This window comes from Dermacoccus sp. PAMC28757 (genome assembly GCF_014302635.1).
Taxonomy (GTDB): Bacteria; Actinomycetota; Actinomycetes; order Actinomycetales; family Dermatophilaceae; genus Dermacoccus; species Dermacoccus abyssi.
Genome location: NZ_CP060292.1, coordinates 2,963,353 through 3,078,061 on the forward strand (window position 1 = coordinate 2,963,353; position 114,709 = coordinate 3,078,061).

Below are 114,709 nucleotides of genomic sequence, written 5' to 3' on the forward strand. Positions count from 1 at the left end.
GTTTCGAGGCGCTGCTCGGTGTGTTCGAAGCTCCACGAGTCACGCGAGGCGTTCTGCTGCATCTCGAGAGCGCTGACGGCGACACCGCCACAGTTGGAAGCCTTGCCCGGTGCGAACAGGACGCCGGCCTCCTGGAGGATGTCGGTGGCGTCCGGCGTCGTGGGCATGTTCGCGCCCTCGGCGACGGCGATGCAGCCGTTCTTGACGAGCGTCTTCGCGGCGTCCGCCGGCAGTTCATTCTGCGTGGCACACGGCAGCGCGACGTCGCAGGCGACGTCCCAGATCGAGCCGTCGGCGACGAACGTCGACTGCTTGCGCAGGTCGGCGTACTCGCTGATGCGGGCGCGCTTGTTCTCCTTGAGGTCGCGCACGATCTCGAGGTCGATGCCTTTCTCGTCGACGACGTAGCCGCCGGAGTCGCTCATCGCGATGACGGTGCCGCCCAGCTGGGCGACCTTCTGCGCGGCGTAGATGGCCACGTTGCCGGAGCCGGAGATGACAACCTTCGTGCCGTCGAAGGAGCGGCCCTTCGTCGCGAGCATCTCCTGGGTGAGGAAGACCGTGCCGTAGCCGGTGGCTTCGGTGCGCGCCGCGGCGCCGCCCCAGGAGAGGCCCTTACCGGTGAGCACGCCCGCCTCGTAGCGGTTGGTGATGCGCTTGTACTGGCCGAAGAGGTAACCGATCTCGCGGCCGCCGACGCCAATGTCGCCGGCCGGGACGTCGGTGTACTCACCGATGTGGCGGTAGAGCTCCGTCATGAACGACTGGCAGAAGCGCATGACCTCGGCGTCGCTCTTGCCCTTGGGGTCGAAGTCGGCGCCACCCTTGCCGCCGCCGATGGGCAGGCCGGTGAGGGAGTTCTTGAAGATCTGCTCGAAGCCGAGGAACTTCACGATGCCGAGGTAGACGCTCGGGTGGAAGCGCAGGCCGCCCTTGTACGGGCCCAGGGCCGAGTTGTACTCGACGCGGAAGCCGCGGTTGACGTTGACGCGGCCCTGGTCGTCGACCCACGGCACGCGGAAGATGATCTGACGCTCGGGCTCGGCGAGGCGCTCGATGATGCTGGCCTCGACGTAGTCGGGGCGGCGTTCGAGCACGGGGCCGAGGCTCATGAGGACCTCGTCCACGGCCTGGTGGAACTCGGCCTCACCGGGGTTGCGCTTGAGGATCGTCTCGCGGACCGGCTCGAGCCGGGGGTGCAGAGTCGGGGACATGGCGTGCCTCCTAAGCGCCGACGGATCACGCCGACGGATCGTGTGGGGTTTTGATCGATTATGCCGTGTTCTCACGAAGAGCCGTGAGCAGCGCGGGTAGGGCTTCACCCGCTGGGACGCGCCATGTGGCGGTGGCGATGTCGCTGAGGTCGGTCTCCTCAGGGTTGATCTCGACGACAGGAACACCGCGGTGGTGCGCCATGATCGGCAGGCCGGCTGCGGGGTAGACGATCCCGGAGGTGCCGATGACGAGGACGAGGTCGGCGGAGAGCGTCGCGGCCTCGGCTCGTTCCAGAGCATCCTGCGGGAGTGCTTCGCCGAACCAGACGATGCCGGGCCGCACGAGGCCGCCGCAGTGGACGCAGACGGGCGGGTCGAGGCGCTCGACTGGTTCGGTGAGCGGTTCGCCGACGGCGTCGGCGTCCTGCCCGCAGCGGGAGCAGCGCAACGCGAAGATGCTGCCGTGCAGGTGGGCGAGCACGTCGCTGCCCGCGCGTTCGTGCAGGTCGTCGACGTTCTGGGTGACGACCCACAGGTGAGCATCGCCGGCCTCGCTCCACTCGGCGAGCGCCCGGTGCCCAGCGTTGGGCTGGGCGCGGGTCATGAGCGTCATGCGCCAGCGATACCAGGCCCAGACGCGGGCCGGGTCTGCCTGCCACGCCTCCGGAGTTGCCAGGGATGCGGGATCCTGGTTCGCCCACAGCCCGGTCTGTGCATCGCGAAAGGTGGCGAGACCGCTCTCGGCGCTCATTCCGGCACCGGTGAGGACGGTGACGCCCTTGGCCGTGCGGGCGAGTTCGAGAACTTCCTCGGGAACGCGCATGCGCCCACCCTAGTAAGTCGTGCGCTCAACTCTGAATCGCCGCAAGCCCAGCGACACCGCCGGCCTCATTCGTCGGACGGCGTCTCGCGCTCACCCTTTCGCTTCGAGAACCGCCCCGCCATGCGTCCTCCGAGCGCGCGCACCGCCGTGAAGTCTCGGCCCGAGGTTGCCTCACGGTGTGTGGGCGACTCGACACGGCACGCCTCGGCAAGGCGGTCGAGGACAGCGAGCTCGTCCTTGCCGGTTTTTCCGTCAGTTCCCGCCACCAACACCGCGCACTCGTACAGAGGTTGGAGGTCGCCGTCCAAAGCCTCGAACTTGGCCAACACTTCCGCCTCGTCGGCATCGATGGTTTCGCGCAGCTGCACGAGAGCCACACTCCCGGGATTGCGATCCGAGATGGATGACGTGACGTGGTGGAGAAGGAGCTTCTCTTCCTCCGCCACCTTCCCGTCAGCCTGAATGACGAGCCAGGTCGCCCACAACAGTTCCTCATGATGCGGCGTCTTGGCCATCATCCTTCCGACGATTTCCGTGATCTGGGCCTGCGTTCGGAAGAACGAGCGCGCATAGTCGCCGGCTGACTTCGTCGTCCAGTAATTGATCGCGGTGGAAAGGGGAACCGTCACGCCGGGAATTGAGAACTTGATGATGTTGCGCTGCAGAAGGTGTTTGCCTACGACCGGCAGGCTCTTCACTGCCGTCAGCGTGGAGCCGCTGAAGATCTTCTTGATGACCGGGCGGAGCACGACGGGGACGCCCTTCGACACGGCGCCGCGACCGGCCTCTCCCGACTTGATGAGAAGTGCGATTCTGATGATTTTCCAGAGGTCTTCGGAATCGTTGACGTCGATCGGCACTCCGTAGAGCACTGCGATGTCGTGCGCGAGACGAAGCTGGAGACGCGTCGTGTAAGCCAGATCGACGACGAAGCTGCCTACGGCAGCAGGGGCCGTCAGAGGACTCGCACCGCCCAGTGAACCGATCGTGGCGGCGACGGCACCGGTGTACGCAGCAGCTGAGAGACCACCCTCGATGCCCGCATATTTAGCCGCGAGCTTGATGCGAGCATCGACGATCGCGTCTGCGGGGAGGTGCGGGTATTTCTCGCGAAACCATTCCGCCGTCACTTGCTCGGAGTATTGAGCCAGCGAGACCTTCAGAAGGCGCGCGAACCAATCGCCGCTCTTGATGTCATCCATCGACAAACCGCCGACGAAGTCGCGAATCTCATCGACCTGCTTGAGCACGACGGATTTGTCGGCAGCGTCGGGAGCTTCGGCCCCATCAAGTTCCGCGAGGTCGACGTCGTCCAGGTTGAGATCGTCGTCCGAGTTCGTCATGTGATCCTCCGAGTCTTCCGCCGTCTCCGACCGGAGGAGGCAGGCCCAGACTAATCTGCATCACCTCCGAGAAAGCGTGGTTACGAGACCTTCTTCACGACGCTCGACTTGAGATGCATGCGCCCGAAGCCGGGCACCTGCGCGTCGATGTCGTGCCCGTCGGGACCGAAGGGGTCGAGCCGGATGCTGCGCACCTTCGTACCCGCTTTGAGCGTGCCGCCACCGGCTCCCTTGAGCTTCAGGTCCTTGGCGATCGTCACTGCGTCACCGTCGACGAGAACGTTGCCGACAGCATCCCGGATGACAGGCGCGTCAGCGGCATCGCCACCGGTATCTTCCGGTGACCACTCGTGCCCGCACATGGGGCACACGAGCAGGGAGCCCTGCTCGTAGGTGTACGGCTCGGAACGCTCAGGGCACGGGGGAAGCGTCTCGTCACTCACGGGAAAACTCTCGCATGCCGGAGGTCACGGCACCCGCGAGTCGCCAGCCCGACCTACTGACCGCCGGCGCCTCGGCGTTGCCCGACGAACCTGGTGCGGCTGGCCAGCACACCTGCCACGAGCTGAACCACAAGGAGTAGGCCGAGGACAGCCAGCGGCACAGACCACTCCCCCGTCGCAGCGTGCACGGCGCCGATGCCGGCCGACGTGCGTGGCCGCTTTCACCGCCCGCAGGGCTTCGGTGTCGAGGCGCTCCAGGGTGGCTTCACCGTGGAACCGTCAGGCCAACACCGCTGTGAAACTCACCGCCGAGCTGCTCGACATCGCGGTCGGCTCCGAGGAGAAGCCGGTGCGCGAATCCGGCATCTTCGTCGGCGGGCACGGCGACTGGGAAGGCACGGCCGACGGCGGAACGATCGACGTCACGACGCTGCGCACCGGTGAGGTGCACACTGACGGCGGCATCATGCCGGGTACGCCGGATCTCATTTCGGGCGGCGTCTTCGTCATCACAGGCGCGAACGTGGAGAAGGTCGATTCGGTCGGCCGGGTCACGACGTACGGCCAGAACGACATGGTGCTCGACAACTGGGGCAACGTCGGTACGTGGACGGCGAGCGAGCAGGTTGCGTCGCACGGCCCGAGCGGCATCGCGTTTCGTCAACTTCGGCGACATCGACGTGCTCGACGTGCAGGCCCCGATCCTGACGACGGGCAAGGGTGCGCGCGGGTTCAACCTGTATGACGGCTCGCTCAACGAGGCGCGCTTCGCGAGCATCGCGACGACGGGTGACGGCTCGATCGGCATCCAGGTGAGCAAGCCGCTGCCGAAGCTGTCGGTGGCGGGCGACGTCACGACGACCGGCGGCGAGGGCCTCAGCCTCGTCAAGGGCGTTCAGGTGACCCTGCAGGCCGTCGCGCTGAGCGTCAAGGAGACCGGCGTCGTCGACGAGTTGAACATCGGTGGTCGTCTCGCGACGAGCGGCTCGAACGTCACGACGCTCGAGGTCGACGGCACGGTCGGCAGCTTCGCCGCTGACGGCGGTATCGAGGCCGAGGGTGATGGCTCCGACGCCGCACGCGTCTCCGACAAGGGTCAGATCGACCTCGACGGCGTCACCCTGACGTCGAAGCACGGCCAGGACGTGGTGCGCGGCTGACCCCGACCGTCACGGCAAACGCCCGAGGTTGGGAGTTTTTCACCAAATGCACTCGGCATCGGCTGAAAAACTCCCAACCTCGGGCGTTCTCGTGTGCCTGGCGGAGACGCGGCGGTTGACCGCCGGGCGACTCACTCGTCACACGTTGAAGCGGAACTCGCCGGCATTGCATCACCACTAGGCATCTCGCGCAGCCCCACCCTCACTGCTCTCCGTTTACACTCGGACCACTGTCCCGCTATAGTGGGACTACACTGCAAGGCCAACATTAGAAGCGGAGTTGAAGATGAGTAAGTGGATTCCCATCCTGGTTCGGACCGACTACGTGCAGAACGTGATGGACCTCCTCGCCAGCCTGGAACAAGATTTTCCAGACTCCATCAAGCCAGGCAAACAGGTGACGATCACGCCTGAAACGACAGCAGTAGGTTCCCCGGCATTGTCCGATATTGACCCACTTGAGTCGGACGAGCTCACCTGGTCAGTGGAGGATCTGAAACGGCTTGCCGCAGGATCCACCGTGACCACTCGACGCTGGACACTTGCAATGGACGCCTGCGCAGAGCATCCAGGAGAGTACTTCTCCACTTCTGAGATCGCAGAAATGACTGGAATGAGCATCGCCGAATGGCGTGATGCCCCCCGGAAAATCACACGTCACCTGAAGACTCACTACGAGGCAATTCCCCTCAACGCGGACGGAAATCAAGCCTGGCCGCTCCGCGCGCGCACTCGTCCGGAACATCCAGATGAAGTCTCCTGGATGATGACACCCGCAACAGCCGAACGCTGGAAGCAAGCTCGCGCTTGAAAAGCCCCAGAGGCAACCACCGCCTCATTCACTCGAAGAAGAAATACGATGAAATACACGTCACTGGATCACGTGCTGACCGCCAAAGGCATTCCGCATGAGAACTGGCCGCTCATCCGCAGCATCACCGAATACATCGGGATTCTCGACTGCGAACTCACATCGAGCTACATCAAGGCAAGGCGTCTTGACGTAGGCCCAGACCTGCACATCTATTACGGCTACACAAGTGGTTTCGTCTCCGAACAGGAGGCGGCGAATGCAGCGGGCGATTTCGACCGATGGCAGTCCACAGCTCGCAGTGGGCTATGGGGCGTCACGCACCCTGACAACAAGATCCGAGAGGGAGGGACCAGCAGTCGGGCGCGGCATGAGCCAGCGGTATGCCCCAACTGCTACCTGACTGTGCCGTCGAATGGTGTTTGCGACACATGCGGCTGGGATCAGTCAGACCAGGCGTAGGCACCCCTGGTCGACGGACGATCACACGTTGAAACTAAATTCCACCGCGTTCCGGTGATTTCGGAACCTTTGGTGCTAAGGCTGTCCCTTTGCCGCCATATGACCTGGAACCAAGCTATCACCCGGGACGACATGGCAGAGTCGCGAGGGTGCCAGCGGGCGCTCCACTGGACGGCATGGCTACACGACGCCAGCTACCGAGACGGAAGGTTCGGCCTACCGCCAACGCTGGGGACTGCTGCACGATTAGGTGACAGTTTGACGTGACCCCCATCGTGGTTTCCACCGTGAGTGGCTAAGTCAGGCGGATTTTTGGGTGCGGGTTGATGCTAGCTCGTACTGGATGGGGCTGACGTAGCCGAGTGCTGAGTGGCGGCGCTGTCGGTTGTAGAACACCTCGATGTACTCGAACATCGCGGTCGACAACTCGACCCGTGTTTTCCATCGCCGCCGGTTAAGCAATTCGATCTGCATCGAGGACCAAAACGACTCCATCATCGCGTTGTCGTACCCGTCACCGACCGTGCCGAACGATGGCAGCAGGCCCGCGCTGCGAATCTTCTCCCCGAACACCCAGGACGTGAATTGGGCGCCGTGGTCAGCGTGCACGATCCCTCCGGGCTTGGGTTTTCGGTTGCGGATGGCCATGTCGAGCGCGTTCACGACCAGCGTCGCGTCCTGGCGCGAATCGATGGCCCAGCCCACGATGCGCCGACTGTAGGCATCCAGGACCGCGGCGCAGTAGACCTTGCCTTCTTTCGTGGGGTGCTCCGTAATGTCCGTGACCCACAGCTCGTTGGGCGCCAGCCTGTGGAACTTGCGGTTCACGAGGTCATCAGCCGTGGCCACCCCGCGAAGCCGAGCGATGCGTTTGGGGCCTGGTAGGCCGCGGATCCCGGCGTTCGTCATGAGGACGCTGATCAGGCGGCTGCTGCACGTCAGGCCCATGCCGAGGGTGAGTTCGGCGTGCACACGGCGGTAGCCGTAGGTGCCTCGCGAAGCGATGTGGACTTCGTTGATGAGGCCGGTGAGCCACTCACGGCGCAGTTGGGTGGCGCTGGTCGGGCGGCGCTTGTAGCGGTAGTAGCCCTGGCGGGAGACGCCCAGCACGCGGCAGCAGGTGTTGACGGGGAACCCGGTGTCGGCGAGGACATCGATCACCGGGTGGATCCTTTTGGGTGCGGCGCCGTAGCGGGGTCGAGGAACTGGGCGGCCTTCTTGATGATGGCGAGTTCGGTTTCAAGTTCGCGGATGCGCCGACGGGCTGCTTTGAGTTCTGCCGATTCGACGGTGGCTGTGCCTGGGCGTCGGCCGTGATCGATGTCGTCTTGGCGGATCCACTTGTGCAGCGTGACGGGGTGGATGTCGAGTTCGTAGGCGACCTGCGTCACTGGCCGCCCGGAACGGGCCAGGGCGATAGCTTGCTGGCGGAACTGGACGGGGTAAGCGCGAGGCATGCTCGTGAGCCTTCCACTCAGGCCTTCGTGTAGCCAGATTTTGTGGAAACCAGGGTGGGGGTCACGTCATTGTGGAAACCAGGGTGGGGGTCACGTCAGCGCGGGGCAGGACTTGCTCCCGGCGGTACAAGTCGAGGTAGGTCGAGTCGATGTCCCTCTCATAGAACGTGCGCTCAAAGCGCTCCACCCGGTCCTGCTCCATGGTCTTCATACCTCGAAGCTATCGATGACCTATGACAGACTCCCCAAACTGCTCCATGCGGCGCATCCTGAGGAGTCACTGAAGCCGGTGCGACCTGACCACTATGGCATCCAGCCGCGGTCACGGCTCGCTCCCGCCGTCGAGAGCGTCTCGAACATTCGCCCGCAACCACTGGTGGCCCGATGTCCATCTGAGGCCTCCGCCGTTTGCGTTCTGAAGGATGGCCAGCCTGCCGAAGAAGTCCGATCTCCCGGGCAACCACCTTTTGAGTCAAGGCGATTTTCGAGTCAGCGCTCGTGCCGAGCAATCGCCCGCCGAACAACTCGAACTTGCCCCCGGAACAGGCCATCCGAGGCCGCCTGCCTGCTCCGCTCACACAGCCAAAGGAAGGGAGTCGGCCCCTGCGGGAGCTCCGCAGAGGCCGAGCAAAGTCCCAGGTCAGCGGGACAAACGCTGAGCAACTGATGGTCGATCGGAACTCGTCCGTCGAGCCCCACCGGAAGCCGAGAGGATAAAACCCCTGGTCAAAGTCGCTTTTTAGACATTGAATCTGAATTCAACCACGTCGCCGTCGGCCATGACGTAGTCCTTGCCCTCCATGCGGGCCTTACCCTTGGCACGGGCTTCGGCAACGGAACCGCACTCGACGAGATCCTCGAACGAAATGATCTCCGCCTTGATGAAGCCCTTCTGGAAATCGGTGTGAATGACGCCGGCGGCCTGCGGCGCGGTCCAACCCTTGTGGATCGTCCAGGCACGCGTCTCCTTCGGCCCGGCCGTCAGGTACGTCTGCAGCCCGAGCGTGTTGAAGCCCTTGTGCGCCAACTGCTCCAGGCCCGGCTCGGTGATGCCGACCGACTCGAGCAGTTCCTTCGCCTCGTCCTCGTCCAGGTCGGCCACCTCGGACTCGAGCTGCGCGTTCAAGAAGATCGCCTCCGCCGGCGCGACGAGCGCCTGCATCTCGGCCTGGAACGCCTCATCCGTCAGCTGCGACTCGTCGACGTTGAACACATAGATGAACGGCTTCGCGGTCAGCAGCCCGAGCTCGCGGATCTCGCTCGTGTCGAAACCGACCGAGCTGAGCGTCTTGCCCTCCTCGAGCACCTTCTGCGCGGCCAGGGCAGCCTCGTAGACCGACTTCTCGGTCTTCTTGCCCTTGACCTCCTTCTCCAGACGCGGCACCGCCTTCTCCAGCGTCTGCAGGTCGGCGAGGATCAGCTCGGTGTTGATCGTCTCCAGATCCGAACTCGGCGAGACCTTGCCGTCGACGTGGTGCACGTCGTCATCGACGAACGCACGCACGACCTGGCAGATCGCGTCGGCCTCACGGATGTTCGCGAGGAACTTGTTACCGAGGCCCTCACCCTCCGAGGCCCCCTTGACGATGCCCGCGATGTCGACGAACGACACCGTCGCCGGCAGGATCGCCTGCGAGCGGAAGATGCCCGCGAGCACCTTGAGGCGCGGGTCCGGCAACGGGACGACGCCGACGTTCGGCTCTATCGTTGCGAACGGGTAGTTGGCTGCGAGGACGTTGTTCTTCGTCAGTGCGTTGAACATCGTCGACTTGCCGACGTTGGGGAGACCGACGATTCCGATGGTGAGTGCCACGATCGACGATTCTACCGACCGACCATCGGTCGACCTATTCGCCGAGCGTACCCTGCGGCCGCCGTATCGTGAGCGCATGCTGATGCACCTGCGCCTCACCGTGCCGAGCGCACTGTCGTCGCAGGTTCGCACCCGCCTCGTCGACGACGAGGCCGTCACCAACGTCACTGTCTCCCCCGGTGCGGTACTCAAGCCCGAAGGCGACCTCATCGAGGCCGACGTCGCCCGCGAGGGCGTCAGTTTCGTCATCGACGACCTCACCGACATGGGTCTCGGCGACTCCGGCGGCATCGTCCTCAGCGAGCCCCTCGCCACCCCGTTCCAGCGCGCCTCATCGGTGGAGCGTGCGGCCCACGGCGACCCCGACGACGCCGTCATCTGGCGCCTCCTCGTCGAGCGGGCGAAGGGCGCAAGCCACATCACCGTCAACTACCTGGCGTTCCTCGTCATCGCCACGGCTCTCGCCTCGATCGCAGTTCTCACCGACTCGTCGGTGCTCGTCGTCGGAGCGATGGTCGTGGGCCCCGAGTTCGCCGCGGTCGCAGCCACCTGCGTCGGCCTCGCGATGCGCGAGTGGCACCTCGCCGGCCGCTCGTTCGCGCTTCTCGTCTGGACCTTCTGCGCCGCCATCGCCGTCATCACGGCGCTCGCGTGGGTCGGCCTCCACGTCGGGCTCTTCGACGCCGACATGGTGACGCGCGAGCGACCGCAGACGAACTTCATCTGGCGGCCGGACAAGTGGTCGTTCATCGTCGCTCTTCTCGCGGGCGCGGCCGGGGTGCTCGCCATGGCCATCGACAAGTCGAGTGCCATGGTCGGCGTCTTCATCAGCGTGACGACGGTGCCCGCCGCCGGCAACGTGGCGCTCGGCCTCGCGATCTGGGACTGGCAGGAGATCCGCGGCTCGCTGGCACAACTCGGCCTCAACATCGCAGGCATGCTCATTGCCGGCGTCGTGACGCTCGTGGTCGAGCGCCTCGTGTGGCGCCAGCTCGGCGAGGACAGCCGATTCACCCTGACGCAGCGGCACTTCAACCGCGCACACCGCTGACGCGCGGGGCCACCGAAATCCCCGTCGTTCCGCGGTTGTCGGTGGCCCATGCCATCGTGAGGGTATGTCTCCGCTTCTCGCCGTCGCCCTGTTCGCCCTCGGGCTGACGCTCGGCGCCATCGTCGCCTGGCGCCTCACCGCGCTGGTCACCGCGGGGCGCGCACGCGACGACCTCGCCGCCGTCAGTGCCGAGCGTGACGTGCTGCGCGAACGCGTCGTCGACCTCGAAGCCACCGTGAGCGACGACGCCCAGACGGCCGCCGCGCTGCTGCCGCTGCGCGACACCCTGGCCCGTGTCGAACACCAGGTGGCAACGCTCGAACGTGACCGCGTGGAGCAGTACAGCCACGTCGACGTCGCGCTCAAGGACGTGCGAGCCAGCACGGAGCTGTTGCGGCGCGAGACGTCGTCGCTCGCCGGCTCGCTCAACGCTTCGAACGTGCGCGGGCAGTGGGGCGAGGCGCAGTTGCGCCGCATCCTCGAACTCGCCGGCATGCTCAACCGTTGCGACTTCGACGAGCAGTGGCGCGGACACAACGACGAAGGCCGCCCCGTGCGCCCGGACGTCGTCGTCCACCTGCCCGGCAACCGCCAGCTCGTCATCGACGCCAAGGCACCCATGAGCGCGTTCCTCGAGGCGCAGGCCACGGACACCGACGACGCCCTGCGCGCCGCAGCCCTCAAACGCCACGGCAAGGCCCTCGCGGCGCATGTCGACACTCTCGCGTCGAAGCGCTACTGGAGTGCCGTGGCCACGTCCCCCGACTTCGTCATCGCCTTCGTACCGGGTGACGCCATACTCGCCGCTGCGCTCAACGCCTCGCCCGGCCTGCTCGAGAGCGCCATGGAGCGGCGCGTCGTCCTCGCCTCCCCGAGCACCCTGCTCGCCACGATGCGCAGCGTCGCCGTGCTGTGGCAGCACGCCACCGTCGAGGACAACGCCCGCGAACTCCTCACGCTCGGTCGCGAACTCCACGAGCGCATCGGCACCCTCGCCAAGCACACCCACGACCTCGGCGGCTCACTGCGCCGCAGCGTCGAGGCCTACAACCTCTTCGTCGGTTCCCTCGAATCCCGCGTCCTCGTGACGTCGCGCCGCATGCACGAGCTCGACCTCGCCACCGCACCGGCGCCCGAGGTCACCCCCCTCACCTCGGTGCCGCGTCCGCTCACCCACGAATCGCTCCTCGAGGCGATCTACGACGACCCCGAGGACGACGAACGCCGCCGAGCCTGAGGCCGGGCGGCGAACGACGAGACGAGAACAGCCGACTACGTGGCTGCGGCCGCCTTCGGCTTGTCGGCGTACACCGTCGACACGTCGAGCGGGTCGCCACCCTTCGGGTACGCCACCGCGAGCGCCCGAGAAATGCCCCGCGCCTTGGCTGACGACCCCGTGCCGTTGTTGTGGTTAGCATCATCCTGGAGGAACCACTCGGGGTGCGGCAGGGCTTCCGACGCCCAGTCGTAGACGCGCAGGTTCGGGTAGCGCTTCGTGGCCGCCACGATCTTCTCGTTGAACGCCGCCATGTTCTTGTTGGCGTACAGCGGGTTGTTCACCCAGGCCTGCGTCACCGACGTCACCCACAGCACCTTGGCGTTCTTCGGTATCTGCTTGAGCAGCGCATCGACGCGCATGTCGGCCGTGAACGGCGACTCGCCCTTCGCCATCGTCGCGGCATCGTTCATGCCGAGCGCGATGACCCAGCAGCCGTCGAAGCCTTCGCGCACGTGCTGGGCCACGGCCTCCTTGCCGTTCGTGTCGCTACCGAAGTGCTCGATGATGTTGCGGCCGCCCTTGATGTCCTCGAGCACCGTCGTCACCCCAACGCCCTGGTAGCGCGCGCGGATGCGTTTGGCCGGATCGGTGATGTTGGTCGAGGCACCGTCCTCGAGCCCGAGCGACGACGAGTCACCGATGTGCACAACCTTCTCGCAGGACGTCTTGAGCGGCTTCCCCGGTTGCGGGTAGGCAACGGCAGGAGCCGCAGCGGCCTTCTTCGCCGCCTTCTTCTGCGAGTCCGCATTCTGCTTCGCCGCGATCTCCTTGACCGACATCTGCGGCAGGTTGCCGACCGCCGCCATCGCGCCGACGGAGAGCGCCGTCAGAGCAGCACCACCGACGATGAACGGCGGCAGCACACGTCGGCTCGCACCTGCACGCATCGGCGCTGTGCCGCGCTTCCACGCCCCGACGAGCCCGTAACGACGGATCGGGTCCTCGACCACGACCCAGGACAGCGACGCGATGACAAGCGTCAACATGACGACGATCGTGCCTCGCAGGAGGGTGTTGCCGTAGAACGAACGCTCGGGCAGAAACGCCGCAACCGGCATGTGCCACAGGTAGATGCCGTACGTACGCTCACCGAGCCAGCGCAACGGCTGCACCGACAGCACCTTCGCGATGACGTTGTTCGGGTGTGCCGCGGCGAAGAGCACCATGCACGTCGCGATCGTGAGCAGCGCGATGCCACCGCGGTAGATGAAGGGGGACGTCTCCGTCGTGAACGCCGCGAGCAGGCCGATGCCGACGAGACCTAGGGCGCCGATGAGGGCCACGCCCGCGCGATGAGCAGCACTCGCGAAACGCTCGGCGACGCTCGGGTGCCACAGGAAGGCCAGGGCAGCACCCCACAGGAGCCCGCCGGCACGGGTGTCCGTGCCCTCGTAGGCCCGTGTGGCGTCGGCGTTGCCCGTCGGCGCGACGACGGCGAGCAGGATCATCGAGACGAGCCCGAGCGCGAACGTCACACCGGCGACCTGCTTGAAACGCCCCTTGAACACCGTGAGGAGACCGAGCAGGAGCAACGGCCACAGGACGTAGAACTGCTCTTCCACCGACAGCGACCACAGGTGCTCCAGCGGCGAAGGCCCCTCGAAGCGGTTGAAGTAGGTGTCGCCCTCGAGGATCGTGCGCCAGTTCGCCACATAGAAGAGAGCCGCGAGCGCCTCGCTCGTTCGCTCACCGAGTTTGTCGGGCGTGAGTAACGCAACCGCGATCATGACGACGACGAGCAGGAGCACGACGGCCGGCAGAAGTCGGCGGGCACGACGGATCCAGAACGTCTTCAGCCCCAGGCTGCCCTTGCGCTGCCACGAACTGATGAGCAGCGACGTGATGAGGTACCCGCTGAGGGTGAAGAACACACCCACGCCCAGCAGGCCACCACTCATGTGTGGCACACCCACGTGGTAGGCGATGACGAGGGCGACGGCAATGGCACGCAGGCCGTCCAACCCCGGGTAATAAGCAGCGCGCGCGTCTGTGGGCCGTGGCACCGGCGTCCTCACTTCAAAAATCGACTCACCACGGTGGAGTTCCCCGCCCACCGCGTGGTCCGACCATAAGAAAGGACTCTTAATGCCCCCTGAAATTCCGGGGCATTCCGGTCACGATTTGACAACGCTCACCCGCGGGGGTGAGCCACAAATCGCCTTACGCCGCGAGGTCAGTGAAGGTCTGCGACGAAACCCTGACCGACGACCTTGGCACCGTCCGGAAGACCGCGCGCCTTGAGGTCGCGACGCAGTTCCATCGGCAGCGCGAACGTCAGCGATTCCTCGGCCGAGATGATCGGCTTGACGTCCTCGTAACCGCGCTCGGCGAGGAACTCGAGAACCTCGCGCACGAGGATCTCGGGAACCGAGGCTCCGGAGGTGACGCCGACCGTGCCGACGCCGTCAAGCCACGCCGGGTCGATCTCGGCGGCGTAGTCGACGAGGTGACCGTCCTTGGCACCGTGCTCGAGCGCCACCTCGACGAGACGCACCGAGTTCGACGAGTTACGCGAGCCGACGACGATCATGAGGTCGGTGTCCGCCGCCATCTCCTTGACCGCGAGCTGACGGTTCTGCGTGGCGTAGCAGATGTCGTCGCTCGGCGGATCCTGCAGTTTCGGGAACTTCTCGCGCAGACGGCGCACCGTCTCCATCGTCTCGTCCACGGAAAGCGTGGTCTGCGACAGCCACACCACGCGCTCCGGGTCGCGAACCTCGACGTTCTTCACGTCGTCGGGGCCGTCGACGAGGGTGATGTGCTCGGGCGCCTCGCCGGAAGTACCGATGACCTCTTCGTGCCCCTCGTGCCCGATGAGGAGGATGTCGTAATCGGCATCCGCAAACCGGATGGCCTCGCGGTGCACCTTCGTCACGAGCGGGCACGTGGCATCGATCGTCTTGAGTGACAGCGCCTTGGCCTCGTCGTGAACGACGGGGGCCACACCGTGCGCCGAGAAGACGACGGTGGCGCCCTCGGGCACCTCGTCGGTCTCGTCGACGAAGATCGCGCCGCGACGTTCGAGCGTCGTCACGACGTGCTTGTTGTGGACGATCTCCTTACGGACGTACACCGGCGGGCCGTAGAGGTCGAGAGCCTTCTCGACGGTGATCACGGCACGGTCGACGCCCGCGCAGTACCCGCGCGGGGCGGCCAGCAGGACACGCTTCGTCTGAGTTTCCACAACCCCATGGTAACGACCCGCGCTGTGTGCCGCCTTGACGCCTACAGTGGGCGGGGTGACGAACGTTCCCCCACACCTTCCTCAGCTGGCGGGTGACACGAGCGCCGAATCGCCGTGGCCCGTGCGCGTGCTGAGCATGAAGATCGCCGAGTACGTCGATCGCATGTCGCCGCTGTGGGTCGAGGGCCAGATCGTCCAGCTCAACGTGCGCGCCCGCACCGCCTACCTCACCCTGCGTGATGCCGACGTCGACATGTCCCTGTCGCTCACCGTCCCGACGAACACGCTCAACGCGATGGGGCCGCTCGTGCGCGAGGGGGCGCGAGTCGTCGTCCACGCGAAACCGACGTTCTGGACGAAACGTGGCCAACTCATGCTCGAGGGTCGCGTCATGCGTCCCGTCGGCGAGGGCGAACTGCTGCTCCGTCTCGAGCAACTCAAGCGAACGCTCGCGGCCGAAGGCATCTTCGACCGCGACCGCAAGAAGGCCCTTCCGTTCCTCCCCCGCCGCATCGGGCTGGTCACCGGCCGAGCGGGTGCCGCAGAGAACGACGTCGTCGAGAACGCTCGCAGACGATGGCCCGCAGCACGCTTCGAGATTCGGCAGGTCGCCGTCCAGGGCCCCGACACGGTGCAGCAGGTCGGCGGTGCCATCCGCGAACTCGACGAGATCGACGACGTCGACGTGATCGTCGTCGCGCGCGGCGGCGGCTCCTTCGAAGACCTCCTGCCGTTCAGCAACGAAGCACTCGTGCGCGTCGTCGCCGCAGCCCGCACGCCGATCGTCAGTGCCATCGGCCACGACGTCGACACGCCCTTGCTCGACCACGTGGCCGACCTGCGCGCGTCGACGCCCACGGACGCGGGCAAGAGCATCGTGCCGGACCTGGCCCTCGAGAGCTCGTCGGTGCGTGAGGCGCGGGTGCGCCTCAGCCAGGGGCTGCGCGGGCGCTTCGCCGCCGAACGGCGCCACCTCAACGCCCTCGTTTCCCGGCCGGCGTTGGCCGACCCGAGTTCGCTCGTCGCCGACCGACGTGACGACCTCGACCGCATGACGAACCGCAGCGCCTACGCCCTGCGCCAACGCCTCTCGCGCGCCCACGACCAAGTCGCTCACGCCCGTGCGCAGGTCGTCGCGCTCTCACCGCAACGCACGCTCGATCGTGGGTACGCCGTCGTCCAGCAGGTCGACGGCACCCTCGTGACCTCGCGTGAGAGCGTCAGCGCCGACGACCTGCTCAAGGTGACGGTGGCCGACGGCAACTTCGCCGCCACCCCGGTGTCGGCACCCCCGACGCGAGACTCGAAGGCGCCCACGCCGAAGAAGAAGACGAACGCCGCCCGAAAGACACGAGGAGACGACGCATGAGCGACGACACACAGAACGCAGGCGAAGCGACCGGCACCAACGCCTCGACACTCACGGCCGTCGACACCAGCGACATCGCCCAGATGGGCTACGAGCAGGCGCGCGACGAACTCGCGTCCATCGTGTCCACGCTGGAGAGTGGCCGCACCCCACTCGAGGAGAGCATGCGCCTGTGGGAACGCGGCGAGGCTCTCGCCGATCACTGCTCGACGTGGCTCGACGGTGCACAGTCACGCATCGAGGACGCCGTGGCGCGGCGCGAGGGCCGCGACGGTGAGGGTGACGCCGAGCGGAAGTGAGCTGACCGGCCGGGCGTCGGAGTTCCGAGATTCAGCTCGACCGACGACGGCCGAGCCGCAACGTCACTTCGTGACGGCGCTGATGGGCTTGGCCGACTTCGCGACCTGCTCGAGCTGATTCCACGTGCCCTTGCCGGTGACGACGGTGTCGAGGCCCGCCAGCGGCGTCGTGCGCACGAGCGCCTTCTGGTCGCCGTCCATCTCGACCTTGCGCCACGTGGCACCTCCAGCCTTGAGCTCACCGGAGTTCGTGCCCTTGGCGACCTTCGCGAACCACGCCGCGCCACCGTCCTTGCGCTGCTGGATCGAGAGGTAGTCCTCGCCCGCACCCTGGTATCCGGCGCGCCAACGCTCCGGGTTCTCCTTGTCGCCGGGGATCATCGCCGCGTGAACGGGACGCCAGGGCGAACCGAGGCCGTCGGCAACAGCGACGTCCCACTTCTTCGACTGCGAGACCTGCCCGGCCACGCCTGCCGCGTCGACCGTGGCGAGTTTCGTCGCACCCTGGCGAGGAATCAGGGCCAAAAGCACCAAACACCCCGCGATACAGGCGATCATGGACAGGACCATGCTCTTGGCATTGCCCTGCATCCCACGCCGCTTCGGCGGCTGGGGTGTCGGGTTGTCGTTCGTGGCGGTTTCGGGGGGCGTGCTCACGCCCCTATGGTCTCCGACAATGCCCCGTCGGAGCGAACCGGGTCCGTCCGAGCGCTCACGGCGGTGCGATGCCGAGCCGTTCGACGCCGTCGTTCCAACCCCGAGGAGACATCGACGTGACCACGTCCCTGCCGACCTATCAGATCCCCGACCGCAACCTCGCGCTCGAACTCGTGCGCGTCACGGAGGCCGCCGCGATGGCCGCCGGCCCGTGGGTGGGCCGCGGCGACAAGAACGCAGCCGACGGTGCCGCCGTCGAGGCCATGCGCACGCTCATCTCGACGGTGAGCATGAACGGCACCGTCGTCATCGGTGAGGGCGAGAAAGACGAGGCGCCGATGCTGTTCAACGGCGAGCGCGTCGGGGACGGTACGGGCCCGGACGTCGACGTCGCCGTCGACCCGATCGACGGCACCACGCTCACTGCCAAGGGCATGCCGAACGCCGTCTCCGTGCTCGCTGTGAGCGAGCGTGGCTCCATGTACGACCCGAGCGCCGTGTTCTACATGGACAAGCTCGCCACCGGCCCCGAGGCTGCGGACGTCGTCGACATCCGCCTGCCTGTCGCCGAGAACATCCGGCGCATCGCGAAGGCCAAGGGCACCTCGAACAACGGCGTCACCGTCGTCCTGCTCGACCGCCCGCGCCACGAGGGCCTCGCCCAGGAGATCCGTGACGCCGGCGCCCGCATCAAGTTCATCTCCGACGGTGACGTCGCCGGCGCCATCATGGCCGCACGCCCGAACACCGGCGTCGACCTGCTCCTGGGCACCGGCGGCACCCCCGAGGGCATCATCGCCGCCTGCGCGATCAAGTGCATCGGCGGCGTCATCCAGGGCCGTCTCGCCCCGAAGGACGACGAGGAGAAGCAGCGCGCTCTCGACGCCGGCCACGACACCAACCGCGTCCTCACGACGCACGACCTCGTGCGCGGCGACAACTGCTTCTTCGTCGCCACCGGCGTCACCGACGGCGAACTGCTGCGCGGCGTGCGCTACCGCGAGGACGGCTGCACGACCAGCTCCCTCGTCATGCGCAGCAAGAGCGGTACCGTACGAGCCATCGAGGGCGAACACCGCCTGAGCAAGGTGGCCGAGTACGCCTCCGAGCAGTACCAGTAAGCACGACCCGTCCCCCGCGCCCCTCGTGGGGGGTTCACGCCCCCACGAGGAGCCGCATGTCCCAGCCGAACACCCGCACCACGCTCGTCATCGGCGAGGCACTCATCGACGTCGTCCACGCACTCGACGGTGACGTGACCGAGCACGTCGGCGGCAGCCCGCTCAACGTCGCCGTGGGCCTCGCTCGGCTGGGGCACACCGCCGTGCTTGCCACGCACCTGGGCAACGACGCACGTGGCGAGCGCATCCGTGACCTGCTCACGGACGAGGGCGTCGACGTCACGATGTCGAGCTTCGACCTCGAGTCGACCTCGACGGCCCAGGCCACGCTCGGCGAGGACGGTGCCGCCGAGTACGAGTTCGCCATCGAGTGGCCTCCCGTCACCGGCATTCCGCACGACGCCGAACACCTCCACACCGGCTCGATCGGCGCCTCTGTCGACCCGGGGGCCGCTTCCGTTCTCGACGCGCTCAAGGCTGCGCGCAGCGCCGCGACGACGTCGTTCGACCCGAACGTGCGGCCCTCCCTCATGAAGTCCCCCGAGGACGAGCGGGTTCGCGTCGAGGAGTTCCTCCACCACATCGACGTCGTGAAGTCGTCCGACGAGGACGCCCAGTGGATCTACCCGAACCGTAGCTTGCGCGAGATCGCGCACGGCTGGGCCGAACTCGGCCCGCGACTCGTCGTCATCACGCGCGGTGGCGACGGTGCCTTCGTCGTCGTGGGCGACGGCGAGGAGCTCGAGTTCACGGGCCACTCCGTCGAGGTCACCGATACGGTCGGCGCCGGCGACTCCTTCATGTCCGGTCTCATCTCCGGCCTCCTCGACGCCGGTCTGCTGGGTGGCGCGGAAGCCCGTAGCCGCCTCGAGATGGCGCAGGCCGACGACGTGCGCCCCGCCCTCGAGCGCGCCCTCCTCACCTCGGCCACGACGGTGACGCGCGCCGGTTCGAACCCACCTCACCGCCACGAGGTCGTCGCCGACGAGGCGTGAGACTTCTCACCCCGCGCCTCCCACGGATGCATTCCACCCTTTGGTTTAGTTAGGTTCGCCTTACCTAACTAATTCAGGAGGTGCCGTGCGTCCCAACGCACTCTTCAGCGGCAAGAGCTTGCCCGAGTACGAGCAGGCGATCAGCGAAGCAGGGGCCGTCGTCGCCGACGCCGTGGCCTCGGCGAACCACCCGGCCACACCACGGCCACCGGCTCACCTGCGCTCCGTCGTCCGCCAGGTCGACCTCGATCGCCCCCTCGGTGAGCTGAGTTCGGCACTGGAGGAATCACGCGACCTCTTCCTCGAGCACGCGGTGTGGTTCCACGACGCCCGCTACCAAGCCCACCTCAACTGCCCCGTCGCCACGGCCGCCATCGCGGCCGACGTCATCGCCTCGAGCGTCAACACGTCGGTGGACACGTGGGATCAGAGCCTCGCTGCCACCCACATCGAGACGCATCTGCTCGAGTGGCTGGCCGGCCGACTCGGACTCGGCGATCTCGCCGACGGCGTCTTCACGAGCGGCGGCACGGCGTCGAACCTCCAGGCGCTCCTGCTCGCTCGGGAATACTCCACCGCCGACGGCACTCCCCTCGACGCGCTACGCATCCTCACCTCACCCGAGGCCCACTTCAGCGTGACGAAGGCCGCCCGAACCCTCGGCCTCGCAGCCGACGCCGTCGTCCACTGCCCCACCGACGAGCGCGGCCGCCTGCGCCCCGACGGCGTGGAGAGCGCCATCGACGACGCCGAGAAAGCCGGCCTCACGGTCATGGCCGTCTCTGCCACTGCGGGGACGACCGACCGCGGGGCCGTCGACCCGCTCGCCGCGCTGGCACAGATCACGCACGGACGCGGGCTGTGGCTGCACGTCGATGCCGCCGTCGGTGGCGCGCTCGTGACGTCGAGCCGCCACTCCTCGCTGCTCGACGGGATCGGTGGCGCTGATTCGGTCACGGTCGACTTCCACAAGACGTGGTACCAGCCCGTGGCCGCGAGCGCCCTGCTCGTGCGGGACCGCCGCATGTTCGCGCACTCGCGCACGAATGCCGACTACCTCAACCCCGAGCACGCGCGTGTGCCAAACCTCGTCGACAAGAGCCTCGCCACGTCGCGTCGCTTCGATGCGCTCAAGCCGTGGATCACGTTGCGCACCCACGGCGCCGACGCCATCGGATCGTGGCTGGACGCCTCGCTCGACCTCGCGCAGGAGGCCCACACGATCGCGGAGGCAATGCCCGATCTCGAGGTCTTCGAGCGCCCGTCGACCCACATGCTGCTCTTCCGCTTCACGGCCGTCGACCTCGAACAGCGCGACGACGTCAATGACGCCATCCGCGAGACCCTCTTCATGGAGGGCCGCACGGTCATCGCCCGCACCCGCTGGGGCGGTGAGACGTGGCTTAAGCTCACGCTGCTCAACCCGATGGCCGACGCGGCCGATCTGCGCGCGACGTTCGACGACGTCGTGCGCACCGGCCACCTCCTGGCCGGTGACCTGAGTGCGGAGGTGAGCGCATGAGCACGGTTCACGACGTCCTCGCGGTCGGCTGCGGACCGTTCAACCTCGGCCTCGCGGCCCTTGCGGAACCACTTGACCTCGACGTCGCCGTCCTCGAGGCACGCGACGAGTTCTCCTGGCACCCCGGCATGATGCTCGAGGGCGCCACGATCCAGGTTCCGTTCATGGCCGATCTCGTGACGATGGCCGACCCCACGTCGCGCTGGTCGTTCCTCAACTACCTCAAGCACCACGAGCGGCTCTACCCCTTCTACATCCGTGAGTCGTTCTACCCGCTGCGCGCCGAGTACGACGCCTACTGCCGTTGGGTCGCGAGCGAGCTCGAGTCCGTCGAGTTCGGGCACCACGTCGATCGCGTGACCTACGACGAAGGACGCGACGCCTTCGAGGCCCGTTGCACTCTCGCCGACGGCACTCAGGTCACCCGCTACGGAAGGCATCTCGTCCTCGGTGTCGGCACCGCGCCGCACGTGCCGGAATCACTGGCCGACCTCGACGGCGTGATTCACACCGCCGAGTATCTCGACCACCGCGACGAGCTCGCCGAAACAGAACGCGTCACCATCGTCGGCAGTGGCCAGAGTGCCGCGGAGGTCTTCCACGACCTGCTCGTGCGGCGCGGTGAGGACGCTCCCGGCGACCTCACGTGGGTGACACGGTCTCCGCGCTTCTTCCCGATGGAGTACACGAAGCTCACGCTGGAGATGACGTCGCCCGACTACGTCGACCACTTCCACGCGTTGCCCAGCGCTCGTCGTGACGATCTGGGGCGCGATCAGCGCAACCTGTTCAAGGGCATCAGCGGTGACCTCATCGACGCCATCTACGACACGCTCTACGAGGCGTCGCTGCACGGACGTGTGCCGGCCCGGCTCGGCACCGCACAGGAGGTCGTCGCCGCCGAGACGACAGCGGACGGCCAGCTCCTTCAGCTTCGCCACCTCGACACCGACGAGACCTCGACGCTCACGAGCGAGCGCATCGTCGCGGCCACGGGCTACGCCTCCCGTGTTGGCTCCCTCGTCGAGGGCCTGCCGAACGTACAGCTCGACGAGCGGGGTCGCCCCGCCGTCACCCGCGACTTCACGCTCGACGACGGCCGCGGGCGCATCTTCGTCCAGAACGGGGAGGAGCACACCCACTCGCTCACCGCGCCCGACCTCGGCATGGGTGCCCACCGCAACAGCGTCATCCTCAACCGCATCCTCGGAAGGGAGGCATACCGCGTCGAAGAGCGCATCGCGTTCCAGACGTTCGGTCCGCTCCATGACTGACACCCAGACCAGCCCCAACCGCCACGCCGGCAAGAGCGTCCGCGCCCAGGACGTCGACTTCAGGCCACTCGACGTCGAGCGGGACGTCCCGCTCGTGCACAGCTGGCTGACTCACCCGCGCTCGCACTTCTGGGACATGCAGGAGGCCACGCGTGACGACGTTGCTGCCGGTTACCGCCGCACCGCCGAATCCCCGCACGAGGACGCCTGGATCGGAGAGATCGACGGCATGCCGATCGTTCTCGTCGAGACGTACGATCCCGCACACCACCCCCTCTCCGACCCGGCAGTCGGCGCCGATGTGCGTGAGGGTGACCTCGGCATGCACCTGCTCGTCGCCCCGCCGGAGGGTGAAACACGCCGCGGCCTGACGAGCGCCGTCATGGAAGCCGTCGTCGGGTTCTGCTTCTCCCGCGGCGCCGACCGCATCGTCGTCGAACCCGATGTGCGCAACACCGCCGTCCACGCGAAGAACGCCGAAGTCGGGTTCGAGCGCGTGGCCGACGTTCAGCTTCCCGACAAGCGGGCTGCGTTCAGCGTCTGCACCCGCGACGCGTTCACCCGCGCGTGCTCCCCGACGAACCGTGCGTGGGACGAAGCCGAACGCCTCGTCACGGCCAAGGCGATCGGCGAGTTCGCCCACGAGCTGCTCATCACTCCAGAGCCGCTCGAATCCGGCGCCTACGCACTGCGCATCCCCGCGGGTGACGACCGGCAAGCCGTCGACTGGTACTTCCGCGCGCGGCGCTACGCGCTCGAGCACTGGCACGTCGACCCGCGCAGCATCGAACGCCGCACCCTCGACGGGCGCATCGGCCCGGCGAGCGCCACGACGCTCGTCCTCGACCTGCGCGACGCTCTGAGCCTCGACGGAGACCTGCTCACCACCTATCTCGAGGAACTCTCCTCAACCGTCGCTCACCGCGTGCGCACGAGCGACCCGTCGCGTCCGACGAGCGCGGACCTGCTCGATGCCCCCGCACACGACGTCGAGGCGGCCATGGCCGAGGGCCACCCGTGCTTCGTCGCGACGAACGGGCGCATCGGCTTCTCCGCCGACGACCTCGCGGCCTACTCCCCCGAGGCCGGCGCCGACGTGCGGCCGCTGTGGGCTGCCGTACCGAAGGACGTCTCACACCTGTCGCACAGCGATCAGCTCGACGAGGAGCGCGCTTACCGTCTCGCGCTCGGTGACGCGCAGTACGAGCGTCTGCAGGAGCGCATGCGGGAGGTTGGCGTGGAGCCGAGCACCCACCGGGTCATGCCTTTGCACCCGTGGCAGTGGAGCGAGCGGGTCCGGACGACCTTCGCCGAGGACGTGGCGCGTCGGCGCATCGTCCTGCTCGGCGAGGACACGGACAACCACCGCGCCTGCCAGTCGATCCGAACCTGGACGAACGTCGACGACCCGGCCCGTCCCTACGTGAAGACTGCCCTGGCAGTGCGCAACATGGGGTTCGTCCGTGGGCTGTCACCCGCCTACATGCGCGCGACGCCTGCGATCAACGACTACGTCGCGAGCATCGTCCGCCATGACGCCACGCTCGAAGCAGCCGGTTTCGACGTCCTCACCGAGTTCGCCGCCATCGGCTACACCGGCGACGTCTTCCACCGAGAGAACCTCACCGGCCCGCAGACGAAGATGATCGCCGGGCTGTGGCGCGAGTCCGCTGCCTCCCGCACCCCCGAGGGCGAGCAGGCCATGACGATGGCGGCGCTGCTCCACCGCGATCCGCACGGGCGGGCGTTCGTCACCGAACTCGTCGAAGCGTCGGGCCTCGAGGCACGCGAGTGGCTGCGTGGATACCTCGACGCGTACGTCCTGCCGGTCGTGCACATGCTGTCGGCGCGCCGACTGGCGTTCATCCCGCACGGCGAGAACATCATCCTGCGTCTTCGCGATCACCGCGTCGTCGGCGCCTTCCTCAAGGACATCGGCGAGGAGGTCGGCCTCATGGACGACGGCACCTCACCCGAGCGCGTCGAGGCTCTCCCCGCGGAGATCCGCCGCATCGTCGTCGAGGCAAGCAGCGCCGACATCGCGCTCGGGCTCTTCACCGACGTCTTCGACGGATTCCTGCGCTTCCTCGCGCCGATCCTCGTCGAGGACGGGCTGCTCACCGAGGTCGAATTCTGGAACGAGGTGAGCGACGTCGTCGCCACGTACGAGCGTGAGCACCCCGAGTACGCCACGTCGCTGCCGCTGCGAGCGCCGTCGTTCGCCCGCAGCTGCCTCAACCGACTCCAGCTGCGCAACCCGCTCGAGATGGTGAGCCTCGACGACACCGTCGGCTCGCTCATCAAGACAGGAGAGATCGCCAACCCGATCGCCGGCTGATCGCCCCGAGCCACAACCGGGCATGACGAGGGCCGCACCCTCCCCTTCGGGAGGATGCGGCCCTCGTCAGTGGATCAGGCGATCGGCGTTCACCACTCAGGCGACGTCGTTGCCACGCGAGATGGCGCCCTTCGCGTCACGCTCCTGCGCGCGCTTGAGAGCAGCCTTGCGCTGCTTCTCCGAGGCCTCGGCGATGCGAGCCGCCTTCTCCTCGTTGCGCGTGTAGTTGTGGCCCGACTCCGGGTCGAAGACGTGCATGTGTGCCGGGTCGAACGCGAACTCGACCTCGTCACCCTCGAAGATCTGCGAGCGAGCGTCGAGGTTGACGACGATCTGGCTGCGAGCGCCTTCGCCGTCGAGCTCCTTCTCGAGGTTGTCGAGGTGGCCCTGGACCGAAGCGTCCTGCTCGAACGGGATGTAGGCGTACTGCTCGTTACCCAGCCACTCCGTCTGGTCGACGAGCGCACGGAACGTGGCACCGCCGGAGACCGGGTTGACCTCGGCGTCCTTGATGTACTCGGGGCGGATACCGACGATGACGACGTCCTTGCCCTTGACGTCGGCAGCGAGCTGCGGCGTCATCGGAACCGAGACGAAGGGCAGACGCAGCTGGTCGCCCTCGACGCGAGCCGGGACGAAATTCATCGGCGGGGAGCCGATGAAGCCGGCGACGAAGAGGTTGACGGGCTGTTCGTACAGCTCACGTGGGCTCGCGCACTGCTGCAGGACGCCCTTCTTGAGGACGGCGACGCGGTCACCCAGCGTCATGGCCTCGGTCTGGTCGTGGGTGACGTAGATCGTCGTGATGCCGAGGCGACGCTGCATGCGAGCGATCTCGGTACGCATCTGGCCACGCAGCTTGGCGTCGAGGTTCGACAGCGGCTCGTCGAAGAGGAACGCTTCGGCCTCACGGACGATGGCGCGGCCCATGGCGACTCGCTGACGCTGACCACCGGAGAGGTTGCCCGGCTTGCGGTCGAGGTGGTCGTCGAGCTCGAGCATCTTGCTCGCCTCGCGCACCTTGCGCTGGATCTCGTCCTCGGAGTGCGTGCCCTTCGAAAGGCGCAGCGGGAACGCGATGTTCTCGAAGACCGTCAGGTGCGGGTAGAGGGCGTAGTTCTGGAACACCATAGCGAGGTTGCGGTCGCGCGGGGCCAGGTCGTTGACGCGCTTGCCGTTGATCTCGAGGTCACCGGAGGTGATGTCCTCGAGGCCGACGACCATGCGCAGCAGGGTGGACTTACCACAGCCGGACGGACCGACGAGGATCATGAACTCGCCGTCGGCGATGTCGAGGCTGACGTCGTTCACGGCCGGGAAGCCGTCGCCGTACTTCTTGACGATGTTCTTGAGCTGAATGCTTGACATTTTCTGTCTCTCCTAAGAGGGCCGGGCGTCAGCCCTTGACGGCGCCGGACGTGAGGCCGGAGACGATCCGACGCTGGAAGATCAGGACGAGGATGATGACGGGGATCGTCACGATGACGGCCGCCGCGGCGATGGCGCCGGTCGGCTGCGTGAACTGGCTGGCACCGGTGAAGAAGCTCAGCGCGGCGGGAACCGTGCGGGCGTTGCCGGAGGTCAGCGAGATGGCGAAGACGAAGTCGTTCCACGCCGTGAAGAACGTGATGATCGCCGTCGTGAAGACGCCCGGGCCGGCCAGCGGAGCGATGACCTTGCGGAACGCTTCCCACGAGGAGGCGCCGTCGACCTGAGCCGCCTGCTCCATCTCCCACGGGATCTGCTGGAAGAACGCCGAGAGCGTCCAGATCGACAGCGGCAGCGTCAGCGCGAGGTACGGAATGACGAGGCCGGGGATCGTGTCGAACAGGCCGATCTGACGCCACATGTTGAACAGCGGCGTCACCATGGCGATGACCGGGAAGAACGAGACCGCGAGGGCCATCGTGAGGATGACCTTCTTGCCCGGGAAGTCCAGGCGGGCGATCGCGTACGCACAGAACGTCGCAAGGATGACCGAGATGACCGTGGCGAGCAGCGAGACGATGATCGAGTTGCGCAGCGCCGGCATGAACAGGTCGGACGCACCGCCCTTGAGGATCAGCTCGTAGTTCTCGAAGCTCGGGTTCGTCGGGAAGAAGTTACCGAAGGTGTTCTCCTTGCCCGTCGTGTCGGTCAGGGCCTTGTCGCTCTTGAGCGACAGGGCGAAGATCCACACGAGCGGCAGCAGCGTCCAGATCATGACGGGAATGGCGAAGCCGAGCATTCCCCACTTGGCCTTGTTGGAGACGTTGGTATCCATCAGTTGTTCCTCCCAGCGGCCAGGTCGACCTTGAAGCCCTTGACGAAGATCGCCGCGATGATGAGCACGCAGAGGAAGAGGATGACGGCGAGGGCCGAGCCCATGCCGATCTCCACTCGGTCGATGGCTTCACGCGAGACGAGCATCGACAGGGACGTCGTCTTGTTGGCACCGCCGGTCATGACGTACGGGTTGTCGAAGATGCGGAAGGCGTCGAGCGTGCGGAACAGCAGGGCGACCATGATGGCGGCCTTCATGTTCGGCAGGATCACCTTCGTGAGGCGCTGCCACCACGTGGCGCCGTCGACCTTGGCCGCTTCCTCCATGGAGGAGTCGACCTGGGCAAGGCCCGTCAAGAGCAGCAGGGACATGAACGGCGTCGTCTTCCAGATCTCCGACAGGCAGATGACGAACAGCGCGCTCCAGCGCTGACCGAACCAGTCGTAGTCGAGCGGGAAGCTACCGAACGACAGCGTGTGCAGCCAGTGGTTGACGAAGCCCGTCGAGACGTCGAAGCCGAACTTCCACGCGAACGCGGAGACGACCGTGATGATCGCGTACGGCAGCAGGACGACGGTGCGCAGCGTGCGACGCGGCATGACGATCTTGTTCATCAGCATCGCGATGGCGAAGCCGAGGATCAGCTCGACGACGACCGTCACGAGCGTGATGATGAGCGTCGTCCACATGGCCTCCCAGAACAGCGAGTCCTTGAAAGCGGAGACGTAGTTCTGCAGACCGACGAACTTCTTTCCCGCCGGGTCGGTGAGACGGTACTTGAAGAACGACAGGTACAGCGCGTTGAGGATCGGGTACATCGTCACGAGAACCATGACGACGAACGCCGGGCCCGCGAGCTTCCAGCCGAGATTGCGCTCGGCCTTCGCGCGGTCGGAAAGGCGCGCCTTCTTGGGCTTTCCCGAGTCGGCTGCGGCCGACTTCTTGGTGTCTACAGCAGCGGAACTCACAGCAGTGCCTTCCCCTTCAGAACGTCAAGGATGTACTTCTGAGCCGTGGCCGGGGTCTGCTGGTTGACGGCGCTGGGCGGCGAGAACTTCAGCTGAAGGGCACCGGAGATGTCACCCCAGTAAGGCGAGAGCGGACGCGGGACGGCCTTGTCGAGCGACGTGCGGATCTGGGCGGCGATCCCGTTCGGGAAGGCCTCCTTCACCTTGGCGTCGTCGTACGACTTCTTGCGGCTGCTCGGGTTGCCCGAGGCCACCATGTAAGCCGTGGTGTTCTCCTGGTTCGTGATGCAGTCGATGGCCTGGTAGGCGAGGTCCGTGTGCTTGGAGTTCTTGCCGACCGAGAGCTGGATTCCACCGAACGGCGGCGCGGAGTCCTTGTCCGCTACCGTGCGCGGGTAGATCGCCGCGGCAACGTCCTTCTTGTCACCCGTGTACGCGCCGTAGGTGTACGGCCAGTTCACGAGGAAGCCACCGTTGGGTGCCTGGAAGAGCGTCAGCGAGGCCGTTTCGTCGGAAGAGCCGACGGCCGGGCCACCCACGCCGCTCGTGGTGACCTTGTTGATGATCGTGGCGGCCTTCTTGCCCGCCTCGGAGTCGAGACCGAGCTTGATGTTCTCGTACGTGGCGCTGGGGTTCTCGACGAGCTTGCCACCGGCACCCGCGACGAGCGCATTGATCCACACCGCATAGCCCTCGTAGAGCTTGGCCTGGACACCGACCTTGGTGTTCGTCTTCTGCGCGGCGCTGACGAGCTGGTCCCAGGTGACGGGCTTGCTCATGTCGAGGCCGGCCTTCTGGGCGACGGACTTCTTGTACCAGAGCAGCTGGGTGTTGGCCCAGAACGGCACCGACGTCAGCTTGCCCTTGTACATCGAGGCGTCGATGGAGCTCTGCACACGGTCCTCGGTGAAGTTCTTCTCCATCCCGGCCGGAATCGGCGCGAGGTAACCCGCGGCCGCGAACTCCGTGACGAAGGCGGGGTCGGCGCTCATGATGTCCATGGAGCTGTCACCCGCCGCGAGACGACGAAGCAGCTGCGTGCGCTGATCCGAGGCCGAGTTCGGCAGCAGTTCGACCTTGATCTTGTACTTGCCGCCCGAGTTCTTCGTGCAGTTAGCGGCCAACGTGGCCTGGCCACCCTTGCTGGCGTCGGAGTTACCGACGTCAGGGTTGATGTACCAGGTCAGCGTGGGCGTGCTGCCCCCGCCGCTGTCCCCGCCGCAACCGGCGAGCACGCCCGTCGCGAGCATCGCCATCGATGCTGCGACGGCTACCCGTCGGCGAGACTTGGATGTGTTCATGAACACCGCTCCATCCTTGATGATTGACGTTTCATGATCACCTGCTCATGTGACGATCGCCATAGTCAGGTGAGCACCGAGACCAAACGGTTACGCAGAAGCAACCGGCCCGTTATGCGAGCGGCGATAAGGGTCGAACAGTCACCCTCCAAGGGGTGAGTTGTGGACAGATGTCCGCCCTCGGCGCGCCCTCGCGACGACGGCATTCGGGATGGCGGCGCCCCGAGGACACGACGACCGCTCCGATAGGCTCCGCGCATGGCAGATTTCGCGTATTCGGACCTCCTTCCGATCGGCGAGGACACGACGACCTATCGCAAGCTCACCGACGAGGGCGTCCGAACCGTCGAGGGCCCCGGCAGACGAACCTTCCTCGAGATCGACCCGAGCGCCCTGGAACTGCTCGCGAAGACTGCGATGCACGACATCGCCCACTGCCTGCGTCCGGCGCACCTCGCGCAGCTGCGCCGCATTCTCGACGACCCCGAGGCCAGCAACAACGACAAGTTCGTGGCCCTGGACCTGCTCAAGAACGCCAACATCGCGGCTGCCGGCGTGCTGCCGATGTGCCAGGACACCGGCACCGCCATCGTCATGGGCAAGAAGGGCTCGCAGGTTCTCGTCGACAGCCCGTCGGCGCCCGACGAAGAGGCACTGTCGAAGGGCATCTTCGACGCGTACACCGAGCTCAACCTGCGCTACAGCCAGATGGCTCCGGTGACGATGTGGGACGAGAAGAACACCGGCTCCAACCTGCCCGCACAGATCGAGGTCTACGCCGACAGCCAGCCGGGGCACGAGACAACCTACAAGTTCCTCTTCATGGCCAAGGGCGGCGGCAGCGCGAACAAGTCGTTCCTCTACCAGGAGACGAAGGCGATCCTGAATCCGAAGCGCATGCTCGAGTTCCTCGACGAGAAGCTGCGCAGCCTCGGCACGGCCGCGTGCCCGCCCTACCACCTCGCCGTCGTCATCGGCGGCACGAGCGCCGAGTTCGCGCTCAAGACCGCCAAGTACGCGAGCGCCAAGTACCTCGACGAACTGCCGACCACCGGTGACGCCGCCACGGGTCACGGCTTCAGGGACCCGCAGCTGGAAGAGGAGATCCTGGAACTCACGCGCAACTTCGGCATCGGCGCCCAGTTCGGTGGCAAGTACTTCTGCCACGACGTGCGCGTCGTCCGCCTCCCCCGCCACGGAGCCTCGTTGCCCGTGGCCATCGCCGTGAGCTGCTCGGCTGACCGCCAGTGCCTCGCCAAGATCACCCCCGAGGGTGTCTTCATCGAACAGCTCGAGACGGAGCCCGCGCAGTATCTGCCGGACGTCACCGAGGCACATCTCATCGAAGCCGGCGGCGACGACCTCTCCGACGCGACCGGCGCCGGCTCGACGGGCAAGGGTGCCGCCGTCGAGATCGACCTCACCCGACCGATGCCCGAGATCCTTGCCGAGCTGACGAAGCACCCCGTCAAGACGCGCCTGTCGTTGACCGGCACGCTCGTCGTCGCGCGCGACATCGCGCACGCCAAGATCAAGGAGCGCCTCGACGCCGGCGAGGAGATGCCGCAGTACCTCAAGGACCACCCGGTCTACTACGCAGGCCCCGCGAAGACGCCGGAGGGCATGGCGTCCGGTTCGTTCGGGCCGACGACGGCCGGCCGCATGGATTCGTACGTCAAGCAGTTCCAGGCCGCCGGCGGCTCGATGGTGATGCTCGCCAAGGGCAACCGCAGCGCCCAGGTGACGGAGGCCTGCCAGGAGTACGGCGGGTTCTACCTCGGCTCGATCGGCGGCCCGGCCGCGCGTCTCGCCCTCGACTGCATCAAGAAGGTCGAGGTGCTCGAATACCCTGAGCTCGGCATGGAGGCCGTGTGGCAGATCGAGGTCGAGAACTTCCCCGCGTTCATCGTCGTTGACGACAAGGGCAACGACTTCTTCGCCACCACCGCGAAGCCCACCGCCATGACCATCACCACCCGCCCCGGCCTGAGCTGACGGCGTCGGCGACATCACCAAGGAGCCACCATGAGCAGCACCCTCACGCCGCAGCAGGCCTGGGACACCCTCGTCGAGGGCAACCGACGCTTCGTCTCCGGCACGACGCAGCGCCCGCACAGTGACGGCGAGCGCCGGCGCGAGCTCGTCGCCGGGCAGGCACCCCAGGCCGTCATCTTCGGGTGCGGCGACTCCCGCGTGCCGGCCGAGATGATCTTCGACCAGGGCCTCGGCGATCTGTTCGTCGTGCGCACCGCGGGCCACGTGCTCGACCCCAGCGTGCTCGGCTCGATCGAGTTCGGCACCGAGGTGCTGCGCGCACCGCTCGTCGTCGTGCTCGCGCACAAGAGCTGCGGCGCCATCAACGCGACGCTCGCCGCCGAGGAGACCGGCGACATGCCGCCGGGGTACCTCCACACGATCATCGAGCGCGTCATGCCGTCGATCCTGCACGGGCGCAAGCACGGGCTGACGACCGGCGAGCAGTTCGAGGCCGAGCATGCCCGGGCGACGAGCGAGCTCCTCCCCCAGCGCAGTCAGCTGATCCGTGATCGCATCGACGCCGGCCGGCTCGCCGTCGTCGCCGTGCACTACGACATCGGTGAGGGCGAGGCGCACGTCGTCGGCACCCTGGGTGACATCACGGCCTGATCGTCCGACGCTGTCACCGTGCCGCCGTCCCCCAGCGAGTGGCGGCACGCCTGATGTCGCGGCACGCACAGGCTGCTGTGCGCCCCTCCTGGGCCACTCGCACACTCGGGGGCCTCGGGAGGGCCCGCAGGGACGTTCGGCCCTGACGCGGCGGGCCGGCTTGGCCTACCGTCAGTGGTGACCCGAGGTCTCGTCCGAGAACCCGCCGACGAAATGAGCCGTCATGCCCAAGCCCGCCGTCCGCGTCGCCGTCAGTGGAGCTGCAGGTGCCATCGGATACAGCCTCCTGTTCCGCATCGCGGCGGGTGAGCTGCTCGGGCCCGATCAGCCGGTGGAGCTGCGCCTGCTCGAGGTCGACGAGGCGCTCGGCGCGCTCGAGGGCACCGTCATGGAACTGCAGGACTGCGCGTTCCCGTTGCTCGCGGGCATGGAGACCGGCTCCGACGCGCGCCGCATGTTCGACGGCGTCTCCCACGCGTTGCTCGTCGGGGCTAAGCCGCGCGGCCCGGGCATGGAACGCGGTGATCTGCTCGAGGTCAACGGCCGGATCTTCGGCCCGCAGGGTGAGGCGCTCAACGACGCGGCGTCCGATGACGTGCAGGTCACCGTCACCGGCAACCCCGCGAACACGAACTGCCTCATCGCGATGCACGCCGCGCGGGACATCCCGAACGAGCGCTTCAGCGCGCTGACGCGCCTCGACCAGAACCGCGCCGTCGCGCAGCTCGCCACGAAGACGGGTGCGAGCGTCACCGACATCCACGACGTCATCATCTGGGGCAACCACAGCGCGACGCAGTACCCGGACGTCACGCACGCGACGGTCCATGGCCGTGCCGCGCGCCTCGAGGTGGGCGACGACGCCTGGCTCAACGACGTCTTCATTCCCACCGTCGCCAAGCGCGGTGCCGCGATCATCGAGGCGCGCGGAGCGTCCTCGGCCGCGAGCGCGGCGAGCGCAACCATCGATCACGCGCGCGACTGGGCGCTCGGCACCGAGGCGATGGTCTCGATGGCCGTTCCGTCGGACGGCTCCTACGGGGTCCCCGAGGGCCTCGTGTCGAGCTTCCCCGTGACGGTGCGTGACCGCGCCTGGCGCATCGTGCCGGACCTGACGATCGACGAGTTCAGCCGCGCCCGCATCGATGCGAGCGTCGCCGAACTCGCGAGTGAGCGAGACGCCGTCCGAGCCCTCGGGCTCATCTGAGCGTCGAGACCGCGCGTCGGCGCGTCAGGAGACCAGGGGTTCCTGACGCGCCGACGTGCATCCCACGAACAGTAGGGCCCGAGCGACCGGGGCCGTCTGACGTAGCCGGCACGACTGGTGAACCGCAGGACGTCACAGCGTCATGACGAGCTATCGACGAACCTCACCATCCGGTCGAACGCCTCGTCGAGCTCATCGCTCGCGACAGCGAGGCTCATCCGCATGAACCGGTGCCCGTCGACGGGGTCGAAGTCGACCCCTGGCGTGATGGCGACGCCCGTCGCGGCGAGCACGTCGGCGCACCAGCGCGCGGAGTCGTCGGTGAGGTGCGCGACGTCGCACCAGGCGTAGAACGCGCCGTCCGGTGGCGCGTAGGTCGTCACCCCGATCTCGGGAAGGCGCCGCTGCACCAACTCACGATTGCGCCGGTACGTCTCGACGTGCTCCTCCAGCTCACCGCGTGCCGCCTCGCCGAGGGCCGCGAGCACCGCATGCTGTGACACGGCCGGCGGGCAGATCGTGAGATTCGAGGCGAGAATGGCGACGCGTCGGCGCAGGTGCGCGGGCACGAGCATCCACCCGACGCGCCAACCCGTCATCGAGAAGAACTTCGACACCGAACCGATGACGGCGCCCTGGCGCGACGTCTGCCACGCGCTCGACGTCGCGCGCCCGAACGAGATGCCGTGGTAGATCTCGTCGCTGACGAGCAGCACGCCGTGTGCGTCGCACCAGCGCGCGATAGCTGCGAGTTCGTCCGCGTCGATGATCGTGCCCGTCGGGTTAGCGGGGCTCGCGACGACGAGCCCCTTCGGCGCGGCGCCGCGCGCGGCACGTTCCGCCTCGAGCATCGCGACGGTGGGTTGGTAGCGCACCTCGGCGCCGCACGCGAGCTCCACGACGGACGTCCCCAGCGCCCGCAGCGTGTTGCGGTAGGCGGGGTAGCCCGGGCGGGTCATCCACACCTCGTCGCCGCCGTCGAACGCAGCGAGGAACAGCAGCGTGAACGCGCCCGACGACCCGGTCGTGACGACGACGTCGTCAGCACTCACGTCGTCGACGCCGAGGTCGCGGTGATACGCGGCGATCGCCTCACGCAGCGGCCGGATGCCGACCGTCTCGGTGTACCCGAGCGCATCGGCCTCGATCGCCGCGACGGCCGCCTCCCGGGCTGCACGGGGCGCGCCCGTCGAGGGCTGGCCGGCGCACAGGCTGATGACGTCGCCGTGCGTGCGCTGACGTTCCGCTGCCGCGGCGAGCACCTCCATGACGTGGAACGGCTCGACGTCGCTGCGTCGACTCGGCTGGGCGGCTGGCAGGCTCATGCCTGCCACTGTGACACACCCCGCACGCGTGACGGCCGTCGGCGCTGTTCGTCAGCTCCCGTCGATAGCTCGCCGGGCCACCACACGACTGGGAGGCAGACGACTGCGCCCAGATGCACCCGGTGCATCTGGGCGCAGGACGAAAGCGCGTAGCCGGCAGTTCAGTCGATCGACAGCTCGCGCTTGACGACGTCGGCGAGGTGCGAGGCGACGGCGTGCGCGCGTTCGGCGGTGTCGGCCTCGACCATGACGCGCACGACCGGTTCGGTGCCCGACTTGCGCAGCAGCACGCGCCCGGCGCCGGCGAGGTCGCTCTCGGCGGCGCGCACAGCGGCCTGGACGCCCTCGTGCGAATCGACGGCCGACTTGTCGACGCCCTTGACGTTGATGAGCTTCTGCGGCATCCGCTGCATGACGGCGCCGAGCTGGGCGAGCGAGCGCCCACTCGAGGCCACGCGCGCAGCGAGGAGCAGGCCGGTGAGCACGCCATCACCGGTCGTGCCGTGGTCGAGTGCGATGACGTGCCCAGACTGTTCGCCCCCGAGCGAGTACGACCCGCGGCGCATCTCCTCGAGCACGTAGCGGTCGCCGACACCGGTCTGCTTGACGGTGATGCCCTCGCGCTCCATCGCCTTGATCATGCCGAGGTTACTCATGACCGTCGCGACGAGCGTGTCCTCGGCGAGCACGCCGCGCTCCTTGAGGTCGAGCGCGAGGATCGCCATGATCTGGTCACCGTCGACCACCTCACCCGTTCCGTCGACGGCGAGGCAGCGGTCCGCGTCACCGTCGAAGGCCACACCGAAGTCGGCTCCATTCGCGACGACCGCTTCCTGCAGCTTCTCCAAGTGCGTCGAGCCGTAGCCGTCGTTGATGTTGAGCCCGTCCGGCGTCGCACCGATGACGACGACGTCCGCGCCCGCGCGGCGAAACACCTCGGGCCCGACGACGGAGGCCGCGCCGTGCGCGCAGTCGACGACGATCTTGAGGCCCTCGAGGCGGTGCGGAAGCGCCCCGAGCAGGTGACCGATGTACTTCTCACCGCCCTCAGCGTAGGAATGCACACGACCGACCGACGCACCCGTCGGACGCTCGTATTCCTCATGCAGGTGCGCCTCGATCGCGTCCTCGAGCGCGTCGGGCAGCTTGTGGCCGCCGCGGCTGAAGAACTTGATGCCGTTGTCGGGCATCGCGTTGTGCGAGGCGGACAGCATCGCGCCGAGGTCGGCGTTCATCGTCGCCGTCAGGTAGGCGATGGCCGGCGTCGGCACCACGCCCGCGTCGTAGACGTCGACGCCCGCGCTTGCGAGCCCGGCGACGGTGGCCGCACCGAGGAACTCCCCCGACGCGCGCGGGTCGCGTCCGACGACGGCGACGGGACGCTCGTGATCGGCCGAGACCTCCCCGGCCTCGACGAGTACCCGTGCTGCTGCGACGGACAGCCCGAGTGCGAGCTCTGCCGTGACGTCCTGGTTGGCGACGCCACGCACACCGTCAGTGCCGAACATGCGGCCCATGTGCCCCTCCTGAGGTCTTCGGAATCTCTCTCCACAATACGCGGCGGTACGCGAATCGCTCCGCACCCGGCGCATGGGCCGGATACGGAGCGATTCGAGCAGTGCAGCGCGTGGATCAGCGCTTGCTGAACTGCGAAGCCTTGCGGGCCTTCTTGAGACCGGCCTTCTTGCGCTCCGGCACGCGTGCGTCACGCGTGAGGAAGCCGGCCTTCTTGAGCACCGGACGGTTCAGCTCCTCGTCGACGCCGTTCAGCGAACGAGCGACACCGAGGCGAACAGCACCGGCCTGGCCCGAGGGGCCACCGCCGTGCACGCGCACGAGGACGTCGTACGCGCCGTTCAGCTCGAGGGCAACGAGGGGCTCGTTGACGATCTGCTGGTGCACCTTGTTCGGGAAGTACTCCTCGAGCGAGCGGCCGTTGATCTTCCACTCACCCGTGCCCGGGACGATGCGCACGCGGGCGATGGCCTGCTTGCGACGGCCCGTGGCCGCACCCGGTGCGGATGCGGACGGACGACGAACCTCGCCGTCCTCGCCGACCGGGCCGGTCGACTCGCTCGTGTACTCCGTCAGCTGCGGCTCGTCCGTCTCGAGGGCGTCGAGCTCGACATTCTGGTCTGCCACGTTTCTCCTAAGAATTCTTGGCAGGCGCGATTACTGCGCGACCTGGGTGATCTCGAACGGCTTGGGCTGCTGCGCGGCGTGCGGGTGCTCGGCACCGCGGTACACCTTGAGCTTGGCGATCTGGGCGCGGCCCAGCTTCGTCTTGGGCAGCATGCCTCGGACGGCCTTCTCGACGGCCTTCTCCGGGTCCTTCGCCATGAGCTCGGTGTAGGAAGTCGCCGTCAGACCACCCGGGAAACCGGAGTGGCGGTAGGCCTTCTTCTTCTCGAGCTTGGCGCCGGTGAGGGCAACCTTGTCGGCGTTGATGATGATGACGAAGTCACCGGTGTCGATGTGCGGAGCAAACGTCGGCTTGTGCTTGCCGCGCAGCAGCGCCGCGGTCTGGGACGCGAGGCGACCCAGAACGACGTCGGTGGCGTCGATGACGTGCCAGGCGCGGTCGGCCTGAGCCGACTCCTGGTTGGGGGTGAACGTACGCACGGTCGTTCCCTTCGTTCTGTCGTTGACGATGGGGGCGGCCACTTCGCACGTCACACCCTGTGCAGGGCGCGCTGCGAAGCAACAGATATCAATGTTACGCGGCCCTGCGGGCCTGAACCAATCGAGCGCAAACCGTGCAAACCATTGCGGCCCAACGCTTTTCATCGCCGTTCAGTGGGCCACCTCCGCGCACGAGTCACTCTTTGCACAACTTTTGTGCAAAATCTTCACGCGTCGTACCCTGGATGCCATGGAGCCCACGGCTGCCGCCGACATCTACCGAGTGCTCGCTCACCCTCTGCGCTCACGCATCCTCGCCCATCTGCGTCTGCACGGCGGCTCGACCTCCGCCGAGCTCGCCCGCGCACTCGGCACACACACCGGCGCTACGAGCTACCACGTGCGTGTCCTCGAGTCGGCGGGCCTCGTCGAGGACACCGGGCTTGGCAACGCCAAGACCCGGGTGTGGGCGATCGCCGACGACGAAACCGACGATGACGACGGTCCGACGACCGATGCTCTCGGCTTCATCGACGAGGCCGACGCGGAGGACGCCCGGTGGCTCGAGCACGACTATGTCACCCACGTCAGCGAACGCGCCCACGCCTGGGTCGACGAGCAGGAGGGCTGGACCTACGTGTGGCAGGAGGAGTGCCGCGCCTTCGACGCTCCCGTCCTGGTGAGCGAGGAGCAGATGAGCGCGCTGCGTTCCGAGATGGAGGCGCTGCTCGGGCGCTACCGCCGTATGGGCGCGGGTACTCCCGGCGCTCGCCGGGTGGCCGTCACCGTCATCCCGCTGCCCCTGCCGCCGAGCTGAGCTCAGTCGTGCGGCAGCTCGCGCATGACACGCGACGCCTCCGCGCGCGCTGCCCACTCCTCGGCCGGCGGGTACGAGACCTCCTCGAGGCACAAGCCGTGCGCCGGCATGACGACGACGCCCGGGTCACGACGGCCGGACGTCATCACCTCGCGTGGCCAGCCGACATCCCTGCGCCCCTCCCCCACAGGCACGACCGCGCCGACGAGGGCCCGCACCATCGAGTGGCAGAAGGCATCGGCCTCGATCCGCCCGACGACGACACCCTCGTCGTCCCGGCTCCAGCCGTAGTGCAGGAGAGTGCGAATCGTCGTGGCTCCCTCGCGCTTCTTGCAGAACGCCGCGAAGTCGTTCAGCCCGACGAGTCGCGCGGCTGCCTCGTTCATGGCCTCGACGTCAAGGCCCCGCTTCACGACGACCGTGTCGTGGCGGCGCAACGGGTCGAGCTGCTCCGGTCGGTCGAGGATGCGATACGAATAGCGCCGCTGTGTCGCCGAGAAGCGCGCGTCGAAGTCTTCGGAGACGCTCGCCACGCGTCGCACGACGACATCACGCGCGAGAACTCCGTTGAGCCGGGTGACGAGCCCCTCGGCGGGCGTGCGATCGCTGCGTCCCGGAAGACGCTCAGCCACCACCTGGTCGAGGTCGACGTGGCAGACGCCCCCACGGCCGTGGACACCGGCATCCGTCCGGCCGGCCACGGTGAGCTTGAGGCCGGCGACACGGCACACCGTCTCGAGGGCCGAGGTCAGTTCACCCTCGACCGTCCTGCGCCCCGGCTGCGCCGCCCACCCGCTGAACTCGGTGCCGTCGTAGGCGAAGTCGATCCGAAAGCGCATGGGCGAAAGCCTACCGACAACGACGGAGCCCACCCGACCTCCGAAGAGGAAGGGTGGGCTCCGTCCGAGATGATCACCGCAAGGCGGGAATCACGAGCGTGACGCTCAGGCCTCGTCGACCTTCTGAGCCTCAGTCGCGGCCGGAGCGGCCTGCTCGCCCTTGGCCGCACGCTGCGTGGCAGCCTCGGCCTCCTTGACCGTCGACTGCTTGGCGGAGTAGGCCTCACGCACGAGCTCGATGACGACCATGGGGGCGTTGTCGCCCTTACGGGGAGCGATCTTGGTGATACGCGTGTAACCACCCGGACGCTCGGCCATGTCGGGCGCGATCTCCGTGAAGAGGCGGTGGACGACGCCCTTGTCGCCGATCGAACGCATGACGCGACGACGCGAGGCGAGGTCACCGCGCTTGGCGAACGACACGAGGCGCTCGGCGTACGGACGCAGGCGCTTGGCCTTGGCTTCCGTCGTCGTGATGCGGTCGTGGGCGAACAGCTGCGTGGCCATGTTGGCCAGGATCAGCCGCTGGTGCGCCGGGCTACCGCCGAGGCGGGCACCCTTCGTGGGGGTAGGCATGTGTTTCTCCTTGGTCTACCGGTCCGCTCCGAGTGGGCTCGGAGCGATCCGAAAAGCTGCTCAGTACTGCTCGTCCTCGGCGAGGTCCGCGCCGTCGGCGTCCTCGTCGTAGCGGTCGGCGATGACGCTGGCGTCGAACCCGGGCGGGCTGTCCTTCAGCTGGAGGCCCATGTCACGGAGCTTGTCGGCGACCTCGTGGATCGACTTCGAACCGAAGTTACGAATGTCGAGCAGGTCGGCCTCGCTGCGGGACACGAGTTCACCCACGGTGTGGATGCCCTCGCGCTTGAGGCAGTTGTAGGAGCGGACGGTGAGGTCGAGGTCCTCGATCGGCAGAGCCAGGTCCGCGGCGAGCGCGGCGTCGGTCGGCGACGGGCCCATGTCGATGCCCTCGGCCTCGACGTTGAGCTCACGGGCCAGACCGAACAGCTCGACGAGCGTCGAACCAGCCGAAGCCATGGCGTCACGCGGAGCCATCGAGTTCTTCGTCTCGACGTCGACGATGAGCTTGTCGAAGTCGGTGCGCTGCTCGACTCGCGTGGCCTCGACCTTGTAGGTCACGGCCAGCACGGGCGAGTAGATGGAGTCGACCGGGATGCGGCCGATCTCCTGCTCCGCCGACTTGTTCAGCGCTGCCGAGACGTAACCGCGGCCGCGCTCGACCGTCAGCTCCATCTCGATGTTGCCCTTGTCGTTGAGCGTGGCGATCTCGAGGTCCGGGTTGTGCACCTCGACACCGGCCGGGGGCGCGATGTCAGCGGCGGTGACCACTCCGGGGCCCTGCTTGCGCAGGTACATCACCACGGGCTCGTCGTGCTCCGAGGAGACGACCAGACCCTTGATGTTGAGGATGACCTCGGTGACGTCTTCCTTGACGCCCGGGATCGTCGAGAACTCGTGCTGCACACCGTCGATGCGAAGGCTGGTGACGGCGGCACCGGGGATGCTCGAGAGCAGGGTGCGACGCAGGGAGTTGCCGAGCGTGTAGCCGAAGCCCGGCTCCAGGGGCTCGATGACGAACCGCGAACGGCTCTCGGAGACAACTTCCTCCGACAGGGTGGGGCGCTGTGCGATGAGCACTGTCGATGTCCTTTCCTACGGCGACCGCTATTTGACGCCGGGTGAACGAGCAGGAATCGAGTCCTGCGCCGGAACGAGCTCTGTCTCTCGAACCGGCCGGTGGACGGCGGCGGGCGCACTGGGTGCGGCCTGCCGCCGTCCGACGTGAAGAAGGATCAGTTCTTCGAGTAGAGCTCGACGATGAGCTGCTCGGTGAGCTGGCTGTCGATCTGCTCACGGGTCGGCAGCTGGTGGATGAGCACCTGCAGCGTGCCGGGCACGACGTGCAGCCACGCCGGAACCGGACGCTCGCCGAACGTCTCGCGAGCGAGCTGGATCGGGAAGGCCTCGCGCGACTTCTCACGGACCGTGATGATGTCGTACTGCTCCACGCGGTAGGACGGAACGTCGACGCGCTTGCCGTTGACCTCGAAGTGACCGTGCGTCACGAGCTGACGAGCGGCACGACGGGTGCGGGCAAGGCCTGCGCGGTAGATGACGTTGTCGAGGCGGGACTCGAGGATGACGAGCAGGTTCTCACCGGTCTTACCGGGACGGCGCGCGGCCTCCTTGTAGTAACGGATGAACTGCTTCTCCATGACGCCGTAGGTGAAGCGAGCCTTCTGCTTCTCCTGCAGCTGGTGGAGGTACTCCTTCTCCTGGACCGCGGCCGCGGCCGTGCTGTCCGGGCGGGAAGGGGCGCATCTCGAAGTTCTTGTCGCCACCGACGAGGTCGGTCTTGAGTCGACGCGACTTCTTGGTGATCGGGCCGGTGTAACGGGCCATGGTGGGTTGTCTCCTAGTTCGTCAGGAAGGTCGTGCGGATCTGGTGATCAGACGCGACGACGCTTGGGCGGGCGGACGCCGTTGTGCGGCGTGGGCGTGACATCGCTGATCGCGCCGACCTCGAGGCCGGTTGCGGTGAGCGAGCGGATGGCGGTCTCACGACCGGAACCCGGGCCCTTGACGAAGACGTCGACCTTGCGCATGCCGTGGTCCATGGCACGACGCGCGGCGGCCTCGGCGGCCATCTGCGCTGCGTAGGGGGTCGACTTGCGGGAGCCCTTGAAGCCAACCTGGCCCGCGGACGCCCACGAAATCACGGCACCGGTGGGGTCCGTGATGGAAACGATGGTGTTGTTGAACGTGCTCTTGATGTGGGCCTGGCCCGCAGCAACGTTCTTCTTCTCCTTGCGGCGCACCTTCTTGGCGCCCGCGGCCGTACGGCTCTTGGGAGGCATAGTTCGAATCTCCTGTTTCGACGCTCGTTAGAGGAAGTAGTCGTGCTCAGCGTGAGCTGAGTGACTTACTTGGCCTTCTTCTTGCCGGCCACGGTGCGCTTCGGACCCTTGCGGGTACGAGCGTTCGTCTTGGTGCGCTGACCGTGCACGGGCAGGCCACGGCGGTGGCGCAGACCCTCGTAGCTACCGATCTCGACCTTGCGGCGGATGTCGGCGGCGATTTCACGGCGCAGGTCACCTTCGAGGCGGAAGCTGGCCTCGAGGTGGTCACGCAACTTGACGAGATCTTCCTCGGTGAGGTCGCGGACACGGGTGTCCGGGTTGACGCCGGTTGCTGCCAGCGTCTCCTGAGCGCGGGTGCGTCCGACGCCGAAGATGTACGTGAGGCCGACCTCGACGCGCTTCTCGCGCGGCAGGTCGACACCGATGAGACGTGCCATGAGTTCTCCTGAATCATGAGCGGAGGTCTGGAGCAACACCGGTCCCGCTATGGCGTGAACCCCGTTGCCGATGTCGGCGGGTCCGCGGGTCCCCGGCCTCCGCGCCGGGGGTGACGTCCACTGGCGTGTCTCGTGAACAGATCGCTGTTTCCATCGCTCTGATGAGATCTCGACGACGATCCGCGTGCGGATCTCGTCAGAGCCCAGTGGGGCCGGGTGCTGCAGTTGTTTTTGCTGCGTCCTGTGGAAGACGCTGCGAGCAAGATGCTCTAGGGGATGATCAGCCCTGGCGCTGCTTGTGGCGCAGGTTGTCGCAGATCACCATGACGCGCCCGTTACGGCGAATCACCTTGCACTTGTCGCAGATCTTCTTGACGCTCGGCTGAACCTTCATCTGCCTGCTGTCTTGTCGATCGCGCCCCTGACACGCGAGCCGCGCTGCATCCGCGAGGGAGCAGCGCGCCGGCCAGGGACTGGGTTGAATCAGCGGTAACGGAAAACGATACGGCCGCGGGTCAGGTCGTACGGCGAGAGCTCCACCACGACCCGGTCCTCAGGGAGGATTCGGATGTAGTGCTGACGCATCTTGCCCGAGATGTGTGCGAGCACCTTGTGACCGTTCGTCAACTCGACCCGGAACATTGCGTTCGGGAGAGCCTCGACGATCGTGCCCTCGATCTCGATGACACCGTCCTTCTTGGCCATGTCCTCCGCATTTCGCTGAGCGATCCCACCCCGGTTGGGTGTGATCTCGTGCAGGTCCGCGACACGCCGTGACCCAGGTTCGGGAAGGGTGTGACAAGCAGACCGTTCACCAGTCTACGATCAGCGTCCGCCATCCCCAAATCGGGGACGGCGGGCGCCGAGGCACACGCCTGCGAAGGCACACGGACACCTCAGTCGTCGAGCCCTCCGTAGAGGTCGCCGAGCGCGCTGCGCCCGCCGTCGTGCGCGGTGAGAACCCACAGGCCGCGCTCGGTGACGGCGACCGTGTGCTCGAAGTGGGCGGCGAGCGAGCCGTCGTCGGTCTTGACCGTCCAGCCGTCGTCGAGTTCGTGGGTCTCGTACGTTCCGAGCGTCACCATCGGCTCGACGGCGACAACCAGGCCGGTCTCGACCTTCGGCAGCCGCTCCGAGACTGCTTCGTTGTAGACCGTCGGCTCCTGGTGCAACTCGCGCCCGACGCCGTGGCCCGTGTACCCGTCGACGATCTCGAAGTCGGCCAGTTCGGCGTACCCCGTGCGCAGGGCGGCTTCGACCTGGGAGCCGACGTCGTTGAGGCGCTTGCCAGCGGCAAGGGCTCGAATGCCGGCCCACATCGAACCTTCGGTCGCGAGGACGAGGGAACGCACGGCATCGCCCCCGGCGGCCGCGATCAGCCCTGCTTCGTCGAGGTGGGGGTCCTCCCCCGCGTGACGAGCCGCCACCCGTGCGGCGCCGGCCGGGTTGTCGTCGCTCGCGCCGACGACGAACGTCAGCGCGGAGTCGCCGTGCCAGCCGTCGACGATCGCACCGCAGTCGAGGGAGACGACGTCGCCCTCGCTCAGGACCCGGGGCCCGGGGATGCCGTGAACAACCTCGTCGTTGACCGAGATGCACAAGGTGGCCGGGAAGCCGTGGTAGCCGAGGAAGGAGGGCGTGACGCCACGCTCACGCATGTGGTCGTGGGCGACGGCGTCGACGTCCTGCGTCGTCATGCCGGGACGGGCGGCGAGCGCGGACGCACGAAGCGCCGAGCCGGTCACGAGACCGGCCCGGCGCATCGCGCGGATGTCGTCGCTCGACTTCAGGGGAAGGCGAGTGCGTCCGAACATCAGCGTGCCGAGGAAACCTGATCGAGCGCGGCGTTGATGCGAGCCTCGACCTCGTCCATGGAACCCATGCCGTCGATCTGCACGAGCATCCCGCGTTGCGTGTACGCCTCCGCGAGCGGTGCAGTCTCACGCACGTACAGCTCCTGGCGCTCGCGAATCACTTCTTCGGTGTCATCGCTACGACCCGAGGTCTCGGCGCGCTTGACGAGTCGCTGCACGACTTCCTCCGCGTCGACCGTGAGCTCGAGGACGGCGTCGAGCGCCTCACCTTTCTCCGCGAGCATGGCGTCGAGAGCGTCCACCTGGTTCGCCGTGCGGGGGTAGCCGTCGAGGAGGAAGCCGGCCTTCGCGTCGTCCTCGGCCAGACGGTTCTTGACGATCTCGTTGGTGATCTCGTCCGTGACGTAACCGCCCGAGGCGAGGATGTCCTTCACCTTGAGACCGAGCTCGGTCTCGTTCTTGATGTTCGCCCGGAAGATGTCACCGGTCGAGATGTGCGGGATACCGCGTCCGGCCGCGAGTCGCTCGGCCTGAGTTCCCTTGCCGGCCCCGGGAGGGCCGAGAATGATGAGTCGCATTATCGGAGGAACCCTTCGTAGTTGTGCTGCTGGAGCTTGGAGTCGACCTGCTTGACGGTCTCGAGACCCACACCGACGAGGATGAGGATCGACGCGCCACCGAACGGGAAGTTCTGGTTCGCGTTGACGAGCGCGAGGGCGATGAGCGGAATGAGCGCAAGCACCGCGATGTAGATGGCACCCACCGTCGTGATGCGGTTCAGCACGTAGCTGAGGTACTTCGCCGTCGAGGATCCGGCGCGCACGCCCGGGATGAAGCTGCCGGCCTGTTTGAGGTTGTCGGCAACCTCGTCGGGCTGGTACGTGATCGAGACGTAGAAGAACGTGAAGAACACGATGAGCACCGTGTACACGGCCATGTACAGCGGGTGGTCGCCTCGCGCGAAGTAGGTGTTGATGATCTCCACCCACTTCGGCGGGTTGGTCGAAGATCCCTGGAACTGCGCGACGAGCATGGGCAACGAGAGCAACGACGTCGCGAAGATGATCGGGATGACGTTGGCCATGTTGACCTTGAGCGGGATGTACGTCGTCGTCCCGCCGTAGGAACGGCGACCGATCATGCGCTTGGCGTACTGCACCGGAATGCGACGCTGGCTGTTCTCGACGAAGACGACGGCCGTGGTGATGGCCAAACCCATGACGACGACGATGAGGAACTTGCCCCAACCCTGATCGCGGATCGCCCAGATGCTCTGCGGCACGCTGGCGGCGACGGCGGTGAGGATGAGCAGCGACATTCCGTTGCCGATTCCACGCTCCGTGACCTGCTCACCGAGCCACATGATGAGGCCCGTGGCCGCCGTGAGCGTGATGATCATGATGAGGATCGTCGGGATCGAGTCGTCCGGCATGATCGTCGAACACGTCGCCGGCGAGCCACCCAGGATCGAGGACGGGTTGCGGGCCGCCGTGATGAGCGTCGAGCTCTGCAACAGAGCGAGAGCGATCGTCAGATAACGCGTGTACTGCGTCATCTTGGCCTGGCCGCTCTGGCCTTCCTTCTTCAACTGCTCGAAGCGGGGAATGACCACGGTGAGCAACTGAACGATGATGCTCGCGGTGATGTACGGCATGATGCCGAGCGCGAAGATCGACAGCTGGAGCAGCGCGCCACCGGAGAACAGGTTGGCCAGGCCGAGGAGGTTGCCCGATCCGGTAGCCGCCTCCTGGCACTTCTTCACCAGGTCGAAGCTGATGCCGGGCGTCGGAATGTGCGACCCGAGCCGGAACAGCGCCATGATGGCCAGCGTGAACAGGATCTTGTTCCGCAGTTCGGGCGTCCGGAAGGCGCGTCCAAAACTGGTGAGCACTACAACCTCCTGCGCCACGCGCTTACGTGGCAGGTGTTTGGATCGATCCGTCGGGCCAGGAAGCCGTCAGGTGAGTTCGCGACTCGGGCGCGGGTACGCCGGGCGCAAGCATCAACGGATGAACGATACCTGTCCGTTCCCCCGTAATGCGAAGAACCCCGGCCCGGGCGGTCACATCGTGACTCCCCCGGACCGGGGTTCATCGGTCGAACAGTGCGTCACTCAGCGGTGACGGAACCGCCGGCGGCCTCGATCTTCTCCTTGGCCGAAGCCGAGAACTTCTGGGCCGTGACGTTCACCTTGACGGTGATGTCACCGGTGCCGAGCACCTTGACCGGCTGGCCCTTGCGGACCGCACCCTTTTCGACGAGCGCAGCGACGTCGACGTCGCCACCGTTCGGGAAGAGAGCCGAGATCTTGTCCAGGTTCACAACCTGGTACTCGACCTTGAACGGGTTCTTGAAGCCGCGGAGCTTGGGCAGACGCATGTGCAGCGGCGTCTGGCCACCCTCGAAGCGGGCGGGAACCTGGTAACGAGCCTTCGTACCCTTGGTACCACGGCCTGCGGTCTTACCCTTCGAGCCCTCACCGCGACCGACACGGGTCTTCGCGGTCTTGGCTCCCGGGGCGGGACGCAGGTTGTGGATCTTCAGGGTCGAACCGCCCGTAGCTGCCTTGGTGTCAGCCATTGTCAGTCAACCTCCTCGACGGTCACGAGGTGCGCGACCGCGCGGACCATGCCACGGAACTCGGGGCGGTCCTCCTTGACGACCGTGTGGCCGATGCGCTTGAGGCCCAGCGAACGCAGGGTCTCGCGGTGCTGCGGCTTGCCACCGATCTCGGAACGGATCTGGGTCACCTGGAGCTTAGCCATCACGCATCAGCTCCTGCCGACATCGCGTGCTGCATCGCTGCCGGGGCAACCGCGTCGAGCGGCAGACCACGGCGGGCGGCGACAGCCTCCGGACGCTCGAGACCCTTGAGGGCCGCGACCGTCGCGTGGACGATGTTGATCGAGTTCGACGAACCCAGGGACTTCGACAGGACGTCGTGGATACCTGCGCACTCGAGCACGGCGCGAACCGGACCACCGGCGATGACACCGGTACCCGGCGAAGCCGGCTTCAGCAGGACGACGCCTGCGGCGTCCTCACCCTGGACGGGGTGCGGGATGGTGCCCTGGATGCGCGGGACGCGGAAGAAGTTCTTCTTCGCCTCCTCGACACCCTTGGCGATGGCGGCCGGAACTTCCTTGGCCTTGCCGTATCCGACACCCACGGTGCCGTCACCGTCACCGACGACCACGAGGGCGGTGAAGCTGAAGCGACGACCACCCTTCACGACCTTGGCGACACGGTTGATGGTGACGACGTTCTCGACGTACTGGTTGCGCTCTTCCTCGCGACCGCGGCCACGGCCGCCGTCACGACGACCGCCGTCACGACGGTTGTCACGCTGGTTGTTGTCGCGCTCGCCGCCCGTCTGAGCGGTACCGGCGCCTCGACGCTGGGGTCCAGCCATCAGACATTCCTCTTCTCGGCGTTGTTCTTGTTGGTCATCACAGGCTCAGGCCACCCTCGCGGGCACCGTCGGCGATCGCGGCGACGCGACCGGCGTACCGGTTACCACCACGGTCGAAGACGACGGCCTCGATGCCGGCAGCCTTCGCGCGCTCGGCGACGAGCTCACCGACCTTGCGGGCCTTGGCGGACTTGTCACCGTCGAAGGTGCGCAGGTCGGCTTCCATGGTGGAAGCGGACGCAACCGTCTTACCGACGGTGTCGTCGACGACCTGGACGAAGACGTGACGGCTGGAACGCGAGACGACCAGACGGGGACGGACAGCCGTACCCGTGACCTTCTTGCGCAGACGCAGGTGGCGACGGCCACGAGCTGCGGACTTGGACGAAGAACGCTTGACGATCTTTGCCATGGCTTACTTACCAGCCTTTCCGACCTTGCGGCGGATGTGCTCGCCTTCGTAGCGGACACCCTTCGCCTTGTACGGGTCGGGCTTGCGCAGCTTGCGAATGTTGGCCGAGATCTCGCCGACGAGCTGCTTGTCGATACCGGAGACCGAGAAGCGCGTGGGGTTCTCGACGGCGAAGGTGATGCCCTCGGGCGCCTTGACGAGAATCGGGTGCGAGTAACCCAGAGCGAACTCCAGGTCGCTGCCCTTGGCCGTGACGCGGTAACCCGTGCCGTGGATCTCGAGCTTCTTGGTGTAGCCGTCGGTGACACCGACGACCATGTTGTTGATGAGGCTACGCGTGAGGCCGTGACGCGAGCGCGAGTCGCGCTCGTCGTTCGGACGCGTCACCTCGACGGAACCGTCCTCGCCCTTGGCGACGGTGATCGGCGCGGGAACCGTCAGGTCGAGGGTGCCCTTGGGGCCCTTCACCGTGACGTCCTGGCCGTCGATGGTCACCTCGACACCGGACGGGACAGGAACCGGGAGACGTCCAATACGTGACATCTGTTTCTCCTCCTAATTCCTGATTACCAGACGTAGGCGAGGACTTCCCCGCCCACACCCTTCGCGGCTGCCTGCTTGTCGGTCAGGAGGCCGGACGACGTGGAAATGATGGCAACGCCGAGGCCACCGAGAACCCGCGGGAGGTTCGTGGACTTGGCGTACACGCGAAGACCGGGCTTCGACACGCGACGCACGCCGGCGATGGCGCGCTCACGGTTCGGGCCGTACTTCAGGTTGATCGTGAGCGTCTTTCCGACGCGGGCGTCCTCGACGGTCCAGCCGGCGATGTAACCCTCGCGCTCGAGAATCTCAGCGATGTGGGACTTCAGCTTCGAAAACGGCATGGACGTCGAGTCGTGGTGCGCCGAGTTGGCGTTCCGGACTCGCGTCAACATGTCCGCGATCGGGTCGGTCATGGTCATTGGGCTTCTCCGCCCTTCCTCACCGGGGTTTCAACCAGTCCTGGTCGACCTACGGTGTAGAGAGAATTGTGGGAGTTGTGAGTTCTTACCAGCTGGACTTGGTGACGCCGGGCAGCTCGCCGGCGTGCGCCATTTCCCGCAGGCAGATACGGCAGAGGCCGAACTTGCGGTAAACCGAGTGCGGACGGCCACAGCGCTGGCAGCGCGTGTAGGCACGGACGCCGAACTTCGGCTTCTTGTTCGCCTTGTTGATCAGTGCGGTCTTCGCCATCGTCACTTCTCCTTGAACGGGAATCCGAGGGCGCGCAGCAGGGCGCGGCCTTCGTCGTCGTTGGCGGCCGTGGTCACAACGGTGATGTCCATGCCGCGCACGCGGTCGATCTTGTCCTGGTCGATCTCGTGGAACATCGACTGCTCGTTCAGACCGAACGTGTAGTTGCCGTTGCCGTCGAACTGCTTCGGCGACAGGCCGCGGAAGTCACGGATACGCGGGAGCGCAACCGAGACCAGACGGTCGAGGAACTCCCACATGCGGTCGCCACGCAGCGTGACGTGCGCACCGATGGGCATACCCTCGCGCAGCTTGAACTGAGCGATGGACTTGCGCGCTTTGGTGACGGCCGGCTTCTGACCGGTGATCGCCTCGAGGTCGCGGATGGCGCCCTCGATCAGCTTGCTGTCCTTCGCGGCGTCGCCGACACCCATGTTGACGACGACCTTGACGACACCCGGAACCTGCATCGCGTTGGCGAAGTTGAACTCGCCCTGCAGCTGGCCCTTGATCTCGTCGGCGTAGCGCGTCTTGAGACGCGGGGTGGTCTTGGTGGTCTCAGACATCACAGGTCCTTACCGGAACGCACGGCCACGCGGGTACGCACGTTCTTGGTCTTGCCGTCGCGCTCGACCTGCTCGACGCGGGTGCGCACACGGGTGGGCTTGTTCGTCTCAGGGTCGACCAGGGCCACGTTCGAGACGTGGATCGGCGCCTCGACGACCGTGAGGCCGCCGGTGCCGGCACCGGGCTGACCGGCCTTGACGTGCTTCGTGACGCGGTTGATGCCCTCGACGAGGACTCGCTGCGTCTCCGGGAACACGGCAATGACCTTGCCCTGCTTGCCCTTGTCGCCACCGTTCTTCTCGGAACGGCCGCTGATGACCTGGACGAGGTCGTTCTTCTTGATCTTCATCTTGGCCGCCATGGTTCAGAGCACCTCCGGGGCAAGCGAAATGATCTTCATGAACTTCTTGTCGCGCAGCTCGCGCCCGACCGGGCCGAAGATGCGCGTACCACGCGGGTCGCCGTCGCCCTTGAGGATGACGGCCGCGTTCTCGTCGAAGCGAATGTAGGAGCCGTCTGCACGACGGCGTTCCTTCTTGGTGCGAACGATGACGGCCTTGACGACGTCACCCTTCTTGACGTTGCCACCGGGGATGGCGTCCTTGACGGTGGCCACGATGGTGTCACCGATGCCGGCGTACCGACGGCCAGAGCCGCCGAGCACGCGGATGCACAGGATCTCCTTGGCACCGGTGTTGTCGGCGACACGAAGTCGCGACTCCTGCTGAATCACAGTTTCTACTCCTGTCGTCTCACTGGTTCTCGCCCTACCTGAGCGAGCCTTGCGGAACGTTTAATGGTCTCATACCGGCCCGCACAGCCAAAAACCGGGGTAATCTGCGCCCTCCCACGGGGGACGAGCAGGCTCGTCTCCCGTGGTGTGCGTGGCTCAGAACTGCCCCGGCTCCGGCTGTGCCATCCGGCTTACTTGGCGCGCTCGAGGATCTCGACGATGCGCCAGCGCTTGGTTGCCGACAGCGGGCGGGTCTCCATGATGAGCACGCGGTCGCCGATACCGGCGCTGTTCTGCTCGTCGTGGGCCTTGACCTTGCTGCTACGGCGCATGACCTTGCCGTAGAGCGCGTGCTTGACGCGGTCCTCGACCTCGACGACGACCGTCTTGTCCATCTTGTCGCTGACGACGTAGCCCTGGCGCGTCTTGCGGTAGTTACGCTCGGCGCTCTCGCTCACGGCGGTCTCCTGCTTGTCGTTCATCTTCAGCCAACCTTCTCGTCACGGCCGATGTTGAGCTCGCGCTCACGCATCTCCGTGTAGATACGCGCGATGTCCGTGCGGACGGAACGCAGACGTGCCGAGCTCTCGAGCTGGCCGGTAGCCGACTGGAAGCGCAGGTTGAAGAGTTCCTTCTTCGCCTCTGCGAGCTTCGTAGCCAGCACCTCGTCCGTCATCTCGCGCAGTGCCTGCGGCTGCAGGTCCTCCGAACCCTTGGCCATCAGATGTCACCACCTTCACGCGCGACGAAGCGGCACTTCATCGGCAGCTTGTGCATCGCCAGGCGCATGGCCTCACGAGCAACTTCTTCGGACACACCGTTGACCTCGAACATGACGCGGCCCGGCTTGACGTTGGCGACCCACCACTCCGGCGAACCCTTACCGGAACCCATGCGGGTTTCGGCCGGCTTCTTCGTGAGCGGACGGTCCGGGTAGATGTTGATCCACACCTTTCCGCCACGCTTCATGTAGCGCGTCATGGCGATACGAGCGGACTCGATCTGACGGTTGGTGACGTAGGCCGGCTCGAGAGCCTGGATGCCGTAGTCGCCGAACGTCACCTCGGTGCCGCCCTTGGCCATACCAGTACGCTTCGGGTGGTGCTGCTTGCGGTGCTTAACACGACGGGGAATAAGCATCAGGCTTCAGCTCCCTCGGTCTTCGGGGCGGACTCGGTGGTCTCGGTGGCCACGTCGTTCGCCTGTGCGGTCTGCTCCGAACGCTGGCCGCGACCGCGACCGCGCTCTCCACGCTCACCGCGGGGACCGTCGCCACGACGACCGCGCTGCGGACGCTGCGGGGCGGCGGCCTGCTCGCGAGCGAGCTCCTTGGCCGTCAGGTCACCCTTGTAGATCCAGACCTTGACGCCGATGCGACCGAACGTCGTCTTGGCCTCGAAGAAGCCGTAATCGATGTTCGCGCGCAGCGTGTGCAGCGGCACACGACCCTCGCGGTAGAACTCCGAACGGCTCATCTCTGCGCCGCCCAGACGGCCGGAGCACTGGACACGGATGCCCTTGGCGCCGGCGCGCTGTGCGGACTGGATGCCCTTGCGCATCGCGCGTCGGAAGGACACGCGGGCCGAGAGCTGCTCGGCGATGCCCTGGGCGACGAGCTGAGCGTCGGCCTCGGGGTTCTTGACCTCGAGGATGTTCAGCTGGACCTGCTTGCCCGTGAGCTTCTCCAGGCGACCGCGCAGGCGGTCGGCCTCGGCGCCGCGGCGACCGATGACGATGCCCGGGCGAGCGGTGTGGATGTCGACGCGAACGCGGTCACGCGTGCGCTCGATGTCGACGCGGGCGATGCCGGCGCGCTCCATGCCCTCCGAGAGGAGCTTGCGGATCGCGACGTCTTCCTTGACGTAGTCGCTGTAGCGCTGACCCGGCTTGGTCGAGTCGGCGAACCAGCGGCTCTTGTGCTCGGTGGTGATACCGAGGCGGAAACCGTTCGGGTTGATCTTCTGACCCATCAGCGGTTACCTCCCTTCGAGTCGCGCTCGCCCACAACGATCGTGATGTGGCTCGTGCGCTTGAGGATGCGGCTTGCGCGACCCTGAGCGCGCGGACGGAATCGCTTCATGGTCGGACCCTCGTCGACGAACGCTGTCGTGACGACCAGCGCGTTCTCGTCGAAGGCCGCGGAGTTCTTGTCCGCCGTGAATCGTGCGTTCGCAATGGCGCTGTTGAGCGTCTTGAGAACCGGCTCGCTGGCCGCCTGCGGAGCGAACTGCAGCAGCGCGATCGCGTCAGCGGCCTGCTTGCCACGGATCATGTCCACGACGCGGCGGGCCTTCATCGGCGTTACGCGGACGTGCCGCGCCTGCGCCTTGGCTTCCATCGCTGTCCCTTTACTTTCGTCAGTCATGGTGGAGTACCCCCGCCGCGTCAGCGACGGCGACCCTTCTTGTCGTCCTTCTCGTGACCCTTGAAGGTACGAGTAGGAGCGAACTCACCCAGCTTGTGGCCGACCATGCTCTCGGTCACGAAGACCGGGACGTGCTTGCGGCCGTCGTGCACGGCCAGGGTGTGGCCGAGCATGTCCGGGGTGATCATCGAGCGGCGCGACCACGTCTTGATGACGTTCTGCGTGCCGGCGGCGTTCTGGGCTTCGACCTTCTTCGCGAGGTGATCGTCGACGAAGGGGCCCTTCTTGAGGCTACGAGGCATTTCGAAAGGCTCCTATCAGCGCTTCTTGCCAGTGCGACGGCGACGCACGATGAGCTTGTCGCTGTCCTTGTTCGGGCGGCGGGTGCGGCCTTCCTTCTGGCCCCACGGGCTGACGGGGTTACGACCACCAGAGGTCTTACCCTCACCACCACCGTGCGGGTGGTCCACCGGGTTCATGGCGACACCGCGGACGGTCGGGCGCTTGCCCTTCCAACGCATGCGGCCGGCCTTGCCCCAGTTGATGTTGCTTTGCTCGGCGTTGCCCACCTCGCCGATCGTCGCGCGGCAGCGGACGTCGACGTTGCGGATCTCACCGGAGGGCATACGCAGCTGGGCGTAGGGGCCGTCCTTGGCGACGAGCTGAACGCGAACACCCGCGGAACGGGCGATCTTCGCGCCACCGCCGGGGCGGAGCTCGACGCAGTGGATGACCGTACCGACGGGGATGTGACGCATCGGCAGGTTGTTACCCGGCTTGATGTCGGCCTCGGGGCCGTTCTCGATGCGGTCACCCTGCTTCAGGCGGTTCGGCGCAACGATGTAGCGCTTCTCGCCGTCGGCGTAGTGAAGCAGCGCGATGCGGGCGGTGCGGTTGGGGTCGTACTCGATGTGAGCGACCTTGGCCGGGATACCGTCCTTGTCCGCGCGGCGGAAATCGATCACACGGTAGGCGCGCTTGTGGCCACCACCGATGTGACGGGTCGTGATACGACCGGAAGCGTTGCGGCCACCGGTCTTGGAGAGCGGGCGCACCAGCGACTTCTCGGGCGTGGAGCGAGTGATCTCGACGAAGTCGGCCACACTCGAGCCACGACGACCGGGGGTCGTGGGCTTGTACTTGCGAATAGCCATGGGTCTAAGTCGTCCTCAGTCTTGGATTGATTCGGCGATCGTCATCTGTTGGTCAGGAAGCCTGACCGAAGATGTCGATGTTGCCTTCCGTGAGCGAGACGATGGCGCGCTTGCTGTCCTTGCGCTTACCCATGCCGAAACGCGTACGGCGCGTCTTGCCCTTGCGGTTCAGCGTGTGCACCGAAGCGACCTTGACGTCGAAGATCTGCTCGATGGCGATCTTGATCTCCGTCTTGTTCGCACGGGGGTCAACGATGAACGTGTACTTGCCTTCGTCGAGGAGCGCGTAGGACTTCTCCGACACCACCGGCTTGATGATGACGTCGCGCGGGTCCTTGTTCAGCGAGCTCACTTGGCCTCCTCCTTCACCTGTGCAGCGCCACCGGAGACGAAGCCGTCGAGGGCGGCCTTCGTGAACACGATGTCGTCGGCGCACAGCACGTCGTACGTGTTGAGCTGGTCGGCCCACAGAACGTGAACGTTCGGCAGGTTGCGAACGCTGAGCTCGGAGACCGAGTCGAAGCGGTCGATGACGACGAGCAGGTTCTTGCGGTCGGACAGCGACGCGAGGAACTTCGCGGCGGCCTTCGTCGACGGGGTCTCGCCCGCGACGACCGACTCGAGAACGTGGATGCGCTCGAAGCGTGCACGGTCCGACAGGGCGCCACGCAGAGCGGCGGCCTTCATCTTCTTGGGCGTGCGCTGGCTGTAGTCACGCGGCTGCGGGCCGTGGACGGTGCCACCGCCGGCGAACTGCGGCGCGCGGGTCGAGCCCTGGCGGGCGCGACCGGTGCCCTTCTGGCGGTAAGGCTTGCGGCCACCGCCGCGGACCATGCCGCGGGTCTTGGTGGCGTGAGTGCCCTGACGAGCTGCTGCGAGCTGAGCCACCACGACCTGGTGGATCAGCGGCACGTTGGTGACAACGTCGAAGATGTCAGCCGGCAGTTCGACAGAACCGGACTTCTTGCCCTCAGGGCTCAGGATGTCAACGGTAGTCATGCTCAGGCTCCCTTGAGTGCCGTACGCACGAGAACGACAGCGCCCGCGGGGCCGGGAACGGCACCCTTGATGAGCAGCAGACCCTTCTCGGCGTCAACGGCGTGGATCTGGAGGTTCTGGGTGGTCTGGCGAACGCCGCCCATGCGACCGGCCATACGCATGCCCTTGAAGACACGACCCGGCGTGGCGCAGCCACCAATCGAGCCCGGCTTGCGGTGGTTACGGTGCGCACCGTGCGAGGCCGAGACACCGGCGAAGCCGTGACGCTTCATGACACCGGCGAAACCCTTGCCCTTGGTGCGGCCGACGACGTCGACCTTCTGGCCGGCCTCGAAAGCCTCGGCCGTGATCTCCTGGCCGAGCGAGTACTCGCCGGCGTCGGAGGTACGCAGTTCGGCCAGGTGACGACGCGGCGTGACGCCGGCCTTCTCGAAGTGGCCGGTCAGCGGCTTGGTGACCTTGCGCGGGTCGATCTGGCCGTAGCCGATCTGGACCGCGTTGTAGCCGTCGGCGTCAGCGTTACGGACCTGCGTGACGACGCAGGGGCCGACGGCGACGACCGTGACGGGGACGAGGCGGTTGTCGGCGTCCCAGACCTGGGTCATGCCGAGCTTCTCGCCGAGGAGCCCCTTCACGGAGCGCTCAGTGGTTGCAGTCATGAGTCAAACCCTCGCTTACAGCTTGATCTCGATGTTGACGTCAGCCGGGAGGTCGAGTCGCATGAGCGAGTCGACGGCCTTCGGCGTCGGGTCAACGATGTCGATGAGGCGCTTGTGCGTACGCATCTCGAAGTGCTCGCGGCTGTCCTTGTACTTGTGCGGCGACCGGATGACGCAGAAAACGTTCTTCTCCGTCGGCAGCGGCACCGGTCCGACGACCGTTGCGCCTGCACGGGTCACCGTGTCGACAATCTTGCGCGCCGAGCTGTCGATGACCTCGTGGTCATACGACTTCAGTCGGATGCGGATCTTCTGTCCCGCCATTCGCGTGAGTCTCTCTTCTCGCCAATCATGTTCAGTGCCGGCTCCCTACCCACGCGCTCGGGCGTGTCGCGACCCCTTCGGGCCGTCGCCTCCGTCGGGGAGGCGAGGGCTTTTCAGCCGGTGCTTGCGCTTCCCTGAATCGCACGTCACCCGCTCGGGGTGGTCGCACCTTCAGGAGGCGCAGAACAGGTGCGTTTCAGAGGCGGCAGTGCAGGTACGGACCTTCACCACGCGTCAAGCAACTTGTCCATAGTGCCAGATGCCCCGGCGATGGCCAAATCGGGGCGGCCGTGGCGATGGCCACACCGCGCCTTGCCCTCACACACCGACCGAGTCCACCTCGGAGCGCACCGCTCGGTTCGAGCACGGTGCGCCCCGGGCGGGCCCGGCCTCTCGAACCCCGGCACGGGACCGTGGTTCGGTCGAGTGTCGTGTTCAGGCTGTGTTCTTCGCCTCGGCCGCTGCGAGCAGCACACAGAGGGCGACACCCTCCATGGCCGTGCGTACCTCGTCGAGCGGAGGGAGCGACGGTGCGAGACGGATGTTCTCGTCCTTCGGGTCCTTGCCGTAGGGGAACGACGAGCCGGCGGGTGTCAGCGCGATGCCGGCTTCCTTCGCGAGTTCCACGACGCGTGAGGCCGTGCCGGGCACGACGTCGAGGTTGACGAAGTAGCCGCCGTGCGGCGTGTTCCACCGCGCGACGTCGTAGCTTCCGAGCCGAGCCTCGAGGGCTGCGCCGACGGCGGCGAACTTCGGCGCCATGATGTCGCGGTGCTTGGCCATGTGTGCGCGCACCCCGGCTGCGTCACCGAAGAACTCGGCATGGGCGAGCTGGTTGACCTTGTCCGGCCCGATGGAACCGTTGCCCAGGTTCTCGAGGTACCAGGCCACGGTGTCGCGCGAGCCCGCGAGGAAGGCGACACCGGCACCGGCGAAGGTGATCTTCGACGTCGAGGCGAACATGATCGGGCGGTTCGGGTGACCCGAGGCCTGCGCGAGGCTGACGATGTCCGCCGTCTTGGCCTCCACGCCGTCGAGGTGGTGCACGGCGTAGGCGTTGTCCCAGAAGATGCGGAAGTCGGGAGCTGCGGTCGGCATCGCGGCGAGCGCGGCCGCGACCTCCTGGGAGCAGACGGCCCCCGTCGGGTTCGCGTAGGTGGGCACGACCCACATGCCCTTGATGCTCGGGTCGGTCGCCGCGAGGCGGGCGCACTCTTCGGCGTCGGGGCCGTCGTCGTTCATCGGGACGGTGATCATCTCGATGCCGAACGACTCCAGGAGCGCGAAGTGGCGGTCGTAGCCGGGCACAGGGGCCAGGAAGCGAACCTTCTCCTCCTGTGCCCAGGGGCGCGGGGAGTCGAGGCCGCCACGCAGGAGGTGGTACACGAGGGTGTCGTGCATCATCGTGAGGCTCGAGTTGTTGCCCGCGACGATCTGGTCGAGCCCCACACCGAGCAGTTCGGCGAAGATGCTGCGGATCTCAGGGAGGCCCGCGAGCCCGCCGTAGTTGCGTACGTCGACGCCGTCGGCCGTCGTCTGCGAGGGGAGGGTGAGCAAGGCGTTCGCAAGGTCGAGCTGCTCGGCCGAAGGCTTGCCGCGCGTCAGATCGAGCTTCAGCCCCTTGCCCTTCAGCTGTTCGTACTCGTCACGCAGGGATGTCACCAGGCCCGCCAGGTCATCGGCGGCCATGTCGGCGAGGGTCATCGGGTTCCTTCCGGTCGCTCACAGTCGTTCTCATCCTTCCACGCACGGAGCCCCGCAGCCAGACTCGTCTCACTCCCCCAACGCCGCCTCGGGTTCGAGCAGACTTCCGCCGTATACGAATTCGATGGAACCTCCTGGCGCGCAGGCCCGTCGGACGTTCATCCAGCCCGGCTCACACACGAAGGAAGACGATCATGCGTAAGACGACACGAGCTACGGTTCTTTCCCTCTCCGTCGCCTCGGCGCTGGCTCTCGGCGCCTGTGGCCCGGAGTCGGCAACCGGCGGGAGCGGTTCCTCCTCGACCACGTCGAAGTCCAGCAGCACGGACGAGGCCTCGCCGTCGACGCAGTCCGAGAAGTCGAGCGAAGACACGACGTCGTCCACGACGACGCCCTCCGACCCGACCGAGGACGCCGGCACGACGGACGAGAAGGACCAGGGGGCAGCATCACCCGAACAGGCCGCCAGCCTGCCCAGCGGCCCCGTGACGAAGGCGACGCTCGTCACCGCAGGTGGTTACCAGAAGCGTCCGGACAGCAAGTACGGCGAGTTCTACGCCGTCCTCAAGGTCGACGGCACCGGCCCGGGCAAGGCCACGGTCCGCTACGACATGCTCGACGCGAGCGGCAAGGTGATCGGCACGGTCGAGGACACGATCAAGGTCGGCAAGGGCAAGGACATGATCAAGATCAGCACCAAGCTCGGCAAGGCCCCGGCGGGCATCAAGAAGGTGCGCCTCAGCCTCACCAAGAACGAGACCGACGACCGCTCGGACGACATCACGATGAGCAACGTCAAGATCAACAACGACGGCCCGAACCGCCGCCCGGTCATCACCGGCAACTACGCCGCGAACGGTGACTCGCCGGTCACCGGGATCCGGGCCATCTGCATGGACGCGAACAAGCGTGTGATCGTCGGCCACGGCCTGCCGGACGTCAAGGGCGCCAAGAGCGGCACCTTCAAGGCTGAGCTGCACGAAGCGCCGCGCGACTGGAAGGCGAGCACCTGCTACGTCGGCCAGAGCGGCACGCTCTGAGTTCGAACGAACGTGGGCCGGGACCATCGCGTGCCCCCGGCCCACGTTCGTGCGTTCCCCTAGTCCAGTCGATAGACCGTGACGGTTCCGGAGTGATGTACGGCATCCGCGTAATCCGCGAGGTCGGGAGAGACGTCGCTGGCCGCGGTGTCGGCGTAGAGCCAACGGACTCCCCGCCGTTGCAGTTGCTCGACTGTGCTGCGGTCGGGATCGTGAAAGACCTTCTCGTTGAGCGCGAAGAGCTTCTGATCCGAGAACGGCTGCGACGTCGCCGGTAGACCGCCCCTACCTGCGTTGCGCTGCGCGGGATCGGTGTAGCCCCATGCCTCGATGAAGACCCGCCGCTCGGTCAGCGCGCTCACCCAGTAGGCGCGCGAGTCGCACTCGGCGTCCTCGGGCACCCGACAGTGGACGTTGGTGGCCACGACGTCCGTCTCGCCCGAGTGATCTCGAACCCACTGTGCCGCAGACGTCTCCTGTGCGGACACGGTCCATGCCTTGTCGTCCGTCACGGTGGAGAACAGGCTTCCACCGTTGTTCTTGCCGACGTTGAACGCGGGAAAGACCAGTGCCGCTCCGAAGAGGATTCCGGCTCCGACGAGCGGCCGGTAACGACTGACCACGAGTGCACCGACGACGAGCGCCAGCGTCAGGAGCGCGAAGGCGAGCACGCTTGCCGGGATGTCCGTCCGGTCGGGCACCGATGTGCCGCTCGCCCAACGAAGGGCCAGAAGCAGCAGCCCACCGATGACGAATCCCACCGAGAGCATCTGCCACCGGCGCGAGGCGCTTCGTTCCCACAGCTCGGCGAATCCCCACCCTGCAAGGAGGGCGATGAGGGGCAGGGCGCCCATCGGGAAGTAGCCCTGCGACATCCCCGTGTGGTCCACGAGCAGGTAGGCGGCGAGGCTCGCCGCGAAGGACGCGAGCAGGAAGACGGGTGCGGGGTCGGTCCGCCACGTGCGCCCCAGGGCGACGCTCGTTGCGGCGTAGCCGTACTGCACGGCGAGAGCCACGAGCAGACCGACAACGAGCACGACCACTCCCGTTGTCTCGAGATGCGGCATCACGAAGGGGCCGTGGTCGAACGTGTTCGGCGGCTCGACGTAGTGCTTGTACGGGCTCTGGTGCCGGAAGCTTGAGAAGAGTCGGATCTTGGACCCGGCGGAGCCGCCCGCGAACAGGGGCAACGCGAGGGCGATTCCGGCGAGGCAGGAACCGAAGACGATCGCGGCACCACGTCGCACCGCAGACCTGCGAACGTACACGACCCCCACCGCGAGGGCCCCGCAGCAGAAGACCGGCAGGATGCTCGACTTCGCGCCGGCGCACACGAAGGCGGTCACCAAGCAGACGATGGCGCCCTTCCAGCCGATGCGTGCTCCCCGCAGGATCGGCACGAACAGCCACGCGGCCCACAGGGTGAAGACGAGACCGAAGATCTGCGACGGGCTGGGCCAGACGAAAGCCGTCGTCGGGCCGGTCGGGCCCTTCCAGGCCATGGGCACGATGCCTGCCGGAATCACGAACAGGACGATCGCCGCCGTCCCTGCGATCCAGGCCCCGCTCAGCCTGCGCCCGACGACGAGGCAGAGGGCGAGCGCCAGAGCAACAACAGGCAGGTACCACAGGCGCGTCGCCACGTCCGACGTCGAGGTGAAGGAGCCCAGGCTCCCGGACGCCATGTAGGCGTTGCTCAACCAGTGATAGTTGAGCTGACCGAGGACCTCGACGTGAGGAACCGTGGGCAGCGCCGCCCGTTTGAGTTCCGCAGCGATTCCAACGTGCCAGTACAGGTCCTGGTACATCGTGCTGGGACCGGGCGGGCGCGACTGGTGACGTCCGAATCCGACGAAGAGCCACGCCATCCAGAACGTCGCCACGGTGAGTAGCCACAGCGAGCCGGTCGGGATGCCCCGAACCGCAGCCTCGCGCTGCCCGACGCGCTCGTCGGCCACGTCGTGCTCGTCGCCGCTGAGCAGTGCCGTTCGATTCCTGGCGCGTCGCTCCAGAACGCCTGCCGCGACGAGGGCCACTACGCCGCCGGCAACCGTGAACGACGGCGCACCGACGACCTGCCACAGAAGCCAGTTCGCGAGTTGCGCCCCGATGCCCACGGCCGCGCCGATCGTGGCTCGCTCGAACCCACCCGTGGTGTAGCGCCCGACCAGGGCCCAACCGAAGACCCACCACAAAGCCGTCCACAGGGCGTACCGCAAAGCCGCAAGCGGTTCGACGTCGACGAGAACCGGAGCGGCGAACACCACGAGGAGCAGGACGACGAGTGGTGGGGCGTTACGGCGGTTCAGCACCGGAACATCCTACGGCGCCGCAGACAGTGCCCCGAGCATGGCAAAGGGCCCCGAGGCGAATGCCTCGAGACCCTTTGCGGATGGATCCCCGAAGGGATCAGATCACTTGATGATCTTGGTGACGCGACCGGCGCCGACCGTACGACCACCCTCACGGATGGCGAACTTCAGGCCCTCCTCCATGGCGATGGGCTGGATGAGCTCCACCGTCATGTCGGTGTTGTCGCCGGGCATGACCATCTCGGTGCCCTCGGGCAGGTGAACGACACCCGTGACGTCCGTCGTACGGAAGTAGAACTGCGGACGGTAGTTGTCGTAGAACGGCGTGTGCCGGCCACCCTCGTCCTTCGAGAGGATGTAGACCTGACCCTCGAAGTCCGTGTGCGGGGTGATCGAACCCGGCTTGACGACAACCTGGCCACGCTCGACGTCCTCGCGCTTGACACCGCGAAGGAGCAGACCGACGTTCTCACCGGCGCGACCCTCGTCGAGCAGCTTGCGGAACATCTCGATGCCCGTGACGGTCGTCTTGGTGGCCGGGCCCTCGTGGATGCCGACGATCTCGACGTCCTCGTTGACGTTCAGGACACCGCGCTCGATGCGGCCCGTGACGACGGTTCCACGACCGGTGATCGTGAAGACGTCCTCGACCGGCATGAGGAACGGCTTGTCGATGTCGCGCTCCGGCTCCGGGATGGAGTCGTCGACAGCGTTCATGAGCTCCATGAGCTTGTCGCCCCACTCGGCGTCGCCCTCGAGCGCCTTGAGCGCCGAGACCTGAACGACCGGCAGGTCGTCACCCGGGAAGTCGTAGGAGGACAGCAGTTCGCGGACCTCCATCTCGACGAGCTCCATGATCTCCTCGTCGTCGACCATGTCAGCCTTGTTCAGCGCGACGACGATGTAGGGAACGCCGACCTGGCGGGCCAGGAGGACGTGCTCCTTCGTCTGCGGCATCGGGCCGTCGGTGGCCGCGACCACGAGGATGGCGCCGTCCATCTGAGCAGCACCGGTGATCATGTTCTTCACGTAGTCAGCGTGACCGGGGCAGTCAACGTGAGCGTAGTGACGCTTCTCCGTCTGGTACTCGATGTGCGCGATCGAAATCGTGATACCGCGCTGCTTCTCCTCCGGCGCCTTGTCGATCTCGTCGAACGGCGTGAAGGGGTTGAGTTCCGGGTACTTGTCGTGCAGAACCTTAGAGATTGCTGCCGTCAGCGTCGTCTTGCCGTGGTCGATGTGACCGATGGTGCCGATGTTGACGTGCGGCTTGCTCCGCTCGAACTTCGCCTTCGCCACTTGGGTCCTCCTCAGGACTTGTGTTGGTCAAACGCTTTGTCGCCTTCGGGGTTGAAGGCGCCGGGACGCGTCTGTTGTTTACAGGTTGTGTTACGGGTCTCTAGACGGGACGGACCCGTTCACTCGCCCCGGATCTTCTTGATGATCTCGTCCGCGACGCTCCGGGGAACCTCGGCGTACGAGTCGAACTGCATCGTGTAGTTGGCACGACCCTGCGTCTTGGAGCGAAGGTCACCAACGTACCCGAACATCTCCGACAGCGGAACGAGGCCACGAACGACCTTGGCGCCGCTGACGTCCTCCATGGCCTGGATCTGGCCACGGCGGGAGTTGATGTCGCCGATCACGTCGCCCATGTACTCCTCGGGCGTACGGACCTCGACTGCCATCATCGGCTCGAGCAGCACCGGGTCGGCCTTGCGGACGGCCTCCTTCAGTGCCATGGAGCCGGCGATCTTGAACGCCATCTCCGAGGAGTCGACGTCGTGGTAGGCACCGTCGACCAGCGTGGCCTTGAGGCCCACCAGCGGGTAACCGGCGAGGACACCCTGCTGCATGGCGTCCTGGATGCCGTTGTCGACGCTGGGGATGTACTCACGCGGCACGCGACCACCGACGACGGCGTTGACGAACTCGTAGAGCTCGCCCTCGGACGTGTCGAGGGGCTCGAAGGTGATCTGGACCTTCGCGAATTGACCGGAACCACCGGTCTGCTTCTTGTGCGTGTAGTCGTACTTCGCGACGGCCTTGCGGATCGTCTCGCGGTACGCCACCTGCGGGGCGCCGACGTTGGCCTCGACCTTGAACTCGCGCTTCATGCGGTCGACCAGGATGTCGAGGTGGAGCTCGCCCATACCACGGATGATGGTCTGGCCGGTCTCCTCGTCGAGCTCGACCTGGAAGGTCGGGTCTTCCTGAGCCAGCTTCTGGATGGCCGTGGAGAGCTTCTCCTGGTCACCCTTCGTCTTCGGCTCGATGGCGACCGAGATGACCGGCTCCGGGAACGTCATCGACTCGAGGACGATCTGGCTGCTCGGGTCGCTCAGGGTGTCACCCGTCGTCGTCTCCTTGAGACCGATGGCGGCGTAGATGTGACCAGCCTGTGCCTCGTCGACCGGGTTCTCCTTGTTGGCGTGCATCTGGAAGAGCTTTCCGATGCGCTCCTTCTTGCCCTTGGTCGTGTTGACGACCTGCGAGCCGGCGGAGATCTTGCCCGAGTAGACGCGGATGAAGGTGAGCGAACCGAAGAACGGGTGCGCAGCGACCTTGAACGCGAGGGCCGAGAAGGGCTCGTCGAGAGCCGGCTTACGTGTGATCTCCTGCTCCTCGTCACCCGGGACGTGGCCGATCATCGGCGGCACGTCGAGCGGGCTCGGGAGGTAGTCGACGACGGCGTCGAGCATCGGCTGGACGCCGCGGTTCTTGAATGCGGAGCCACACAGGACCGGGTAGAGCTCGGAGTCGACCGTGAGCTTGCGGATGCCGGCCTTGATCTCGTCCTCGGTCAGCTCCTCGCCGCTGAGGTACTTCTCCATGAGGTCGTCGTCGGACTCGGCGACACGCTCGACGAGCGCGTTGCGGTACTCCTCGGCCTTGGCCTTGAGGTCGTCCGGGATCTCCTGGATCTCGTACTTGGCACCCATGGTGACGTCACCCTTGGCGTCACCCGGCCACACGAGAGCGCGGTTGTAGATGAGGTCGACGACACCGACGAAGTCGTTCTCGGCACCGATCGGCAGCTGGAGCACGAGCGGCTCCGCACCGAGGCGGTCCTTGATCGTCTGGACGGTGAAGTAGAAGTCAGCGCCCATCTTGTCCATCTTGTTGACGAAGCAGACGCGCGGAACGTCGTACTTGTCAGCCTGGCGCCACACCGTCTCGGACTGGGGCTCGACGCCCTCCTTGCCGTCGAAGACAGCGACGGCACCGTCGAGAACGCGCAGCGAGCGCTCGACCTCGACCGTGAAGTCCACGTGACCCGGGGTGTCGATGATGTTGATCTGGGTACCTTCCCAGAACGACGTCACAGCAGCGGACGTGATCGTGATGCCACGCTCCTTCTCCTGCTCCATCCAGTCGGTCGTCGACGCACCGTCGTGCGTCTCACCGATCTTGTGGTTGACGCCGGTGTAGAAGAGGATGCGCTCGGTCGTCGTCGTCTTGCCGGCGTCGATGTGCGCCATGATGCCGATGTTGCGGACCTTCTTCAGGTCGGTCAGCACGTCCTGTGCCACGGTGTCTCTTCTCGTTCGAAGTTCAGTATCAGTACTGGGTGAGCCGGGGTGACGGCCCGATCCATTCTACGAAGAGAACGGACCGCCACCCCAACTCGATCACCAGCGGTAGTGCGCGAAGGCCTTGTTGGACTCGGCCATCTTGTGCGTGTCCTCGCGACGCTTGACAGCGGCACCCAGGCCGTTGCTGGCGTCGAGGATCTCGTTCATCAGGCGCTCCGTCATCGTCTTCTCACGACGCTGACGCGAGTAGCCGACGAGCCAACGCAGCGAGAGCGTCGTGGCGCGGGCCGGCTTGACCTCGATCGGCACCTGGTAGGTCGCACCGCCGACGCGGCGGGACTTGACCTCGAGCGACGGACGGATGTTGTCGAGCGCACGCTTCAGCGTGACGACCGGGTCGGTGCCCGTCTTCTCGCGGCAGCCTTCGAGGGCGTCGTACACGATGCGCTCAGCGATGGACTTCTTGCCATCCATGAGGATCTTGTTGACGAGCTGCGTGACGAGCGGCGAACCGTAGACCGGGTCGACGACGAGGGGGCGCTTAGGAGCAGGACCCTTACGAGGCATTACTTCTTCTCCTTCTTCGCGCCGTAGCGGCTACGCGCCTGGTTACGGCCCTTGACACCCTGGGTGTCGAGCGAGCCGCGGATGATCTTGTAGCGCACACCGGGAAGGTCCTTCACACGGCCGCCACGCACGAGCACGATCGAGTGCTCCTGCAGGTTGTGGCCGACGCCCGGGATGTAGGCCGTGACCTCGATACCCGAGGTGAGCTTGACGCGGGCGACCTTGCGCAGAGCCGAGTTCGGCTTCTTCGGGGTCGTGGTGTAGACGCGGGTGCAGACACCGCGTCGCTGGGGGCTGCCCTTAAGAGCCGGAGTTGCAGCCTTGACGGCCTTGTCCTGGCGACCCTTACGGACGAGCTGGTTGATCGTAGGCAACCTGGTTCTCCGAACGTGTCGTTTCTGTTCCGCTCGCCGACCTGGGCCGACGAGCTCCTTGTCATGCCGCGCACCCACGCTCTCGGGCGTGTCCGGCGCGACCCCTCCCCTGCACTTTCGCGCAGACGATCCGCCGGTCCGGCGGACCTTGCCTGACATACGACTGCCCGGCGAGGGTGTGGCAATGGGCAGACTTCCGCCCAAGCACCCATCAAGAGTACCGAGTCGGGGTGCACGCGGCCAAATCCGGCCTGGACCGCAACCCGACACGCCGCCTGAGGTGTCGCCACCCGGATCCCTCGACGCTCCTGCGGCGTCATCGTCGGAGCACCCCCTCCGGAGGGGCCCGCGTCGTGCGGGTCGACGTCGGGTCGCCGCCTCGACGGTGGCCCCCCAGCCCGTGCTGCCGGCCTGCGTCTACGATGTCGTTGATCCAGTCTCCGGCGACTCAGGGCGAGGGCACGCACTTGCACACCATCTCCATCGTGATTCCGGTCTACCAGGGTGAGACCACGTTGCCCTCGGTGATCGACGAGCTGCTCCCCTACACCGAGCCCAGCCGAACCGCGCGCGGAACCGAGTTCCAGGTGTCGGAAATCCTTCTCGTGCACGACAACGGACCCGACGCGAGCGACGACACCATGCGTGCTCTCGCCGAGGCGCACCCCGTGGTCCGTCCGGTCTGGTTGAGCCGCAACTTCGGACAGCACGCGGCGACGCTGGCGGGTATGGCGTCCACCGGCGGTGACTGGATCGTCACGATGGACGAGGACGGTCAGCACGACCCGAAGTTCATCGCCGACATGCTCGACACCGCTCTCACCCAGCAGGCGAGTCTCGTCTACAGCATGGCGCGCAACCCTCCGCCCCACGGCTTCGTACGCAATCTCGCCTCGGTGGGCGCCAAGCGTGTGCTCAGCTCCGCGTCGGGCCTGAAGAACGCCAAGGACTTCCAGAGCTTCCGCCTGATGCTGGGCTCCATCGGTCGCAGTGTCGCCGCGTACGCGGGTCCGAACATCTACCTCGACGTGGCGCTCGGTTGGGTGACGAAGGACGTCGCCACCTGCCCGATCGATCTGCGCGAGGAGGGCGACCGCCCCTCGGGCTACAACTACAAGAGTCTCTTCGGCCACTTCTGGCGGATGTTCCTCACCAGCGGTACACGCGGCCTGCGTGCCGTCAGCCTCCTCGGCGTGGTCGCCGCGATCGCCGGTCTCGTCCTCACCGTCGTCCTCGTCGTGGCGAAACTCTTCTTCGAGCCCAGCCTGCCCTCGGGGTGGCCGTCTCTCATGGTCGCGCTCCTCATCATCGGCGGCGCGATACTCATCTCGCTCGGCATGATCGCCGAGTACATCGGCGTCAACGTCAACATGGCGATGGGTAAGCCCTTGTACCTCATCGTGCCCGATCCGGCTGCCGGACCCCTCGGCCGCGACCGCGCTCAGAGCGGGCCCCAGGCCGGCGTCGAGCAGCCCGCGCGACGTGATGGCTGATCGTCCGACGCTCGTCGTCGGATCGAGCGGCCTGCTCGGTTCGTCCGTCAGCACGCTGCTCGGTGACCGGGCGTTGCGCGCCCGCGTCCGGTGGAGCACAGCGGACGCGCCGGGCGACCTGGCCGCCGCGGCGAACGCTCTTCTCGCGAGTGTCGAAGACGCGCCGTGGCGCGTCATGTGGTGCGCAGGCGCCGGCGTGGTCGGCACGTCCCAGGAGGCGCTCGATCGGGAGGTCGAGGAGTTCGCCGGATTCCTCGAGCACCTCACCGCAGCGGCCGGCGACCAGCGCGGCACCGTGTTTCTGGCCTCGTCGGCCGGCGGCCTGCTCGCCGGTGCCGACGGTCCTCGGCCTTTCACCGAGGCAACCGAACCCGCTCCTCTGGCGCCCTACGGCCACGCGAAGCTCGCCATGGAGCAGGTCGCGACGAGAATCCTCGGTGACGCACATCAGCGCCTCGCCATCGGCCGCATCGCCAACCTCTACGGCCCGGGACAGAACCTGGCCAAGATGCAGGGACTCATCTCCCACCTCGGCCGCACGCTCGTCTCCGGCAGCCCGCTCGGGGTCTACGTGCCGATCGACACGATCCGCGACTACCTCTACGCCGACGACTGCGCCGCCATGGCGCTCGCCTTCGTCGAGACGGCCGAGGAGCGCGACCTCGCGCACACGACGAAGATCCTCGCCAGCGGCAACGGTGTGACGATCGGCGAGCTGATCGGCCTGCTACGTCACCTGACGAAGCGCAAGCCGCACGTCATCTACGCCGCCTCCAAGCTGGCCTCCGCGCAGTCGAGCGACCTGCGACTGCGCTCCATGGTGCTGCCGGAGCTCGACGCGTACGCCACCACTCCCCTGCCCGTCGGCGTCTCGGCGACGGTCGAGGGCATCCTGCGCCAGTTCCGCGAGGGAGAACTCGCGAGCTGACCCAGCACGTGCGAGCCCGACAGGGGTCCTCCCCATACGCACAGCTCAACTGAAACGCCGAAGGCGGCCCCGGTCGAAACCGGGGCCGCCTTCGGCGTTGGTCCTGCGAACGATCAGCTGTCGAAGCCGAGCGAAGCGTCGTCCAGGCGGACGGCCTCACCCGAACCCGGGCCGAAGACCGGGTAGTCGTACGGCTGGTAGTCCGGCAGCGCGTACATCGCGGCCTTCGCCTCTTCCGTCGGCTCGACCTTGACGTTGCGGTAGCGCGTCAGGCCGGTACCGGCCGGGATGAGCTTACCGAGGATGACGTTCTCCTTGAGGCCCAGCAGCGGGTCGCTCTTGGCGTTCATCGCGGCCTCGGTGAGGACGCGCGTCGTCTCCTGGAACGAAGCGGCCGACAGCCACGACTCGGTGGCCAGCGACGCCTTCGTGATACCCATGAGCTCGCTACGACCCGACGCCGGACGTCCGCCCTCGGCGAGAGCCTGACGCGAAGAGTCCTCGAAGCGCGCGCGCTCCGCCAGCTCACCCGGGAGCAGGTCGGTGTCGCCGGCCTCGATGATCGTCACGCGACGCAGCATCTGGCGCACGATGACCTCGATGTGCTTGTCGTGGATCGACACACCCTGCTGGCGGTACACGCCCTGGACCTCGTCGACGAGGTGCTTCTGCACCTCACGCGGGCCGAGGATGCGCAGCACCTGCTTCGGGTCGATCGCACCCTGCACGAGCAGCGTGCCGACCTCGACGCGGTCGCCGTCCGCGACGAGCAGGCGCGCACGCTTGCTCACCGGGTAGGCGTGCGGCTCGGAGCCGTCGTCCGGAACGAGGTGGATTCGACGGGCCTTGTCCGTCTCCTCGATCTCGATCTTTCCGGCGGCCTCGGCGATCGGGGCGACACCCTTCGGCGTACGAGCTTCGAAGAGCTCGACGACTCGGGGCAGACCCTGCGTGATGTCGTCACCGGCAGCACCACCGGTGTGGAAGGTACGCATCGTCAGCTGGGTACCGGGCTCACCGATCGACTGGGCCGCGATGATACCGACGGCCTCACCGATGTCGACGAGTTTGCCGGTGGCCAGCGAACGGCCGTAGCACTTCGCACACGTACCGACGCGGGACTCACAGGTGAGGACCGAGCGGACCTTGACCTCTTCGATGCCGGCCTCGATCAGCGCGTCGAGCGCGACATCACCGAGGTCGTCACCGGCCTGCAGGTACGTCTTGCCGTCGATCTCGATGTCGGTCGCGACGTTACGTGCGTACACGCTCGACTCGACGTCCTCGTGCTCGACGAGCGCGCCGTCGGCGTTGCGCTGCGCGATCGGCAGGACGAGACCGCGCTTCGTGCCACAGTCCTCCTCGCGGATGATGACGTCCTGCGACACGTCGACGAGACGACGCGTGAGGTAACCCGAGTCAGCCGTACGCAGAGCGGTGTCGGCCAGACCCTTACGAGCACCGTGGGTCGAGATGAAGAACTCCAGAACCGACAGGCCCTCACGGAAGTTGGCCTTGATCGGACGCGGGATGATCTCGCCCTTCGGGTTGGCCATGAGGCCACGCATACCCGCGAGCTGACGCAGCTGGAACCAGTTACCTCGGGCACCCGAGTTCACCATGCGGTAAATCGGGTTGTCCTTCGGGAAGTTGTTCTCCATCTGCTTGGAGACCTCGTTGGCCGCCTGCGTCCAGATCTCGATGAGCTCCTGACGGCGCTCGTCGTCCGTGATGAGACCACGGTCGAACTGGAGCTGGACCTTCGCGGCCTTCGCGTCGTAGCCCTCGAGGATCTCGTTCTTGTTCGACGGCATGACGACATCCGAGATGGCGACGGTCGTACCCGAGCGCGTGGCCCAGTGGAAACCGGTCTCCTTCAGAGCGTCGAGCGACGCCGCGACCTGGACCTTCGAGTAACGCTCCGCAAGGTCGTTGACGATGGCCGAGAGGACCTTCTTGTCAACGGGCTTGTTGATGTACTCGTAGTCCTCGGGCAGCGTGCCGTTGAAGATCGCGCGACCGAGCGTCGTACGGATACGCAGCTCGGAGACAAAGCCGTTCTCGTCGGCCTCGACGCCCTCGGGCAGCGAGGTGCCGGCCGTCGGAACGAAGTCGCGAAGGCGAACCGAGATCGGCGTGCCGATCTTGATCTCGCCGGCGTCGAAGGCCATGCGGGCCTCGGCGACGGTCGAGAACGAACGGATGTCCTCGTCCTTGATCTCGTCGGCGTCGAGCACCTCGGAGGTGAGGTGGAACAGGCCGATGATCATGTCCTGCGTCGGCATCGTCACGGGACGACCGTCGGCGGGCTTGAGGATGTTGTTGCTCGAGAGCATGAGGATGCGGGCCTCGGCCTGCGCCTCGGAGCTCAGCGGCACGTGGACGGCCATCTGGTCACCGTCGAAGTCGGCGTTGAAGGCCGAGCAGACGAGCGGGTGGATCTGGACGGCCTTGCCCTCGACGAGCTGGGGCTCGAACGCCTGGATGCCGAGACGGTGCAGCGTCGGTGCACGGTTGAGCAGCACGGGGTGCTCACGGATGACCTCTTCGAGGACGTCCCACACGACCGGGCGAGCACGCTCGACCATGCGCTTAGCCGACTTGATGTTCTGCGCGTGCTCGAGGTCGACCAGACGCTTCATGACGAACGGCTTGAACAGCTCGAGCGCCATCTGCTTGGGCAGACCACACTGGTGCAGCTTCAGGGTCGGGCCGACGACGATGACCGAACGGCCGGAGTAGTCGACGCGCTTACCGAGCAGGTTCTGACGGAAGCGACCCTGCTTGCCCTTGAGCATGTCGGAGAGCGACTTGAGCGGACGGTTGCCCGGACCGGTGACCGGACGACCACGGCGGCCGTTGTCGAACAGCGCGTCGACGGCCTCCTGAAGCATGCGCTTCTCGTTGTTGACGATGATCTCCGGCGCACCGAGGTCGAGCAGTCGCTTGAGTCGGTTGTTGCGGTTGATCACGCGGCGGTACAGGTCGTTGAGGTCGGACGTCGCGAAACGGCCACCGTCGAGCTGAACCATCGGGCGCAGGTCCGGCGGGATGACCGGAACGCAGTTGAGAACCATGCCGGCAGGCTTGTTCTCGGTCTGCTGGAAGGCCGTGACGACGCGCAGGCGCTTGAGCGCACGCGTCTTCTTCTGGCCCTTGCCCGTGGCGATGATCTCGCGCAGCAGTTCGGCCTCGGCGTCGAGGTCGAAGTTCTCGAGGCGCTTCTGCAGTGCAGCGGCGCCCATGCCGCCCTCGAAGTACAGACCGAAACGGTCGCGCATCTCGCGGTAGAGGACCTCGTCGCCCTCGAGGTCTTGGACCTTGAGGTTCTTGAAGCGGTCCCAGACCTGCTCGAGGCGCTCGATCTGCTGGTCCGCACGCTTGCGGATCTGCGTCATCTCGCGCTCGGCGGACTCGCGCACCTTGCGGCGGGCGTCAGCCTTGGCGCCCTCCTTCTCGAGTTCCGCGAGGTCGGCCTCGAGCTTGGACGAACGCGTGTTGATGTCGCCGTCGCGACGGTTCTCGAGTTCCTTCTTCTCGACCTCGATCTGGTTCTCGAGCGACGGCAGGTCGGCGTGACGCTGCTCCTCGTCGACCGAGGTGATCATGTAGGCCGCGAAGTAGATGACCTTCTCGAGGTCCTTCGGGGCGAGGTCGAGCAGGTAGCCCAGGCGGCTCGGGACACCCTTGAAGTACCAGATGTGCGTCACCGGAGCGGCGAGCTCGATGTGACCCATGCGCTCACGGCGAACCGCGGAACGGGTGACCTCGACGCCACAGCGCTCACAGATGATGCCCTTGAAGCGGACACGCTTGTACTTACCGCAGTAGCACTCCCAGTCGCGAGTCGGGCCGAAGATCTTCTCGCAGAAGAGGCCGTCCTTCTCGGGCTTGAGGGTGCGGTAGTTGATGGTTTCGGGCTTCTTGACCTCGCCGTGCGACCACGTGCGGATGTCGTCCGCGGTCGCGAGGCCGATACGAAGCTCATCGAAGAAGTTGACGTCCAGCACTGTGCTGATTCCTTCTCTCGCCTAAATCTGAAAAGTCTGATCGTTGCTGTTGTGGTTGTCCGCACGCCGATAGGCGCGGGACCTAACGTCTGCCGGGGACCGGGGCGCGCTCGTCACGCTCGGCACGAGCGCGCCCCGGTCTGGCCGTGATCAGACTTCCTCGACGCTGCTCGGCTCGCGGCGCGACAGGTCGATACCCAGCTCCTCGGCAGCGCGGAAGACTTCCTGCTCCGAGTCGCGAAGGTCGATCGCCGTGCCGTCGCTGCTGAGGACCTCAACGTTGAGGCAGAGCGACTGCATTTCCTTGATGAGAACCTTGAACGATTCCGGAATGCCGGGCTCGGGGATGTTCTCGCCCTTGACGATGGCCTCGTACACCTTGACGCGGCCGCTGACGTCGTCCGACTTGATGGTGAGCAGCTCCTGCAGCGCGTAGGCGGCGCCGTACGCCTCCAGGGCCCACACCTCCATCTCGCCGAATCGCTGACCACCGAACTGCGCCTTACCGCCGAGCGGCTGCTGGGTGATCATCGAGTACGGACCGGTCGAACGGGCGTGGATCTTCTCGTCCACCAGGTGGTGGAGCTTGAGGATGTACATGTAGCCCACCGACACCGGGTCCGGGAACGGCTCGCCGGAACGACCGTCGAACAGCTGCGCCTTGCCGGAGTTGTCGATGAGACGCACGCCGTCACGGGTCTTGTTCGTCGAGTCGAGCAGACCGCGGATCTCGGCCTCTCGCGCACCGTCGAACACCGGGGTGGCGATACGCGTGTTGGCGCCGGCCTGACGCGCGTCCTCGGGGATCTTGGCGGCCCACTCCGGGGTGCCCTCGATGTTCCAGCCACGCGACGCGGCCCAGCCCATGTGCAGCTCGAGGACCTGACCCGGGTTCATTCGGGACGGAACACCGAGCGGGTTGAGCACGACGTCGACCGGCGTGCCGTCCTCGAGGAACGGCATGTCCTCGACCGGCAGGATCTTCGAGATGACGCCCTTGTTGCCGTGACGGCCGGCGAGCTTGTCACCGTCGGTGATCTTGCGCTTGTTCGCGACGTACACACGCACGAGCTGGTTGACGCCCGGGGGAAGCTCGTCGCCCTCCTCGCGGTCGAAGACCTTGACGCCGATGACCGTGCCGGTCTCGCCGTGCGGGACCTTCATGGACGTGTCACGGACCTCGCGGGCCTTCTCACCGAAGATGGCGCGCAGGAGGCGCTCCTCCGGCGTCAGCTCGGTCTCACCCTTGGGCGTGACCTTGCCGACGAGCAGGTCGCCGTCGCGGACCTCGGCGCCGATGCGGATGATGCCGCGCTCGTCGAGGTCGGCGAGGACCTCCTCGGAGACGTTCGGGATGTCCCGCGTGATCTCCTCCGGGCCGAGCTTCGTGTCACGAGCGTCGATCTCGTGCTCCTCGATGTGGATCGAGGAGAGCGTGTCGTCCTGGACGAGACGCTGGCTGAGGATGATGGCGTCCTCGTAGTTGTAGCCCTCCCACGGCATGAACGCCACGAGCAGGTTCTTACCGAGCGACATCTCGCCACCGTCGGTCGCGGGACCATCGGCGATGACAGCGCCTTCCTCCAGACGCTCACCCTCGGTGACCACGACACGCTGGTTGTAGCAGGTGCCCTGGTTCGAACGCGTGAACTTCGCGATGCGGTAGGTGCTGTACGTGGCGTCGTCGTTGGCGACGGTCACGAGGTCGGCGGAGACCTCCTGCACGACACCGGCCTTCGTCGCACGCACGACGTCACCCGAGTCGAGTGCCGCGCGGTACTCGATGCCGGTACCCACGAGCGGGGCCTCCGAGCGCACGAGCGGCACGGCCTGACGCTGCATGTTGGCACCCATGAGGGCGCGGTTGGCGTCGTCGTGCTCGAGGAACGGGATGAGCGCGGTGGCGGCCGAGACCATCTGACGTGCGGACACGTCCATGAAGTCGACCTCGTCGCGCGCGACGTCGCTCGCCTCGCCGCCCTTGGTGCGGGCCATGACGCGATCCTCGACGAACTCGTTGTCCTGCGTCAGCGGGGCGTTGGCCTGCGCGATGACGTAGGTGTCCTCCTCGTCGGCGGACAGGTAGACGACCTCGTCGGAGACCTTGCCGTTCTCGACCTTGCGGTACGGGGTCTCGACAAATCCGAACGGGTTGATGCGACCGTACGACGCGAGCGAACCGATGAGGCCGATGTTCGGGCCTTCCGGCGTCTCGATCGGGCACATGCGGCCGTAGTGCGACGGGTGGACGTCACGGACCTCCATGCCGGCGCGGTCACGGGAGAGACCACCCGGGCCCAGCGCGGAGAGACGACGCTTGTGCGTCAGACCGGCGAGCGGGTTGTTCTGGTCCATGAACTGCGACAGCTGCGAGGTGCCGAAGAACTCCTTGATCGACGCCACGACCGGGCGGATGTTGATCAGGGTCTGCGGCGTGATGGCCTCGACGTCCTGCGTCGTCATGCGCTCACGAACCACGCGCTCCATACGGGAAAGACCCGTGCGGACCTGGTTCTGGATGAGCTCACCGACGTTGCGGAGGCGACGGTTGCCGAAGTGGTCGATGTCGTCGACCTCGACACGCACGTCGACGTCCTCGCCGTGACGCTTGCCCTTCATCGTGTCCTCGCCGGCGTGCAGCGCGACGATGTACTTGATGGTGGCCACGACGTCGTCGACCGACAGCGTCGAGTCCTCGAGGCCGCCGTCGACACCGAGCTTCTTGTTGACCTTGTAGCGGCCGACCTTCGCGAGGTCGTAACGCTTGCCGTTGAAGTACAGGTTGTCGAGCAGCTGCTGAGCGGCCTCACGCGTCGGCGGTTCGCCCGGACGCAGCTTGCGGTAGATCTCGAGCAGCGCGGCGTCCTGGTCGGCCGTGTGGTCCTTCTCCAGGGTGGCGCGCATCGACTCGTACTGGCCGAACTCCTCGAGGATCTGAGCCTCGGTCCAGCCGAGGGCCTTGAGCAGGACGGTGACGGACTGCTTGCGCTTGCGGTCGACGCGAACGCCGACCATGTCGCGCTTGTCGACCTCGAACTCGAGCCAGGCACCGCGGCTCGGGATGACCTTGGCCGTGTAGATCTCCTTGTCGGAGGTCTTGTCGATGCTGCGCTCGAAGTACACGCCGGGGCTGCGCACGAGCTGCGAGACGACGACACGCTCGGTGCCGTTGATGACGAAGGTGCCGCGGTCGGTCATGAGCGGGAAGTCGCCCATGAAGACCGTCTGGCTCTTGATCTCGCCGGTCTCGGCGTTCATGAACTCGGCGGTGACGAAGAGGGGAGCCGCGTACGTCATGTCGCGCTCCTTGCACTCGTCGATCGAGTACTTGACGTCCTCGAAGCGGTGGTCGCGGAAGCTCAGCGACATGGAGCCGGAGAAGTCTTCGATCGGGGAGATCTCCTCGAAGATCTCCTCGAGACCGGAGCGCTCGGGGACGTCGACACGGCCCTCGGCCTTGGCGGCGGCCACGCGGGCCTGCCACTTCTCGTTGCCGAGGAGCCAGTCGAAGCTCTCGGTCTGCAACGCGAGCAGATCCGGGATTTCGAGGGGCTCACGAATTTTGGCGAAGGTGAGACGGCCGGAGGCAGTCTTCGCCGAGGACAGAGTCTGGGTCGCGGTGCGCGAGGCAGCCAAGGAGTGTTCCTTCCACAGGCCTAACAGAGCGGCTAATACGTGCCCTCAGCCCCGGACGGAACCCGAACCCCAACGCACTCGAGCGCGAGGATCGAACCCACCCGTCGTGGTGACCGGGACGCGACGCGGCCGCAGCCGGTCGAACAGTCGATCTCGTCGTCGTGCTTCGTTGGTTTTCGAGGGTGCCCAGAGACAAGGCAGCGCAAAATAGCAGAATAGTCCCCCGGTCGGGCACATGCAAGTTCGACGTCGTCGAGCGTTCGCTTCGTGCGTCGCGCTCCACCTGAGTCGATATGGAACGAGCCTCTCCCCCGAGGCTCGTATTGAGTTACATGAGGATGGCTCAGCCGGGCTCGCCAGTCAAGCACCCACACCGCGCCGCGCCCGAGCGACCGGCAAAACCCCCGTGATGACACCCCATCCGGGTGATTCGCGGCAGGTCGCCGAGCGGGCGCCCGAGGCTCCGGCTAGCCCGCCAGAGCCCCGAACCGCCCACTCAGCCTGGACCACGGACCGACAGCGGCGACGCGCCCGTCCACGAGCACGACGACGCGGTCGGCCCGGGCCAGTGCGGCCCGCTTCGAACTCGCCCCGATGACGGTGGAGCCTCGCTCGCGCAGCGCGTTCCACAACTCCAGCTCGGTGGTGGCGTCGAGGGCGCTCGAGACGTCGTCGGCGACGATGAGTTCGGCGTTGGTGGCGAGTGCGCGCGCCAGGGCGAGACGTTGCACCTGCCCGCCCGACAGCCGCAGGCCGCGGTGACCGACCAGCGCATCGACACCCCCGGCCCGCTCGATGTCGGGCACGAGACGGGCATCGGCGACGGCCTCGTCGTACCGTCGCGGCAGACCGAGACGGATGTTGTCACCGAAGGTGCCCGACAGAACGCGGGGCGTCTGGGACACGTACGCCACCTGGCCCGGCCGCAGGAAGCTCTCCTCGTCCTCGACGACCTTCCCGTTCCACCGCAGTTCGCCGGTGTGGCGCACGAGCCCGGCGAGCGCGCCGAGCAGGCTCGACTTGCCTGAACCCACCTGACCGAGGACGAGGACGAGTTCGCCCGCCTCCACGGTGAGCGAGACGTCCTCGACGCCCAGCGTGCCGTCGTCGTGCACGGCCGAGAGGTGCTCGAGGCGCAGGCTCTCGAGCGGTTCCCCCGGCTCCTCTTGGGGCGCCGGGGCCCGGCCCGCCGCGAGGTCGACGTCCTTCGGCAGCGACGTGATGTCACGACCACCCGCGTAGGCCACCGTGGCCTGCTGCCACGCCCGGGTGCCGGGAGCCTCCGTGACCACGGCGCTGGCCACCTGGCCGAACCACTCGAACCCCATCGCCGCGTTCGCGACGAGGAGGCCCGTCGCGAGGCTCCACACGTCCCAGACGACACCGGCCCAGGCGATGACGACACCGGCTTCGATCGCGACGAGCGGAACGCCCTGGAGCACGGCGGCGATGCGGTGTTCACGCACGGCGGCGTCGACGCGGCCCGCGTCCACCTGGCGCAGGTGCTCGCGCGCCTCCCGCAGACGCCCCGCCAGCTTGACGGTGCGCGCCGACTCGACGACGGAGACCAGCGCCCGGCCGAAGCGGGCACGGCTCTTCGACGCCGCGGCGGCTGAACTTCCCGCGAGGGGACGCCCGAGGGCCGAAGCCGCAGCGGAGACGAGCATGATGGCGGCGAGCACAGCGCCGGTGAGCGGTGTGCCGGACACGAGCGACGTCATCGCGACGATGGCCAGGCCGTTGAGGAAGTCGACCCAACGGTCGGCGTAGCGCACGAACCGGTCGGCGTCCATCGCGCGGGCCACGACCTCGCCGGGCGGGGTGGCCTCGAGCCGCGACGTTGCCGTCTGACCGAGCAGCACGTTGAGTCGCACTCGAAGGAGCACCTCGATCCACCACCGGGGGTAGCGCGAAACGGCCCACGCGAGGATGCCCGGCCCGAGCAGCACCGCGACGAGGGAGGCGACGAGCCAGGGGCGCCACTCAGCATCCGCGACGAGGGCCTCGACCGTCGTTCCCCACACCCAACCGGTGATGGCTCCCACCGAACCGACGAGGGAGAAGGCGAGGAAGCCCAGCCCCGGGATGGCGCCCCACAGGGGCTTGACCAGGAGCGCGTCACGGATACCCCGCCACAGCGGAGGGGCGGGGTCGACCTTGCGGGCGGCAGGCACGTCAGTGCGCCGACGAGCTCGCAGAACGGGTTGATCGTCCGGCGCCGACGGCGCGTCAGGCGTATCGGCCTCGGGTACCGAAGCGTCGGCTGCCTCCGCAGCCTCGAGGAGGCGGCTGAAGTGGCCCGGTGCCTGCGACAGCTCGTCGTGCGTGCCGAACTGCGCCACGCGGCCGCGCTCGAGCACCGCGACGAGGTCAGCGCGTTCGATGGTCGAGAGGCGGTGGGCGATGATGACCCCGGTGCGGTTCTTGAGCAGCCGCTCCGACGCCGCGACCACGCGCGCCTCCGTCACAGGATCCATCCGCGCCGTGGCCTCGTCGAGGATGACGACCTCGACGTCGCGTGCGAGCAGACGGGCGAAGGCGACGAGTTGCGCCTCCCCCGCCGAGAGCGTGATGCCTCCCGGGCCGAGCAGGGTGTCGACGCCGTTCGGCAGTCCCTCGACCCAGTCGCTCAACCCGAGCTCGGCCATGATCGCCGTCACCCGGGCATTGTCCGCCTCGCCGAAGAGCGTGACGTTCTCGGCCAGCGTGCCCGCGAGGATGTCGGTCTTCTGGGTCACCGTCCCCACAGCGGCGCGCAGGGCGTCGACGTCGAGCTCGAGCACATCACGTCCGCCGACGAACACCTGGCTCGCAGGCGGCTCGACGGCCCTGGAGACGAGGCTCGCGAGCGTCGACTTGCCGGAACCCGTGCGCCCGACGAGCGCGAGCGTCGCACCGGCGGGAAGCCGCAGGTCGACGTTCTCGAGGACGACGTCGTCGCCCGTGTAGGAGAACGTGAGGTCGCGGAACTCGAGGCTGAGATCGCCGTCGGGAACCGGATCGCCCTCGACGCGCTCGGGCTCGACCGCCATGAGCTGACGCAGTCGAGTGATGGCGCCGAGGCCGGCCTGCAGGTCGGGAAGCTGCTCGGCGAGGCGCCCGACCCGCCCGACGAAGGTGCTCGTCACGAGCACGAGCGTCACAACCTGCGAGACCGCGAGGTCACCGCGCGAGGCGAGAACGACACTGACCGCCATCGCCACGGCGAGCAGGAGATGCAGCGTCAGCCCGGAGCGAAGGATGACGCCGACTTCGAGGCGCAGCACGTCCTGGAAACGACGGTGCACCACCGACGACAGGCGCACGATGTTGGCGAGGACGAAGCCCTGGCCGAGGTTGGTGCGGATGTCGTCACGCGCGGCCACGCCCTCTTCGAACGCAGCGGCGTGCTCTGTCCACTGGGCTTCCTCGATGACCTTCCGCTCGGCGATCTTGCCCAGCAGGGGCTTGATGAGCCAGAAGGCCCCCGCGGCGAAGAGCGGGAACATCACCCACGCGGGAGTCCAGGACACGCCCGCCACGACCCACATGGGCACGAGCGCGAAGACGGTGTTGAGCACCATCCACAGCTGCATGCGCACGAGGTTGTTCACCTCGTGGGTGTCGTCGTCGACGCGGTCGAGCACTTCTCCCACGGCCTGCTCCGACAGCGCCGCGAGGGGCTGGTGGAGCACGGCGTCGACGAGGTCCTGGCGCAGCGCGCCGGCAGCCCGGTCGACGACGGTGGCCCACACGTATCGACCCACCGTGTTGAGCACGGCGCTGCCGAGCAGGAGCACGGCCAGCCACGCGACGAGCCCGCCCTCGGGATGTTCCGCGAGCCGCCCTGCGAGGAGCGCCGCGATCGAGGGACCCACCGACGAGACGGCCAGCGCAACGAGCGCGATCGCAGCGGCGGGGCCACGCAGGCGTCGCCAGTCGACAGGAGCCCGATGGGCTTCGGAAGCCGATCGGGTGGGGGCGGACGCTGACTGCTGACTCATGGCCCGGAACACATTAGAGGCAGCCGGTGACGACCGCACACGAATATTGCCCCGACACAAACGACCATCGGGCCGCACCCGCAGGTGCGACCCGATGGTCGAAGTTCACGATCCCAGGCGAGCCTGGGACGAGATCACTTGAGCTCGACGGTGGCGCCGGCGCCCTCGAGGGACTCCTTGGCCTTGTCCGCGGTCTCCTTGTTGACACCCTCGAGAACGGGCTTCGGAGCACCGTCAACGAGGTCCTTGGCCTCCTTCAGACCGAGGGACGTCAGGGCGCGGACCTCCTTGATGACCTGGATCTTCTTGTCACCGGCAGCGGCCAGGATGACGTCGAACTCGTCCTTCTCCTCGGCAGCGGCAGCGTCGCCACCGGCAGCCGGAGCGGCACCGGCAACTGCAACCGGGGCAGCAGCGGTGACGTTGAACGTGTCCTCGAAGAGCGTCACGAACTCGGAGAGCTCGATGAGCGTCATTTCCTTGAAAGCCTCAAGGAGCTCGTCGTTGGAGAGCTTCGCCATGATGGGCGTCCTTTCTGTTCTTGTCGGATCGCAGATGTTCTCTGGCGATCCGTGCCGTGAGTGGCGTTGTGTTGGGTGCGACCTGCTCGACGGGTGTCGAGATCAGGCCTCGTCGCCACCCTCGGCGACGTCTGCGGTGGCCTCTTCGGCAGCCGGAGCTGCGTCGGAAACCGGGCCCTCGGTCTCGACCTTCGCGCGCAGGGCCTCGATTGCACGAGCGCTCTGCGACAGCGGGGCCGCGAAGAGGTAAACCGCCTGGCTGAGCGAGGCCTGGAAGCCCCCGGCCAGCTTGGCGAGCAGGGTCTCGCGGGACTCGAGGTCCGCAAGCTTGTTGATCTCCTCGGCCGACATGGCCTTGCCGTCAAGGACGCCGCCCTTGATGACGAGGAGAGGGTTGGCCTTGGCGAAGTCACGCAGCTTCTTCGCCGTCTCCACCGGGTCACCGGTGACGAAGGCGATAGCGGACGGGCCCTGGAGCTGGCCGTCGAAGGCCGTGACTCCGGCCTCGGCAGCCGCACGAGCGGTCAGCGTGTTCTTCACCACGGAGTAAGTGGCGTGCTCACGAATGGAGTTACGCAGATCGGTGATCTGCGCCACGGTCAGGCCGCGGTACTCCGTCAGCACGGCAGCATCCGAGTTGCGGAAGTTGTCCGCGAGCTCGGCAATGGCTGCATCCTTTGCGGCAGTAGCCATGCGTGCCTCCTTCGGTGGTGAATGCCAGTCGTGAGGGCGCACATGAAAAAGAGCCTCAAGCGCAGGTGCGCTGAGGCTCGAAAGCACCGATGACACGCACTCAAGGAGTGCGGCCACGATGGACGACTTAGCTCACCTACGCGGGCTGCTCACCTTCGTGAGGCCTTCGGTCGTGCGCCGCTTCTAGAAGCAACTCATGACAACCGGCGGTCATTGGTACGCAAGAGACTACCGGGCGCGGTGCCAGCGACCAAATCGAGGGCGCCGTCTTGCCCGGACGGCACGGACGTCGTCGACAGCACACCTGCTGTTCATCCACCGGACGCATCGGGCGCGCTCCGCGAACTCCTTTGGCAGCGTATGTTTTTCGGCGCACCCTGAAAACTCCTTGGAAGGCATCCCCATGGGTCAGCACCCTCCCCGCCGGTTCCTCGCCGGCACGACCGCCCTCGTCGTGGTCGGCGCGCTCGGCACCGCGTTCAGCCCCGCGCAAGCCGCGTCCTCGACCGTCCTCGTCTCCGAGGTCTTTGGGGGCGGCGGCAACTCCGGCGCTCCGCTGCGCAGCGACTTCGTCGAGCTGTACAACGCCTCCGGCACGGCGATCGACCTCACCGGGTGGAGCGTGCAGTACTGGTCCGCCTCAGGCACGAGCGCGCAGACGACGCCCCTCACCGGCTCGGTCCCGGCGGGCCACCACTTCCTCGTCCAGGAGGCTGACGGAGCGAACACCTCGGCCGCGGCCCTTCCGAACGCCGACGTGACGGGCCGCATCCCCATGTCCTCCTCCGCCGGTCGCGTCGCCCTCGTCAACGCCGATGGCGCCACCGTCGACCTCGTCGGCTGGGGCAATGCGGCGGTCGCCGAAGGAGTCCCGGCTCCCGCGACGTCGAACACCACCTCCGTCGCACGCCGCAGCGAGTGCACAGACACCGACGACAACGCGAGTGACTTCGCCACCGGGGCGCCCTCTCCGGCGGGCGCTGCCGCCGGCGCGAGCTCGTGCTCTGCCGTGCAGCCGCCAGCCCCATCGGCCACGACCATTCAGGAGATCCAGGGATCGTCGCACCTCTCCCCGCTGCGCGATCAGCGCGTGAGCGGCGTTGCCGGTGTCATCACGGCGACCTCGCGCACCGGCTTCTGGATGCAGGCGCCCAGCGACGAGAACGACGCCACGAGCGATGCTGTCTTCGTCTACACCAGGTCGGCGCCGGCGCAGAGCGTCGGTGACGCCGTCGAGGTCGCCGGCGTGGTCACCGAGTTCCGCCCCGGCGGCGCATCCGGCAACGACAACCTCACGACGACCCAGATCTCGAGCCCGAAGGTCTCCGTCACCGGCCACGGCCAGGCGATTCCGGCCGTGTGGATCGGCAAGGACCGCATCGCACCGCAGCAGACGATCGAAGCGGGCGACCCCAAGAGCGTCGAGTACGACTCCGCCGTCTTCGACCCGGCCCGGCACTCCATCGACTTCAACGAGTCCCTCGAGGGCATGAAGGTGGCTCTCGACGATGCGCGCGCCGTCGGCCCCACGAACGCGCGCTACGGCGAGACGCCCGTCGTGCCCGGCCAGAACGTCAGCGCCACCACCAGCCCGCGCGGCGGCGTCGTGTACGGCGGATACGACCGCCCCAACGCCATGCGCCTCGTTCTCGACGACTCGCTCATCCCGGCGAACTCCATCCCCGCAGCCAACGTCGGCGACACCTACACGGGCACGACCATGGGCATCATGGACTACGCCTTCGCCATGCCCCACGTCCTCGTCACGACGCCCGCCGGCCACATGACGTCCGGCCTCACCCGCGAGACGACGAGCGCACAGTCGAACAACCAGCTCGCCGTCGCCACGTTCAACGTCGAGAATCTCGCGCCCAGCGACCAGCAGGACAAGTACGACCGCCTCGCCGACCAGGTGACGACCAACCTCCGCTCGCCCGACGTCCTCGCGCTCGAGGAGATCCAGGACAACAACGGGGTGCAGAACGACGGCACCGTGGACTCCTCCACCACCGTGCGCAAGCTCGTCGACACGATCAAGGCCAGGGGCGGTCCCGCCTACGAGGCACGGTGGGTCAACCCCGAGGACGGCCAGGACGGCGGCGCGCCCGGCGGCAACATCCGTCAGGTCTTCCTCTTCCGCACCGACCGCGACATCGACTTCGTCGACGCCGGCAACCCGTCCGCGACGACGGCCACGCAGGTCATCGGGCGCGGCAAGAAGGCGGCGCTCACCGTCTCCCCCGGCCGCATCGACCCGACGAACCCCGCCTTCGCGGACTCCCGCAAACCACTCGTCGGCCAGTTCCGCTTCCGCGGCGAGAACGTCTTCGTCATCGCCAATCACTTCAACTCCAAGGGCGGCGACGACCCGCTGTTCGGTCGGTGGCAGCAACCCGTTCGCTCCTCCGAGACCCAGCGCCACGCCCAGGCGCAGGTGGTGCGAACCTTCAGCGACCAGCTCCTCGCAGCCGACCCCGACGCACGAATCGTCGCCCTCGGCGACATCAACGACTTCGAGTTCAGCCGCACCACCGACATCCTCGTCGGCTCCGGAGCGAACGCGATGACGGACCTGCCGCGCACGCTCCCCGCGAACGAGCGCTACAGCTACGTCTACGAGGGCAACAGCCAGATCCTCGACCACATCCTCGTCTCGCCGCAGCTGACGCGCAGCCCCAAGGGCTGGAAGGGCGCGCCCTACAGCTACGACATCGTGCACACGAACAGCGAGTTCACCGACCAGGACTCCGACCACGACCCGCAGGTGGTGCGACTGCAGATCCGCCCCAACTGATCCGATCAGCACAACGCAAGAGGCCCCGCCGAGTTCGACTCGGTGGGGCCTCGTGCGTCAACGAGAAAGATCAGGCCTGGTCGGCCGGCTCCTCCATGAGGTTGCGCGTGCGCGACTGGTCCAGCAGGATGCCGGGGCCCATCGTCGTGGCCAGCGTGGCCTTCGTGATGTAGCGGCCCTTCGACGCGGACGGCTTGAGGCGCAGGATCTCCTCCAGCGCAGCCGCGTAGTTCTCGACGAGGGCGCGCTCGTCGAACGAGGCCTTGCCGATGATGAAGTGAAGGTTCGCGTGCTTGTCGACGCGGAACTCGATCTTTCCGCCCTTGATGTCGGAGACGGCCTTGGCGACGTCCATCGTCACCGTGCCCGTCTTCGGGTTCGGCATGAGACCGCGGGGGCCGAGGACCTTTCCGAGACGACCGACCTTGCCCATGAGGTCCGGCGTGGCGACGACGGCGTCGAAGTCCGTCCAGCCGCCCTGAACCTTGGCGATGAGGTCGTCCGAACCGACGAAGTCGGCGCCGGCGGCCTCAGCCGCAGCTGCCTTGTCGCCGTTCGCGAAGACGAGGACGCGGGCCGTCTTACCCGTGCCGTGCGGCAGGTTGACCGTGCCGCGGACCATCTGGTCGGCCTTGCGCGGGTCGACACCGAGACGCATCGCGACCTCGACGGTGGCGTCGAACTTCGTCTCGTTCGTCGACTTGGCGATACGAACCGCCTCGAGCGGGGAGTAGAGCTTGCCGGCCTCGATCTTCTCTTCGGCCGCGCGGTAAGCCTTGCTGCGCTTCATGAGTTCTCCTTGGAACAGGTGGAGGTCGTGGTTGTACGGACCAGCGCGGGCCCAACCACTTTCGAACCGTGAGGTTCACGACGGACGGAAAGGCTCCGAACGCCGCTGATGCCACAAGGGCAACCCTTCAAGAATAGCCGAAGGGCCCAGACCACCGAAATCGGTGAGCTGGGCCCTTCGAGGACGACAGCGGTGGAGATCAGGCCATATTTTCTGGACTGAAAGCACACCGCCGGAGCGTCACCTACGAAGCGAACGCTCGGCGTCCGTTCCGTCGGTGCACTTTCAGTCCGTGGTAATACCCATCGAGCGCGCCGTTCCCGCAATGATGCGCGAGGCCATGTCGATGTCGTTGGCGTTCAGGTCCTGCATCTTCATCTCGGCGATCTCGCGGATCTGGTCCTTGCTCAGGTGAGCGACCTTCGTCTTGTGGGGCTCGCCGGAGCCCTTCTGCACGCCCGCAGCCTTCTTGATGAGCTCAGCAGCCGGCGGCGTCTTCGTGATGAACGTGAAGGAGCGGTCTTCGTAGACCGTGATCTCGACCGGGATGACGTTGCCACGCTGGGATTCCGTCGCGGCGTTGTACGCCTTGACGAACTCCATGATGTTGACGCCGTGCTGACCCAGCGCCGGACCGACCGGCGGTGCCGGCGTAGCCGCGCCGGCCTGGATCTGCAGCTTGATGAAGCCGGAAACCTTCTTCTTCGGGGGCATGGTGCCACCTCTTTCGTGTTGTGGGCCGACGCCGTGGGCGATGACCCGGTTGCATCCTCGTCACCCGGACGGGCGACGAGAGGAACAGGTGGGGCTGATCAGATCTTGGCGACCTGGTTGAAGCCCAGTTCGACCGGCGTTTCGCGGCCGAAAATGGAGACGAGGACCTTGAGCTTCGCGGTGTCAGCGTTGATCTCGGAGATCGTCGCGGGCAGCGTCTCGAACGGGCCCTCCATGACGGTGACGGACTCGCCGACGGTGAAGTCGACAGCAACCGGGGCCGTGCCCGAGCCGCCCTTGGCGCCTCCCGTGGCAGCGGCGTCGGAAGCCTTCTCCGGCTCGTCGAACGTCGGGTTCAGCATCGTGACGACCTCGTCGATCGACAGCGGCGACGGCTGGTGGGCGTTGCCCACGAAGCCGGTGACGCCCGGCGTGTGACGCACGGCGCCCCACGACTCGTCGGTGAGGTCCATGCGCACGAGGACGTATCCGGGCATGCGAACGCGCGTGCCGGACTTCTTCTGACCGTTGCGGATCTCGGTGTACTCCTCGATCGGCACCTCGATCTGGAAGATGTAGTCCTCCATGTTGAGGCTCGTGATGCGCTGCTCGAGGTTCGTCTTCACGCGCTTCTCGTAGCCGGCGTAGGAGTGGATGACGTACCAGTCACCGAACTGCGACTTGAGGTCGGCGATGAAGGCCTCGCGCGGGTCGACGGCAGCCTCGTCGGCGCCGTCCTCGGAAGCGGACGCCTCGTCCTCGGTGCGCGCGGCGTTCTCCTCGTCGGCTTCGTCGGCCGTCGGCAGCTTGCCGATCTCGCCGAGCTCGGGCGTGAGATCGGCGTCCGGCGTCTGTGCGGCGTCGGCCGCGTACTCGGCCTCTTCTCGAGCGGCGGGCGAGAGCTGCTCGGGGTTCTGCTCGGTCATCGACCCTGCTTCCTTCACATGAGGGGAACTACATTCAAGTGGTGCGCCACACAAGCGCGCCGCCCGTGCCTCCCGCGAAGCGGGCGCCCAGGCGGCGACTCTCGTGATGTCTCGGGGATCAGCCGGAGCCGAAGACCCACGACACCGCACGCGTGAACATCCAGTCTAGACCGTTGACGTAGGCCATGATGACCGCGAGGAACACCAGGACGGCAATCGTGAAGCTGGTGAGTTCGTCACGCGTGGGGTAGACGACCTTGCGCATCTCGTCGATCACCTGTCGGACGAACAACAGGATGCGGCCGAAGAAACCGCGGCGCTCACGCTCGCCTGCGACGGCCGTGCTCGTCGCTGCGTCGTTGTCTGCCACAGTGTCACCCTTCCGGATCAGTGCGCTGTGCAGGGCACGAGGGACTTGAACCCCCAACCCCCGGTTTTGGAGACCGGTGCTCTGCCAATTGAGCTAGTGCCCTTCGCGGGTTGCCCCGCGCGGTATCCCGAATGGGTGTCCGGTCTACCGGCGCACGAGTCTACGGGACGAACAGCGCTGGGTGGAAATCGGGGTGGCCTCAGGCGGCGGGGCTGCGTCACGGTCGGGAACGCCCGCGCTCGGTGACAGGATGAGGGTGTGACCGGAACGACCAGGACCGCCCGCGACATCGACACCCTCCCGAAGGCCCACCTGCATCTGCACTTCACTGGCTCGATGGCGTTCGACACGCTGCTCGACCTCAGCGTCGCTCACCGAGTTCGCCTTCCGGAGAGCCTCACGGACCACTGGCCGCCGACTCTCGCCTCCGCCATGGACGAACGCGGCTGGTTCCGGTTCCAGCGCCTCTACGACGCGGCCCGCGCCTGCGTGCGCTCGGAGGACGACATGCGACGCATCGTGGACGAGGCCGCGGCCACAGACGCCGCGGAGGGTTCGCGATGGCTGGAGATCCAGGTCGACCCCACCTCCTACGCCCCCTTCGTCGGCGGAATCACACCCGCGCTGGAGATCGTGCTCGACGAAGCGCAGAAGGCGTCCGAGCGCCACGACATCGGCGTCGGCGTCGTCGTGGCTGCCTCGCGCCTCAAGCACCCCTTCGACGCCCGCACACTCGCCCGGCTCGCCGCGAGGAACGCAGGCCCGGTTGTCGGCTTCGGGTTGAGTAACGACGAGCGCCGCGGTGACACCGAGAGCTTCGCGCCGGCCTTCCGCATCGCCCGGGACGCCGGGCTCGCCTCGCTCCCCCACGGCGGTGAGCTGCTCGGCCCCGACGCGGTCACGGAAACGCTCGATGCGCTGCGTCCCGACCGCCTCGGCCACGGGGTGCGCAGTGCGGATTCCGATGACGTCCTGCGCAGGGTCGTCGACGACGGTGTGGGCCTCGAGGTGTGTCCCGGCAGCAACGTCGCGCTCGGCGTCTACGAGGAAGCACGTGACGTGCCCCTGCGCCGCCTCTTCGACGCCGGAGCCAAGATGGCGCTCGGCGCGGACGATCCCCTGCTGTTCGGCTCGCGCCTGAGCGATCAGTACCGCACGGCGCGCGACGTCCACGGCTTCAGCGACGCCGAACTCGCGCAGCTGGCACGCGACAGCTTCGCCATCTCCCGAGCACCGCAGGACGTCGTGCAGCGCGCGAACGCCGACATCGATGCGTGGCTGCTCGCCCAGCCCGCCGGCTCGCCCCGGCCGAACGAGGCGTGACGCTCAGAGCGTGAGGCCGACCCAGACGGGCTCGGGCACGAGACGGACGCCGAAGGCCTCCTCCACACCGTCGACGACGACGCGGGCGAGCGCTGCGACATCGGCAGCAGTGGCCGTACCGCGGTTCGTCAGGGCGAGCGTGTGCTTCGTCGAGAGGGCCGCGGGGCCCGGCATGTTGTAGCCCTTGCCGAAGCCGCCCTTGTCGATGAGCCACGCGGCCGACGTCTTGAACATGTCGGGGTGCGCCGCGCCCGCGGGGAACTGCGGAGGCACCGGGCCGTCGGCGCCGAGGCGCTCCTCGGCGCGCGCGACGATCGAGTCCATTTGCTCACGCGTGACGATGGGGTTGGTGAAGAACGAGCCGCACGACCACGTGTCGTGATCGCCTGCCTCGAGCACCATGCCGCGCTTCGCGCGCTGCGCGAGAACGCCTGCACGCGCGTCGGCGAGCGGCACGCGCTCGCCCTGCTCGACGCCCAGGCCGGCCGCAAGGTCGGCGTACGCGATGGGCTGGCTGCGGTCTGCCTTGCGCAGCTGGAACGAGACGTCGAGCACGACGTAGCGCCCGCTCTTGTCACCGTCGCGATACGGGGTGCTCTTGAAGATGCTGTGGCGATAGGTGAACTCGCAGTCGGCGTTCGCGAAGGTCTTGATCTGCTGCGTCACCCGGTCGTAGGTGCGCACGCTGGAGATCGTCTGGGCGACCTCCTGGCCGTAGGCGCCGACGTTCTGCACCGGGGTGGCACCGACGAGACCGGGAATGCCGCAGAGCGCCTCGATGCCCGACCAGTCGCGCTCACACGCCTCCCGCACGAAGTCGTCCCACACGACGCCGGCACCGACGCGGACGGTGACGCCACCGCAGTCTGAGTCGTGCTCGATCTCGAGGCCCTGGTTGGCGATCTTGACGACCGTTCCGGGGAACCCCTCGTCGGCGATGAGCAGGTTGGAGCCGCCGGAGAGAACGAGCAGGGGCTCGCCCGCGTCGTCGGTCTCGCGCACGGCGTCGACGATCTCGTCGATGGTCTCGGCCACGACGAGGCGGCGTGCGGGGCCGCCGACGTGCATCGTCGTCAGCGGTGCCAGGGGGATGTCGAACTGCTCCTGCACGAAGACCTCACTCAGATGTTGACGACCGCTCGGGCTCGGTTCAAGACCTTAGTGCCTGCCACCGACATGGCCGCATCGAGCGTCACGGTGCCGGCGGACTCGTCCGTTGCGGCGACCGTGAGAACGAGCGCCACCTCGACGCCGTCGTCACCGGCCGGCACGACGACCGGGGCGGCGAAGCGCGTCGTGAAGGATGCGACCTCACGCCCCGCCGCTACCGTCTCGACGGCGGAAGCCACGAGGCCCATGGTGAGCATGCCGTGCGCGATGACGTCGGGCAGACCGACGGAGCGGGCAAACTCCTCGTCCTGGTGGATGGGGTTCTGATCGCCACTCGCGTTGGCATAGGCCACGAGGTCGGCTCGCAGCAGACGGTGGGTCGTCGACCAGACCTCGTCACCGACCTCGGCGTCGGCGAGGCATGTCACGGTGCTCATGCCTGCTCCCCTCGAATGACGACGACACTCGTCGTCGTGACGCGGGGCTCGCCCGCAGTGGTCTCGACGCCCGTCTCGAGCGTCACCATGTCGTGCCCGCCGGCCGAGCGCACCCGGCGCACCGTGGTGGTGGCGGCGAGTTCGTCGCCCGCGACGATCGGTGCGTGGTAGGTGAAGCCCTCCTCGCCGTGGACGAGCCGCGAGAAGTCGACGTTCGCCTCCGGATCGACCATGAACTCGGCCTCGGCGCGCTGCGCGATCGTGACGGCGAACGTCAGGGGCGCAGCCTGTGACGTAGCGCCCGAGCTGGCGCCGGGCGAGCGAACGGCCGCAGCGAAGGCGTCGAGCTCGTCCTGCGTCACGACGTGCGGCTCCGGAATGGAATAGGTGCGGCCCTCGACGGCCGGATTCACTGCCATGGCTCGACCGTAGGCGCCCCGCAGGGCTACCCGGAAGTCGCTGCCGACGCCGCACCTGCGCGAGCGGCTCAGACATGACGAAGGGCCGTCACCGTGCGGTGACGACCCTCCGTGGATGTTTCGTGCGCGAGATCAGCGGGTCTCGCGGTGCGCCGTGTGCTTCACGCAGCGCTTGCAGAACTTCGCCAGTTCGAGACGGTCGGGGTTGTTCCGACGGTTCTTCTTGGTGATGTAGTTGCGCTCCTTGCACACGGTGCAAGCCATCGTGATCTTCGGGCGAACGTCAGCGCTCTTGGAGGCCATGTCCCACACCTGCTCTCGGAAAGTCGAAATCTGTTGTCATGAAGATTGGTAGCGGGAGCGGGACTCGATCCCGCGACCTCACGATTATGAGTCGTGCGCTCTAACCAGCTGAGCTACCCCGCCGCGCCGTGAACCTTCCGGGCGAGCCCGAAACATTCAAGCGAGCCCCCAAACGGAATCGAACCGTTGACCTTCTCCTTACCATGGAGACGCTCTGCCGACTGAGCTATAGGGGCCTCGCGCCACCGGTATCGAAGGCTCGACACGTTTTGGGCGCGAGGAAGACCTTACACGGGTGGGTAACCAAAGTGAAATCGAGATGACCTGCGGATGCGGGTGTTCTCGACCACACACGACGCCGCTTCGTGACGCCATCGCTACGACCGTGTAACACCGACCGGCACCCGGGCATTCCCGACGCTGCGCCGGGGCCACTCGGGCCACTCCGGGCCGTCGGAAGCCACTGGCGGCCGTTCGCGCACAGGATGACGGCGGGGCCACCCCCAGAGGTGGCCCCGCCGTCTGCACCTTGTTCACCCTTGCCCTCGACGTGGCCGTCAGGCTCCACGCGAGGACACCCGGACAAACGCCTCGGGGCGCCGGGAAAGTTCCCGACGCCCCGAGGCGTTCTTTCGGCGCTTCTTTTGCGCCGCGATCCGATGCGGCTCAGGCGAGCGGACGCACCGATCCGCGCACGTGTTCCGTGCGCTTCTTCGCGTTGCGCAGGGCAAGGTCGAAACCGCCGTCGCGCGCACCCTCGGCCACGAACGACACCGTGCTGGGGATGAGCAGCGGCTTGCGGAAGCTCATCGTCGCCTCGTAGGCGTCCGGCAAGCGGTTCTCGATCGCCGCGAGCATGCGCGCCTTGCTCCACATGCCGTGCACGATCGTCGTCGGGAAACCGAGCGCCTTGGCAGCGAGCGGGTTCATGTGAATCGGGTTCACGTCGCCCGAGACCTTGGCGTAGCGACGCCCGAGGTCTCCCCCGAGGCGCCACGTGGCTCCGAAGCCCTCGACGGCGTCCGGCTCGTCCACCTTCGGCGGCACCTCGCCCTCGACCTTGCGGCCGCGGAAGAGGTACGTCGAACGCCCTTCCCACACGAGCTCGCCGCCGACGTAGACCTCACCGATGAGGTCGGCCTGCGCGCCGCGGAAGTGCGGACGCAGGTTCTCGGCACGAGCGCGCAGTTCGAGCGTCTCACCGAGCAGCACCGGACGGTGCTGCGTAATGGCGTTCTCGAGGTGCACGCTGCCCATGAGCGGGAACGGGAAGGCCTCGTCGGACATGAGCGCGACCTGCAGCGGGAAGACGAGTACGTGCAGGTACGTGCTCGGCAGGCGGTTGCTCAAAGCGAACCCGCAGACGGCGTCGTAGTCGGCGACGTCGGTGACGCTCGGCGTCACGTCCCGGCGCACGACCTCGACGTCCGGCAGGGTCTTGCCCTTCCGGCGCCCGCCCGTGGCCACGGCCTTCGCGAACATCGGTCCGAGCTTGGGCTCGCCCTTCAGTTCGATCGTCCGAGCAGATGCCACGTCAGGCTCCGATCTGGCTCTGACCGCACACGCGCAGAACCTGGCCGGTCACACCCGCGGAACCCGGCTCGGCGAAGAAGGCGATGGCCTCGCCCACGTCGACCGGCTGGCCGCCCTGGAGCATCGAGTTGAGTCGACGACCCACCTCGCGCGTGGCGACGGGGATCTTGGACGTCATGTCGGTCTCGATGAAGCCCGGCGCGACGGCGTTGACCGTGATGTTACGGTCGGCGAGGTGCTCCGACAGCTCACGGACGAGACCGATGACACCGGCCTTCGACGCGGCGTAGTTGGCCTGGCCACGGTTACCGCCGATGCCCGAGGTGGAGGCGACGGAGACGATGCGGCCGCCGTCCCTGAGCCCGCCCTTGGTGGCCGGGTCGAGGAGCACCTCGTTGATGCGCAGCTGCGAGGCGAGGTTGACGTCGATGACGGAACCCCAGCGGTCCGCGTCGGTGTTGACGAACAGCTTGTCGCGCGTGATGCCGGCGTTGTGGACGATGACGTCGAGCTTGTCGGCCTTGCGTGCCACCGCTTCGGCGATCTTGTGACCGGCGTCCGGCGTCGTGATGTCGAGGCCGAGCGACGTGCCGCCGATCTCGTTGGCGACCTTGCTCAGGGCGTCACCGGCGGCGGGGATGTCGACGGCGATGACGTGCGCACCCGCGCGGGCGAAGACGCGCGCGATCTGCGCACCGATACCGCGAGCGGCGCCGGTGACGACGGCGACCTGACCGTCGAACGGACGGTGCCAGTCGAGCACCTCCTGGACGCCGTGCTTGCGAATGCGCACCGGCTGGCCGGAGACGTACGCCGAGCGGCTCGAGAGGAAGAAGCGCAACGGCGCGGCGAGCACGGAGCTGTCGCCCTGAGCGTTCGGGTCGACCCAGAACAGGTTGGCCGAAGCGCCGGCACGCAGCTCCTTGCCGATCGAGCGCGTGATGCCCTCGAACGCCTGAGCGGTGGCGGCGGCCTCGACGTCGTCGATCTCGCTCGGCGTCGTCGCGAGGACGATGACGCGAGCCGAACGACCGAGCGCCTTGACGGCGGGCACGGCAATGGCGCGGAACGCCTCGAGGTCGGCCAGCGTCTTGGCGTCTGTCACGTCGATGACGAGGGCGCCCAGCTTGTCGCCGTAGGAGGCGTCGGGCGTGGCCTCGACGACCGTGGCGTCGGACGAGCGGATGATCGCGGCGGCGTTGGCGGCAGCGACACCGGCGCCGACGACACCGACGGCGGCGGGGCCGTCGAGGAGGGCCTGGCCCACCTCGTAGCGGCGCAGCACCGGCGGCTGGGGAAGCCCCAGCTGCTTGGCGAGCTTCTTGCCGAAACCGTTGTTGACGAAGTTCGAGTAACCGTCAGCCATCACACTGCCTCCAGAATCGCGACGACGCCCTGGCCACCGGCGGCACACACGGAGATGAGGCCGCGGCCGGAGCCCTTTTCGTGCAGCTGCTTCGCGAGCTGGGCGATGATGCGCCCACCCGTGGCAGCGAAGGGGTGACCCGCCGCGAGCGACGAGCCGTTGACGTTGAGCTTGCTGCGGTCGATCGAGCCCAGGGGCGCGTCGAGACCGAGCTTCTCCTTGCAGAACTCCGGGTCCTCCCACGCCTTGAGCGTCGCGAGGACGGTCGAGGCGAAGGCCTCGTGGATCTCGTAGAAGTCGAAGTCCTGCAGGGACAGACCGTTGCGCTCCAGCAGACGCGGCACGGCGTAGGCGGGAGCCATGAGCAGGCCCTCGTCACCGTTGACGTAGTCCACCGCGGCGCCCTCACCGTCGACGAAGCGGGCGAGCAGCGGCAGGTTGCGCTCCTTGGCCCACTCCTCGCTGCCGAACAGAACGGCCGAGGCACCGTCGGTGAGCGGCGTCGAGTTGCCGGCGGTCATCGTGCGGTTCTCGCCCTTGCCGAAGACCGGCTTGAGCTTGGCGAGCTTCTCCGCCGTGCTGTCGGGGCGAAGGTTGTTGTCCTTGGAAAGGCCCAGGAAGGGCGTGATGAGGTCGTCGAAGAAACCGCGATCGTACGCAGCGGCCATGTTCTGGTGGCTGGCGGCCGCGAGCTCGTCCTGAGCCTCGCGGGTGACGCCCCACTTCTCGGCCGTGATGGCCATGTGGTCACCCATGGTGAGGCCGGTGCGCGGCTCCTCGTTGCGCGGCTGCTCCGGGGACAGCTGGTTCGGGCGGATCGAGGCGAGCGCCTTCAGGCGGTCACCCGTCGTCTTCGCGTAGTTGGCCTTCATCAGCGTCTTGCGCAGGCCGTCGTTGAGGGCCAGCGGGGCGTCGGACGTCGTGTCGGTGCCGCCGGTGATGGCGGAGTCGATCTGGCCGAGCTTGATCTTGTTCGACACGAGGATGGCGGCCTCGAGGCCGGTGGCGCAGGCCTGCTGAATGTCGTAGGCCGGCGTCGCCGGCGCCAGGTGGCTGCCGAGAACCGACTCGCGGGTGAGGTTGAAGTCGCGCGCGTGCTTGATGACGGCGCCCGCGACGACCTCACCGAGGCGTTCGCCGGCCAGGGAGTAGCGCGAGACGAGGCCGTCGATGGCCGCCGTCAGCATGTCCTGGTTGCTCGCCTTGAGGTAGGCGCCGCCCGAGCGTGCGAAGGGGATGCGGTTGCCGCCGATGACGTAGGCGTCACGGATCGTGGTCATTTCTCGCTCCGATGGTCGTGAGAACCCTGGTCGCCGAGCCGCGTTCGCGATTCGACGTGAGTAGAAGTGCTCATTGAAACTTACCGATACGGACAGTAGCAGGTACGCGCGGTACGCGATACCCTCTGGGACATGTCCGCCCCTTCGAGCACCTCCGACCACGGCCAGACACCCCGCGACGGGCGCGACGTGCGCTGGGCCGCCCACCGCGTCGCCAGGCGCCGTGAGCTCGTCGACGCCACCGTGCGGGCCATCCGCACGCACGGCGCCGGCGTCGGCATGGAGGAGATCGCCGCGCAGGCGGGCACGAGCAAGACCGTCATCTACCGCCACCTCGGCGACCGACACGGGGTCTACCTCGCGGTCTGTGAATCCGTTGACGCCCGCATCCTCGCCGAGATCGAGCAGGCCACCGCCTCGTCCGGCGGCTTCGCCACGACGGCCGAGGTCAACCTCCCCCGGATCCTCGGCGCGGTCATCGACAGCTACCTGCGCCTCGTCGAACGCGACCCCGAGGTCTACCGCTTCGTGGTGCGCCGCCCCGACGTCACGCTTCCCGACGACCTGCCGGCGAGCGACCCGGTCACCGGCCTCTCGGGGCGTATTGCGGACAACCTCACCCACCTGCTCGCGCAGCTACAGCCGGACGACGCCCACACCCAGGGGCGGAATCGGGCGCTGGCCTGGGCGCTCGTCGGCATGGTCAAGGAGTCGGCCGATCGCTGGCTCGAAAACCCCGACGGCCTCACGCGTACGGACCTCGCGCGCCACCTCGCAGCGTTCGCCCACACCGGCCTGGCCGGCCACGGCGAGCTCCCGACTTCCGACGGATCGGCCCCACACCCGCGCCGTCGATGACACGATCCTGACCAGACGATGCCCTTCATCCCACCCAGACCGACGCGTCACGCAACGGCGCGTCGCAGGAGGACGACATGAGCACGACCACGAACGACACCACTCCCCGTCACGAGAACCCGAACGCCGCCGAACCGCTCGGCGCACAGGCCGACGTCGACGTCCTGCGCGCCGCGCTCGACGGCCCGTGGCGCGACCTTCGCGAGCGCGTGCGCCGCGAACTGCCGGCCGACGCCATCACGGGCACCCCGGGCGAGCCGATCGACGTCCAGCGCGAGCGCGTCACCCGTCAGGTACTCGCCCTCGCGGACATGGGCTACGGCTCCATCGGCTTCCCCACCGAGCACGGCGGCACCCTCGACTACGGCGCGTCCTGCGTAGCGTTCGAGATGCAAGCCTTCGGCGACCTGTCGCTCCTCATCAAACTCGGCGTCCAGTTCGGCCTGTTCGGCGGCGCGCTCGCCCGCCTCGGCACCGAGCGTCACCTCTCGGCGTACCTGCCCGACATCATGTCGGGGCGCCTCATGGGCTGCTTCGCCATGACGGAGATCGGCCACGGTTCCAACGTCGCAGAGGTCGAGACGACCGCGACGTACGACATCGAGACCGACGAGATCGTCATTCACTCCCCCACCGTCTCCGCGACGAAGACCTACATCGGCAACGCCGCGAAGGACGGCAAGGCGGCCGTGGTCTTCGCCCAGCTCGTCGTGCCGCAGGTCGGCGACGTCCCGGACGGCGAGGAGGAGAGCGGCGAGCACGGCGTGCACGCCCTGTTCGTGCGCATCCGCGACGACGAGGGCAACCCGATGCCCGGCGTCACGATCGGCGACAACGGCGCCAAGGGCGGCCTGCCGGGCGTCGACAACGGCACCATCGCGTTCGACCACGTCCGCGTGCCGCGCGAGAACCTGCTCGACAAGTTCGGCGGCATCGACGAGACCGGCGCCTACGTCTCCGAGATCGACAACGTCAACCGACGCTTCTTCACGATGCTCGGCACCCTCGTGCGCGGCCGCGTCTGCGTCGGTGGCGGCTCGGGTTCCGCGGCGCAGAAGGCGCTGGCCATCGCCATCCGCTACGGCGACCAGCGCCGTCAGTTCGCCGCTCCGGGTGGGGAGCAGGAGATCGTCGTCCTCGACTACCTCGCGCACCAGCGCAAGCTGCTGCCGCGCCTGGCGAAGTCGTACGCGCTGCGGTTCGCGCAGAACGCCATGACCTCGCGCCTGCAGGAGCTCGAGGACGCGGCCAAATCCGCCGAGGGCGGCACGCCCGGCCCCGACCACGAGGACGCCCAGCGCGAACTCGAGTCGTGGGTGGCCGGCATGAAGGCGCAGACGACCTGGCACGCGCTCGACACCATCCAGGCCTGCCGCGAGGCCTGCGGTGGCGCCGGGTACATGGCCGTCAACGGCCTGACGCAGATGCGCGCGGACGTCGACGTCTTCGCCACCTTCGAGGGCGACAACACCGTGCTCATGCAGCTCGTCGCCAAGGGTCTGCTCACCGAGTACCGCGACAGCTGGGGCGACCTCGACATCGCCGGCATGATCGCCCGCGTGGCCTCCCAGACCGTCGAGGGTCTCGTGGAGAACACGCTCAAGCGCGCCGGCCTGCAGAAGCTCATCGACGGCGCCACGCCGCGCAACGACGAGACCGCTCTCGACTCGCGCGGCTGGCAGGAATCGATGTTCTCCGAGCGCGCGAGCCACCTGCTCGAGACGGCGGCGATGCGTCTGCGCAAGGCCGGCAAGGACAACGGCTTCGAGGTGTTCAACAACGCCCAGGACCACATCCTCGCCGCCGCGAAGGCCGACATCGACCTGCGCGTCTTCGAGGCCTTCCAGGACGGCCTCGAGGCGATGGAGAACGGCCCGGCCCGCGACCTCATGGCGAAGGTCTTCGACCTCTACGCCCTGTCGTCGATCGAGGAGGACAAGGGCTGGTTCATGGAGCACGGCCGCCTCTCGGTGGCGCGCTCCAAGGCCGTCACGACGCGCATCAACTCGCTGTGCGGCGAGCTGCGCCCGCACGCCGTCATGCTGACGGAGGCGTTCGGCATCCCCGAGGGCTGGCTCGAGAACGACCTCATCGACCTCGGCCAGGACCGCGCCGGCGTCACCCGCTGACACGAAATCCTCGCACCACCTCAGACGGCGGCCCAGCTCAAGGAAGCGGGGCCGCCGTCGGTGTCCGTCAGCGCTCGCTACGTCACGGCGACCGGGCCTGCCGCGAGCGCCGTTAGGGTCGGATCATGCAGACGATCCATCACATCGCCCTGGCCGACGAGTGGGACGAGGCGCAGCGTGAGGGCACCTACGCGACGTCGACGCTCGGCATGAGCATCGACGCCGTGGGCTACCTGCACGCGAGCTTTCCCGAGCAGGTTCGCCCGACCCTCGAGCGCTTCTACTCCGACGTCGACGCGCCGCTCGTCCTGCTCACGCTCGACCCGGAGGCCCTGGCCGAGGCGGGCCTCGAGGTGCGCGTCGAACCGGCGGCGCCCGACGACCCCGAGAGTGAGCGCTTCGCGCACGTGTACGGCGGCGTGCTGCCCGTCAACGCTGTCAGCTCTGTCGAGTCGCTCGAGTTGCCCGGCACGCAGGCGTGAACAGCAGCAAGGACAAGACGAAGGCCCCGCAGCTGACGCTGCGGGGCCTTCGTGCACTGGGGTGCCAGGTGAAGGATTCGAACCTTCGAAGCTTTCGCGACGGATTTACAGTCCGCTCCCATTGGCCGCTCGGGCAACCTGGCTCGCGTGCTCGCAAACCATAGCAAAGAGGCGGGAGGCTGGGCGAATCGGCTCGCACGTCACACCCCCGCGACCCCACCTTCGCCGACCGCCTCCCCTAACCGGCGTGTCGGGCTCTATCGTGGCGCTGGAGAAAGCACTCACCCGCGACCCGAGGAGACACCGTGGCAGACAGCTCGTTCGACATCGTCAGCAAGATCGACAAGCAGGAAGTCGCGAACGCCGTCAACCAGGCGGCCAAGGAGATCTCGTCGCGCTACGACTTCAAGAACGTCGGCGCCTCCGTCGAGCTGTCCGGCGACTCGATCGTCATGAAGGCCAACTCCGAGGAGCGAACCCTCGCCGTCCTGGACGTGCTGCAGACGAAGCTCGTCAAGCGTGGCGTCTCGCTCAAGACGCTCGACTACGGCAGCGACGAACCGACGCCGAAGCTCTCCGGCAAGGAGTACCGACTCGAGGCCGCCCTCAAGGAGGGCATCTCGTCGGAGAACGCCAAGAAGATCAGCAAGCTCATCCGTGACGAGGGCCCCAAGACGGTCAAGGCACGTATCGAGGGCGACGAACTGCGCGTCACGAGCAAGAGCCGTGACGACCTGCAGGCCGTGCAGCAGCTCCTTCGCGGCGCCGACCTCGACGTGGCCCTGCAGTTCACGAACTACCGCTGACCCGGCCATGACCTCCCTCCGCGAGTCCCACGCGCTACGGACGTGGGCACTCGTGCTCGTTCTCGTCGTTCTCGCCGCGGCCGGTGGCGAACGCCTCGTCGACACGCTGGCCGACGACGAGGAAACGGTCGCCTGGGCACACGGAGCACGCCTGGCCTCGTCCGCCGTGACACTCGTCGTCTCACTCGTCGCGCTCGCGCTCATGGGGCGTGGACACCATCGTCGGATGGCCACGTTGCGCCCTGCCGCGCCCACCCCGACGAAGCTGTTGGGTTCCGCCCGGGACGAGGAGGACGAGGAGGAGCAGGCGCAGATGCTCGTCGAGACCTTCCCGCTGACGACGTGCCTGCTCGTGCTCGCCCTGGCGGTGGCGGTGTTCGTCGCGACCTACCCGGAGGAGCCCGCGTTCGTGCGGGTTCTTGCCTCGACGGGAGCCCTCATCACGTTCCTGTGGCTCCTCGGGGCCGTCGCCTCCCGCGTGCGCGCGGGACGGGCGCTACGCAGCTGAGAGCCGCCGGTCAGTGCAGTGGGTTGGGCAGGAGGAGTTCGGTGTTGCGGTCGGCCGGGGTGCCCAGCCCCTCGCGCTCGGCGTTGATGTCGTTGTACGACAGTTCGCGATAGAGGGACGCCAGCGCAGCCTGGGAGCCGTCGGAGTAGGAGGCCTGGTACGGCGCCGCCGACTCGACGAGCGTCGTGAAGAGGCTCAGCGTGCCGTCGGCGTTGTCGCAGACCTCGATGATGCGGGCGAGCTGGGGGAAGTCGACGTGGCTGGCCGTGTTGATCTCCCAGAAGCTGCGCTCCGGATCGCGGTGACGGCGCGCGGTGATGCTGTTGACGTGAGTGTGGCCGTTGACCCAGGCGATGACGTTCGGGAAGCGCTTCAGGGTGTTGACGACTTCGAGGCCACCGTGGCGGATCTCGGGCTTGCCCGGGTCGAGGAGCAGGTTGTTCATCGACTCGCTCGTGTGGTGGCTGAACAGGACGAACAACTCGTCGTCTACCTGACGCTTCTGCTCGGCGCCCCAGACATCGAAGAACCGGCTGCTGCCGGCCTCCAGACGGCGCTGCAGCCAGCGGAACTGCTCGTCACCGAGGCTGCCCTCGGTCCAGCCCGCGCGGTTCGTCGAATCCATGGCGATGCCGGTGACGCCGTCGGCGATGCGGAACGCGTAGTAGCCACGGCCCGTGGCGACGTTCTCCTCGGTGAAGCCGTGCCCTCCGCTCGGCAGGTGCGCCTTCATGTACTCGACGGGCGTGAACGGCGCGCGACGGGCGTCCGGCGTCACGCTGCGCGTCGTCATCGACGATGTCTGCGGCAGGGTGCGCGAGGCGCCGGTGTAGGCACGACGTAGCTGCGTGTTCGAGGTTGACGCCTTGAACCCCATGAACTTCTTGTCGCTCGTGTAGAGCTTCGCGACGGCCGCCCAGTCGCTCGGCAGCACCCCGCTCATCGAGTCGTCGTGGTTACCGAAGACGCTGAACCACGGCGTCTTGAGGCCGTGGCTGCGGTGCGGCGCAACGGCGCGGGCGAAGAATCCGGGCACCGTCGGGAAGCCGGCCTCCTTGTACCGGTCGCGCACGGCGTCGTCGCTCACGTTGTAGAACTGCTCGTCACCGCCGGTGGCGACGCCCTCCCACTCAGTGGCGGCACCGGTGTTCTGCCGAATCGTTCCACCGTTCATCACGGCGAGGAACCAGTCGAGTTCGACCGACTCGTGGTTGTCGGTGTTGTCGCCGGTGGAGACGACGCAGTCGAAGACGCGCCCGGAGAAGGGCCCCTTCGCCAGATCGTTGATGCGCTTGACGAGCTGCGCCCCACCGTGCGAGCCGAGCGGCTCCTGCGGGCGGAACGCGCTGCCGTTGACCGTGCTCAACCACTCGAAGCGCACCGGGCTCTGGGCGTCGATCATGTGCAGGTCGGTGAACTGAACGATGCTCGCGAGCGCCTTACGGGTGTCGTCGCGGTTCGGCTTGGCTGCGACCAACTCGTCGCGCACGACGAGTGCCCAACCCGCCCCGGCAGTGAGGCGCGCGTAACCCGACGGGGCCTTCGGCGTCGCGACGTTCGCCAGCGTCGTGCCCTTGGTGAACACGCTTCGCGACGCCGCGTAGGCAACCTGGCGATCGGTGGCGACGCCGGCGAAGGCGAGGGCGGCGAGGGAGCCTGAGGCACCCTTGAGGACACGGCGGCGGGAGATGTCGGACACGGGGAGACCTCTTCTCGGGCTGGGCGATCGTCCGAACATCGTGCCCGGCCACCTCTACTCCCCAGTAACCCGCAACTGAACGTCGAATGAACGGCCCCTCGGGAGCGTTTCGTGAGGCCCCGCGGCTTACGCCTGCGTAGGGAAGCGGGGTGGGAGGCGCCGCCATTGTCGGCGTCGTAGCATGGCTGGAGCTACCCATCAGTATCGAAAGGCTGCGACCATGCCCCGCAACATTTACGACGAGGACCACGAGGCGTTCCGCTCCTCCGCCCGCGAGTTCGTCGAGCGCACCCTCGCCCCGCGTGCCGAGGAGATGATCCGCGATCACGTCATCGCGCGTGACATCTGGCTCGAGGCCGGCAAGCAGGGCTTCTTCGGCCTGTGCATTCCGGAGGAGTACGGCGGCGCTGGCATCGACGACTACCGCTTCAACGCGATCTTCGCCGAAGAGATCAGCAAGTTCACCGCCGCCGTCGCGTCGTGCTTCGGCATCCACTCGGATGTCACCGCGCCGTACATCGTCAGCCTCGGCACCGAGGAGCAGAAGCAGAAGTACCTGCCGCGGGTCGCGACGGGTGAGCTGATCCTGTCGATCGGCATGACGGAGCCGTCGGGCGGTTCGGACCTCGCCAACCTCAAGTCGATCGCCGTCAAGGCCGACGACGGTTCGGGCGACTGGATCCTCAACGGTTCGAAGACGTTCATCACGAACGGCCACCAGTGCGACGTCGCCGTTGTCGCGGCACGCACGGACCCGAGCAAGGGCGCCAAGGGCATCTCGCTGTTCCTCGTCGAGGCCGGCACCGAGGGCTTCACGAAGGGCAACAAGCTCGACAAGGTCGGCCAGGTCGAGTCCGACACCTCCGAGCTGTTCTTCGACAATGTGCGTCTGCCCGCCGACGCGCTGCTCGGCCCGCAGGACCTCGGCTTCATCGCGATGATGAAGCACCTGCCGCAAGAGCGCATCGGCAACGCCATCGCCAACATCGCGAACGCGAAGCAGATCCTCGCCGAGACGATCCAGTACTGCAAGGACCGCAAGGCTTTCGGTCAGCCCATCGGCTCGTTCCAGCACAACACGTTCAAGATCGCCGAGATGGTGACGAAGATCGAGGTCTCCGAGGCGTACATCGACGACTGTGTCGCCGCGCACGCCGAGGGCAAGCTGACGGCCGTCGACGCCGCGAAGGCGAAGTGGTGGGCCGCCCAGGTGCAGTGCGACGTACTCGACGAGTGCGTGCAGTTGCACGGTGGCTACGGCTACATGAACGAGTACCGCGTGGCACGTGCGTGGCGTGACGCGCGCGTGCACAAGATCTGGGCCGGTTCGAACGAGATCATGAAGATGATCATCGGGCGTGACCTGGGACTCTGAGAAGCGGGAACCGGAGGTTGAGGGGCCCGCGAGCGCAAGCGAGCTCGCCCCTCGGCCGCAGGTAGACACCGACAGAACAAGCCAGAGAAAATCTCTCTGAGCTCGTAGAAGTCTGACGAGAAGGGCCGGTTCGAGCGTCTGCTCGAACCGGCCCTTCGACGTTTCCCCTCAGGCGAACGCTTCGGCCGTCGTCGTGACGGCCCCCGTTGCGGCGGGCTGCTTGGTGGAGGCGGCTTGTTCGTTGAGCACGGCGATCGACTGCTCGGGCGAGAACTCGGCGCCCCGTTCCCGCATGTCACCGGTGGTGTGCGCGTCGGAGACCAGCGTCACGTCGTAGCCGCGGTGGATGCCGCCGTAGAACGTGCTGCGGATGCACGCGTCGGTCTGCGCGCCCGCGAGGACGATCTCGCGAGCCCCCAGCGCCTCCAGCTGCTGGGCCAGGTCGGTCTCGACGAAGGAGTCGCTCCACGTCTTGTGCACGATCGCCTCGTGGTCGGCGGGCGAGAGCTGCGGCACGATCTGCCACTCGGCACTCCCCTTCGCGAGCCCTGCGTCGGTGTGCTGCACCCACACGACGGGAACGTCGGCGGCGCGAGCCGCCTCGACCAGTTTCGCCACGTTCGCGATGACGGCGTCGGAACCGACCGACTCCTCCATGACGTCGACCTGCACGTCGACCACCAGTAACACTCGTTCGCCCATGACGTTCACGCTACACACGGCCACCGACAACCCAGCGATTCCGGGAAGGCGCATCGTAGGGAGTTCAATTCACGACAGCCGACTGGACCGGGAACTATTGAGCAACGCTCAATAGTTGTTGCAGCATCACCGATGTGATGTGATTCAGAGCACATCGACGTTTCGTCTCGCGGGGGTTTCTCCATGTCCGACATGCCTTACGTTTCCACGACCCTTTCCCTGGCCAGCGTTCTCGCCGAGCCGGCCCGTCGAGAGCCGGACGCCATAGCCCTCGTCCAGGGAGAGCAGCGCCTCACGTACGCCGAGACGTGGCAGCGGGCGCGCCGCACGGCAGCACAGCTCGTGGCCGACGGCGTGCAGCCCGGCGACCGCGTCGCTCTGCTCGCGCCGAACGTCATCGAGTTCGTCACCTCGTACTACGGAATCCTCGCTGCGGGCGGCGTCGTCGTTCCCATTCCGACGCTTCTGCAGGGCCGCGAGGCGGCGTATCTCATCGACACCGCCGAGGCGAGCCACCTCATGTACCACCCGGCCGTCGCCGCTGCGGCCACCAAGGCTGCCGAGATGACGGGCGTTCCGACCCACGACATCACGACGTACGGCACCGACGCCGAGCCACTCACCACGTTCGTCACGCGCGAGCCGCTCGACCCGGCCGTCATCTTCTTCACGAGCGGCACGACCGGACGCCCCAAGGGGGCCATCCTCACCCACCTCAACCTCGTGATGAACGCCACCGTCAGCGCCTTCGACGGCAACGGCGTGCCGCCCGGCACGATCGCCCTCGGGTGCCTGCCGCTCTTCCACGTCTTCGGCCAGTCGGTCTCGCTCAACGCGGGCTTCCGCCACACCGCGACGCTCGTGCTCCAGCCGCGCTTCGACGCGAGGGAGGCCCTCGAGATCATGAACCGCGAGGGCGTCACGATGATCTGCGCGGTGCCGACGATGTACATCCAGCTTCTCGCCGCGGTGGCGGAGAACCCCGACATTCCGGTGCCGCAACTCGAGGACGCCGTCAGTGGCGGCGCCTCCCTGCCGGTCGCCGTGCTCGAGCGCTTCGAGGCCACCTTCTCGACCAAGATTCACGAGGGTTACGGCCTGAGCGAGACCTCGCCGTCCATCACGTCGAACCAGGAGCAACTCGGCGTCGAGGCCGGCAGCGTCGGCCACAGCCTGTGGGGCATCGACATCGCCATCGCCGACGTCACCGTGCCCGACCACATCGAGTTCGTGCCCGCCGGAGAGCGGGGTGAGGTCATCGTCCGCGGCCACGCCGTCTTCGCGGGCTACTGGAACAACGAGGCCGCCACCCGCGAGGTGCTGCAGGACGGCTGGTTCCGCACCGGCGACATCGGCATCCAGGACGAGTCGGGGCGCCTGCGCATCGTCGACCGCACGAAGGACCTCGTCATCCGCGGCGGCTACAACGTTTACCCACGCGAGGTCGAGGAAGCGCTCATGCGCCACGAGGGCGTCGACCAGGTCGCCGTCATCGGAGTGCCGGACGAGCAGTACGGCGAGGAGATCATGGCCGTCATCGTGCCGAGCGAAGGGGCCCGACTCGACGGCGACGAGATCATCGCCTGGAGCCGCGAGCGCCTCGGATCGCACAAGTACCCGCGCCGCGTCGAGATCGTCGGCGAGCTGCCGCTCGGGCCGAGCATGAAGGTTCTCAAGCGCGAATTGCGCACCCAGTACTCCACCGGGGAATAGAGTTGTTGAGCAACGCTCAATAAGCATCGAGAGGAAGCATCGCGCATGCCAGTACAGACCCAGCGCTTCGAGGGCAAGGTGGCCATCGTTACCGGAGCGAGCCGCGGCATCGGCCTTGCCATCGCGCAGCGCCTCGTCGACGAGGGCGCCAACGTCATCATCACGGCGCGCGGCCAGGAGGCTCTCGACGCCGCCGTCGCCCAGCTCGGTGACGCCGCGCTGGCGCGCGCGGGCAAGGCTCAGGACAAGGAGCACCAGGAGGACGTCGTGCGCACCGCGCTCGACACCTGGGGCCGCCTCGACGTGCTCGTCAACAACACGGGCATCAACCCCGTCTTCGGTGGCCTCATGGACCTCGACGACTCAGCGGCCACGAAGATCTCCGAGGTCAACCTCCTCGCCACGCTGTCCTGGACGCGCACCGCGTGGAACCTGTGGATGAAGGAGAACGGCGGCTCCGTCGTCAACCTGGCCAGCATCGCCGGCCTGCGCACGGCCCCCGGCATCGCCTACTACGGCGTGACGAAGGCCGGCCTCATCCACCTCACCGAGGAGCTGGCCGTCGAGCTCGGCCCCACGGTGCGCGTCAACGCCGTGGCCCCCGCCGTCGTCAAGACCGACTTCGCCAAGGCCCTCTACGAGGGCCGTGAGGACGAGGTCGCCAAGCCGTACCCGCTCAAGCGCCTCGGCCGCCCCGAGGACATCGCCGGCCCCGTCGCCTTCCTCGCCTCCGAGGATGCGGCCTGGGTGACGGGCCAGACGCTGCCGATCGACGGTGGCATCACGCTCACCGGCGGCTTCTGAGCATCCCGAAACCCTCGAACTCCCGACGAAAGGACATCCCCATGACCCAGCGAACCGCCATCGTCACCGGTGCCGCGCGCGGCATCGGCGCGGCCGTCGCCCAGCGTCTAGCCTCCGACGGCTTGCAGGTTGCCGTCATCGACCTCGACGAGAGCGCGTGCGCCTCGACGGTCGAGGCCATCACGTCCGCTGGCGGCAAGGCCATCGCCGTCGGCGCCGACGTCTCCGACGAGGAGAGCGTCAAGAAGGCCGTCCAGCGCGTCGCCGACGAGCTCGGTGCCCCCACCGTGCTCATCAACAACGCCGGCATCCTGCGCGACAACCTGCTGTTCAAGATGAGCGTCGACGACTGGGACATGGTCATGGGCGTTCACCTGCGCGGCAGCTTCCTCATGGCCCGCGAGGCCCAGGCCCACATGACGAAGGAAGGCTTCGGCCGCATCGTCAACCTGTCGTCGAGCTCGGCGCTCGGCAACCGCGGTCAGGCCAACTACTCGGCCGCCAAGGCCGGTCTGCAGGGCTTCACGAAGACCCTCGCCATCGAGCTCGGCAAGTTCGGCGTCACCGTCAACGCCATCGCTCCGGGCTTCATCGCCACGGACATGACGGCGGCCACCGCCGAGCGTGTCGGCGTGCCGTTCGACGACTTCATGAAGGGCGCGGCGGACGCCACGGCCGTCAAGAAGGTGGGCCGCCCCGAGGACATCGCCAACGCGGCGTCGTTCTTCTGCGACGAGCGCTCCGGGTACGTCTCCGGCCAGGTGCTCTACGTCGCCGGCGGACCCCTGAACTGAAGGAGGAGCTCATGCGTACGTTCAACGGACTCGAGGAACTCAAGGCCGCCGTCGGCGAGGAACTCGGCTCGAGCGAGTGGCACGAGGTCACCCAGACGATGGTCGACCAGTTCGCCGAGGCGACGGGCGACCATCAGTGGATCCACGTCGACCCGGAGAAGGCGAAGGCCGGCCCGTTCGGCACGACGATCGCTCACGGCTACCTCACGCTGAGCCTCGTGCCGATGCTGGCTGCCGAGATCTGGTCGATCGAGAACATCTCGATGGCCGTCAACTACGGCTCGAACAAGGTGCGTTTCACGCAGCCGGTTCCCGTCGGCTCGCGCGTGCGCGGCACCGCCGTGCTCGACGAGGTCAAGGAGTCGCCCAAGGGCGCCCAGGTGGCCATGACGTTCACCGTCGAGATCGAGGGCGAGGAGCGCCCGGCCTGTGTCGCACAGACGCTGTCGGTCATCGTGCCCTGACGCGCGTCGCCGCTGACGCGAGGCCCGACCCGGAGTCCCTGCTCCGCGGTCGGGCCTCGTTCGTCTTCCCCCGTCCTGTCCGGAAATGAACCGCCCGTCAGCGGGCGAAGACGGCGCGGGAGGCGATGACCTCGCGCATCGTGGCGTGCGCATCGACAACCGAGCGGCGCACCGACGCCGGGAGCTGCTGATCGAGCATCCGGCGCACCTCGACGTCGAGCTCCTCGCTCGCGAGGGCGGCGGGGAACGCGAGCGAGGCGACGCGGGCGAGGGCGTCCTCCCCCACCCACTCCCGCATGCGCGGGATGTCGCTGACGTAGCGCTCCACGTACGGCGCGAGAGTGGCCTCGTCGTCGGCCGGCCAGAAACCGGAGGCGAGCGCGTTCATCTCGTAGTTGCTGTGAGCCGGCGAATCCTCGCTCGGCGCTGCCGTGAGCTCCTCCCAGGCCCACGCCTTCGTCGCGGCGTCCGGGAACGACGCGCGAGCTGTGAGGTAACCCAGGCGGCCGGACATCGTGTTGTCGGCGGCGAGCGCCTCGTCGAGATCGTCGATCGTGACGGCGTCGAGCTGCGCGAGGCGGCGCGCCACCCGCCAACGGAACGGAGTGTCACCGTCGAGCCCGGCGGGCAGGTCTTCTCCCCGGAACCACGGCGTGAGGCGCCCGGCGTCACCCGTACCGGCCAACAGGCGCGCGCCCGCGAGGGTGCGCGGGTCGTGTTCACCGTCGGCCTCGGCCAGCATGCGCTCGGCAAGGTCCGCGAGCCCGGCGAGCGCAGCCGGACGCTCGGACCACGGCAGGAAACGACCGACGACTGCGCCCAGAGCGAGCGAGGTGGCGACGTCGAGCACGGGCATCTGCGTCTCGGCCGGAAGCGCGGCCTCGGCTATCGCGAGGATCTGCTCGGGCGCCACCTCGGCGCGGGCCAGGCCGTGCGCGAGCGCCGTCCAGATCATGGCGCGCGTCGTCGCGTCGTCGATTCCCGGTAGCGCCCCCGCCATGGCCTCGAGGCTCGCGTCGTCGAACGCCACACCCGCCCACGTGAGGTCACCCGCGTTCGGCACGACGAGTGCAACGCTCTCGCCTCCCGTCGCAGCGGCGATGTTCGGCAGCTTCACGCGCCCGCTCACGCCGTGCAGATCGTCGGCGGCCACCTCGGCGCCCGCCTGGTCGTAGGCGGCGACGCGCACCGTGTGAACACGCGTCGCAGGGCGATCCGGGTCGGGCGTGATGACGAGTCGGGGGCTCGCGATCTCGCCCACGTTGTCGCCGTCATGCTCGATCCGCAACGTGTCCATTCCGGCCGTCTCGAGCCACGCCTGCGCCCATTCGGTGAGGTCGCGTCCCGCCGCCTGCGAGAGTGCCTCGAGGAAGTCCGCGAGGGTGGCGTTCGCGAAGGCGTGACGCTCGAGGTGAGCGCGCACCCCGGCGACGAACGCGTCATCCCCGATGTGGTGGATGAGCTGACGCAGAACGGCCGAGCCCTTGGCGTAGGAGATGCCGTCGAAGTTCTGCAGGGCCGTGTCCGTGTCGGCGGCGGGTGCCCCCGCGACGGGGTGCGTGGACGGCGAGCGCTCCGCCGCGTATCCCCAGGCCTTGCGGGAGGCTGCGACGTCGACCCAGGCGTCGTCGAACTCGGTGGCGGCCTCGAGCGTCCGGTTCGCCATGTACTCGGCGAAGGATTCGTTGAGCCACAGGTCGTCCCACCACTGCATCGTGACGAGATCGCCGAACCACATGTGCGCCATCTCGTGGCTGATCGTGTTGGCGCGCACGAGATGCTCGGTGCGCCCGGCCGCCCCGGTGAAGACGAGCTGGTCGCGGAACGTGACGCAGCCGGGGTTCTCCATGGCGCCCGCGTTGAACTCGGGCACGAACACCTGGTGGTACTCCCCGAACGGGTACCGGATGCCGAAGAGCGAGTGGTAGTGGTCGAACGACTGCTTCGTCACCGTGAGCATCTCGGGCGCCTGCGCTTCGAGGTGGTCTCGCAGCGACGCGCGGGCGTGGATGCCGAGGCGGATGCCGTCGTGCTCGTCGGTCACCGTGGCGAACGGGCCGGCACAGACGGTGACGAAGTAGGTGGCCAGTGGCTTCGTCGTCTCGGCCCGCCAGAGCCCGGGTTCGACCTCACGCATCGCTCCGTTCGCCACGACGCTCCAGCCGCCGGGGGCGCGCACCGTGACGTCGTAGGGCGCCTTGAGGTCGGGCTGGTCGAAACACGCGTAGACGCGCGGCGCAGCATCCATGAAGAGGTGACCGTAGACATAGGCCTCGCCGTCCGCCGGGTCCTCGGCACGGTGCAGCCCCTGGCCGTCGCGGCCGTAGCGCATCGTAGCGGTGACGACGAGTTCGTTGTGTTCGGCGAGATCCGTCAGGTGCAGACGGCGTCCCTCGAGGGCCGACACGGGCAGCTTGCGGCCGTTGAGCATCGCCGACTCGAGGCTCACCGGGTCGAGGTCGGCAAACGTCGAGGCACCGTTCTGCGCCGTGAACGTCAGCCGCGTCGTCGAGGCGAACTCTCGTGGGCCCCGGTCGAGATCCAGCTCGATGTCGTAGTGCTCGGGGCGAACGATCTGCGAGCGCTCGCGTGCTTCGTCACGGGTCAGCGTCATGGGCTCATCCTGCCACCCGCGACCGAGTCGTCGAGGGGAGCACGAACGCGTCGCGACACGCCGAAAGCCGAACGCCTCACGGGCTGGCTCCTCGAACGTTCCTTACGACGTGAGCGTGACGCGCATCGCGGGGAAGGCCACCTCGGTGAAGCCGGCGCGCTCGTACAAGACGCGGCCCGCCTCGGTGGCCATGAGTTCGGCCCGACCCACACCCGTTCCTCTGGTCCACGCCAGCACCGCGTCGAAGGCCTGACGCCCGAAGCCGCGCCCGCGGTGGTCGGCAAAGGTACACACATTGCTGATGAGAACGTCGCGGCCGTGCGGAACCGCCGGTGAAGGCGCCGCGTCACGGACGGCCCCGACGGCACCTGCCACGACCTCGCCGTCGGCTTCCACGACGAAGAACCCGTGGTCAGGGCTGTCCAGGCGTTCGCCGAACCAGCGTCGGGCCTCTGGCTGCCAGGCGCGGGTGCCCTCGGCGCCCATGGCGGTGAACATCTCCGCTCGAAGCGCCACCAACGCGTCAACATCCCGACGCTCCGCGCGCCGGGCCGTTCCTTCGCCGCTCATGCGATCACAGTATCGAGGCAGCGCTCGACGCTCAGCCCTGGTGCGGACCGGGCCGGTAGGGCCCGTCGAACCGCTGGGGCATCCGGATGCGCTGGCCGGCCATCTGCTCGAGGCGCTCGATGCGGTCGGCCGTCTTCGGGTGCGTGGAAAACATGCGCGAGATGTCCTGCGCGCGGAACGGGTTGGCGATGAACGCGTGGCTCGCGTTCTGCAGCTGCGGCGTCGGCGCGAGCGGGGCCGAGGCGACTCCCGCTTCGAGCTTGGCGAGCGCCGAGGCGAGCGCGAGCGGGTCGCCCGTCAGCTTGGAACCGTCCTCGTCGGCGTCGAACTCACGCGTGCGGCTGATGGCCATCTGGATGACCGACGCTGCGAGCGGCGCGAGGAACGCCATGAAGAGCATGACGATGGGGTTCGGGCGGTTCTCGCTGCTCGAGCCGCCGCCGAAGAACATCATCATCTGCGCGACGCTCGTGATGAGGCCGGCGAGGGCTCCGGCGACGGACGATGTGAGGATGTCGCGGTTGTAGACGTGCATGAGCTCGTGGCCCAGCACACCACGCAGTTCACGCTCGTCGAGCAGGCCGAGGATGCCCTCGGTGCAGCAGACCTTCGCGTTGTTCGGGTTGCGGCCCGTGGCGAACGCGTTGGGTGCCTGCGTCGGCGAGATGTACAGCTCGGGCATCGGCTTGCCGGCCTTCGTCGACAGCTCGCGCACGATGCGGTACATCGCGGGCGCCTGCGTCTCGCTCACCGGGTAGGCCTGCATCGCGCGGATGGCAAGCTTGCCGGAGTTCCAGTACGCGTAGAAGTTCATCGCGAGACCGATGACGGCGAACACACCGATGTAGCGGCCGTTGCCGATCACCGCGCCGAGGCCGAGCAGCAGGGCCCAGATGAGCCCGAACAGCGCGGCCGTCTTCAGCCCGTTGAAATGCCTGTGCATGTCCGGTTCAACGAAGGCTCGGGTGCGGATGTTCCGGCGCGGTCGGCCCCAGATGTGAACTCTGGCCCGATCTGTGACCGGCGCAGGTCACAGACCGAGCCAAAGATCACAGCCTGTGCGGCGGAGCGCGTCAGAAGAGGGCGAGGAGGACGTTCGGCGCGAGGCTCGTCGTCACGACGGCGAGCGAGACGAGCGCGGCGAGCACGCCGTAGACCTTCTTGGGGCGCGGCAAGGGCGTGAGTTCGGGTTCGTTGCCCGACAGCGCCGCCACAGCGGCTGCCTCCTCGGAGACGTCGTCGTTCTCGGGCGCGGGGGTGGCGACGGGCGCGAACATCGCGGCGATCCAGCGCAGGTACACCGCCACGCCGAGCACGGCGTTGAGCAGAGCGATGACGACGAGCCACCACACTCCCCCGGCGACGACCGGCTTGAGCGCCACGATCTTCGCGACGACGCCGATGATGCTCGGCGGCAGCCCGGCCAGGGCGAGAAGGCCGAGCGCGAGCGTCGCGGCCATCATCGGGCGGGTGCGGAACAGGCCGCGCAGGTCACCGATCCTCGTCTCGTGCTCGCGCGAACGGGCGTCCTCGAGGGCCGCCAGGACGACGAAGACAGCGAGCGTTCCGATCGTGTAGAGCGCGAGGTAGGCGGCGGCCGCGGTGACGGAACCACCGGCGACGACCGTCATCGGCAGCACGACCCAGCCGGCCTGCGCCACCGTCGACCACGCCATGAAGCGCAGCGCGCCGTCCTGACGCCAAGCCATGACGTTGCCGACCGTCATCGACAGGGCCGCGACGACGGCGAGCGCCGTGAGCGCGGACGAGCCGAGCGACGACGCGGCACGCAGCACGACGAGCATGCCGCCGAGAGCACCGACCTTCGACGTCGTGGCAAGGAAAGCCGCGACCCAGGAGCCCGAGCCCTCGAACGCCTCCGGCGTCCACGCGTGGAACGGAGCGAGGGAGAGTTTGAAGCCGACACCCGCGATGACGAGCATCATCGCGAGGACGACGAGGGGCTTGCGGGCCGGGTCGGCGAAGGCGTCGAGCACCTGGTCGCCGGTCATCGACGCCGTACCCGTGGCCGCGAACCACACGGCCGCGCCGAGGGCGAGGACGGCGAACGAGACGAGGGCCGTCACGAGCAAGGTGAGGGCGCCGTGAGCGGCCTGCCGGCCCCCACGCAGAGCGACGAGCGCGACGCTGGGAATCGTGGCGAGCTCGATGAGCACGAGCCAGGAGCCGAGATCACGGGCCGCAAGGACGCCGACGCAGCCGGCCGTCGCGGCGAGCACGAGCATCGCCCGCACCGCGGGGTGGCCCTTCGTGCCGGGCACATCGCTGGTCTTCTCGGCGAGGGCGAGCACCGCGACCACCGCCGCGGAGGCGAGCGCCAGGCCCTGCAGACCGACGCCGGTCTGGTCGGCCTGCCAGTAGCAGCCGCCCGAGGCGTCGCACAGGCTCGTGCCGTGAGGGCCGGTCACGGCACCGACGATAAGTGCGCCGAGGCCGCCGAGACACGCCAGGACGGCGAGCACCCACGGGAGGCGGGCTCGCCCGGGCAGAACGACGTCGACGAGGAGCACGAGAAGGGCACCCACCATCGGCACGACGGCGGGAGCGAGTGCGAGGGCGTCGAAGGAAATCTTCACTTGAGGCCTCCGAGCAGCCGCGGCAGGTCGACGTCCGCCACGTTCATGAGCAGCGTCGGCGCAACGCCGAGGACGAAGACGGCCGCCACGAGCACGCCGATGGCGAGCCATTCGAGACCGACGACCCGCTCGGTGGCCACAGAGGCGCTCGCCTCGGCGTGCTCACCGGCTGTGGACGCCGGGGTGGCCCCGTCGCTCGTGCCGAGCGTGGCGTCAGCGGCCTCGGGCGCGCGCTCCCCGGCCCACACTGCACGCAGCACACGCACGCCGTAGGCCGCAGCGAGAACGGCGCCGAACGCGGCCACTGCCGTCAGGACGTGGAATAGGGCGCCCGGGCGGTGCGGAGCACCCCAGGCAGCGAACAGCGCGAGAATCTCACCCCAGAAGCCGGCGAGACCGGGCAGGCCGATGGCTGCGGCGGTGCCGACGACGAGGGCGAAACCGAGCCGCGGATCGCTGTTACGCAAGCCGACCATCGGTTCGTCGACGTCCACCGCACCGCGACGCGCCTTGAGCGCGCCGACGACGGCGAACAGGAGCGCGGAGATGACGCCGTGTGCGATGTTGCCGTACAGCGCAGCCTGCAGACCGATCTGCTGACCGGCTGCGAGCGCAAGCATGACGAAGCCCATGTGCGCGATCGACGACCACGCCACGAGGCGCTTGAGGTCGCGTTCGACGAGGCAAACGAGCCCCCCGACGACGATGCCGACCACCGCAAGAACCGCGATGACGGGGGCGATCGTGCGCCACGCGACGGGCAGCGGCAGGACGACGAGACGGATGAAGCCGTACGTGCCGAGCTTGAGCAGGACAGCAGCCAGGAGCATCGAGCCGGCCGTCGGGGCGGCCGTGTGAGCCCGCGGCAGCCACGAGTGAACACCGATGAGGGGCACCTTGACGGCGAGGCCGAGCGTGAGCAGCACGCCCGCCGTCATCGCGATGGGGAACGGCAGTGCGGCAGCCGCACCACCGGCGAGCCGTTCGAGGTCACTCGTGCCCGCCGAGACAACGAGCAGGAGGATGCCGGCGAGCATAAACATCGAGCCGCCGACGGTGTAGAGAACGAACATCCACCCGGCACGACGGCGGTCGGCCGCGGCGTCACCGAAGCGGTCGATGAGCACCCACATCGGCACGAGAACGACTTCGAAGGCGATGAAGAACGCAACCGCGTCACGGACACTGAACGCCGCGACGGCACCACCGAGAACGACGAGCAGGCAGCCGTAGAACAGCCCGGGTGTGCCCTTCGGGCGCTGGCGGGAACTGACGGCGACGGCCAGCAGCGTCACGGCCGCCGCGAGGATGACGAGCGGAGCGCTGATGCCGTCGGTGGCCAGGTGGAGGCGCATTCCGAGGCCGGGCACCCACGGCTTGTCGATGTGGGCGTCCGTGACGACGGCCGCGACGCACGCGGCGAGGGTGACGACGCTCGCGAGCACCGCGACGGCCCAGGCGCCGGTGTGACCGACAGGGCGTCCGAGTCGGTCGCCCGCCATGAGGGCGGCACCGACGCCGAGCGGCACCGCCACGGCCGCGAGCAGAACGAGGCTCACCACAGCGTCACCCCCAGGATCGAAGCGATGACGACGCCGACGATCACCCACGACAGGCCTGTCGCGGGACGTCGTCCGTGGACGCCGTCGAGAGCCTTGCCGGCGCGGGCGAGGGCACCGGGCGCGCGCGTCGCAGCGGCGTCGACACCCGAGTCGAGGCGGTGGACGCCGCGAGCCAGCGCGAGCACGGGACGCGTCACGAGAGTGCGGTAGAGCGTCTCGACACCGAACCCTCGCGAGGCGGCCAGCGGGATGTGGCGCGGCAGGCGACGGGCGGCGTCACCGTAGAGCTGGCCGAGCGACATGATGCGCACGACGAGGCCGGTGGCGACGATGAGCAGTACCGAGGCGCCCATCATGGCGAGGTTGAGGTGACTCGTGTCGATGTCGAACAGCCGCGTGAAGGCGAGGAGCCCGCCGAACACTCCCCCGAGCACGAGCAGCCACAGCGCGAGGCGCACCGAGACGCCCGGGCGCGGCAGCACCTCGTCCTCCTCGATCTCCTCGATCGGGTCGACCTCCTCACCGAACTCGTTGACCTCCGGAGTGCTGCGCAGCATCTCGACGATGTCGACGTCACGCACCGTGTGGGAGTCGGTGAGCACCTGACGTTCACCACGCCGTTCGAGGACGGTGCGGTGCTGCAGGATGAGCCACGCGCGGGCCGAGTACGCGGCGGTGCCGACGATGATGAGCGCGAGCATGATGAAGCCGACGAGTCCCTCGACGTGTCCGTCGCTCTGGGAGCGCACGGCGTTCTCGAGCATCGCGTCCTTCGAGACGAACGCGACGGTCGGCGGCAGGCCGGCCATCGTGAACAGGGCGAGGGTCACGGGGACGAAGGTCTTCGGCAACCGACGGGTTGCGCCCGTCATCCGGGTGACGAGCGTGGAGCCGACGACCACCGCGAGCCAGCCGACGAGCAGGAACAACAGCGACTTGAAGAAGGCGTGACCGACGAGGTGCAGGAGCGCGGCGTCGGCGCCCTCGCCCGGGGCCAGCGCGCCGAGGCCGAGGAGCATGAGGCCGACCTGGCTGATCGTCGACCACGCGAGCAGCCGCTTGATGTCGACCTGCGCGAACGCGCTCACCGCAGCGAACACGGACGTCGCGCCGGCGACGATGACGAGGGTGAGACGGGCCGTCGGTTCGGCGGCCAAGAGCGGCAGGAACTGGGCGAGGACGACGGTGCCCGCGGCCACCATCGTCGCGGCGTGGATGAGTGCCGACGCGGGCGTCGGGCCCTCCATGGCGTCGGGCAGCCAGTCGGTGAACGGAA

112 protein-coding genes and 4 tRNA genes (2 of these 116 running past the window's edge) are annotated in these 114,709 nt (G+C 67.3%); 32 read left to right on the plus strand and 84 right to left on the minus strand.

Annotation, left to right across the window (positions count from 1 at the left end; all coding sequences use genetic code 11):
• The 4 genes from gdhA to H7F30_RS14055 all read right to left on the minus strand — a co-directional run.
• Positions 1–1,202 carry the 5' portion of an NADP-specific glutamate dehydrogenase gene (gdhA, locus tag H7F30_RS14040; protein WP_222617893.1) on the minus strand. The gene continues 136 nt to the left of window position 1, outside the view, so the window shows 1,202 of its 1,338 coding nt (coding positions 1–1,202); its start codon is at positions 1,200–1,202; its stop codon lies off the left edge, out of view.
• A 70-nt stretch (positions 1,203–1,272) separates the two neighbouring features.
• Positions 1,273–2,037 carry an NAD-dependent deacylase gene (locus tag H7F30_RS14045; protein WP_187035828.1) on the minus strand — a complete coding sequence of 255 codons (765 nt, stop codon included), beginning with the start codon at positions 2,035–2,037 and terminating at the stop codon, positions 1,273–1,275.
• A gap of 65 nt (positions 2,038–2,102) precedes the next feature.
• Positions 2,103–3,380, minus strand: coding sequence for a TerB family tellurite resistance protein (locus H7F30_RS14050; RefSeq protein WP_187035829.1), 1,278 nt, complete (start codon positions 3,378–3,380; stop codon positions 2,103–2,105).
• Between the two features lie 80 nt (positions 3,381–3,460).
• Positions 3,461–3,823, minus strand: a complete 363-nt coding sequence (locus H7F30_RS14055) for a zinc ribbon domain-containing protein YjdM (RefSeq protein ID WP_187035831.1) — start codon at positions 3,821–3,823, stop codon at positions 3,461–3,463.
• A 259-nt stretch (positions 3,824–4,082) separates the two neighbouring features.
• Here H7F30_RS14055 and H7F30_RS14060 point away from each other — a divergent pair, with 259 nt between their 5' ends.
• The 4 genes from H7F30_RS14060 to H7F30_RS14075 all read left to right on the plus strand — a co-directional run bounded on the left by H7F30_RS14060 (position 4,083) and on the right by H7F30_RS14075 (position 6,256).
• On the plus strand, positions 4,083–4,568 hold the full coding sequence (locus tag H7F30_RS14060) for a hypothetical protein (protein ID WP_187035833.1): 486 nt from the start codon (positions 4,083–4,085) through the stop codon (positions 4,566–4,568).
• Positions 4,513–4,983, plus strand: coding sequence for a hypothetical protein (locus H7F30_RS14065; protein WP_187035835.1), 471 nt, complete (start codon positions 4,513–4,515; stop codon positions 4,981–4,983). Before H7F30_RS14060 ends, H7F30_RS14065 begins: the two co-directional genes overlap by 56 nt.
• 286 nt (positions 4,984–5,269) lie before the next feature.
• Positions 5,270–5,794 carry a hypothetical protein gene (locus tag H7F30_RS14070; RefSeq protein WP_187035837.1) on the plus strand — a complete coding sequence of 175 codons (525 nt, stop codon included), beginning with the start codon at positions 5,270–5,272 and terminating at the stop codon, positions 5,792–5,794.
• 48 nt (positions 5,795–5,842) lie between these two features.
• Positions 5,843–6,256 (plus strand): hypothetical protein, encoded by a 414-nt coding sequence (locus H7F30_RS14075; protein ID WP_187035839.1) that lies wholly within the window; start codon positions 5,843–5,845, stop codon positions 6,254–6,256.
• 300 nt (positions 6,257–6,556) lie between these two features.
• Here the strand turns inward: H7F30_RS14075 and H7F30_RS14080 are convergent.
• From H7F30_RS14080 to ychF, 3 genes are all read right to left on the minus strand, one after another.
• Positions 6,557–7,713 (minus strand): IS3 family transposase gene (locus tag H7F30_RS14080; RefSeq protein WP_187035841.1). Its coding sequence is split into 2 segments (ribosomal slippage): positions 6,557–7,446 and positions 7,446–7,713, totalling 1,158 coding nucleotides; the frame shifts between segments, so codons are not numbered across the junction.
• A gap of 61 nt (positions 7,714–7,774) precedes the next feature.
• Complete coding sequence (locus H7F30_RS14085; RefSeq protein WP_187035843.1) at positions 7,775–7,924, minus strand: hypothetical protein; 150 nt, start codon at positions 7,922–7,924, stop codon at positions 7,775–7,777.
• 528 nt (positions 7,925–8,452) lie between these two features.
• Positions 8,453–9,526 (minus strand): redox-regulated ATPase YchF, encoded by a 1,074-nt coding sequence (ychF, locus tag H7F30_RS14090; protein WP_187035844.1) that lies wholly within the window; start codon positions 9,524–9,526, stop codon positions 8,453–8,455.
• Positions 9,527–9,602: 76 nt separating this feature from the next.
• Here ychF and H7F30_RS14095 point away from each other — a divergent pair, with 76 nt between their 5' ends.
• Positions 9,603–10,577: a DUF389 domain-containing protein gene (locus tag H7F30_RS14095; protein ID WP_187035846.1), complete on the plus strand. Its 975-nt coding sequence runs from the start codon at positions 9,603–9,605 to the stop codon at positions 10,575–10,577.
• 64 nt (positions 10,578–10,641) lie between these two features.
• On the plus strand, positions 10,642–11,814 hold the full coding sequence (locus H7F30_RS14100) for a DNA recombination protein RmuC (RefSeq protein ID WP_187035848.1): 1,173 nt from the start codon (positions 10,642–10,644) through the stop codon (positions 11,812–11,814).
• 35 nt (positions 11,815–11,849) lie between these two features.
• Here the strand turns inward: H7F30_RS14100 and H7F30_RS14105 are convergent, their stop codons facing one another.
• Both H7F30_RS14105 and H7F30_RS14110 read right to left on the minus strand, forming a co-directional pair.
• On the minus strand, positions 11,850–13,859 hold the full coding sequence (locus H7F30_RS14105) for an acyltransferase family protein (RefSeq protein ID WP_187035850.1): 2,010 nt from the start codon (positions 13,857–13,859) through the stop codon (positions 11,850–11,852).
• Positions 13,860–14,029: 170 nt separating this feature from the next.
• Positions 14,030–15,040, minus strand: a complete 1,011-nt coding sequence (locus H7F30_RS14110; protein ID WP_118912214.1) for a 4-hydroxy-3-methylbut-2-enyl diphosphate reductase — start codon at positions 15,038–15,040, stop codon at positions 14,030–14,032.
• A gap of 55 nt (positions 15,041–15,095) precedes the next feature.
• On the opposite strand from H7F30_RS14110, the gene xseA reads away from it, so the two are divergent.
• Together xseA and H7F30_RS14120 are read left to right on the plus strand one after the other, a co-directional pair.
• Positions 15,096–16,409 (plus strand): exodeoxyribonuclease VII large subunit, encoded by a 1,314-nt coding sequence (gene xseA / locus H7F30_RS14115; protein ID WP_187035852.1) that lies wholly within the window; start codon positions 15,096–15,098, stop codon positions 16,407–16,409.
• Positions 16,406–16,708 carry an exodeoxyribonuclease VII small subunit gene (locus tag H7F30_RS14120; protein ID WP_187035855.1) on the plus strand — a complete coding sequence of 101 codons (303 nt, stop codon included), beginning with the start codon at positions 16,406–16,408 and terminating at the stop codon, positions 16,706–16,708. The genes xseA and H7F30_RS14120 overlap by 4 nt, the downstream gene beginning before the upstream one ends.
• A gap of 63 nt (positions 16,709–16,771) precedes the next feature.
• Here H7F30_RS14120 and H7F30_RS14125 read toward each other — a convergent pair whose 3' ends face one another.
• Entirely contained in the window at positions 16,772–17,365 is a 594-nt protein-coding gene (locus tag H7F30_RS14125; protein WP_129664330.1) for a DUF4245 family protein, read from the minus strand.
• A gap of 116 nt (positions 17,366–17,481) precedes the next feature.
• Here H7F30_RS14125 and glpX point away from each other — a divergent pair, with 116 nt between their 5' ends.
• The 5 genes from glpX to H7F30_RS14150 all read left to right on the plus strand — a co-directional run bounded on the left by glpX (position 17,482) and on the right by H7F30_RS14150 (position 24,615).
• Entirely contained in the window at positions 17,482–18,486 is a 1,005-nt protein-coding gene (glpX, locus tag H7F30_RS14130) for a class II fructose-bisphosphatase (RefSeq protein ID WP_187035857.1), read from the plus strand.
• 56 nt (positions 18,487–18,542) lie between these two features.
• Positions 18,543–19,481 carry a carbohydrate kinase gene (locus H7F30_RS14135; RefSeq protein WP_187035859.1) on the plus strand — a complete coding sequence of 313 codons (939 nt, stop codon included), beginning with the start codon at positions 18,543–18,545 and terminating at the stop codon, positions 19,479–19,481.
• An 85-nt stretch (positions 19,482–19,566) separates the two neighbouring features.
• Complete coding sequence (locus H7F30_RS14140) at positions 19,567–21,003, plus strand: aminotransferase class V-fold PLP-dependent enzyme (protein ID WP_187035860.1); 1,437 nt, start codon at positions 19,567–19,569, stop codon at positions 21,001–21,003.
• Positions 21,000–22,277, plus strand: coding sequence for a lysine N(6)-hydroxylase/L-ornithine N(5)-oxygenase family protein (locus H7F30_RS14145; RefSeq protein WP_187035862.1), 1,278 nt, complete (start codon positions 21,000–21,002; stop codon positions 22,275–22,277). The genes H7F30_RS14140 and H7F30_RS14145 overlap by 4 nt, the downstream gene beginning before the upstream one ends.
• Positions 22,270–24,615 (plus strand): GNAT family N-acetyltransferase, encoded by a 2,346-nt coding sequence (locus tag H7F30_RS14150; RefSeq protein WP_187035864.1) that lies wholly within the window; start codon positions 22,270–22,272, stop codon positions 24,613–24,615. Before H7F30_RS14145 ends, H7F30_RS14150 begins: the two co-directional genes overlap by 8 nt.
• 96 nt (positions 24,616–24,711) lie before the next feature.
• Here the strand turns inward: H7F30_RS14150 and H7F30_RS14155 are convergent, their stop codons facing one another.
• The 4 genes from H7F30_RS14155 to H7F30_RS14170 are packed head-to-tail and all read right to left on the minus strand — an operon-like array spanning position 24,712 to position 29,147.
• Positions 24,712–25,983: an ABC transporter ATP-binding protein gene (locus H7F30_RS14155; protein WP_187035866.1), complete on the minus strand. Its 1,272-nt coding sequence runs from the start codon at positions 25,981–25,983 to the stop codon at positions 24,712–24,714.
• 28 nt (positions 25,984–26,011) lie between these two features.
• Complete coding sequence (locus H7F30_RS14160; RefSeq protein WP_118912221.1) at positions 26,012–26,878, minus strand: carbohydrate ABC transporter permease; 867 nt, start codon at positions 26,876–26,878, stop codon at positions 26,012–26,014.
• The gene (locus H7F30_RS14165; protein WP_187035867.1) at positions 26,878–27,846 is read right to left on the minus strand and encodes a carbohydrate ABC transporter permease; all 969 of its coding nucleotides are present in this window, start codon (positions 27,844–27,846) and stop codon (positions 26,878–26,880) included. Before H7F30_RS14165 ends, H7F30_RS14160 begins: the two co-directional genes overlap by 1 nt.
• Entirely contained in the window at positions 27,843–29,147 is a 1,305-nt protein-coding gene (locus H7F30_RS14170) for an extracellular solute-binding protein (protein WP_129664316.1), read from the minus strand. Before H7F30_RS14170 ends, H7F30_RS14165 begins: the two co-directional genes overlap by 4 nt.
• A gap of 258 nt (positions 29,148–29,405) precedes the next feature.
• On the opposite strand from H7F30_RS14170, the gene H7F30_RS14175 reads away from it, so the two are divergent.
• From H7F30_RS14175 to H7F30_RS14185, 3 genes are all read left to right on the plus strand, one after another.
• The gene (locus H7F30_RS14175; protein ID WP_187035869.1) at positions 29,406–31,142 is read left to right on the plus strand and encodes a fumarate hydratase; all 1,737 of its coding nucleotides are present in this window, start codon (positions 29,406–29,408) and stop codon (positions 31,140–31,142) included.
• A gap of 30 nt (positions 31,143–31,172) precedes the next feature.
• A complete protein-coding gene (locus H7F30_RS14180; protein ID WP_006946116.1) occupies positions 31,173–31,793 on the plus strand; it encodes a carbonic anhydrase in 621 nt (206 codons plus the stop codon).
• 223 nt (positions 31,794–32,016) lie between these two features.
• The gene (locus H7F30_RS14185) at positions 32,017–33,000 is read left to right on the plus strand and encodes a malate dehydrogenase (protein WP_187035871.1); all 984 of its coding nucleotides are present in this window, start codon (positions 32,017–32,019) and stop codon (positions 32,998–33,000) included.
• Between the two features lie 140 nt (positions 33,001–33,140).
• Here the strand turns inward: H7F30_RS14185 and H7F30_RS14190 are convergent, their stop codons facing one another.
• The 4 genes from H7F30_RS14190 to rplM form a co-directional block, all read right to left on the minus strand.
• On the minus strand, positions 33,141–34,325 hold the full coding sequence (locus H7F30_RS14190) for an aminotransferase class I/II-fold pyridoxal phosphate-dependent enzyme (RefSeq protein ID WP_187035873.1): 1,185 nt from the start codon (positions 34,323–34,325) through the stop codon (positions 33,141–33,143).
• A 161-nt stretch (positions 34,326–34,486) separates the two neighbouring features.
• Positions 34,487–35,842, minus strand: a complete 1,356-nt coding sequence (glmM, locus tag H7F30_RS14195) for a phosphoglucosamine mutase (protein WP_187035875.1) — start codon at positions 35,840–35,842, stop codon at positions 34,487–34,489.
• 115 nt (positions 35,843–35,957) lie between these two features.
• Complete coding sequence (rpsI, locus tag H7F30_RS14200) at positions 35,958–36,467, minus strand: 30S ribosomal protein S9 (RefSeq protein ID WP_047310364.1); 510 nt, start codon at positions 36,465–36,467, stop codon at positions 35,958–35,960.
• Between the two features lie 30 nt (positions 36,468–36,497).
• The gene (gene rplM, locus H7F30_RS14205; RefSeq protein WP_047311058.1) at positions 36,498–36,947 is read right to left on the minus strand and encodes a 50S ribosomal protein L13; all 450 of its coding nucleotides are present in this window, start codon (positions 36,945–36,947) and stop codon (positions 36,498–36,500) included.
• A 250-nt stretch (positions 36,948–37,197) separates the two neighbouring features.
• Here rplM and H7F30_RS14210 point away from each other — a divergent pair, with 250 nt between their 5' ends.
• Positions 37,198–37,764 (plus strand): helix-turn-helix domain-containing protein, encoded by a 567-nt coding sequence (locus H7F30_RS14210; protein WP_187035877.1) that lies wholly within the window; start codon positions 37,198–37,200, stop codon positions 37,762–37,764.
• Positions 37,765–37,766: 2 nt separating this feature from the next.
• Here H7F30_RS14210 and truA read toward each other — a convergent pair whose 3' ends face one another.
• The 33 genes from truA to H7F30_RS14375 form a co-directional block, all read right to left on the minus strand.
• Positions 37,767–38,603: a tRNA pseudouridine(38-40) synthase TruA gene (gene truA / locus H7F30_RS14215; RefSeq protein WP_187035879.1), complete on the minus strand. Its 837-nt coding sequence runs from the start codon at positions 38,601–38,603 to the stop codon at positions 37,767–37,769.
• Positions 38,604–38,708: 105 nt separating this feature from the next.
• Positions 38,709–39,179, minus strand: a complete 471-nt coding sequence (rplQ, locus tag H7F30_RS14220; RefSeq protein WP_187035880.1) for a 50S ribosomal protein L17 — start codon at positions 39,177–39,179, stop codon at positions 38,709–38,711.
• 60 nt (positions 39,180–39,239) lie between these two features.
• A complete protein-coding gene (locus H7F30_RS14225; protein WP_047310368.1) occupies positions 39,240–40,259 on the minus strand; it encodes a DNA-directed RNA polymerase subunit alpha in 1,020 nt (339 codons plus the stop codon).
• Positions 40,260–40,414: 155 nt separating this feature from the next.
• Positions 40,415–40,963: a 30S ribosomal protein S4 gene (gene rpsD / locus H7F30_RS14230; protein ID WP_255464878.1), complete on the minus strand. Its 549-nt coding sequence runs from the start codon at positions 40,961–40,963 to the stop codon at positions 40,415–40,417.
• Positions 40,964–41,071: 108 nt separating this feature from the next.
• Positions 41,072–41,479, minus strand: coding sequence for a 30S ribosomal protein S11 (gene rpsK, locus H7F30_RS14235; protein WP_047310370.1), 408 nt, complete (start codon positions 41,477–41,479; stop codon positions 41,072–41,074).
• Positions 41,480–41,544: 65 nt separating this feature from the next.
• Entirely contained in the window at positions 41,545–41,919 is a 375-nt protein-coding gene (rpsM, locus tag H7F30_RS14240; RefSeq protein WP_047310371.1) for a 30S ribosomal protein S13, read from the minus strand.
• Between the two features lie 280 nt (positions 41,920–42,199).
• A complete protein-coding gene (gene rpmJ, locus H7F30_RS14245; protein ID WP_007928044.1) occupies positions 42,200–42,313 on the minus strand; it encodes a 50S ribosomal protein L36 in 114 nt (37 codons plus the stop codon).
• Positions 42,314–42,402: 89 nt separating this feature from the next.
• A complete protein-coding gene (infA, locus tag H7F30_RS14250; RefSeq protein ID WP_006946284.1) occupies positions 42,403–42,624 on the minus strand; it encodes a translation initiation factor IF-1 in 222 nt (73 codons plus the stop codon).
• Positions 42,625–42,815: 191 nt separating this feature from the next.
• Positions 42,816–43,733, minus strand: coding sequence for a M24 family metallopeptidase (locus H7F30_RS14255; RefSeq protein ID WP_187035882.1), 918 nt, complete (start codon positions 43,731–43,733; stop codon positions 42,816–42,818).
• Positions 43,733–44,311: an adenylate kinase gene (locus H7F30_RS14260; protein ID WP_047310373.1), complete on the minus strand. Its 579-nt coding sequence runs from the start codon at positions 44,309–44,311 to the stop codon at positions 43,733–43,735. The genes H7F30_RS14255 and H7F30_RS14260 overlap by 1 nt, the downstream gene beginning before the upstream one ends.
• The gene (secY, locus tag H7F30_RS14265; RefSeq protein ID WP_187035884.1) at positions 44,311–45,624 is read right to left on the minus strand and encodes a preprotein translocase subunit SecY; all 1,314 of its coding nucleotides are present in this window, start codon (positions 45,622–45,624) and stop codon (positions 44,311–44,313) included. Before secY ends, H7F30_RS14260 begins: the two co-directional genes overlap by 1 nt.
• A gap of 218 nt (positions 45,625–45,842) precedes the next feature.
• Positions 45,843–46,313 carry a 50S ribosomal protein L15 gene (rplO, locus tag H7F30_RS14270; RefSeq protein WP_047310375.1) on the minus strand — a complete coding sequence of 157 codons (471 nt, stop codon included), beginning with the start codon at positions 46,311–46,313 and terminating at the stop codon, positions 45,843–45,845.
• 2 nt (positions 46,314–46,315) lie between these two features.
• Positions 46,316–46,498 carry a 50S ribosomal protein L30 gene (gene rpmD / locus H7F30_RS14275; RefSeq protein WP_047310376.1) on the minus strand — a complete coding sequence of 61 codons (183 nt, stop codon included), beginning with the start codon at positions 46,496–46,498 and terminating at the stop codon, positions 46,316–46,318.
• The gene (gene rpsE / locus H7F30_RS14280; RefSeq protein WP_047310377.1) at positions 46,498–47,145 is read right to left on the minus strand and encodes a 30S ribosomal protein S5; all 648 of its coding nucleotides are present in this window, start codon (positions 47,143–47,145) and stop codon (positions 46,498–46,500) included. The genes rpmD and rpsE overlap by 1 nt, the downstream gene beginning before the upstream one ends.
• A 37-nt stretch (positions 47,146–47,182) precedes the next feature.
• Positions 47,183–47,557, minus strand: a complete 375-nt coding sequence (rplR, locus tag H7F30_RS14285) for a 50S ribosomal protein L18 (protein ID WP_187035886.1) — start codon at positions 47,555–47,557, stop codon at positions 47,183–47,185.
• Between the two features lie 3 nt (positions 47,558–47,560).
• Positions 47,561–48,100: a 50S ribosomal protein L6 gene (gene rplF, locus H7F30_RS14290; protein ID WP_118912233.1), complete on the minus strand. Its 540-nt coding sequence runs from the start codon at positions 48,098–48,100 to the stop codon at positions 47,561–47,563.
• Positions 48,101–48,123: 23 nt separating this feature from the next.
• Positions 48,124–48,522 (minus strand): 30S ribosomal protein S8, encoded by a 399-nt coding sequence (rpsH, locus tag H7F30_RS14295; protein ID WP_047310380.1) that lies wholly within the window; start codon positions 48,520–48,522, stop codon positions 48,124–48,126.
• An 85-nt stretch (positions 48,523–48,607) separates the two neighbouring features.
• The gene (locus tag H7F30_RS14300) at positions 48,608–48,793 is read right to left on the minus strand and encodes a type Z 30S ribosomal protein S14 (RefSeq protein WP_047310381.1); all 186 of its coding nucleotides are present in this window, start codon (positions 48,791–48,793) and stop codon (positions 48,608–48,610) included.
• A gap of 2 nt (positions 48,794–48,795) precedes the next feature.
• Positions 48,796–49,359, minus strand: a complete 564-nt coding sequence (rplE, locus tag H7F30_RS14305; protein ID WP_047310382.1) for a 50S ribosomal protein L5 — start codon at positions 49,357–49,359, stop codon at positions 48,796–48,798.
• The gene (gene rplX, locus H7F30_RS14310) at positions 49,359–49,721 is read right to left on the minus strand and encodes a 50S ribosomal protein L24 (protein ID WP_047310383.1); all 363 of its coding nucleotides are present in this window, start codon (positions 49,719–49,721) and stop codon (positions 49,359–49,361) included. The genes rplE and rplX overlap by 1 nt, the downstream gene beginning before the upstream one ends.
• Positions 49,722–49,724: 3 nt before the next feature.
• Positions 49,725–50,093, minus strand: a complete 369-nt coding sequence (gene rplN, locus H7F30_RS14315) for a 50S ribosomal protein L14 (RefSeq protein ID WP_006946197.1) — start codon at positions 50,091–50,093, stop codon at positions 49,725–49,727.
• Between the two features lie 191 nt (positions 50,094–50,284).
• Positions 50,285–50,575, minus strand: coding sequence for a 30S ribosomal protein S17 (rpsQ, locus tag H7F30_RS14320; RefSeq protein ID WP_047310384.1), 291 nt, complete (start codon positions 50,573–50,575; stop codon positions 50,285–50,287).
• A gap of 2 nt (positions 50,576–50,577) precedes the next feature.
• On the minus strand, positions 50,578–50,814 hold the full coding sequence (gene rpmC / locus H7F30_RS14325; protein WP_047310385.1) for a 50S ribosomal protein L29: 237 nt from the start codon (positions 50,812–50,814) through the stop codon (positions 50,578–50,580).
• Positions 50,814–51,233, minus strand: a complete 420-nt coding sequence (rplP, locus tag H7F30_RS14330) for a 50S ribosomal protein L16 (protein WP_047310386.1) — start codon at positions 51,231–51,233, stop codon at positions 50,814–50,816. The genes rpmC and rplP overlap by 1 nt, the downstream gene beginning before the upstream one ends.
• Positions 51,233–52,063: a 30S ribosomal protein S3 gene (gene rpsC / locus H7F30_RS14335; protein WP_047310387.1), complete on the minus strand. Its 831-nt coding sequence runs from the start codon at positions 52,061–52,063 to the stop codon at positions 51,233–51,235. The genes rplP and rpsC overlap by 1 nt, the downstream gene beginning before the upstream one ends.
• The gene (rplV, locus tag H7F30_RS14340; protein WP_187038116.1) at positions 52,063–52,431 is read right to left on the minus strand and encodes a 50S ribosomal protein L22; all 369 of its coding nucleotides are present in this window, start codon (positions 52,429–52,431) and stop codon (positions 52,063–52,065) included. Before rplV ends, rpsC begins: the two co-directional genes overlap by 1 nt.
• A 47-nt stretch (positions 52,432–52,478) precedes the next feature.
• Positions 52,479–52,760 carry a 30S ribosomal protein S19 gene (rpsS, locus tag H7F30_RS14345; RefSeq protein ID WP_047310389.1) on the minus strand — a complete coding sequence of 94 codons (282 nt, stop codon included), beginning with the start codon at positions 52,758–52,760 and terminating at the stop codon, positions 52,479–52,481.
• A gap of 15 nt (positions 52,761–52,775) precedes the next feature.
• A complete protein-coding gene (rplB, locus tag H7F30_RS14350; RefSeq protein ID WP_187035888.1) occupies positions 52,776–53,612 on the minus strand; it encodes a 50S ribosomal protein L2 in 837 nt (278 codons plus the stop codon).
• Between the two features lie 52 nt (positions 53,613–53,664).
• Positions 53,665–53,964 (minus strand): 50S ribosomal protein L23, encoded by a 300-nt coding sequence (rplW, locus tag H7F30_RS14355; RefSeq protein WP_187035890.1) that lies wholly within the window; start codon positions 53,962–53,964, stop codon positions 53,665–53,667.
• Positions 53,961–54,611 (minus strand): 50S ribosomal protein L4, encoded by a 651-nt coding sequence (gene rplD / locus H7F30_RS14360; RefSeq protein WP_187035891.1) that lies wholly within the window; start codon positions 54,609–54,611, stop codon positions 53,961–53,963. The genes rplW and rplD overlap by 4 nt, the downstream gene beginning before the upstream one ends.
• Before the next feature lie 2 nt (positions 54,612–54,613).
• Positions 54,614–55,270: a 50S ribosomal protein L3 gene (rplC, locus tag H7F30_RS14365; RefSeq protein ID WP_118912237.1), complete on the minus strand. Its 657-nt coding sequence runs from the start codon at positions 55,268–55,270 to the stop codon at positions 54,614–54,616.
• 15 nt (positions 55,271–55,285) lie between these two features.
• Complete coding sequence (gene rpsJ / locus H7F30_RS14370; protein ID WP_006946210.1) at positions 55,286–55,594, minus strand: 30S ribosomal protein S10; 309 nt, start codon at positions 55,592–55,594, stop codon at positions 55,286–55,288.
• Positions 55,595–56,029: 435 nt separating this feature from the next.
• Positions 56,030–57,298, minus strand: a complete 1,269-nt coding sequence (locus H7F30_RS14375; protein WP_187035893.1) for an aminotransferase class I/II-fold pyridoxal phosphate-dependent enzyme — start codon at positions 57,296–57,298, stop codon at positions 56,030–56,032.
• 194 nt (positions 57,299–57,492) lie between these two features.
• Here H7F30_RS14375 and H7F30_RS14380 point away from each other — a divergent pair, with 194 nt between their 5' ends.
• Positions 57,493–58,338, plus strand: a complete 846-nt coding sequence (locus H7F30_RS14380; protein WP_047310395.1) for a hypothetical protein — start codon at positions 57,493–57,495, stop codon at positions 58,336–58,338.
• 59 nt (positions 58,339–58,397) lie between these two features.
• Here the strand turns inward: H7F30_RS14380 and H7F30_RS14385 are convergent, their stop codons facing one another.
• The 5 genes from H7F30_RS14385 to rpsL form a co-directional block, all read right to left on the minus strand.
• On the minus strand, positions 58,398–60,650 hold the full coding sequence (locus tag H7F30_RS14385) for a hypothetical protein (protein WP_187035895.1): 2,253 nt from the start codon (positions 60,648–60,650) through the stop codon (positions 58,398–58,400).
• A 102-nt stretch (positions 60,651–60,752) separates the two neighbouring features.
• On the minus strand, positions 60,753–61,949 hold the full coding sequence (tuf, locus tag H7F30_RS14390) for an elongation factor Tu (protein WP_047310397.1): 1,197 nt from the start codon (positions 61,947–61,949) through the stop codon (positions 60,753–60,755).
• Between the two features lie 119 nt (positions 61,950–62,068).
• Positions 62,069–64,183 carry an elongation factor G gene (gene fusA, locus H7F30_RS14395; protein WP_187035898.1) on the minus strand — a complete coding sequence of 705 codons (2,115 nt, stop codon included), beginning with the start codon at positions 64,181–64,183 and terminating at the stop codon, positions 62,069–62,071.
• Between the two features lie 99 nt (positions 64,184–64,282).
• Positions 64,283–64,753 (minus strand): 30S ribosomal protein S7, encoded by a 471-nt coding sequence (gene rpsG / locus H7F30_RS14400; RefSeq protein ID WP_047310399.1) that lies wholly within the window; start codon positions 64,751–64,753, stop codon positions 64,283–64,285.
• Complete coding sequence (rpsL, locus tag H7F30_RS14405) at positions 64,753–65,127, minus strand: 30S ribosomal protein S12 (RefSeq protein ID WP_047310400.1); 375 nt, start codon at positions 65,125–65,127, stop codon at positions 64,753–64,755. The genes rpsG and rpsL overlap by 1 nt, the downstream gene beginning before the upstream one ends.
• A 485-nt stretch (positions 65,128–65,612) precedes the next feature.
• Here rpsL and H7F30_RS14410 point away from each other — a divergent pair, with 485 nt between their 5' ends.
• Positions 65,613–66,620, plus strand: a complete 1,008-nt coding sequence (locus H7F30_RS14410; protein ID WP_231579492.1) for a glycosyltransferase — start codon at positions 65,613–65,615, stop codon at positions 66,618–66,620.
• Positions 66,613–67,548 carry an NAD-dependent epimerase/dehydratase family protein gene (locus tag H7F30_RS14415; protein ID WP_187035902.1) on the plus strand — a complete coding sequence of 312 codons (936 nt, stop codon included), beginning with the start codon at positions 66,613–66,615 and terminating at the stop codon, positions 67,546–67,548. Before H7F30_RS14410 ends, H7F30_RS14415 begins: the two co-directional genes overlap by 8 nt.
• A 113-nt stretch (positions 67,549–67,661) precedes the next feature.
• On the opposite strand, the gene H7F30_RS14420 is transcribed toward H7F30_RS14415, so the two are convergent.
• The 5 genes from H7F30_RS14420 to rplJ form a co-directional block, all read right to left on the minus strand.
• Complete coding sequence (locus tag H7F30_RS14420) at positions 67,662–71,558, minus strand: DNA-directed RNA polymerase subunit beta' (RefSeq protein ID WP_047310402.1); 3,897 nt, start codon at positions 71,556–71,558, stop codon at positions 67,662–67,664.
• Between the two features lie 150 nt (positions 71,559–71,708).
• Positions 71,709–75,194: a DNA-directed RNA polymerase subunit beta gene (rpoB, locus tag H7F30_RS14425; protein WP_187035904.1), complete on the minus strand. Its 3,486-nt coding sequence runs from the start codon at positions 75,192–75,194 to the stop codon at positions 71,709–71,711.
• A 467-nt stretch (positions 75,195–75,661) separates the two neighbouring features.
• A complete protein-coding gene (locus H7F30_RS14430) occupies positions 75,662–79,177 on the minus strand; it encodes an ABC transporter ATP-binding protein (RefSeq protein ID WP_187035906.1) in 3,516 nt (1,171 codons plus the stop codon).
• Between the two features lie 134 nt (positions 79,178–79,311).
• The gene (rplL, locus tag H7F30_RS14435) at positions 79,312–79,698 is read right to left on the minus strand and encodes a 50S ribosomal protein L7/L12 (RefSeq protein ID WP_129664284.1); all 387 of its coding nucleotides are present in this window, start codon (positions 79,696–79,698) and stop codon (positions 79,312–79,314) included.
• A gap of 102 nt (positions 79,699–79,800) precedes the next feature.
• A complete protein-coding gene (gene rplJ, locus H7F30_RS14440; protein ID WP_047310406.1) occupies positions 79,801–80,391 on the minus strand; it encodes a 50S ribosomal protein L10 in 591 nt (196 codons plus the stop codon).
• A 403-nt stretch (positions 80,392–80,794) separates the two neighbouring features.
• Between rplJ and H7F30_RS14445 the strand changes: the two genes are divergently transcribed.
• Positions 80,795–83,185 (plus strand): lamin tail domain-containing protein, encoded by a 2,391-nt coding sequence (locus tag H7F30_RS14445; protein ID WP_187035908.1) that lies wholly within the window; start codon positions 80,795–80,797, stop codon positions 83,183–83,185.
• Positions 83,186–83,255: 70 nt separating this feature from the next.
• Here H7F30_RS14445 and rplA read toward each other — a convergent pair whose 3' ends face one another.
• The 5 genes from rplA to H7F30_RS14470 all read right to left on the minus strand — a co-directional run bounded on the left by rplA (position 83,256) and on the right by H7F30_RS14470 (position 86,088).
• Positions 83,256–83,975, minus strand: coding sequence for a 50S ribosomal protein L1 (gene rplA / locus H7F30_RS14450; protein WP_187035911.1), 720 nt, complete (start codon positions 83,973–83,975; stop codon positions 83,256–83,258).
• Between the two features lie 285 nt (positions 83,976–84,260).
• Positions 84,261–84,689, minus strand: a complete 429-nt coding sequence (gene rplK / locus H7F30_RS14455) for a 50S ribosomal protein L11 (protein ID WP_047310409.1) — start codon at positions 84,687–84,689, stop codon at positions 84,261–84,263.
• A 98-nt stretch (positions 84,690–84,787) separates the two neighbouring features.
• Positions 84,788–85,615, minus strand: coding sequence for a transcription termination/antitermination protein NusG (gene nusG, locus H7F30_RS14460; RefSeq protein ID WP_047310410.1), 828 nt, complete (start codon positions 85,613–85,615; stop codon positions 84,788–84,790).
• 118 nt (positions 85,616–85,733) lie between these two features.
• Positions 85,734–85,985, minus strand: coding sequence for a preprotein translocase subunit SecE (gene secE / locus H7F30_RS14465; protein WP_118912249.1), 252 nt, complete (start codon positions 85,983–85,985; stop codon positions 85,734–85,736).
• 30 nt (positions 85,986–86,015) lie between these two features.
• Positions 86,016–86,088: transfer RNA gene (locus tag H7F30_RS14470), tRNA-Trp, on the minus strand.
• A gap of 155 nt (positions 86,089–86,243) precedes the next feature.
• Between H7F30_RS14470 and H7F30_RS14475 the strand changes: the two genes are divergently transcribed.
• A complete protein-coding gene (locus tag H7F30_RS14475; protein WP_187035912.1) occupies positions 86,244–87,308 on the plus strand; it encodes an adenosine deaminase in 1,065 nt (354 codons plus the stop codon).
• Positions 87,309–87,311: 3 nt separating this feature from the next.
• Here H7F30_RS14475 and H7F30_RS14480 read toward each other — a convergent pair whose 3' ends face one another.
• The 9 genes from H7F30_RS14480 to H7F30_RS14520 form a co-directional block, all read right to left on the minus strand.
• On the minus strand, positions 87,312–88,418 hold the full coding sequence (locus tag H7F30_RS14480) for a UDP-N-acetylmuramate dehydrogenase (RefSeq protein WP_187035914.1): 1,107 nt from the start codon (positions 88,416–88,418) through the stop codon (positions 87,312–87,314).
• A gap of 11 nt (positions 88,419–88,429) precedes the next feature.
• On the minus strand, positions 88,430–88,855 hold the full coding sequence (locus H7F30_RS14485; RefSeq protein ID WP_187035916.1) for a MaoC/PaaZ C-terminal domain-containing protein: 426 nt from the start codon (positions 88,853–88,855) through the stop codon (positions 88,430–88,432).
• Positions 88,852–89,274 (minus strand): MaoC family dehydratase N-terminal domain-containing protein, encoded by a 423-nt coding sequence (locus H7F30_RS14490; protein WP_047310414.1) that lies wholly within the window; start codon positions 89,272–89,274, stop codon positions 88,852–88,854. Before H7F30_RS14490 ends, H7F30_RS14485 begins: the two co-directional genes overlap by 4 nt.
• 132 nt (positions 89,275–89,406) lie before the next feature.
• The gene (gene rpmG / locus H7F30_RS14495; RefSeq protein WP_047311061.1) at positions 89,407–89,577 is read right to left on the minus strand and encodes a 50S ribosomal protein L33; all 171 of its coding nucleotides are present in this window, start codon (positions 89,575–89,577) and stop codon (positions 89,407–89,409) included.
• A gap of 46 nt (positions 89,578–89,623) precedes the next feature.
• Positions 89,624–89,700, minus strand: a tRNA-Met gene (locus H7F30_RS14500).
• A gap of 40 nt (positions 89,701–89,740) precedes the next feature.
• A tRNA-Thr gene (locus tag H7F30_RS14505) sits at positions 89,741–89,813 on the minus strand.
• Positions 89,814–90,243: 430 nt separating this feature from the next.
• The gene (locus H7F30_RS14510; protein WP_222617815.1) at positions 90,244–91,110 is read right to left on the minus strand and encodes a MaoC/PaaZ C-terminal domain-containing protein; all 867 of its coding nucleotides are present in this window, start codon (positions 91,108–91,110) and stop codon (positions 90,244–90,246) included.
• Position 91,111: 1 nt separating this feature from the next.
• Entirely contained in the window at positions 91,112–92,476 is a 1,365-nt protein-coding gene (locus tag H7F30_RS14515) for a 3-oxoacyl-ACP reductase (RefSeq protein ID WP_187035918.1), read from the minus strand.
• A complete protein-coding gene (locus tag H7F30_RS14520) occupies positions 92,476–93,756 on the minus strand; it encodes an acetyl-CoA C-acetyltransferase (RefSeq protein ID WP_187035920.1) in 1,281 nt (426 codons plus the stop codon). The genes H7F30_RS14515 and H7F30_RS14520 overlap by 1 nt, the downstream gene beginning before the upstream one ends.
• Before the next feature lie 132 nt (positions 93,757–93,888).
• Between H7F30_RS14520 and H7F30_RS14525 the strand changes: the two genes are divergently transcribed.
• The 3 genes from H7F30_RS14525 to H7F30_RS14535 all read left to right on the plus strand — a co-directional run bounded on the left by H7F30_RS14525 (position 93,889) and on the right by H7F30_RS14535 (position 97,225).
• Positions 93,889–94,614, plus strand: coding sequence for a TetR/AcrR family transcriptional regulator (locus H7F30_RS14525; protein ID WP_129664268.1), 726 nt, complete (start codon positions 93,889–93,891; stop codon positions 94,612–94,614).
• Positions 94,615–94,691: 77 nt separating this feature from the next.
• Positions 94,692–96,743: an acyl-CoA dehydrogenase gene (locus H7F30_RS14530; RefSeq protein WP_187035922.1), complete on the plus strand. Its 2,052-nt coding sequence runs from the start codon at positions 94,692–94,694 to the stop codon at positions 96,741–96,743.
• Between the two features lie 125 nt (positions 96,744–96,868).
• A complete protein-coding gene (locus H7F30_RS14535; protein WP_047310418.1) occupies positions 96,869–97,225 on the plus strand; it encodes a DUF952 domain-containing protein in 357 nt (118 codons plus the stop codon).
• A gap of 62 nt (positions 97,226–97,287) precedes the next feature.
• Here H7F30_RS14535 and H7F30_RS14540 read toward each other — a convergent pair.
• A tRNA-Tyr gene (locus H7F30_RS14540) sits at positions 97,288–97,368 on the minus strand.
• 162 nt (positions 97,369–97,530) lie between these two features.
• Here H7F30_RS14540 and H7F30_RS14545 point away from each other — a divergent pair.
• Positions 97,531–98,031: a YajQ family cyclic di-GMP-binding protein gene (locus tag H7F30_RS14545; protein WP_118912259.1), complete on the plus strand. Its 501-nt coding sequence runs from the start codon at positions 97,531–97,533 to the stop codon at positions 98,029–98,031.
• Between the two features lie 7 nt (positions 98,032–98,038).
• Positions 98,039–98,539, plus strand: coding sequence for a hypothetical protein (locus H7F30_RS14550; protein WP_118912260.1), 501 nt, complete (start codon positions 98,039–98,041; stop codon positions 98,537–98,539).
• 10 nt (positions 98,540–98,549) lie between these two features.
• Here H7F30_RS14550 and H7F30_RS14555 read toward each other — a convergent pair whose 3' ends face one another.
• Positions 98,550–100,238, minus strand: a complete 1,689-nt coding sequence (locus H7F30_RS14555; RefSeq protein ID WP_187035924.1) for a TIGR03767 family metallophosphoesterase — start codon at positions 100,236–100,238, stop codon at positions 98,550–98,552.
• Between the two features lie 220 nt (positions 100,239–100,458).
• Between H7F30_RS14555 and H7F30_RS14560 the strand changes: the two genes are divergently transcribed.
• Positions 100,459–101,613, plus strand: coding sequence for an acyl-CoA dehydrogenase family protein (locus H7F30_RS14560; RefSeq protein WP_187035925.1), 1,155 nt, complete (start codon positions 100,459–100,461; stop codon positions 101,611–101,613).
• A gap of 168 nt (positions 101,614–101,781) precedes the next feature.
• Here the strand turns inward: H7F30_RS14560 and H7F30_RS14565 are convergent, their stop codons facing one another.
• Positions 101,782–102,315, minus strand: coding sequence for an isochorismatase family protein (locus H7F30_RS14565; protein WP_187035927.1), 534 nt, complete (start codon positions 102,313–102,315; stop codon positions 101,782–101,784).
• A gap of 183 nt (positions 102,316–102,498) precedes the next feature.
• Here H7F30_RS14565 and H7F30_RS14570 point away from each other — a divergent pair, with 183 nt between their 5' ends.
• From H7F30_RS14570 to H7F30_RS14585, 4 genes are read left to right on the plus strand one after another with little or no spacing between them, the layout of a single operon-like run.
• Positions 102,499–104,028, plus strand: a complete 1,530-nt coding sequence (locus tag H7F30_RS14570) for a long-chain fatty acid--CoA ligase (protein WP_129664256.1) — start codon at positions 102,499–102,501, stop codon at positions 104,026–104,028.
• Positions 104,029–104,073: 45 nt separating this feature from the next.
• Positions 104,074–104,832, plus strand: a complete 759-nt coding sequence (locus tag H7F30_RS14575) for an SDR family oxidoreductase (protein WP_187035929.1) — start codon at positions 104,074–104,076, stop codon at positions 104,830–104,832.
• Between the two features lie 41 nt (positions 104,833–104,873).
• The gene (locus H7F30_RS14580; RefSeq protein ID WP_222617816.1) at positions 104,874–105,626 is read left to right on the plus strand and encodes an SDR family oxidoreductase; all 753 of its coding nucleotides are present in this window, start codon (positions 104,874–104,876) and stop codon (positions 105,624–105,626) included.
• An 11-nt stretch (positions 105,627–105,637) separates the two neighbouring features.
• Complete coding sequence (locus H7F30_RS14585) at positions 105,638–106,090, plus strand: MaoC family dehydratase (RefSeq protein WP_047310426.1); 453 nt, start codon at positions 105,638–105,640, stop codon at positions 106,088–106,090.
• Positions 106,091–106,187: 97 nt separating this feature from the next.
• On the opposite strand, the gene pepN is transcribed toward H7F30_RS14585, so the two are convergent.
• The 6 genes from pepN to H7F30_RS14615 form a co-directional block, all read right to left on the minus strand.
• The gene (pepN, locus tag H7F30_RS14590; protein ID WP_187035932.1) at positions 106,188–108,704 is read right to left on the minus strand and encodes an aminopeptidase N; all 2,517 of its coding nucleotides are present in this window, start codon (positions 108,702–108,704) and stop codon (positions 106,188–106,190) included.
• Positions 108,705–108,806: 102 nt separating this feature from the next.
• Positions 108,807–109,274, minus strand: coding sequence for a GNAT family N-acetyltransferase (locus H7F30_RS14595; RefSeq protein ID WP_187035935.1), 468 nt, complete (start codon positions 109,272–109,274; stop codon positions 108,807–108,809).
• Between the two features lie 31 nt (positions 109,275–109,305).
• Positions 109,306–110,217, minus strand: a complete 912-nt coding sequence (gene htpX, locus H7F30_RS14600; RefSeq protein ID WP_047310428.1) for a zinc metalloprotease HtpX — start codon at positions 110,215–110,217, stop codon at positions 109,306–109,308.
• Between the two features lie 130 nt (positions 110,218–110,347).
• Positions 110,348–111,871, minus strand: coding sequence for an NADH-quinone oxidoreductase subunit N (locus H7F30_RS14605; protein ID WP_187035937.1), 1,524 nt, complete (start codon positions 111,869–111,871; stop codon positions 110,348–110,350).
• Entirely contained in the window at positions 111,868–113,430 is a 1,563-nt protein-coding gene (locus H7F30_RS14610) for a NuoM family protein (RefSeq protein ID WP_187035939.1), read from the minus strand. Before H7F30_RS14610 ends, H7F30_RS14605 begins: the two co-directional genes overlap by 4 nt.
• Positions 113,427–114,709: the 3' portion of an NADH-quinone oxidoreductase subunit L gene (locus H7F30_RS14615; RefSeq protein WP_187035940.1), read on the minus strand. 700 nt of this gene lie beyond the right edge of the window; only the last 1,283 of its 1,983 coding nucleotides appear in the window; its start codon lies off the right edge, out of view; it ends in the stop codon at positions 113,427–113,429. Before H7F30_RS14615 ends, H7F30_RS14610 begins: the two co-directional genes overlap by 4 nt.

Coding starts and splice junctions, on each gene's coding strand:
- rplE (WP_047310382.1), bottom strand. CDS start 49,359: ATGTCTGAGACCACCAAGACCACCCCGCGTCTCAAGACGCGCTACGCC.
- H7F30_RS14445 (WP_187035908.1), top strand. CDS start 80,795: ATGGGTCAGCACCCTCCCCGCCGGTTCCTCGCCGGCACGACCGCCCTC.
- H7F30_RS14175 (WP_187035869.1), top strand. CDS start 29,406: ATGGCAGATTTCGCGTATTCGGACCTCCTTCCGATCGGCGAGGACACG.
- infA (WP_006946284.1), bottom strand. CDS start 42,624: ATGGCCAAGAAGGACGGTGTCATCGAGATCGAGGGCACGATCGTCGAG.
- H7F30_RS14170 (WP_129664316.1), bottom strand. CDS start 29,147: ATGAACACATCCAAGTCTCGCCGACGGGTAGCCGTCGCAGCATCGATG.
- H7F30_RS14185 (WP_187035871.1), top strand. CDS start 32,017: ATGCCCAAGCCCGCCGTCCGCGTCGCCGTCAGTGGAGCTGCAGGTGCC.
- H7F30_RS14375 (WP_187035893.1), bottom strand. CDS start 57,298: ATGACCCTCGCCGACATGGCCGCCGATGACCTGGCGGGCCTGGTGACA.
- rpsC (WP_047310387.1), bottom strand. CDS start 52,063: ATGGGTCAGAAGATCAACCCGAACGGTTTCCGCCTCGGTATCACCACC.
- rplO (WP_047310375.1), bottom strand. CDS start 46,313: ATGGCTGACACCAAGGCAGCTACGGGCGGTTCGACCCTGAAGATCCAC.
- H7F30_RS14260 (WP_047310373.1), bottom strand. CDS start 44,311: ATGCGACTCATCATTCTCGGCCCTCCCGGGGCCGGCAAGGGAACTCAG.
- H7F30_RS14255 (WP_187035882.1), bottom strand. CDS start 43,733: ATGTTCGGACGCACTCGCCTTCCCCTGAAGTCGAGCGACGACATCCGC.
- rplL (WP_129664284.1), bottom strand. CDS start 79,698: ATGGCGAAGCTCTCCAACGACGAGCTCCTTGAGGCTTTCAAGGAAATG.
- H7F30_RS14485 (WP_187035916.1), bottom strand. CDS start 88,855: ATGAGCACCGTGACATGCCTCGCCGACGCCGAGGTCGGTGACGAGGTC.
- rpsQ (WP_047310384.1), bottom strand. CDS start 50,575: ATGAACGACAAGCAGGAGACCGCCGTGAGCGAGAGCGCCGAGCGTAAC.
- rplA (WP_187035911.1), bottom strand. CDS start 83,975: ATGAAGCGCAGCAAGGCTTACCGCGCGGCCGAAGAGAAGATCGAGGCC.
- rpsH (WP_047310380.1), bottom strand. CDS start 48,522: ATGACCATGACCGACCCGATCGCGGACATGTTGACGCGAGTCCGGAAC.
- H7F30_RS14155 (WP_187035866.1), bottom strand. CDS start 25,983: ATGTCAAGCATTCAGCTCAAGAACATCGTCAAGAAGTACGGCGACGGC.
- rplX (WP_047310383.1), bottom strand. CDS start 49,721: ATGGCGGCCAAGATGAAGATCAAGAAGAACGACCTCGTCCAGGTCATC.
- H7F30_RS14085 (WP_187035843.1), bottom strand. CDS start 7,924: ATGAAGACCATGGAGCAGGACCGGGTGGAGCGCTTTGAGCGCACGTTC.
- H7F30_RS14150 (WP_187035864.1), top strand. CDS start 22,270: ATGACTGACACCCAGACCAGCCCCAACCGCCACGCCGGCAAGAGCGTC.
- rpsS (WP_047310389.1), bottom strand. CDS start 52,760: ATGCCTCGTAGCCTCAAGAAGGGCCCCTTCGTCGACGATCACCTCGCG.
- nusG (WP_047310410.1), bottom strand. CDS start 85,615: ATGACCGAGCAGAACCCCGAGCAGCTCTCGCCCGCCGCTCGAGAAGAG.
- H7F30_RS14300 (WP_047310381.1), bottom strand. CDS start 48,793: ATGGCGAAGACCGCACTGATCAACAAGGCGAACAAGAAGCCGAAGTTC.
- H7F30_RS14580 (WP_222617816.1), top strand. CDS start 104,874: ATGACCCAGCGAACCGCCATCGTCACCGGTGCCGCGCGCGGCATCGGC.
- H7F30_RS14565 (WP_187035927.1), bottom strand. CDS start 102,315: ATGGGCGAACGAGTGTTACTGGTGGTCGACGTGCAGGTCGACGTCATG.
- glmM (WP_187035875.1), bottom strand. CDS start 35,842: ATGGGCCGCATGTTCGGCACTGACGGTGTGCGTGGCGTCGCCAACCAG.
- rplV (WP_187038116.1), bottom strand. CDS start 52,431: ATGGAAGCCAAGGCGCAGGCGCGGCACGTCCGCGTAACGCCGATGAAG.
- H7F30_RS14135 (WP_187035859.1), top strand. CDS start 18,543: ATGTCCCAGCCGAACACCCGCACCACGCTCGTCATCGGCGAGGCACTC.
- H7F30_RS14560 (WP_187035925.1), top strand. CDS start 100,459: ATGCCCCGCAACATTTACGACGAGGACCACGAGGCGTTCCGCTCCTCC.
- H7F30_RS14120 (WP_187035855.1), top strand. CDS start 16,406: ATGAGCGACGACACACAGAACGCAGGCGAAGCGACCGGCACCAACGCC.
- H7F30_RS14045 (WP_187035828.1), bottom strand. CDS start 2,037: ATGCGCGTTCCCGAGGAAGTTCTCGAACTCGCCCGCACGGCCAAGGGC.
- H7F30_RS14210 (WP_187035877.1), top strand. CDS start 37,198: ATGGAGCCCACGGCTGCCGCCGACATCTACCGAGTGCTCGCTCACCCT.
- H7F30_RS14100 (WP_187035848.1), top strand. CDS start 10,642: ATGTCTCCGCTTCTCGCCGTCGCCCTGTTCGCCCTCGGGCTGACGCTC.
- H7F30_RS14515 (WP_187035918.1), bottom strand. CDS start 92,476: ATGGCTGACGGTTACTCGAACTTCGTCAACAACGGTTTCGGCAAGAAG.
- H7F30_RS14520 (WP_187035920.1), bottom strand. CDS start 93,756: ATGACCACGATCCGTGACGCCTACGTCATCGGCGGCAACCGCATCCCC.
- H7F30_RS14585 (WP_047310426.1), top strand. CDS start 105,638: ATGCGTACGTTCAACGGACTCGAGGAACTCAAGGCCGCCGTCGGCGAG.
- rpmJ (WP_007928044.1), bottom strand. CDS start 42,313: ATGAAGGTTCAGCCGAGCGTCAAGAAGATCTGCGACAAGTGCAAGGTG.
- H7F30_RS14490 (WP_047310414.1), bottom strand. CDS start 89,274: ATGGCAGTGAATCCGGCCGTCGAGGGCCGCACCTATTCCATTCCGGAG.
- rpmG (WP_047311061.1), bottom strand. CDS start 89,577: ATGGCCTCCAAGAGCGCTGACGTTCGCCCGAAGATCACGATGGCTTGC.
- htpX (WP_047310428.1), bottom strand. CDS start 110,217: ATGCACAGGCATTTCAACGGGCTGAAGACGGCCGCGCTGTTCGGGCTC.
- rpsG (WP_047310399.1), bottom strand. CDS start 64,753: ATGCCTCGTAAGGGTCCTGCTCCTAAGCGCCCCCTCGTCGTCGACCCG.
- rplR (WP_187035886.1), bottom strand. CDS start 47,557: ATGGCAAAGATCGTCAAGCGTTCTTCGTCCAAGTCCGCAGCTCGTGGC.
- H7F30_RS14595 (WP_187035935.1), bottom strand. CDS start 109,274: ATGAGCGGCGAAGGAACGGCCCGGCGCGCGGAGCGTCGGGATGTTGAC.
- H7F30_RS14160 (WP_118912221.1), bottom strand. CDS start 26,878: ATGGATACCAACGTCTCCAACAAGGCCAAGTGGGGAATGCTCGGCTTC.
- rpsM (WP_047310371.1), bottom strand. CDS start 41,919: ATGGCACGTCTCATCGGTGTCGACCTGCCGCGCGAGAAGCGCGTCGAG.
- H7F30_RS14535 (WP_047310418.1), top strand. CDS start 96,869: ATGCAGACGATCCATCACATCGCCCTGGCCGACGAGTGGGACGAGGCG.
- rpmD (WP_047310376.1), bottom strand. CDS start 46,498: ATGGCTAAGCTCCAGGTGACCCAGATCCGTTCCGAGATCGGTGGCAAG.
- H7F30_RS14430 (WP_187035906.1), bottom strand. CDS start 79,177: ATGAGTCAGCAGTCAGCGTCCGCCCCCACCCGATCGGCTTCCGAAGCC.
- H7F30_RS14570 (WP_129664256.1), top strand. CDS start 102,499: ATGTCCGACATGCCTTACGTTTCCACGACCCTTTCCCTGGCCAGCGTT.
- rplF (WP_118912233.1), bottom strand. CDS start 48,100: ATGTCACGTATTGGACGTCTCCCGGTTCCTGTCCCGTCCGGTGTCGAG.
- H7F30_RS14145 (WP_187035862.1), top strand. CDS start 21,000: ATGAGCACGGTTCACGACGTCCTCGCGGTCGGCTGCGGACCGTTCAAC.
- rplC (WP_118912237.1), bottom strand. CDS start 55,270: ATGACTGCAACCACTGAGCGCTCCGTGAAGGGGCTCCTCGGCGAGAAG.
- rpmC (WP_047310385.1), bottom strand. CDS start 50,814: ATGGCCAAGGGTTCGGAGGACCTGCAGCCGCAGGCACTGCGCGAGATG.
- rplJ (WP_047310406.1), bottom strand. CDS start 80,391: ATGGCTACTGCCGCAAAGGATGCAGCCATTGCCGAGCTCGCGGACAAC.
- H7F30_RS14075 (WP_187035839.1), top strand. CDS start 5,843: ATGAAATACACGTCACTGGATCACGTGCTGACCGCCAAAGGCATTCCG.
- H7F30_RS14575 (WP_187035929.1), top strand. CDS start 104,074: ATGCCAGTACAGACCCAGCGCTTCGAGGGCAAGGTGGCCATCGTTACC.
- rpsJ (WP_006946210.1), bottom strand. CDS start 55,594: ATGGCGGGACAGAAGATCCGCATCCGACTGAAGTCGTATGACCACGAG.
- rplK (WP_047310409.1), bottom strand. CDS start 84,689: ATGCCCCCGAAGAAGAAGGTTTCCGGCTTCATCAAGCTGCAGATCCAG.
- rplB (WP_187035888.1), bottom strand. CDS start 53,612: ATGGCTATTCGCAAGTACAAGCCCACGACCCCCGGTCGTCGTGGCTCG.
- pepN (WP_187035932.1), bottom strand. CDS start 108,704: ATGACGCTGACCCGTGACGAAGCACGCGAGCGCTCGCAGATCGTTCGC.
- H7F30_RS14095 (WP_187035846.1), top strand. CDS start 9,603: ATGCTGATGCACCTGCGCCTCACCGTGCCGAGCGCACTGTCGTCGCAG.
- H7F30_RS14180 (WP_006946116.1), top strand. CDS start 31,173: ATGAGCAGCACCCTCACGCCGCAGCAGGCCTGGGACACCCTCGTCGAG.
- H7F30_RS14530 (WP_187035922.1), top strand. CDS start 94,692: ATGAGCACGACCACGAACGACACCACTCCCCGTCACGAGAACCCGAAC.
- truA (WP_187035879.1), bottom strand. CDS start 38,603: ATGCGCTTTCGGATCGACTTCGCCTACGACGGCACCGAGTTCAGCGGG.
- rplQ (WP_187035880.1), bottom strand. CDS start 39,179: ATGCCTACCCCCACGAAGGGTGCCCGCCTCGGCGGTAGCCCGGCGCAC.
- rpsK (WP_047310370.1), bottom strand. CDS start 41,479: ATGCCTCCCAAGAGCCGTACGGCCGCGGGCGCCAAGAAGGTGCGCCGC.
- rplD (WP_187035891.1), bottom strand. CDS start 54,611: ATGACTACCGTTGACATCCTGAGCCCTGAGGGCAAGAAGTCCGGTTCT.
- H7F30_RS14525 (WP_129664268.1), top strand. CDS start 93,889: ATGTCCGCCCCTTCGAGCACCTCCGACCACGGCCAGACACCCCGCGAC.
- rpsE (WP_047310377.1), bottom strand. CDS start 47,145: ATGGCTGGACCCCAGCGTCGAGGCGCCGGTACCGCTCAGACGGGCGGC.
- H7F30_RS14070 (WP_187035837.1), top strand. CDS start 5,270: ATGAGTAAGTGGATTCCCATCCTGGTTCGGACCGACTACGTGCAGAAC.
- rplP (WP_047310386.1), bottom strand. CDS start 51,233: ATGCTTATTCCCCGTCGTGTTAAGCACCGCAAGCAGCACCACCCGAAG.
- H7F30_RS14380 (WP_047310395.1), top strand. CDS start 57,493: ATGCGTAAGACGACACGAGCTACGGTTCTTTCCCTCTCCGTCGCCTCG.
- H7F30_RS14415 (WP_187035902.1), top strand. CDS start 66,613: ATGGCTGATCGTCCGACGCTCGTCGTCGGATCGAGCGGCCTGCTCGGT.
- H7F30_RS14050 (WP_187035829.1), bottom strand. CDS start 3,380: ATGACGAACTCGGACGACGATCTCAACCTGGACGACGTCGACCTCGCG.
- H7F30_RS14550 (WP_118912260.1), top strand. CDS start 98,039: ATGACCTCCCTCCGCGAGTCCCACGCGCTACGGACGTGGGCACTCGTG.
- H7F30_RS14190 (WP_187035873.1), bottom strand. CDS start 34,325: ATGAGCCTGCCAGCCGCCCAGCCGAGTCGACGCAGCGACGTCGAGCCG.